The sequence below is a fragment of the Serpentinimonas maccroryi genome (assembly GCF_000828915.1).
In the GTDB taxonomy this organism is placed as follows: domain Bacteria; phylum Pseudomonadota; class Gammaproteobacteria; order Burkholderiales; family Burkholderiaceae_C; genus Serpentinimonas; species Serpentinimonas maccroryi.
On sequence record NZ_AP014569.1, the window covers coordinates 1,912,981 to 2,023,628 of the forward strand.

General features: G+C 65.9%; 115 protein-coding genes (1 of these 115 running past the window's edge). 41 read left to right on the plus strand and 74 right to left on the minus strand.

Annotated elements, in window-relative coordinates; translation table 11 throughout:
* Positions 1-216 precede the first annotated feature (216 nt).
* From SMCB_RS08835 to SMCB_RS08885, 10 genes are all read right to left on the minus strand, one after another.
* Positions 217-1,698, minus strand: a complete 1,482-nt coding sequence (locus SMCB_RS08835; RefSeq protein ID WP_045536386.1) for a TrkH family potassium uptake protein — start codon at positions 1,696-1,698, stop codon at positions 217-219.
* The gene (locus SMCB_RS08840) at positions 1,695-3,176 is read right to left on the minus strand and encodes a TrkH family potassium uptake protein (protein ID WP_045536387.1); all 1,482 of its coding nucleotides are present in this window, start codon (positions 3,174-3,176) and stop codon (positions 1,695-1,697) included. The genes SMCB_RS08835 and SMCB_RS08840 overlap by 4 nt, the downstream gene beginning before the upstream one ends.
* A gap of 12 nt (positions 3,177-3,188) precedes the next feature.
* Positions 3,189-4,580, minus strand: a complete 1,392-nt coding sequence (trkA, locus tag SMCB_RS08845) for a Trk system potassium transporter TrkA (protein ID WP_045536389.1) — start codon at positions 4,578-4,580, stop codon at positions 3,189-3,191.
* Positions 4,577-5,713: an acyl-CoA dehydrogenase family protein gene (locus tag SMCB_RS08850; RefSeq protein WP_045536391.1), complete on the minus strand. Its 1,137-nt coding sequence runs from the start codon at positions 5,711-5,713 to the stop codon at positions 4,577-4,579. Before SMCB_RS08850 ends, trkA begins: the two co-directional genes overlap by 4 nt.
* A gap of 32 nt (positions 5,714-5,745) precedes the next feature.
* A complete protein-coding gene (locus tag SMCB_RS08855) occupies positions 5,746-6,936 on the minus strand; it encodes an acetyl-CoA C-acyltransferase (RefSeq protein ID WP_045536393.1) in 1,191 nt (396 codons plus the stop codon).
* A gap of 41 nt (positions 6,937-6,977) precedes the next feature.
* Complete coding sequence (locus SMCB_RS08860) at positions 6,978-7,475, minus strand: hypothetical protein (RefSeq protein WP_045536394.1); 498 nt, start codon at positions 7,473-7,475, stop codon at positions 6,978-6,980.
* Between the two features lie 20 nt (positions 7,476-7,495).
* Complete coding sequence (gene aceK, locus SMCB_RS08870) at positions 7,496-9,421, minus strand: bifunctional isocitrate dehydrogenase kinase/phosphatase (protein ID WP_082027334.1); 1,926 nt, start codon at positions 9,419-9,421, stop codon at positions 7,496-7,498.
* 176 nt (positions 9,422-9,597) lie between these two features.
* Positions 9,598-10,788 (minus strand): isovaleryl-CoA dehydrogenase, encoded by a 1,191-nt coding sequence (locus SMCB_RS08875; RefSeq protein ID WP_045536396.1) that lies wholly within the window; start codon positions 10,786-10,788, stop codon positions 9,598-9,600.
* Positions 10,789-10,842: 54 nt separating this feature from the next.
* Positions 10,843-11,295, minus strand: coding sequence for a PaaI family thioesterase (locus SMCB_RS08880; protein WP_045536397.1), 453 nt, complete (start codon positions 11,293-11,295; stop codon positions 10,843-10,845).
* 133 nt (positions 11,296-11,428) lie between these two features.
* Complete coding sequence (locus SMCB_RS08885) at positions 11,429-11,821, minus strand: MerR family transcriptional regulator (RefSeq protein ID WP_034109661.1); 393 nt, start codon at positions 11,819-11,821, stop codon at positions 11,429-11,431.
* A 77-nt stretch (positions 11,822-11,898) separates the two neighbouring features.
* Between SMCB_RS08885 and SMCB_RS08890 the strand changes: the two genes are divergently transcribed.
* The gene (locus SMCB_RS08890) at positions 11,899-14,541 is read left to right on the plus strand and encodes a putative bifunctional diguanylate cyclase/phosphodiesterase (RefSeq protein ID WP_052468481.1); all 2,643 of its coding nucleotides are present in this window, start codon (positions 11,899-11,901) and stop codon (positions 14,539-14,541) included.
* A 4-nt stretch (positions 14,542-14,545) separates the two neighbouring features.
* Here SMCB_RS08890 and SMCB_RS08895 read toward each other — a convergent pair whose 3' ends face one another.
* From SMCB_RS08895 to SMCB_RS08930, 8 genes are all read right to left on the minus strand, one after another.
* Entirely contained in the window at positions 14,546-15,340 is a 795-nt protein-coding gene (locus tag SMCB_RS08895) for a M48 family metallopeptidase (RefSeq protein WP_052468482.1), read from the minus strand.
* Between the two features lie 35 nt (positions 15,341-15,375).
* On the minus strand, positions 15,376-16,128 hold the full coding sequence (locus SMCB_RS08900; RefSeq protein WP_045536399.1) for a lysophospholipid acyltransferase family protein: 753 nt from the start codon (positions 16,126-16,128) through the stop codon (positions 15,376-15,378).
* A complete protein-coding gene (gene gmhB, locus SMCB_RS08905; RefSeq protein ID WP_045536401.1) occupies positions 16,125-16,724 on the minus strand; it encodes a D-glycero-beta-D-manno-heptose 1,7-bisphosphate 7-phosphatase in 600 nt (199 codons plus the stop codon). Before gmhB ends, SMCB_RS08900 begins: the two co-directional genes overlap by 4 nt.
* 21 nt (positions 16,725-16,745) lie before the next feature.
* Positions 16,746-18,965 (minus strand): glycine--tRNA ligase subunit beta, encoded by a 2,220-nt coding sequence (glyS, locus tag SMCB_RS08910; protein WP_045536403.1) that lies wholly within the window; start codon positions 18,963-18,965, stop codon positions 16,746-16,748.
* 26 nt (positions 18,966-18,991) lie between these two features.
* Positions 18,992-19,894, minus strand: a complete 903-nt coding sequence (gene glyQ / locus SMCB_RS08915) for a glycine--tRNA ligase subunit alpha (protein WP_045536405.1) — start codon at positions 19,892-19,894, stop codon at positions 18,992-18,994.
* A gap of 129 nt (positions 19,895-20,023) precedes the next feature.
* Positions 20,024-21,664: an apolipoprotein N-acyltransferase gene (gene lnt / locus SMCB_RS08920; RefSeq protein WP_045536407.1), complete on the minus strand. Its 1,641-nt coding sequence runs from the start codon at positions 21,662-21,664 to the stop codon at positions 20,024-20,026.
* Entirely contained in the window at positions 21,664-22,530 is an 867-nt protein-coding gene (locus SMCB_RS08925) for an HlyC/CorC family transporter (protein ID WP_045536409.1), read from the minus strand. Before SMCB_RS08925 ends, lnt begins: the two co-directional genes overlap by 1 nt.
* Before the next feature lie 26 nt (positions 22,531-22,556).
* Positions 22,557-23,093: a GNAT family N-acetyltransferase gene (locus SMCB_RS08930; RefSeq protein WP_338056271.1), complete on the minus strand. Its 537-nt coding sequence runs from the start codon at positions 23,091-23,093 to the stop codon at positions 22,557-22,559.
* Between the two features lie 307 nt (positions 23,094-23,400).
* Here SMCB_RS08930 and SMCB_RS08935 point away from each other — a divergent pair, with 307 nt between their 5' ends.
* Both SMCB_RS08935 and SMCB_RS08940 read left to right on the plus strand, forming a co-directional pair.
* The gene (locus SMCB_RS08935; RefSeq protein ID WP_045536412.1) at positions 23,401-25,080 is read left to right on the plus strand and encodes an AMP-binding protein; all 1,680 of its coding nucleotides are present in this window, start codon (positions 23,401-23,403) and stop codon (positions 25,078-25,080) included.
* A 15-nt stretch (positions 25,081-25,095) separates the two neighbouring features.
* On the plus strand, positions 25,096-26,067 hold the full coding sequence (locus SMCB_RS08940; protein WP_231851190.1) for an MBL fold metallo-hydrolase: 972 nt from the start codon (positions 25,096-25,098) through the stop codon (positions 26,065-26,067).
* Between the two features lie 37 nt (positions 26,068-26,104).
* Here the strand turns inward: SMCB_RS08940 and argC are convergent, their stop codons facing one another.
* Positions 26,105-27,025, minus strand: a complete 921-nt coding sequence (gene argC / locus SMCB_RS08945; RefSeq protein WP_045536414.1) for an N-acetyl-gamma-glutamyl-phosphate reductase — start codon at positions 27,023-27,025, stop codon at positions 26,105-26,107.
* 230 nt (positions 27,026-27,255) lie between these two features.
* On the opposite strand from argC, the gene sucC reads away from it, so the two are divergent.
* Genes sucC through SMCB_RS08960 form a run of 3 tightly spaced genes read left to right on the plus strand, consistent with a single transcriptional unit; the run spans position 27,256 to position 30,021 of the window.
* Complete coding sequence (gene sucC / locus SMCB_RS08950) at positions 27,256-28,419, plus strand: ADP-forming succinate--CoA ligase subunit beta (protein WP_045536415.1); 1,164 nt, start codon at positions 27,256-27,258, stop codon at positions 28,417-28,419.
* 38 nt (positions 28,420-28,457) lie between these two features.
* Positions 28,458-29,351: a succinate--CoA ligase subunit alpha gene (gene sucD / locus SMCB_RS08955; RefSeq protein WP_045536416.1), complete on the plus strand. Its 894-nt coding sequence runs from the start codon at positions 28,458-28,460 to the stop codon at positions 29,349-29,351.
* 52 nt (positions 29,352-29,403) lie between these two features.
* Positions 29,404-30,021 carry an FHA domain-containing protein gene (locus SMCB_RS08960; RefSeq protein ID WP_045536417.1) on the plus strand — a complete coding sequence of 206 codons (618 nt, stop codon included), beginning with the start codon at positions 29,404-29,406 and terminating at the stop codon, positions 30,019-30,021.
* Positions 30,022-30,032: 11 nt separating this feature from the next.
* Here SMCB_RS08960 and pyrF read toward each other — a convergent pair whose 3' ends face one another.
* Positions 30,033-30,884, minus strand: coding sequence for an orotidine-5'-phosphate decarboxylase (gene pyrF / locus SMCB_RS08965; RefSeq protein ID WP_045536419.1), 852 nt, complete (start codon positions 30,882-30,884; stop codon positions 30,033-30,035).
* 83 nt (positions 30,885-30,967) lie between these two features.
* Between pyrF and SMCB_RS08970 the strand changes: the two genes are divergently transcribed.
* A complete protein-coding gene (locus tag SMCB_RS08970) occupies positions 30,968-31,738 on the plus strand; it encodes a class II glutamine amidotransferase (RefSeq protein ID WP_045536421.1) in 771 nt (256 codons plus the stop codon).
* A 63-nt stretch (positions 31,739-31,801) separates the two neighbouring features.
* On the opposite strand, the gene gshB is transcribed toward SMCB_RS08970, so the two are convergent.
* The 6 genes from gshB to SMCB_RS09000 all read right to left on the minus strand — a co-directional run bounded on the left by gshB (position 31,802) and on the right by SMCB_RS09000 (position 38,524).
* Positions 31,802-32,761: a glutathione synthase gene (gene gshB / locus SMCB_RS08975; RefSeq protein WP_045536425.1), complete on the minus strand. Its 960-nt coding sequence runs from the start codon at positions 32,759-32,761 to the stop codon at positions 31,802-31,804.
* Complete coding sequence (gshA, locus tag SMCB_RS08980) at positions 32,761-34,056, minus strand: glutamate--cysteine ligase (protein WP_045536427.1); 1,296 nt, start codon at positions 34,054-34,056, stop codon at positions 32,761-32,763. The genes gshB and gshA overlap by 1 nt, the downstream gene beginning before the upstream one ends.
* Positions 34,057-34,081: 25 nt before the next feature.
* Positions 34,082-36,013 carry a methyl-accepting chemotaxis protein gene (locus SMCB_RS08985; RefSeq protein ID WP_082027335.1) on the minus strand — a complete coding sequence of 644 codons (1,932 nt, stop codon included), beginning with the start codon at positions 36,011-36,013 and terminating at the stop codon, positions 34,082-34,084.
* Between the two features lie 45 nt (positions 36,014-36,058).
* On the minus strand, positions 36,059-37,384 hold the full coding sequence (locus SMCB_RS08990; RefSeq protein ID WP_045536429.1) for a methyl-accepting chemotaxis protein: 1,326 nt from the start codon (positions 37,382-37,384) through the stop codon (positions 36,059-36,061).
* A gap of 2 nt (positions 37,385-37,386) precedes the next feature.
* The gene (locus tag SMCB_RS08995) at positions 37,387-37,899 is read right to left on the minus strand and encodes a chemotaxis protein CheW (RefSeq protein WP_045536431.1); all 513 of its coding nucleotides are present in this window, start codon (positions 37,897-37,899) and stop codon (positions 37,387-37,389) included.
* A gap of 79 nt (positions 37,900-37,978) precedes the next feature.
* Positions 37,979-38,524 (minus strand): adenine phosphoribosyltransferase, encoded by a 546-nt coding sequence (locus SMCB_RS09000; protein WP_045536433.1) that lies wholly within the window; start codon positions 38,522-38,524, stop codon positions 37,979-37,981.
* A gap of 78 nt (positions 38,525-38,602) precedes the next feature.
* Here SMCB_RS09000 and SMCB_RS09005 point away from each other — a divergent pair, with 78 nt between their 5' ends.
* The 3 genes from SMCB_RS09005 to lptC are packed head-to-tail and all read left to right on the plus strand — an operon-like array spanning position 38,603 to position 40,984.
* Positions 38,603-39,658: a KpsF/GutQ family sugar-phosphate isomerase gene (locus SMCB_RS09005; protein ID WP_082027336.1), complete on the plus strand. Its 1,056-nt coding sequence runs from the start codon at positions 38,603-38,605 to the stop codon at positions 39,656-39,658.
* 28 nt (positions 39,659-39,686) lie between these two features.
* Positions 39,687-40,298, plus strand: coding sequence for a KdsC family phosphatase (locus SMCB_RS09010; protein ID WP_045536435.1), 612 nt, complete (start codon positions 39,687-39,689; stop codon positions 40,296-40,298).
* A complete protein-coding gene (lptC, locus tag SMCB_RS09015; protein ID WP_144400325.1) occupies positions 40,295-40,984 on the plus strand; it encodes an LPS export ABC transporter periplasmic protein LptC in 690 nt (229 codons plus the stop codon). Before SMCB_RS09010 ends, lptC begins: the two co-directional genes overlap by 4 nt.
* Positions 40,985-41,134: 150 nt before the next feature.
* On the opposite strand, the gene SMCB_RS09020 is transcribed toward lptC, so the two are convergent.
* Positions 41,135-41,590, minus strand: a complete 456-nt coding sequence (locus tag SMCB_RS09020) for an RNA recognition motif domain-containing protein (protein WP_045536439.1) — start codon at positions 41,588-41,590, stop codon at positions 41,135-41,137.
* A 349-nt stretch (positions 41,591-41,939) separates the two neighbouring features.
* Between SMCB_RS09020 and metX the strand changes: the two genes are divergently transcribed.
* Together metX and metW are read left to right on the plus strand one after the other, a co-directional pair.
* Positions 41,940-43,211, plus strand: coding sequence for a homoserine O-acetyltransferase MetX (metX, locus tag SMCB_RS09025; RefSeq protein ID WP_045536441.1), 1,272 nt, complete (start codon positions 41,940-41,942; stop codon positions 43,209-43,211).
* Positions 43,208-43,792 carry a methionine biosynthesis protein MetW gene (gene metW, locus SMCB_RS09030; protein WP_045536443.1) on the plus strand — a complete coding sequence of 195 codons (585 nt, stop codon included), beginning with the start codon at positions 43,208-43,210 and terminating at the stop codon, positions 43,790-43,792. Before metX ends, metW begins: the two co-directional genes overlap by 4 nt.
* Here metW and SMCB_RS09035 read toward each other — a convergent pair.
* A complete protein-coding gene (locus tag SMCB_RS09035) occupies positions 43,782-44,420 on the minus strand; it encodes a TetR family transcriptional regulator (protein ID WP_045536445.1) in 639 nt (212 codons plus the stop codon). The two genes, metW and SMCB_RS09035, sit on opposite strands and share 11 nt — an antisense overlap.
* Positions 44,421-44,603: 183 nt before the next feature.
* Between SMCB_RS09035 and SMCB_RS09040 the strand changes: the two genes are divergently transcribed.
* Genes SMCB_RS09040 through SMCB_RS09050 form a run of 3 tightly spaced genes read left to right on the plus strand, consistent with a single transcriptional unit; the run spans position 44,604 to position 50,411 of the window.
* The gene (locus tag SMCB_RS09040; protein ID WP_045536447.1) at positions 44,604-45,821 is read left to right on the plus strand and encodes an efflux RND transporter periplasmic adaptor subunit; all 1,218 of its coding nucleotides are present in this window, start codon (positions 44,604-44,606) and stop codon (positions 45,819-45,821) included.
* Between the two features lie 14 nt (positions 45,822-45,835).
* Positions 45,836-48,985: an efflux RND transporter permease subunit gene (locus SMCB_RS09045; protein WP_045536449.1), complete on the plus strand. Its 3,150-nt coding sequence runs from the start codon at positions 45,836-45,838 to the stop codon at positions 48,983-48,985.
* The gene (locus SMCB_RS09050) at positions 48,978-50,411 is read left to right on the plus strand and encodes an efflux transporter outer membrane subunit (RefSeq protein ID WP_045536451.1); all 1,434 of its coding nucleotides are present in this window, start codon (positions 48,978-48,980) and stop codon (positions 50,409-50,411) included. The genes SMCB_RS09045 and SMCB_RS09050 overlap by 8 nt, the downstream gene beginning before the upstream one ends.
* Before the next feature lie 58 nt (positions 50,412-50,469).
* On the opposite strand, the gene SMCB_RS09055 is transcribed toward SMCB_RS09050, so the two are convergent.
* The 3 genes from SMCB_RS09055 to relB all read right to left on the minus strand — a co-directional run bounded on the left by SMCB_RS09055 (position 50,470) and on the right by relB (position 52,306).
* Entirely contained in the window at positions 50,470-51,579 is a 1,110-nt protein-coding gene (locus tag SMCB_RS09055; RefSeq protein ID WP_045536453.1) for a patatin-like phospholipase family protein, read from the minus strand.
* 246 nt (positions 51,580-51,825) lie between these two features.
* Complete coding sequence (locus tag SMCB_RS09060; protein ID WP_045536455.1) at positions 51,826-52,098, minus strand: type II toxin-antitoxin system RelE family toxin; 273 nt, start codon at positions 52,096-52,098, stop codon at positions 51,826-51,828.
* Entirely contained in the window at positions 52,082-52,306 is a 225-nt protein-coding gene (gene relB / locus SMCB_RS09065; protein WP_045536457.1) for a type II toxin-antitoxin system RelB family antitoxin, read from the minus strand. Before relB ends, SMCB_RS09060 begins: the two co-directional genes overlap by 17 nt.
* A 225-nt stretch (positions 52,307-52,531) precedes the next feature.
* Here relB and SMCB_RS09070 point away from each other — a divergent pair, with 225 nt between their 5' ends.
* The 4 genes from SMCB_RS09070 (at position 52,532) to SMCB_RS09085 (ending at position 55,246) form a co-directional block, all read left to right on the plus strand.
* Complete coding sequence (locus SMCB_RS09070) at positions 52,532-52,750, plus strand: hypothetical protein (RefSeq protein WP_045536459.1); 219 nt, start codon at positions 52,532-52,534, stop codon at positions 52,748-52,750.
* Positions 52,743-53,069: an XRE family transcriptional regulator gene (locus tag SMCB_RS09075; protein WP_045536461.1), complete on the plus strand. Its 327-nt coding sequence runs from the start codon at positions 52,743-52,745 to the stop codon at positions 53,067-53,069. The genes SMCB_RS09070 and SMCB_RS09075 overlap by 8 nt, the downstream gene beginning before the upstream one ends.
* A gap of 517 nt (positions 53,070-53,586) precedes the next feature.
* Entirely contained in the window at positions 53,587-54,198 is a 612-nt protein-coding gene (locus SMCB_RS09080) for a DUF6088 family protein (RefSeq protein WP_045536463.1), read from the plus strand.
* Complete coding sequence (locus tag SMCB_RS09085; RefSeq protein WP_231851191.1) at positions 54,155-55,246, plus strand: nucleotidyl transferase AbiEii/AbiGii toxin family protein; 1,092 nt, start codon at positions 54,155-54,157, stop codon at positions 55,244-55,246. Before SMCB_RS09080 ends, SMCB_RS09085 begins: the two co-directional genes overlap by 44 nt.
* Positions 55,247-55,879: 633 nt before the next feature.
* Here the strand turns inward: SMCB_RS09085 and SMCB_RS12530 are convergent.
* Entirely contained in the window at positions 55,880-56,893 is a 1,014-nt protein-coding gene (locus SMCB_RS12530; RefSeq protein WP_171820298.1) for a porin, read from the minus strand.
* Positions 56,894-57,296: 403 nt separating this feature from the next.
* Positions 57,297-58,379, minus strand: coding sequence for a porin (locus tag SMCB_RS09095; RefSeq protein WP_045536469.1), 1,083 nt, complete (start codon positions 58,377-58,379; stop codon positions 57,297-57,299).
* Between the two features lie 260 nt (positions 58,380-58,639).
* Between SMCB_RS09095 and SMCB_RS12535 the strand changes: the two genes are divergently transcribed.
* The 6 genes from SMCB_RS12535 (at position 58,640) to SMCB_RS09115 (ending at position 60,817) form a co-directional block, all read left to right on the plus strand.
* Positions 58,640-58,888: a DUF4160 domain-containing protein gene (locus tag SMCB_RS12535; protein WP_082027339.1), complete on the plus strand. Its 249-nt coding sequence runs from the start codon at positions 58,640-58,642 to the stop codon at positions 58,886-58,888.
* Positions 58,875-59,285: a DUF2442 domain-containing protein gene (locus SMCB_RS09100; protein WP_045536471.1), complete on the plus strand. Its 411-nt coding sequence runs from the start codon at positions 58,875-58,877 to the stop codon at positions 59,283-59,285. Before SMCB_RS12535 ends, SMCB_RS09100 begins: the two co-directional genes overlap by 14 nt.
* Before the next feature lie 395 nt (positions 59,286-59,680).
* Positions 59,681-59,959, plus strand: a complete 279-nt coding sequence (locus SMCB_RS09105) for a YlcI/YnfO family protein (protein ID WP_045536473.1) — start codon at positions 59,681-59,683, stop codon at positions 59,957-59,959.
* Complete coding sequence (locus SMCB_RS12745) at positions 59,956-60,093, plus strand: hypothetical protein (RefSeq protein ID WP_197539298.1); 138 nt, start codon at positions 59,956-59,958, stop codon at positions 60,091-60,093. Before SMCB_RS09105 ends, SMCB_RS12745 begins: the two co-directional genes overlap by 4 nt.
* Before the next feature lie 141 nt (positions 60,094-60,234).
* Positions 60,235-60,516 (plus strand): type II toxin-antitoxin system RelB/DinJ family antitoxin, encoded by a 282-nt coding sequence (locus SMCB_RS09110; RefSeq protein WP_045536475.1) that lies wholly within the window; start codon positions 60,235-60,237, stop codon positions 60,514-60,516.
* Positions 60,488-60,817 (plus strand): type II toxin-antitoxin system YafQ family toxin, encoded by a 330-nt coding sequence (locus SMCB_RS09115; protein ID WP_045536477.1) that lies wholly within the window; start codon positions 60,488-60,490, stop codon positions 60,815-60,817. The genes SMCB_RS09110 and SMCB_RS09115 overlap by 29 nt, the downstream gene beginning before the upstream one ends.
* 65 nt (positions 60,818-60,882) lie before the next feature.
* On the opposite strand, the gene SMCB_RS09120 is transcribed toward SMCB_RS09115, so the two are convergent.
* Complete coding sequence (locus SMCB_RS09120) at positions 60,883-61,335, minus strand: type II toxin-antitoxin system YhaV family toxin (protein ID WP_045536480.1); 453 nt, start codon at positions 61,333-61,335, stop codon at positions 60,883-60,885.
* On the minus strand, positions 61,335-61,655 hold the full coding sequence (locus SMCB_RS09125; RefSeq protein ID WP_045536482.1) for a type II toxin-antitoxin system PrlF family antitoxin: 321 nt from the start codon (positions 61,653-61,655) through the stop codon (positions 61,335-61,337). The genes SMCB_RS09120 and SMCB_RS09125 overlap by 1 nt, the downstream gene beginning before the upstream one ends.
* Positions 61,656-61,866: 211 nt before the next feature.
* On the opposite strand from SMCB_RS09125, the gene SMCB_RS09130 reads away from it, so the two are divergent.
* The 7 genes from SMCB_RS09130 to SMCB_RS09160 all read left to right on the plus strand — a co-directional run bounded on the left by SMCB_RS09130 (position 61,867) and on the right by SMCB_RS09160 (position 65,241).
* On the plus strand, positions 61,867-62,082 hold the full coding sequence (locus SMCB_RS09130) for a hypothetical protein (protein WP_045536484.1): 216 nt from the start codon (positions 61,867-61,869) through the stop codon (positions 62,080-62,082).
* An 81-nt stretch (positions 62,083-62,163) separates the two neighbouring features.
* Positions 62,164-62,469 (plus strand): hypothetical protein, encoded by a 306-nt coding sequence (locus SMCB_RS09135; protein WP_045537948.1) that lies wholly within the window; start codon positions 62,164-62,166, stop codon positions 62,467-62,469.
* Complete coding sequence (locus SMCB_RS09140; protein WP_197539299.1) at positions 62,466-62,933, plus strand: TM1812 family CRISPR-associated protein; 468 nt, start codon at positions 62,466-62,468, stop codon at positions 62,931-62,933. Before SMCB_RS09135 ends, SMCB_RS09140 begins: the two co-directional genes overlap by 4 nt.
* Before the next feature lie 153 nt (positions 62,934-63,086).
* The gene (locus SMCB_RS09145; protein WP_052468484.1) at positions 63,087-63,581 is read left to right on the plus strand and encodes a DUF2442 domain-containing protein; all 495 of its coding nucleotides are present in this window, start codon (positions 63,087-63,089) and stop codon (positions 63,579-63,581) included.
* A 263-nt stretch (positions 63,582-63,844) separates the two neighbouring features.
* Positions 63,845-64,108 (plus strand): type II toxin-antitoxin system RelB/DinJ family antitoxin, encoded by a 264-nt coding sequence (locus SMCB_RS09150; RefSeq protein WP_045536486.1) that lies wholly within the window; start codon positions 63,845-63,847, stop codon positions 64,106-64,108.
* Entirely contained in the window at positions 64,095-64,376 is a 282-nt protein-coding gene (locus SMCB_RS09155; protein WP_045536488.1) for a type II toxin-antitoxin system YafQ family toxin, read from the plus strand. Before SMCB_RS09150 ends, SMCB_RS09155 begins: the two co-directional genes overlap by 14 nt.
* A gap of 295 nt (positions 64,377-64,671) precedes the next feature.
* On the plus strand, positions 64,672-65,241 hold the full coding sequence (locus tag SMCB_RS09160; protein ID WP_045537953.1) for a Uma2 family endonuclease: 570 nt from the start codon (positions 64,672-64,674) through the stop codon (positions 65,239-65,241).
* Here SMCB_RS09160 and SMCB_RS09165 read toward each other — a convergent pair.
* Positions 65,211-66,155: a LysR family transcriptional regulator gene (locus SMCB_RS09165; RefSeq protein WP_045536490.1), complete on the minus strand. Its 945-nt coding sequence runs from the start codon at positions 66,153-66,155 to the stop codon at positions 65,211-65,213. The genes SMCB_RS09160 and SMCB_RS09165 overlap by 31 nt on opposite strands.
* Before the next feature lie 109 nt (positions 66,156-66,264).
* Between SMCB_RS09165 and SMCB_RS09170 the strand changes: the two genes are divergently transcribed.
* Positions 66,265-66,672 carry a DoxX family protein gene (locus SMCB_RS09170; protein ID WP_045537955.1) on the plus strand — a complete coding sequence of 136 codons (408 nt, stop codon included), beginning with the start codon at positions 66,265-66,267 and terminating at the stop codon, positions 66,670-66,672.
* An 85-nt stretch (positions 66,673-66,757) separates the two neighbouring features.
* On the opposite strand, the gene hisF is transcribed toward SMCB_RS09170, so the two are convergent.
* The 4 genes from hisF to hisB form a co-directional block, all read right to left on the minus strand.
* Positions 66,758-67,558: an imidazole glycerol phosphate synthase subunit HisF gene (gene hisF, locus SMCB_RS09175; protein ID WP_045536498.1), complete on the minus strand. Its 801-nt coding sequence runs from the start codon at positions 67,556-67,558 to the stop codon at positions 66,758-66,760.
* Positions 67,559-67,573: 15 nt separating this feature from the next.
* A complete protein-coding gene (hisA, locus tag SMCB_RS09180) occupies positions 67,574-68,314 on the minus strand; it encodes a 1-(5-phosphoribosyl)-5-[(5-phosphoribosylamino)methylideneamino]imidazole-4-carboxamide isomerase (RefSeq protein WP_045536500.1) in 741 nt (246 codons plus the stop codon).
* Positions 68,315-68,429: 115 nt separating this feature from the next.
* Positions 68,430-69,107, minus strand: a complete 678-nt coding sequence (hisH, locus tag SMCB_RS09185; protein ID WP_045536502.1) for an imidazole glycerol phosphate synthase subunit HisH — start codon at positions 69,105-69,107, stop codon at positions 68,430-68,432.
* 70 nt (positions 69,108-69,177) lie between these two features.
* A complete protein-coding gene (gene hisB / locus SMCB_RS09190; RefSeq protein ID WP_045537957.1) occupies positions 69,178-69,765 on the minus strand; it encodes an imidazoleglycerol-phosphate dehydratase HisB in 588 nt (195 codons plus the stop codon).
* A gap of 113 nt (positions 69,766-69,878) precedes the next feature.
* Between hisB and hisC the strand changes: the two genes are divergently transcribed.
* The 4 genes from hisC to SMCB_RS13190 all read left to right on the plus strand — a co-directional run bounded on the left by hisC (position 69,879) and on the right by SMCB_RS13190 (position 71,986).
* Positions 69,879-70,973 (plus strand): histidinol-phosphate transaminase, encoded by a 1,095-nt coding sequence (gene hisC, locus SMCB_RS09195; protein ID WP_045536504.1) that lies wholly within the window; start codon positions 69,879-69,881, stop codon positions 70,971-70,973.
* Between the two features lie 18 nt (positions 70,974-70,991).
* Positions 70,992-71,291 (plus strand): nucleotidyltransferase family protein, encoded by a 300-nt coding sequence (locus SMCB_RS09200; RefSeq protein WP_045536506.1) that lies wholly within the window; start codon positions 70,992-70,994, stop codon positions 71,289-71,291.
* Positions 71,288-71,767, plus strand: coding sequence for a hypothetical protein (locus tag SMCB_RS09205; RefSeq protein WP_045536509.1), 480 nt, complete (start codon positions 71,288-71,290; stop codon positions 71,765-71,767). The genes SMCB_RS09200 and SMCB_RS09205 overlap by 4 nt, the downstream gene beginning before the upstream one ends.
* Before the next feature lie 84 nt (positions 71,768-71,851).
* Positions 71,852-71,986, plus strand: a complete 135-nt coding sequence (locus tag SMCB_RS13190) for a hypothetical protein (protein WP_268747539.1) — start codon at positions 71,852-71,854, stop codon at positions 71,984-71,986.
* An 18-nt stretch (positions 71,987-72,004) separates the two neighbouring features.
* Here the strand turns inward: SMCB_RS13190 and SMCB_RS09210 are convergent, their stop codons facing one another.
* The 7 genes from SMCB_RS09210 to SMCB_RS09240 form a co-directional block, all read right to left on the minus strand.
* Positions 72,005-72,454 carry a nuclear transport factor 2 family protein gene (locus SMCB_RS09210; protein ID WP_045536510.1) on the minus strand — a complete coding sequence of 150 codons (450 nt, stop codon included), beginning with the start codon at positions 72,452-72,454 and terminating at the stop codon, positions 72,005-72,007.
* A 40-nt stretch (positions 72,455-72,494) separates the two neighbouring features.
* Positions 72,495-73,259, minus strand: coding sequence for an SDR family NAD(P)-dependent oxidoreductase (locus SMCB_RS09215; RefSeq protein WP_338056273.1), 765 nt, complete (start codon positions 73,257-73,259; stop codon positions 72,495-72,497).
* A gap of 61 nt (positions 73,260-73,320) precedes the next feature.
* The gene (locus SMCB_RS09220) at positions 73,321-74,577 is read right to left on the minus strand and encodes an MFS transporter (protein WP_045537959.1); all 1,257 of its coding nucleotides are present in this window, start codon (positions 74,575-74,577) and stop codon (positions 73,321-73,323) included.
* Between the two features lie 108 nt (positions 74,578-74,685).
* Positions 74,686-75,336, minus strand: coding sequence for a chalcone isomerase family protein (locus SMCB_RS09225; protein ID WP_082027340.1), 651 nt, complete (start codon positions 75,334-75,336; stop codon positions 74,686-74,688).
* Positions 75,333-76,568, minus strand: a complete 1,236-nt coding sequence (locus tag SMCB_RS09230) for an SAM-dependent methyltransferase (RefSeq protein WP_045536514.1) — start codon at positions 76,566-76,568, stop codon at positions 75,333-75,335. The genes SMCB_RS09225 and SMCB_RS09230 overlap by 4 nt, the downstream gene beginning before the upstream one ends.
* Before the next feature lie 178 nt (positions 76,569-76,746).
* Complete coding sequence (locus SMCB_RS09235; RefSeq protein ID WP_045536516.1) at positions 76,747-77,520, minus strand: DUF1365 domain-containing protein; 774 nt, start codon at positions 77,518-77,520, stop codon at positions 76,747-76,749.
* Positions 77,517-78,878 carry an NAD(P)/FAD-dependent oxidoreductase gene (locus SMCB_RS09240; protein ID WP_045537963.1) on the minus strand — a complete coding sequence of 454 codons (1,362 nt, stop codon included), beginning with the start codon at positions 78,876-78,878 and terminating at the stop codon, positions 77,517-77,519. The genes SMCB_RS09235 and SMCB_RS09240 overlap by 4 nt, the downstream gene beginning before the upstream one ends.
* Positions 78,879-79,205: 327 nt before the next feature.
* Here SMCB_RS09240 and SMCB_RS09245 point away from each other — a divergent pair, with 327 nt between their 5' ends.
* Positions 79,206-80,120, plus strand: coding sequence for a MerR family transcriptional regulator (locus SMCB_RS09245; protein WP_052468485.1), 915 nt, complete (start codon positions 79,206-79,208; stop codon positions 80,118-80,120).
* Positions 80,121-80,125: 5 nt separating this feature from the next.
* Here the strand turns inward: SMCB_RS09245 and hisD are convergent, their stop codons facing one another.
* From hisD to SMCB_RS09370, 25 genes are all read right to left on the minus strand, one after another.
* A complete protein-coding gene (gene hisD, locus SMCB_RS09250) occupies positions 80,126-81,499 on the minus strand; it encodes a histidinol dehydrogenase (RefSeq protein WP_045536520.1) in 1,374 nt (457 codons plus the stop codon).
* Complete coding sequence (gene hisG, locus SMCB_RS09255; protein WP_045536522.1) at positions 81,499-82,221, minus strand: ATP phosphoribosyltransferase; 723 nt, start codon at positions 82,219-82,221, stop codon at positions 81,499-81,501. The genes hisD and hisG overlap by 1 nt, the downstream gene beginning before the upstream one ends.
* Positions 82,218-83,504: a UDP-N-acetylglucosamine 1-carboxyvinyltransferase gene (gene murA / locus SMCB_RS09260; RefSeq protein WP_045536524.1), complete on the minus strand. Its 1,287-nt coding sequence runs from the start codon at positions 83,502-83,504 to the stop codon at positions 82,218-82,220. Before murA ends, hisG begins: the two co-directional genes overlap by 4 nt.
* Positions 83,505-83,567: 63 nt before the next feature.
* Positions 83,568-83,819: a BolA family protein gene (locus SMCB_RS09265; RefSeq protein ID WP_045530565.1), complete on the minus strand. Its 252-nt coding sequence runs from the start codon at positions 83,817-83,819 to the stop codon at positions 83,568-83,570.
* 102 nt (positions 83,820-83,921) lie between these two features.
* A complete protein-coding gene (locus tag SMCB_RS09270) occupies positions 83,922-84,677 on the minus strand; it encodes an ABC transporter permease (protein WP_045536526.1) in 756 nt (251 codons plus the stop codon).
* On the minus strand, positions 84,674-85,606 hold the full coding sequence (locus SMCB_RS09275; protein WP_045536528.1) for an ABC transporter ATP-binding protein: 933 nt from the start codon (positions 85,604-85,606) through the stop codon (positions 84,674-84,676). Before SMCB_RS09275 ends, SMCB_RS09270 begins: the two co-directional genes overlap by 4 nt.
* Positions 85,607-85,640: 34 nt before the next feature.
* On the minus strand, positions 85,641-86,003 hold the full coding sequence (locus SMCB_RS09280) for an STAS domain-containing protein (protein WP_045537964.1): 363 nt from the start codon (positions 86,001-86,003) through the stop codon (positions 85,641-85,643).
* Between the two features lie 21 nt (positions 86,004-86,024).
* Positions 86,025-86,711: an MlaC/ttg2D family ABC transporter substrate-binding protein gene (locus tag SMCB_RS09285; protein ID WP_052468487.1), complete on the minus strand. Its 687-nt coding sequence runs from the start codon at positions 86,709-86,711 to the stop codon at positions 86,025-86,027.
* Positions 86,712-86,783: 72 nt separating this feature from the next.
* A complete protein-coding gene (locus SMCB_RS09290; protein ID WP_082027341.1) occupies positions 86,784-87,614 on the minus strand; it encodes an MlaA family lipoprotein in 831 nt (276 codons plus the stop codon).
* A gap of 52 nt (positions 87,615-87,666) precedes the next feature.
* Entirely contained in the window at positions 87,667-88,152 is a 486-nt protein-coding gene (gene mlaD / locus SMCB_RS09295) for an outer membrane lipid asymmetry maintenance protein MlaD (RefSeq protein ID WP_045536532.1), read from the minus strand.
* A gap of 13 nt (positions 88,153-88,165) precedes the next feature.
* Positions 88,166-88,948: a lipid asymmetry maintenance ABC transporter permease subunit MlaE gene (gene mlaE / locus SMCB_RS09300; protein ID WP_045536539.1), complete on the minus strand. Its 783-nt coding sequence runs from the start codon at positions 88,946-88,948 to the stop codon at positions 88,166-88,168.
* Positions 88,945-89,808, minus strand: coding sequence for an ABC transporter ATP-binding protein (locus tag SMCB_RS09305; RefSeq protein WP_045536541.1), 864 nt, complete (start codon positions 89,806-89,808; stop codon positions 88,945-88,947). The genes mlaE and SMCB_RS09305 overlap by 4 nt, the downstream gene beginning before the upstream one ends.
* A gap of 64 nt (positions 89,809-89,872) precedes the next feature.
* Positions 89,873-91,348, minus strand: coding sequence for a glutamate synthase subunit beta (locus SMCB_RS09310; RefSeq protein WP_045536543.1), 1,476 nt, complete (start codon positions 91,346-91,348; stop codon positions 89,873-89,875).
* A gap of 42 nt (positions 91,349-91,390) precedes the next feature.
* Complete coding sequence (locus SMCB_RS09315) at positions 91,391-96,154, minus strand: glutamate synthase-related protein (protein WP_045536545.1); 4,764 nt, start codon at positions 96,152-96,154, stop codon at positions 91,391-91,393.
* 238 nt (positions 96,155-96,392) lie between these two features.
* Complete coding sequence (locus SMCB_RS09320) at positions 96,393-96,698, minus strand: type II toxin-antitoxin system RelE/ParE family toxin (RefSeq protein WP_045536547.1); 306 nt, start codon at positions 96,696-96,698, stop codon at positions 96,393-96,395.
* Positions 96,676-97,140: an antitoxin PaaA2 family protein gene (locus SMCB_RS09325; RefSeq protein ID WP_045536548.1), complete on the minus strand. Its 465-nt coding sequence runs from the start codon at positions 97,138-97,140 to the stop codon at positions 96,676-96,678. The genes SMCB_RS09320 and SMCB_RS09325 overlap by 23 nt, the downstream gene beginning before the upstream one ends.
* Positions 97,141-97,248: 108 nt before the next feature.
* Positions 97,249-97,938, minus strand: a complete 690-nt coding sequence (locus tag SMCB_RS09330) for a hypothetical protein (protein ID WP_045536549.1) — start codon at positions 97,936-97,938, stop codon at positions 97,249-97,251.
* 21 nt (positions 97,939-97,959) lie between these two features.
* The gene (locus SMCB_RS09335) at positions 97,960-99,150 is read right to left on the minus strand and encodes a deoxyguanosinetriphosphate triphosphohydrolase (protein ID WP_045536550.1); all 1,191 of its coding nucleotides are present in this window, start codon (positions 99,148-99,150) and stop codon (positions 97,960-97,962) included.
* Positions 99,143-100,237 (minus strand): 3-dehydroquinate synthase, encoded by a 1,095-nt coding sequence (aroB, locus tag SMCB_RS09340; protein ID WP_045536551.1) that lies wholly within the window; start codon positions 100,235-100,237, stop codon positions 99,143-99,145. Before aroB ends, SMCB_RS09335 begins: the two co-directional genes overlap by 8 nt.
* Positions 100,238-100,239: 2 nt before the next feature.
* Complete coding sequence (locus SMCB_RS09345) at positions 100,240-100,785, minus strand: shikimate kinase (protein ID WP_231851192.1); 546 nt, start codon at positions 100,783-100,785, stop codon at positions 100,240-100,242.
* 5 nt (positions 100,786-100,790) lie between these two features.
* The gene (locus tag SMCB_RS09350) at positions 100,791-102,911 is read right to left on the minus strand and encodes a type IV pilus secretin PilQ (protein ID WP_045536552.1); all 2,121 of its coding nucleotides are present in this window, start codon (positions 102,909-102,911) and stop codon (positions 100,791-100,793) included.
* Positions 102,908-103,456 carry a pilus assembly protein PilP gene (locus SMCB_RS09355; RefSeq protein ID WP_045536554.1) on the minus strand — a complete coding sequence of 183 codons (549 nt, stop codon included), beginning with the start codon at positions 103,454-103,456 and terminating at the stop codon, positions 102,908-102,910. Before SMCB_RS09355 ends, SMCB_RS09350 begins: the two co-directional genes overlap by 4 nt.
* Positions 103,453-104,145, minus strand: a complete 693-nt coding sequence (locus SMCB_RS09360) for a type IV pilus inner membrane component PilO (protein ID WP_052468488.1) — start codon at positions 104,143-104,145, stop codon at positions 103,453-103,455. Before SMCB_RS09360 ends, SMCB_RS09355 begins: the two co-directional genes overlap by 4 nt.
* Positions 104,146-104,177: 32 nt before the next feature.
* The gene (locus SMCB_RS09365; protein WP_045536556.1) at positions 104,178-104,834 is read right to left on the minus strand and encodes a PilN domain-containing protein; all 657 of its coding nucleotides are present in this window, start codon (positions 104,832-104,834) and stop codon (positions 104,178-104,180) included.
* Positions 104,831-105,910, minus strand: a complete 1,080-nt coding sequence (locus SMCB_RS09370; protein ID WP_045537971.1) for a pilus assembly protein PilM — start codon at positions 105,908-105,910, stop codon at positions 104,831-104,833. The genes SMCB_RS09365 and SMCB_RS09370 overlap by 4 nt, the downstream gene beginning before the upstream one ends.
* Positions 105,911-106,243: 333 nt before the next feature.
* Between SMCB_RS09370 and SMCB_RS09375 the strand changes: the two genes are divergently transcribed.
* Entirely contained in the window at positions 106,244-108,562 is a 2,319-nt protein-coding gene (locus SMCB_RS09375; RefSeq protein ID WP_045536558.1) for a penicillin-binding protein 1A, read from the plus strand.
* Here the strand turns inward: SMCB_RS09375 and cyaY are convergent.
* Positions 108,546-108,881, minus strand: a complete 336-nt coding sequence (cyaY, locus tag SMCB_RS09380; protein ID WP_045536562.1) for an iron donor protein CyaY — start codon at positions 108,879-108,881, stop codon at positions 108,546-108,548. The two genes, SMCB_RS09375 and cyaY, sit on opposite strands and share 17 nt — an antisense overlap.
* Positions 108,882-108,893: 12 nt before the next feature.
* On the opposite strand from cyaY, the gene lptM reads away from it, so the two are divergent.
* A complete protein-coding gene (gene lptM, locus SMCB_RS13325; RefSeq protein WP_144400329.1) occupies positions 108,894-109,076 on the plus strand; it encodes an LPS translocon maturation chaperone LptM in 183 nt (60 codons plus the stop codon).
* 50 nt (positions 109,077-109,126) lie between these two features.
* Positions 109,127-110,419, plus strand: coding sequence for a diaminopimelate decarboxylase (lysA, locus tag SMCB_RS09385; RefSeq protein WP_045536563.1), 1,293 nt, complete (start codon positions 109,127-109,129; stop codon positions 110,417-110,419).
* Positions 110,420-110,540: 121 nt separating this feature from the next.
* Here lysA and ccsB read toward each other — a convergent pair whose 3' ends face one another.
* Positions 110,541-110,648: the 3' end of a c-type cytochrome biogenesis protein CcsB gene (ccsB, locus tag SMCB_RS09390; RefSeq protein ID WP_045536564.1), read on the minus strand. 1,284 nt of this gene lie beyond the right edge of the window; only the last 108 of its 1,392 coding nucleotides appear in the window; its start codon lies off the right edge, out of view; it ends in the stop codon at positions 110,541-110,543.

Here is a 110,648-nt window from a genome sequence, read left to right on the forward strand (position 1 = left end):
GGTGCGATGGGTGTATAGTAAATGCGAATCGTTCCTATTGATTGCCATCAAGATTGATTTTTTCTTGATTAAAATGGCGATCGATTGTTTTTATGGAAAGCTCGACGCTCCCTGCTCGCCGCCCTGCTCTGCACCCAGTAGGCCGTGTCTGCACGCGGCTGCACCAGGCACCCTCAAGCGCCCTCTCCAGCCCAGAGGGAGCCTGAAAGCAGCGGTTCAACGCCGCCAATAATGCCGCGTAAACAACACCAGCACCGTCAGCAGCTCCAGCCGCCCGAGCAACATGGCAAAGCTCAACACCCCAAGCTGAAAGCCGCTGAGCCAGCCAAAGTTGTGCGCTGGCCCGACCAGGCCCAGCCCGGGGCCGATGTTGTTGAGCGTGGCCACCACAGCCGAAAAGGCGGTCACGATGTCGAGCCCGGTGAGCAGCAGCACAAAGCTCAGCCCCAGCGTGGCGGCGCCGTAAATCAGCATGTAGCCAAGCACCGTGATCAGCGTGGCCGAGGCGATGCACTGGCCGCCCAGGGTGATCGGGTTGACCACGCGCGGGTGCACGATGCGCACCAACTCGCGCCGCGCCTGCTTGATCAGCAGCACCATGCGCACCATCTTGATGCCGCCACCGGTGGAGCCGGCGCACGAGACGAAGCAGCCCAGAAACATCAGGTACACGCCGATGAACACCGGCCACTGCCCGTAGTCGGTGGCGGCGTAGCCGGTGGTGGTGGCCAGCGACAACACGTGAAAGGCGCTGCTGCGCAGGGCGGCCCAAAAATCGGTTTCGACCTGGTGCGCCGTGAGTAAGGCCACGACCAGCAGCACCGAGCCGGCCAGCACCAAAAAGTAGCTGCGGATCTCGTGGTCGTTGACGATCGGGCCCAGCGTGAGCGTGCGCAGCACCAAAAAGTAGCGCAAAAAACTGATACCAGCCAGCGTCATGAAGACGATCGCCACCAGCTCCACCGCCGCCGAATCCCAGTAGCCGATGCTCGCGTCCTGCGAGGAAAAGCCGCCCAGGCTCATGGTGCTGCACATGTGGATGAAGGCGTCGGCCCAGCTCATGCCGGCCCAGCGGTAGGCCAGCAGGCAGGCCAGCGAAAAACCAAAATACACCAGCCACAGGCCGCGCGCGGTCTCGGCGATGCGGGGCGTGAATTTGGTGTCTTTCATCGGGCCGGGGGTTTCGGCCTTGTAGAGCTGCATGCCGCCCAAGCCCAGCAGCGGCAACACGGCCACCACCAGCAGCATGATCCCGAGGCCGCCGATGTATTGCAAAAAGGCGCGCCAGACGTTGACCGAAACCGGCAAATCGCCCAAGCCACTCAGGGCGGTGGCGCCGGTGGCGGTGAGCGCGCTCATGGCCTCGAAATAGGCGTGGCTCCAGCTGATGTCGGGCACCAGCCAGTACAAGGGAATGGCGGCGTAGGCGGTGAGCACCAGCCAGACCAGCACCACCAGCAAAAACCCATCGCGCGGCAGCAGCTCGCGGTACTGGTGGCGCGTCAGCCACAGCAGCAGCAGACCCGAGCCGAAGGTCAGGCCAAAAGCCACGCCCCAGATGGCGCGCAGGTAGTCCAGATCCAGCGCCCAGCCCCAAGTCAGGGGCACCAGAAAGGCGAAGGAAAAGGCCATCATGATGCGCGCCAGCAGCGCCAGCACGGGCCCAAAAATCGACCACAGGGCAGACAAGCCGTTCATTTGCGCCAAAAAGCCCTTGTAAACATCACCAGAAAAACCAGAATCTCGAGCCGCCCCAGCAGCATCGCCAGAGAGCATACCCAGAGTTTGAAATCGCTCAACCCCGCGTAGTTGCCAGCCGGCCCGACCACCCCCAGCCCAGGCCCCATGTTGTTGATGCTGGCCAGCACGGCGCTGAATGCGGTGTCGAAATCCATCCCGCCCAGCAGCAGCAGCAAGGTCAGACCGAGCACGGTGGCGCCATAGATCAGCATGAAGGCCAGCACCGACTGTATCGCCGCGTGCTCGACCACCACCCCGCCGACGGTGATCGGCGTCACGGCACGCGGGTGCAGGATGCGCGTCAGTTCGCGCTGCGCCAGTTTGAGCAAGATCAGCAACCGCGCCATTTTGATGCCTGCCCCGGTGGAGCCGGCGCTGGTGGCCAAGGCCGACAAAAACAGCATCAGCCAGGGTGCAAAAGCGGGCCAGAGGGTGTAGTCTTCGCTGGCGTAGCCGGTGGTGGAGGCGATCGAGACCAGGTTGAACAGGGCCCGGCGCAGGGTCTCCCAATCGGCGGCCGCCCCGCCCTGCCAGACCAGCACGGCGGCCACCGCCAGCCCCGAACCCAGCATCAGGCTCTGGGTGCCGCGCCATTCGGGGTTGCGCCAGATGCGCAGCGGGTCGCGCTTGAGCACGGCTACGAAGTAGAGCGCAAAGCTGCCGCTGGCCAGCAGCATGAAGGCGATCGCAATCCACTCCAGCGCGGCCGAATCAAAGTGCCCAATGCTGGCGTCGTAGTTCGACAGCCCGCCCAAGCTCATGGTGGTGAACATGTGCATCCAGGCGTCAAACCACGACATGCCACCGGCCCGGTACGCCAGCAGACAGGCCAGCGACAGCGCGGCATAGACGCTCCACAAGCCCTTGGCGGTGGTAGCGATGCGCGGTGTCAGGCGCGACTCTTTCAGCGGGCCACTGGTTTCGGCGCGCAACAACGAACTGCCCCCGGCGCCGACGAGCGGCAAAATCGCCACCGCCAGCACCAGGATCCCCATCCCGCCCAGCCACTGCAAAAAACCGCGCCAGATGTTGATGGCACCGGGTAAATGGTCCAGCCCCACCAGCACGGTGGCGCCAGTGGTGGTCAGGCCCGACATGGCCTCGAAGTAGGCGCGGCTAAAGTTCAGCGGCTGCCCGACGCCCGCGAAATAGAGCATGAACGGCAGCGCCGCCAGCGCCGGCAACAGCGTCCACACCAACCCGACCAGCAAAATGCCGTCGCGCACATTCAACTCGGTGGCCCGGTAAGGGCGCAGCACGGTGCGGCCCAGCCCCACCAGCGCGGCACCGAGCAGCAGCACCAGCGCCATCGGCCCGACGAAGGCCCACGCTGCCCCGTCGGCCAAGCCGAGCGAGACCGCGATCGGCACCAGAAAGGCCAGGCCAAAGGCCAGCACGATCCAGCCCAGCACCGAGGCGACGCGCAGCAGCGGCATGGGTAACAGCGCTTAGCCGAAAAAGGTGGCTGTGACCTGGAACAGTTTTTCCACCTCGCGCACCAGGCGCTTGTGCGGGATGAAGATCACCACGTGGTCTTCGGCCTCGATCAGGGTGTCGTGGTGCGGCATCAGCACCTGGGATTTTTGTCCTTCGCCGCGCACGATGGCGCCAAAGCGCGCTCCCTGCGGCAGCGCGATCTCTTCGATCCGGCGCCCCACCAGCTTGGAGGTTTTGACGTCGCCGCGCGCCACGCCTTCGAGCGCTTCGGCGGCGCCACGGCGCAGGCTGTGCACCGCCACCACGTCGCCGCGGCGCACGTGGGTGAGCAGCTCGCCGATCACCGTCTGCGCCGGCGAAATGGCGATGTCGATGGCGCTGCCCTGCATCATGTCGGCGTAGGCGCGGCGGTTGATGAGCGCCATCACGCGCCGCGCGCCCAGCCGCTTGGCCAGCATGGCGGCCATGATGTTGTCTTCGTCGTCGTTGGTCAGCGACAGGAACAAGTCCATGTCGGCCACGTTTTCTTCCTCGAGCAGCGACTCGTCGGTGCAGTCGCCGCGCAGCACCAGCGTGCTGGAGGGCAGTTGGCTGGCTAGGTATTCGCAGCGCAGCGGGTTTTGCTCGATCACCTTGACCTGGTACTGGCCGCTGAGGCTGCGCGCCAGCCGCAACCCGACCCGGCCGCCGCCAGAGATCATCACGCGCAGCACCGGTTTGTCGATGGTGTGGATGGCCGCCAGCACGAGCCGGATCTGGTCGGCCGCCGCCAGCACGAACAGCTCGTCGCCAGGCAGAATGCGGGTTTCGCGCGTGGCCTCCATCTCGGTGTCGAGCCGGTACAGCGCCACCACGCGCATGTCGGCGTGCGGCAGCAGCTCTTTGAACTGGGCGATGGTGCGCCCGACCAGGGTGCCACCGTGCTCGGCGCGCACCGCAATCAGGCACACCCGGCCATCGGCAAACTCGAGCACCTGCAGCGCTTCCGGGTACTCGATGAGCTGGTGGATGAAGCGCATCACCGACTCTTCGGGGCAGATCACGTGATCGACCGCAAAACCGGCCTTGCTCATGAGTTCGTCGCCCTCGGCAAACTCGGGCGAGCGCAGGCGCGCGATGGTGGTGGGTACGCTGAAGATGTCGTGCGCGATCTTGCACACCACCAGGTTGGATTCGTCGGCTGCGGCGCAGGCGATCACCATGTCGGCGTCTTTGGCCCCGGCCTCGCGCAGCACCGAGGGCTGGATGCCGTTGCCCACCAGGCCGCGCAAATCGAGCCGGTCTTCTAGCGCGCGGATGCGCAGCGGGTCTTGGTCGATGACGGTGATGTCGTTGTGCTCCGACACCAGGCTCTCGGCCACGCTCTCGCCGACCCGGCCGGCGCCAAAAATGATGATGTTCATGAAGCCGCCAAGGCGCGTTGAATGAGGATTTTTTGCACTTCGCTGGTGCCTTCGTAAATCTGGCACACGCGCACATCGCGGTAGATGCGCTCCACCGGGAAATCGCGCACCACGCCGTAGCCACCTAGGGTCTGGATGGCGGCCGAGCACACCTGTTCGGCCACTTCGCTGGCAAAAAGCTTGGCCATGGCGGCCTCTTTGAGGCAGGGCAGCCCGGCGTCGCGCAGGCTGGCGGCGTGCCAGACCAGTTGCCGTGCCGCTTCCAGCCGGGTGGCGCAGTCGGCGAGTTTGAAGCCCACGCCTTGGTGCTCGATGATCGCGCGGCCAAAGCTGTGCCGCTCTTTAGCGTAGCCGACGGCAAAGTCGAGCGCGCTGCGCGCCATGCCCACGCTCTGCGCCGCGATACCGATGCGCCCGCCTTCGAGCGCACCGAGGGCGATTTTGTAGCCCTCGCCCTCGGCCCCGATGCGCTGCTCGAGCGGGATGCGGCAGCCCTCGAAGCGGATTTGCGCCGTGTCGCTGCTGCGCTGGCCGATCTTGTCCTCGAGCCGCTCCACCAGGTAGCCGGGGGTGGTGGTGGGCACCAGAAAGGCGCTCAAGCCCTTTTTGCCCGCCGCCGGGTCGGTGACGGCGATGACGATCATCAGATCGCCGTATTGGCCGCTGGTGATGAACTGCTTGACGCCGTCGAGCACGTAGCCGTCGCCGTCGCGCAGCGCGCGCGTGCGCAGCTCGGAGGCGTCGGAGCCGGCCTGCGGCTCGGTCAGGGCAAAGCCGCCCAGCAGCTCGCCGCGCGCCAGCGGCGCCAGCCAGCGCTGCTGCTGCGCGATGCTCCCGTAGCGCAGCAAAATGGCGTTGACCGGGCAGTTGGTGACGCTGATGGTGGTGCTCACGCCGCCGTCGCCGGCCGCGATTTCTTCCAGCACCAGCGCCAGCGTCAGGGTGTCGAGCCCCACGCCACCCAGCGCCTCGGGCACGCAGATGCCGTAGCAGCCCAAGGCCGCCAGCCCCTGGTGCGCCTCTTTGGGGAAGGTGTGCCCTTGGTCCCAAGCGGCGGCATTGGGCCACAGTTGCTCGAGGGCGAAGGCGCGCACGGCGTCGCGGATTTGCAGTTGGTCGGGGGTGAGCAGCACGGCCAGGCCTCGCGTTTGCTTAAAAATCTGGGTTAAACCAATTCCAGCGCCATCGCCGTGGCCTCGCCGCCGCCGATGCACAGCGTGGCCACGCCGCGCCGGGCGTTGCGGGCGCGCATGGCGTGGATGAGCGTGACCAGTATGCGCGCGCCGCTGGCCCCGATCGGGTGCCCCAGCGCGCAGGCGCCGCCGTTGACGTTGACGCGCTCGTGCGGCACTTTTAGGTCGTGCATCAGCGCCATCGCCACCACGGCAAAGGCCTCGTTGACTTCCCACAGATCGACTTCGTCTGCCGTCCAGCCCAGCTTGGCCAGCAGCTTTAGGCTCGCGCCCACCGGCGCGGTAGAAAACCACTGCGGCGCTTGGGCGTGGGTGGCGTGGGCGCAGACGCGCACCAGCGGCGTGCAACCGAGCCGCTGCGCCGTGCTGGCGCGCATGAGCAGCAGCGCGGCGGCGCCGTCGTTGATGCTGGAGCTGCTGGCGGCGGTCACGGTGCCGTCTTTTTTGAAGGCCGGCTTGAGCGTGGGGATTTTGTCGAGCTTGATGCGGCCCGGCCCTTCATCGATGTGCACCTCGCGCGCGCCGCTGCGCTCTTGCAGCGTGACCGGGGCGATTTCATCTGCAAAGCTGCCGTCCTGAATCGCGCGCTGGGCGCGCTGCACGCTGGCGCTGGCGTAGGCGTCTTGCTGGGCGCGGGTGAACCCGTAGTGAGCGGCGCAGTCTTCACCGAAGGTGCCCATGCTGCGCCCCGGTTCGTAGGCGTCCTCGAGGCCGTCGAGCATCATGTGGTCGTAGAGTCGGTCGTGGCCGATGCGGTAGCCGCCGCGCGCCTTGGCCAGCAGGTAGGGGGCGTTGCTCATGCTCTCCATGCCACCGGCGATCAGCACCTCGTGGCTGCCGGCCAGCAGCATGTCGTGCGCAAACATGGCCGCGCGCATGCCGGAGCCGCACATTTTGGACAGCGTCACGGCGCCGGCGCTGTCGGGCAAGCCGCCCTTGAAAGCCGCTTGGCGCGCCGGCGCTTGGCCTTGTCCAGCCAGCAAGCAGTTGCCCATCAGCACCTCGGTGACGAGCTCGGGCGCGATGCCGGCGCGCGCCACTGCGGCGGCGATCGCCACCCCGCCCAGATCGTGCGCCGCCAGCGCGGCAAAGTCGCCCTGCAAACTGCCCATCGGGGTGCGGGCGGCGGAAACGATGACGATCGGGTCGGCGGCTGGGTTCATGAGTGGGCTCCTGATAAAAAGTTGGCTGGGTGCAGAAAAATTTAGGCGGTTGCGGCCTCGCGCTGCACCGCCTCGCGCTCTTGGCGCGCCACGCGCTCGATGTAGGCCACAAAGTCTGGGTCTTCGCCGCGCAGCAGCTGATCGAGCGCGGCGGCAAAGTCTTCGCGCCGGCACCACTCGCGCATGTAGTCGTCCCAGCTGTTCCAGCGCCGCTGCTCGGTCGGGCTCATCTGCTCTTTGTAGGCCACCAAATAGGCGCGCTCAAACAGGCTGATGAGCATGTCGAAGATCACCAGCATGCGCTCGCGCTGCTCAGGCGTGGGGTTGGGCAGGGCACGGGTGCTGCGCAGCTGCAAATCGGCGTGGGAGAGCACCACCTGCAAAAACTGGTTGTAAGCGTCGCTCAGGTGCTGGTAGGCTTCCTCTTCTTCGTTTTCGCGCTCTTTGCGCGCTTGCTGCACATAAGTCCAGAGGGCAAAGGGCAAGCCGATCACCGTCACAGCGTTGGCCGCCAGCATGAAGGCGTCGTCGATCGTCATGGGGGCCGCAGCGCTGGGTGTTAGGGGGCGCTGGCGCTCGAGCCCAAGGCCGTCGCTTGCGCCTCCAATGCCGCCGCTTGCGCCTCTAGCGCCGAGGCTTGTTCTGCCAACTCGGCCGCCAGCGCCGCTTGGGCGCGCTGCACCCCGAAGCGGCGCTCGCGCTCGTAGGGGAACACATCGTGCACGTGGCCAGCCAAGATGCGCTCTTTGTGCCCCTGCCAGAAATCGGCCTGCAGCAGATCGGCGTGGTGGCGCATGAAGACCTCGCGCACCATTGGGTTGCTGAGCAAAAAAGGGCCAAAGGTTTCTGGGAAGACGTCGTTCTTGGCCACGTTGTACCAGACGTCGCCGCTCATTTCGTCGTCGTCGTTGCGCGCGGCCGGCACACGGCGGAAATTGCAATCGGTGATGTATTCGATTTCGTCGTAATCGTAAAACACCACCTTGCCGTGGCGTGTGATGCCAAAGTTCTTCCACAGCATGTCGCCGGGGAAGATGTTGGCCGCCACCAGGTCTTTGATGGCGTTGCCGTATTCAAACACCGCGCGCTCCAGCTGCCGGCGTGCGCCGGCATGGGTGCGGTCGTGGCGCAGCACGTCAAAAGCCTCTTGCAGGTAGATGTTGAGCGGGATCATGCGCCGCTCGATGTAGAGGTGCTTGATCACGACTTCAGTCGTGCCGTCGCCGTCGCGGTCGCTGATTTCGATCTGGCTCGGGGCAAACTTTTTGATCTCCTCGATCAGCTCGTCCTCAAAGCGGTCGCGCGGAAACCCAACTTCGCTGAACTCGAGCGAATCGGCCATGCGCCCGACGCGGTCGTGCTGCTTGACGAGCTGGTATTTGCCCCGGATCTGCTCGCGCGTGGTGTCTTTTTGCGGCGGGTAAAAATCCTTGATGACCTTGAACACAAACGGGAAACTCGGCAGGTCAAACACCAGCATGACCATGCCCTTGATGCCGGGCGAAATGCGGAAGCGGTCGGTGCTGTGCCGCATGTGGTACAAAAAGTCGCGGTAAAACAGCGTCTTGCCCTGCTTGGCCAGCCCCAGCGCGTTGTAGAACTCGGCCCGCGGTTTGCGCGGCATCATGCTGCGCAAAAACTGCACGTAGGCGCTGGGCACTTCCATGTCAACCATGAAGTAGGCGCGCGCAAAGCTGAACACCATCAGCAGATCGTCTTCGCCGTGCAACAGGGTGTCGATCACCAGCTGGCCCTGTTCGTTGTGCAGAATCGGCAACGCAAAGGGCAGCTCTTGAAAACCGTTGATCAGTTTGCCGACCGCATAGGCGCCCTTGTTGCGGTAAAACAGGCTGTGCAGCACCTGAATCTGGAAATTGGCGCGCAGCTTGTCGTGCTCAAACAAAGGCAGCAGCGCCTCATAGACCGACTGCGTGTCGCGCTCGAAATCTTCAAACGGCGCGCGCAGGCCAAAATCGCGCACCATGCGGCGCAATTCATCGAGCAAATTGGCGCGCTGCGGGTAGTAGCTGCGGTAGCTGGTGTGGGTCTGCGGGTCTTGCGGCTCCAGGTATTCGGTGCTCACCGCCGGACGCACGAAGATAAAATCGTTCTGAAAATAGCAGCGATCCAAAATTTTGGTGCTGACCGAATTAAAAAAAGTCTCGGCCAGCTCGGGCTGGCGGTGGTCCACCAGCATGCCGACGTAAAACAGCTTGATCTGCTGCCAGACCTCCATCGGCAACTGCGCGGCGTGGTACTCGCGCTCCAGCCTTGTCACGCATTCCTTGACGCGCAGATCGTAAAACTCGATGCGCTCGCGCTGGGCGCGTTGCTGGCCGTGCCAGTCGCGGGTTTCGAAGCGGTGCTTGGCGCGCGCCGACTCGGCCCGGAACAGGCGGTAATGGCGGTCGAAACCGTCGATCATGGCGCGCGCGATGTCGTGCGCCAGCGTGGAGTCGAGCCGTTGCGGCAGGGTGGTGACCATAGGCAGTTGAAGGGGGACAAGGGCCGAGCAGGCCATCTGCCCGCATGCAGACCCTGACACTAGCACAAAAACAGGCCGCCCTGCCTACTGTTCAGCGTGCTGGTTCCGGCCCATCTGCAAGCCACTGGCGTGTGGTCAGCCGGGCGTTGGGCCGCTTTGTAGGGGGTGCGGCGCTTTCAGCGGGTCTCGTTGTACAGCTCGCGCCCAATCAGCATGCGCCGGATTTCGCTCGTGCCGGCACCGATCTCGTACAGCTTGGCGTCGCGCCACAGGCGGCCCAGCGGGTAGTCGTTGATGTAGCCGTTGCCGCCAAAGAGCTGGATGCCGTCGCCGGCCATTTTGGTGGCCTGTTCGGCGCACCACAAAATCACCGAGGCGCAGTCTTTGCGCACCTGGCGCACGTGCGCGGCGCCCAGTTGATCCAGGTTTTTGCCGATCTGGTAGCAAAAGGCGCGCCCGGCCTGCAGCACGGTGTACATGTCGGCCACCTTGCCCTGCACCAGCTGAAACTCGCCGATGCTCTGGCCAAACTGCTTGCGCTCGTGGATGTAGGGCACCACGTTGTCGAGCACCGCCTGCATGATGCCAATGGGGCCGGCGGCCAGCACGGCGCGCTCGTAGTCCAGGCCGCTCATCAGCACCTTGGCGCCTTGGTTCAGGCCGCCGAGGATGTTGTCGGCCGGCACCTCGACGTTGTTGAACACCAGCTCGCCGGTGTGGCTGCCGCGCATGCCCAGTTTGTCGAGCTTTTGCGCCACGCCAAAGCCCGGCATGCCTTTTTCGATCAGGAACGCGGTCACGCCGCGCGCGCCCAGCTCGGGCTCGGTCTTGGCATAGACCACCAGCGTGTCGGCGTCGGGGCCGTTGGTGATCCACATTTTGCTGCCGTTGAGCAGGTAGCAGCCGCCGCGCTCTTGGGCGCGCAGCTTCATGCCGATCACGTCGGAGCCGGCGCCGGTCTCGCTCATGGCCAGCGCGCCCACGTGCTCGCCGCTGATGAGCTTGGGCAGGTACTTGGCGCGCTGCGCTTCGCTGCCGTTGCGCTTGATCTGGTTCACGCACAGGTTGGAGTGCGCGCCGTAGCTCAGGCCCACGCTGGCGCTGGCGCGCGAGATTTCCTCCATGGCGATCATGTGCGCCAGGTAGCCCATGTTGGCGCCGCCGTATTCCTCGCCCACGGTGATGCCGAGCACGCCCAGCTCGCCCATCTTGCGCCACAAGTCCATGGGGAATTGGTCGCTGCGGTCGATCTCGGCGGCGCGCGGCGCGATTTCGGCTTGGGCGAAATCGCGCACCGCGTCGCGCAGGGCGTTGATGTCGTCGCCCAGCATGAAATCGAGGCCGGGCAGGTTGGGCGGTGCGCTCATGGTCGGTGTCTCCGTTTTTTTGAGGTTAGAGGTGGTGGGGGTGGCAGGGGTGGATCAATAGGTTTTGGGCACGGGCACGATGGTCTGCTGCATCAGCGCGCACGCGCTGCGCCGGCCGTCGGGCGCCACACGCACCACGTCGGCCGTGGTCACAATGATGCGCTTGCCGGCGCGCACCACTTTGCCTGTGGCTTGCAGCTCGCCGCCCTGAAAGGCCGCCAAGAAGTTGATTTTGTACTCGACCGTGGTCACCTCCATGCCCTCGGGGGCCACGGTCAGGGCGGCGTAGCCACCGGCGATGTCGGCCAGCGCGCCCATGGCGCCGCCATGAAAACCGCCTTGCTGCTGCACCACCCGCTCGGAGTAGGGCATGGCCAGCGTCACTTCGCCCGGCGCCACCGCCAGCAGGCGCACACCCAAGTGCTGCATCATGCCTTGGCGGGCAAGGCTGGTTTGCACGCGCTCGGTGAGCGCAGCAAGCTCGGCGGCGGTGGGTGCGTGCGGCATAGGGTCTCCTGTGTGGCCGGCCAGATCAGGGGCCAACTTTAATTTACGTTTACGTAAACGTCAATTATGGCCTCAAAAAACTCACGCCGGCAACACGCCCACGGCACCGGTTCAGCGCAGTACTCCCCCAAGCTCAGCCCCCCAGCTTGGCCAGCAGGGCCTTGGCTTCTTTTTCATGCACTTTCACCTCGTCTAGGTTGGCTTGCAGGTCGGCCAGTTGCTCTTCGAGCTGGCGCCGGTGCAACGCCAGCACCGCCAAAAACTTGCGCAGCTGCGGCCCGCTGTCGCGCGGGGTGTCGTACATGTCGATGATTTCTTTGGCTTGCGACAGGCTCAGGCCCAAGCGCTTGGCGCGCAGCACGAGCTTGAGCCGGGTGCGGTCGCGCGCGCTGTAGACGCGGTTGCGCCCGAGCGCGCCGCTGCGCTGCGGCTGCAGCAGCCCCATGTCTTCGTAGAAACGAATGGCGCGCGTGGTCAGGTCGAACTCGCGCGCCAAATCGCTGATGCTGTAGCTGGTTTTAACCATGTTGTGCGCCGTCAACACCCTTGTTTCTCAATGGGCTCATAATGCCGTAAGCGAAAATCTGATCACTGCCATTTGCCATGGAAGCGCCGCATCCCTTTGCCCCCTACGCCCCGGGTCCGCGTCATTCCGGCCCGGGATTTTTGGCCACCGCCATCAATGCCTCGCCTGTGGTGGCAATCACCTGGGTGGGAGCCGAAGGCTGTCCGGTCGCGTACGTGAGTGAAAACGTGAGCCAGTGGGGCTACCGCGCCACCGACTGGATGCGCCAGCACCTGCTCTACCTCGATCTGGTGCACCCACACGACTTGGACGCGCTCAACGCCGAGGTCGAAGCCAAGCGCCTGCAAGGCATCGAGAACTATGTGCAGCATTATCGCCTGCGCACCGCCGACGGGCGCTGGGTCTGGATCGAAGACCGCACCTGGATAGAGTACGACGCAGCCGGCACCATCACCTGGGCGCACGGGGTGCTGCTTGACATCAGCGCACGCAAACACCACGAGCAAATGGCCGAGCTGGAGCGCCAGACGCTGGAGCGGCTGCTGGGCCACACCGAGTTGCAGCCTTTGCTCGAGTTCATGGTGCATGGCTACCAAAGCCTGCTGCCCGAGCGCCTTTTTAGCGTGCTGCTGCTCGAACCCAAAAGCAACACCTTGCTCGACTGCGCCGGCCCCGATCTGCCGCCCCCCTACCGAGCCGCCATCAACGGCAGCCCCATAGGCCCGGCCGCGGGCTCGTGTGGTACGGCGGCGCACAGCGGCCAAACCGTGGTCGTGTCCGACATCGCCACCGACCCGCTGTGGGCCGATTACAAACACTTGGCCCTGGCGCACGGCTTGGCAGCCTGCTGGTCGGTGCCCATCAAGGGGGCACAGGGCAGGGTACTGGGCACTTTTGCCGTTTATGCGCGCCAAGTCGCCCCGCCCAACCCAGGCGAATTGGCGTTGCTCGAGCGCGGTGCCTACTTGGCCGGACTGGCGATCGAGCGCCACCAGTCGCTCGACACCTTGATCAAATTGCAGCAGGCGGTCGAGCAGAGCCCGTCTTCGATCGTGATCGCCAACTTAAATGCCGAAATCGAGTACGCCAACGCCGCATTTTTCCGCGCCACCGGCTACAGCCCAGAGGAAGTGCTGGGCAAAAACCCACGTTTCTTGCAGTCTGGCCAAACCCCGCCCTCGGTTTACCGGGAAATGTGGGAAGCGCTCACTGCTGGTCGCCCTTGGAACGGGGAGCTGATCAACCGGCGCAAAGACGGCAGCAGCTACACCGAAATGGCGCGCTTGGCCCCGATCGTGCAGCCCAACGGCCGCATCACGCACTACCTGGGCATCAAAGAAGACATCACCCAAAGCAAGCTGGTCGAGCAGCAAATCGAGCGCATGGCGTACTTTGATGCGCTCACCGGCCTAGCCAACCGGCTGCTGCTGCAGGATCGCTACCACCAGGCGGCGGTGGTGGCGCGGCGCCAAGACCAGCCCTTGGCGCTGATGTACATCGACATCGACAACTTCAAGCACATCAACGACATCTTGGGGCACCACGTGGGCGACCAGCTGCTGGTGCAGATGGCGCAGCGCCTGAGCACCCTGTTGCGCGCTGGCGACACGCTCTCGCGCCAGGGTGGCGACGAATTCGTGCTGATGCTGCCCGGCTGCGATGCGGCGTCGGCCCGCCTCGTGGCTGAGAAACTGACCGAACAAACGCGCCACAGCTTCACCCTCGGCGAGCACGAGGTGACGGCGACGCTCTCGATCGGGATTGCGCTCTTCATGCGCGACGGTGAAACGCTGGACGAACTGGCCCGTAGCGCCGACCTGGCGATGTACCAGGCCAAACAAGAGGGGCGCAGCACCTTTCGCTTTTACGCGCCCGAATTGCGTACCCAAAGCAGCCGCACGCTGCGCCTGCAAACCGATTTGCGGCTGGCGCTGGAGCGTGGGCAACTGGCGCTGGTCTATCAGCCCCAGGTGCGGCTCGGCGATGGCGCCTTGCTGGGCGTTGAGGCCCTGCTGCGCTGGCAGCACAGCGAGCTGGGCCCGATCTCGCCGGCCGAGTTCATTCCGCTGGCCGAAACCTCAGGCCTGATCCTGCCGATCGGTGAATGGGTGCTGCACCAGGCGCTGCAGCAGTTGCAGCGCTGGGACGCCGCCGGGTTGGGGCCGTTGACGATGGCCGTCAACCTGTCGGCGGTGCAGTTTCGCGACTCCAGGCTGGCCGAAGGGATTGGGAAGCTGTTGCGCGTAAGCGGTTTGGCGGCGCACCGACTGGAGATTGAGCTCACCGAAAGCTGCGCCATGATCAACCCGCAAGGCACCATCGCCACCATGGAGAGCTTGCGGCGGCTGCAAGTGCCGATTGCCATCGACGACTTTGGCACCGGCTACTCGTCGCTGAGCTACCTCAAGCGCTTCAAGGTGGCCAAACTCAAGATCGACCAAAGTTTTGTGCGCGACCTGCACGCCGACCCGGACGACCGCGCCATCGTGCGCGCCGTGATCGGGCTGGCCGACCACCTGGGTATGCGCACCGTGGCCGAAGGGGTGGAAACGGCCGAGCAACTGGCTTGGCTGCGCGAGCACGGCTGCGACCAGGCACAAGGCTATTTCTTCACCCGCCCGCTGCCTGCCGATGCCTTGCAAACTTGGGCGCAGCAGCGCAACTTGTGGGGAGCGCCTCCAGTGGGGCCGACCGGCGCCGGCTCGTGCAACCCTGTGTAGGGTCTCAATCGGGCCCGATGCGCACCCGCGCCAGCGCGCGCCGGCGCTCGAGCTGGTCGGGCAGCACGTCCTGCACCAGCCGCCAAAAAGCGGGGCTGTGGTTCATCTCGCGCAGGTGCGCCAGCTCATGCACCACCACGTAGTCGATCAGCGGCGCCTCGAGCTGGATCAGACGCCAGTGCAGGCGCAGGCTGCCGTCGGCCTTGGCGCTGCCCCAGCGGGTGCCGGCGTTGCTGAGCTTTAGGCTGCGCCAGCGCACCCCCAGCTGCGGGGCAAAGTGCTGCAGGCGCTGTACGTACAGCTCGTAGGCGCTGTGTTGCAGCCAGGTGTGCACGGCGCTGCGCACCCGTTCGGGCGCGCTGCCGGGGGCCAGCGCCAGCTGCAGGCCGGCGCTGCTCAGGCGCGCACTCCCCGGGGCCAAGCCCGCTGCCGGCTCCAGCAACAAGGGCCAGGGCTGGCCCAGGTAGGCCACGCTCGCCCCGGCGCGCCAGCGCGCGGCCAGTTGCGCCGCCTGCTGCTCGGGTGTGGGCGTGGCCGCTGCGGCCGAGTGCGCCTGCACCTGCTGCAGCTTGTCGAGTATCCAGCGCGCCTTGCTGAGCAAAAAACGCTCCACCTCGGCCTGCGCCAAGCGGCTGGGGGCGCGTACGGTCAGCCCTTGGGGCCCGATGCGCAAGCCCAGCGTCTTGCGTGCCGCGCGCTCGAAGTGGTAGCCCACGCGCTGCCCGTTGAGCAGGCATTCGCGGTTGGTGTCAGGGTGGCGCAACGGTGGCGCGTCCAACAAATCCAGTTGCGTGCTCACAGCGACAACGGGGGGCAAAAAAGGCGGGGGCTGTTTCAGGGCTGGCCGGCGTAGGCTTCGGGGTCGAGGCGGCGCATCTCGGCCTCGATCCAGTCTTGCACCTCGCGCATCAGCTCCTCGGGGTCACGCCCCACGCTGGGGATGGGTGGGCCGATGGACAGCTCGACCACACCGGGGCGCTTGATGAAGGCCTTGGCCGGCCAGCAGCGGCCGGAATTGACGGCGATTGGGATCACCGGCACCCCGGCCTGCACCGCCAGCCGCGCGCCACCGCTCTTGTACTGGCCCACCTCGCCGCGCGGGATGCGCGTGCCTTCGGGGAACATGATGACCCACGTGCCCTTGCCGAGCAGGCGCCGGCCTTGCTGCACCACCTTGGCAAAAGCCCGGTTGCGTTGTGCGCGGTCGATGTGGATCATGTCCATGCGCCCCATCGCCCAGCCGAAAAAGGGGATGCGCAGCAGCTCTTTTTTGAACACAAAGGCCAGCGGACGCGGCATCAGCGCCGGCAGGCTGAAGGTCTCCCAGACCGACTGGTGCTTGACCAGCAGCACCGCGGCGTCCTGCTCCCCAGTGGGCAGGTGCTCCCAGCCGGTGACGCGGTTTTTGATGCCCAAAATCCAGCCTCCGGCCCAGACCGAAGTCGCCAGCCAGGCCACGCACAGGCGGTAGGTTCGGGCGCCGCTGACCCAAGGTGCGGCCAGCACCACCACCAGCGCCCACGGCACCACCGTGATGGCCATAAAGAGCAAGTGCAGCAGCGAACGCAGGGCGTAAATGGCGGTCATGGATGGCCTGTTTTATCGGGGGCTATGGCCTTTGCCCGGGCCACGATGGCATCGGCAAAAGCGCTCAAATCGGGATGCACGTTCACGCCGGCGGGCAAACCGGGCGGCAGCGTGCCGTCGCGGTGCGCCGCAGACTGGCCGCTGAGCACCAGGTGCGCCTCGCAGCCGGCGGCCAGCGCCGCTTGGGCGTCGCGCACCGAATCGCCGACTGCCACCATCTGCGCCGCCGGCACGCCAAAGCGCTGGCTGATCTGCAGAAAGAGCCCCGGCGCCGGTTTGCGGCAGTCGCAGCCGTCTTCGGGCGCGTGCGGGCAGAAAAACACCGCTTCCACGCGACCCCCGGCCTGCGCCAGCGCCTTGTGCATGCGGGCGTGGATGTCGTTGAGGGTGGCGATGTCGAACAACCCACGGCCTAGGCCCGATTGGTTGGTCGCCACCACCACGCGCCAGCCGGCCTGGTTGAGCCGCGCCACCGCCTCGAGCGCTCCCGGCAAGGGTTGCCAGTCGTCGGGACTGCGCAGGTAGTCTTCGGGGTCGGGGTTCAGGGTGCCGTCGCGGTCGATGACGATCAGCTTGGAGTCGCGGGTGTGGGGCATGTGGTGCGGTGCGCTAGAGGCTTAGGCCAGACGCGCCAGCTCGGCCACGCGGTTCATGGCCCGGTGCAGGGTGCGCAGCAGCGCGAGCCGGTTGGCGCGCACGGCCGGGTCGTCGGCGTTGACCAGCACCGACTCGAAAAACGCATCCACCGGCCCATGCAGCGCCGCCAAGCCCAGCAAGTGGGCGCGGTAGTCGCCGGCCTCGAACTGGGCCTGGGTTTGCGGCAGCGTGGCTTGCAGCGCGGCGTACAGGGCTTGCTCGGCCGGCTCGGCCAGCAGCTGCGGCTGCACCGGGGCCGCGCCAGCGTCCGATGCAGAGGGCGCTGCGGGCGCGCCAGCGGCCGATTTCTTCAAGATGTTGCCGATGCGCTTGTTGGCCGCTGCCAGCGCCGCCACTTGCGGCAAGGCGGCAAAGGCGCGCACCGCCTCGAGCCGGCGCGGCACCTCGGCCAAGCACGTGGGGCGCAGCGCCAGCACCGCGTCCACCTCGTGCGCGCCGTAGCCCTGCTCGCGCAAGCTGCCGGCCAGGCGCTCAAACACGAACTCGGTCAGGGCGGCGCTGGGGTCGGTGATCAGGTCGCCAAACACCGGCCGCGCCAGCGCCAGCAGCTCGGCCCAGTCCAGCGGCAAATCGCGCTCGATCCACATGCGCAGCACGCCCAGCGCGTGGCGGCGCAAGGCGTAGGGGTCTTTGTCGCCGCTGGGCAGGCTGCCGATGCCAAACAGGCCCACCAGGGTTTCGAGCTTGTCGGCCAGCGCCACGCACAAGCCTACCGGGTTGCGCGGCAGCGCATCGCCGGCAAAGCGCGGCTTGTAGTGGTCTTCGATGGCCTCGGCCACCACCGGTTCGAGCCCGTCGTGCAAGGCGTAGGTGCGCCCCATGATGCCTTGCAGCTCGGGGAACTCGCCCACCATGTCGGTAAGTAAATCGGCCTTGGCCAGCAACGCCGCCTGCTCGACCTGGCGCTGCAGCGCCGCATCGCCCAGCCGCTGCGCGATGGCACCAGCGATGGCGCGCACGCGCTCCACGCGCTCGCCTTGGCTGCCGAGCCGGTTGTGATAGACCACCTTGGCCAGCCCCAGCAGGCGCGATTCGAGCGAGCGCTTGCGGTCCTGGTCGTAGAAAAAACGGGCGTCGGCCAAACGCGGGCGCACCACGCGCTCGTTGCCAGCGATCACCGCGCTCGGGTCGGCCGGGTTGATGTTGCTGACCACCAAAAACTGGTGGCTCAAGCGCCCCTGCGCATCGAGCAGCGGGAAGTACTTCTGGTTGGCCTTCATGGTCAGGATCAGGCACTCTTGCGGCACCTCGAGGAACTGGCGCTCAAAGGCGCACACCAGCACCGTGGGCCGCTCGACCAGCGCCGTGACTTCTTGCACCAGCGCGTCGTCCAGCAGGCGCTGCTCGATTTCCTCGGTGCTCAGGCCAGCGCAGCCCTGCTCGACCTCGAGCCGCGCGCCCAAAGAGGCCGCCGCCTGGCGCAGCTGGCGCACCATCTCGAGGCTGCGCTCGGCGTAGCTGGCGATCACCGCACCTTGGGTGCGCAGCGTGGCGGCGTAGCTGTCGGCATCGGGCAGCGGCAGCGGGTCCACCGCGGCCTCGAAGCGGTGGCCGCGCGTGCTGCGGCCGGCGCGCAGGCCCAGCGCGTGCACCGCCACCACCTCGGCGCCGTGCAGCGCCACCAAGCCATGCGCCGGGCGCACGAAGTGCACGCTGCTCCAGCCGGGCACAAAGGCCGCGCTGGCGCCGTCGCTGTTGCCGTGGCTTTCGGGCTGGTAGCTCATCACCTTGGGGATGGGCAGCCGGGCCAGGGCCTCGTCGAGCGCCTTTTGCAGCCCCACCGCCAAGCTCACGCCGGGCTGCACGCTATCCAAATACAAAGCCTCGGCCTTGCCATCGGCGGCGCGGCGCAGGCCGGGCACGGCTGTGGCGTCGGCCCCCAGCGCCGCCAGGCGCTTGAGCAGCGCTTGCGTGGGTGCGCCGCTGGCATCGAGCCCCACGCTCACCGGCATGAGCTTGTGCGCCACCGGCCGATCCGGCGCGCGCGCAGCCACGCCGCAGATGTGCGCGGCCAAGCGCCGCGGCGAGGCAAAGGAGGTGAGCCGCGCATCGGCTTCGGCCAAGCCTTGGGCTTGCAGCTGCTCGGCCAGCACGCCGGCAAAGGCTGCGCCCAGTTTTTTCAGCGCCTTGGGAGGCAGTTCTTCGACCAACAGTTCGACCAGGAGGTTGTGCTTGTGCATGAATCTTGTGCCTGTTGTTGTGCCCATCAGGCCGCTTGGGGTTCCATCTGCGCCACCCAAGGGCGCGGCGCCATGGGAAAGCCCAGCCGCTGCCGGCTCTCGAAGTAGCTTTGCGCCACGCTGCGCGCCAGGTTGCGGATGCGCCCGATGTAGGCCGCGCGCTCGGTCACGCTGATGGCGCCGCGCGCGTCGAGCAGGTTAAAGCTGTGCGCGCACTTGAGCACCTGCTCGTAGGCCGGCAGCGCGAGCTGGCTGCGGATCAGGTGCTGCGCCTGGCGCTCGTGGGCGGCAAAGGCGGCAAACAAAAACTCGGCGTCGGCGTGCTCAAAGTTGTAGGCGCTTTGCTCCTGCTCGTTTTGCAGATAGACGTCGCCGTAGCTCAGGCCCGGCGTCCAGACCAGGTCGTAGACGTTTTCCACGCCTTGCAGGTACATCGCCAAGCGCTCGAGGCCGTAGGTGATCTCGCCGGTGATCGGCCGGCAGTCGATGCCGCCCACTTGCTGGAAGTAGGTGAACTGCGTCACCTCCATGCCATTGAGCCAGACCTCCCAGCCCAAGCCCCAAGCACCCAGCGTCGGGTTTTCCCAGTCGTCTTCGACAAAGCGCACGTCGTTTTGCTTCAGGTCAAAGCCCAGCGCCTGCAGCGAGCCCAGGTAGAGCTCGAGGATGTTGGCCGGCGCCGGCTTGAGCACCACCTGATACTGGTAGTAGTGTTGCAGACGGTTCGGGTTCTGGCCGTAACGCCCGTCTTTGGGGCGCCGGCTCGGCTGCACATAGGCCGCTTTCCAGGGCTCGGGCCCCAGGGCGCGCAAAAAAGTGGCGGTGTGACTGGTGCCCGCGCCCACTTCCATGTCGTAGGGTTGCAGCAGCGCACAGCCTTGGGCCGCCCAGTAGCTTTGCAGTTGGAGGATGATTTGTTGGAACGTCATGGTGGCGGACTAGGGTGCCCAAGCGCTGCGCCGCAAAAGCGCGTGCAAAGCGCTGATTTTAGTGCCCCGGAGGCGCCTACGAAGCGCCCACTGAGCGCCACCCAAGCGCCAGCCAAGCGCCCGCAAAGCTCAGGTACGCCGCCAGCACAGCGCCAGCAGCGCCAGCGCCGCCAGCACCACCGGCCACAAGTCCCAGCGCGCGGCCCAGCGCGCAAACGGGGTCAGGCCGCTGCGGCCCTCGACCGTGACACCCAGCACACCGCGCGTCAGGCGCGGCAGCTCGGCCAGCACACGGCCCATGTGGTCGATGCCCACGGTGGAGCCGGTGTTGGTGGCGCGCACCATCGGGCGTTGCAACTCCAGGGCGCGCAGGCGGGCGATGTGGCGGTGCTGATCGATCGCCACGGTGTTGCCAAACCAGCCGATGTTGCTCACGTTGACCAGAACCGTGGGGGCCTGCCAGGGGCCGCGAAAGGCCGCTGCCAGTTCTTCGCCGAACAGGTCTTCGTAGCAGATGTTGGGCCCAAGGTGCTGGCCCGCCCACGCAAACGGCGCCTGCCCCAATGGGCCGGGGCGGTAGGCGCCCAGTGGGATCTGCATCATGTCGATGAACCACTGGAAAAACGGCGGCACGAACTCACCAAAGGGCACCAGGTGGTATTTGTCGTAGCGGTAGGGCTGCAGCGACGGCGTCCAGCCCAGCACCGAGTTGGTGTAGCCCTCGCGCCAGTTGCCGACCGGAATGCCGATCAGCACCGCCGACTGGCTGCGCTCGATGCGGCCCAAGAAGGCCTCCCACCAGAGCGGATCGATCTCTTGTGGCAGCAGCGGAATAGCGGTTTCAGGCAACACCACCAAGCCGGGCTTGCCGGCGGCGTCGAACCGGTCGAGCGCCAGCGCGGTCTGCTCTTTGTACCATTGCAGCGCAAAGGGGATACCGACCTTGGGCTCAAACTTTTTGTCCTGCGCCACATTGCCTTGCAGCAGTTGCACCTGCAGGGTGCCGGTGCTTGCGGTCAGGGTGGGCACACGCTGCGCCAGCCAGCTGCCCAAGTGGGGCCACAGCAGCAGCGGCAGCCACAGGGCCAGCAGCGGCAACAGCGGCGACGCCATGTGACCGTGGCTCAGGCCACGCCCCGAGGGCACCGTGACCGTCCGCTCCCAAGGCACAGCCGGGGCGCTGCGTTGCACCAAGGCAGCCACCGTGCCCGCCGCCAGCGCCGCCGCCAGCGCGCCCATGCCATAGACCCCCACCCAAGGGGCCAAGACGGCCAGCGAATCGACGTGGGCGTAACCGATCGCCCCCCAAGGAAACCCAGTCAGCAAGGTGCCGCGCGCCACCTCGGCCAGCGTCCACAAGGCCGCAAAAACCACGGCCTGCACCAGCGGCGCAGCCGCGCGCCAGCGCCAAAACAGAGCCCCAGCGGCAGCGTAGTACAAGGCCAGAAAGGCCGCCAGCAAAAACACCGCGCCCGCCGCCAGCGGCACCGCCATGCCACCGTAGGTGTTCATGGACACGAACAGCCACCAAAAGCTGCCGCACAGCCACGCCAGCGCAAACAGGCCGGTGCGCCACGCCGCCCGGCGCCGGCTGGGCGCGCGCACGATGGCCAGCACCAGCACGCACAGCGCCAGCCACTGCAGCAGCGGCGTCGGCTCGCCGGCGTGCAGGCCCCAGCCGGCCAGCGCCAGCGTCTGGAACGGCCACGCCAAGGCCAGCGCCTGCACCCAACCCGCCAGCAGCAGCGCCGCCGACCAGGCGCCGCGCATCAAGGCGCTCCCTCGAGGCGCGTGACCTTGAACCAGACCACCGTGCCGCCGCGGGTGTGCTGGGAGCGAAACAGCAAGCCGCCCAAGGCGTGGCTTTCGCCGCGCTTGGGCACGTGGCCGAGCTCGTGCGCCACCAGACCGCCGATGGTTTCAAAGCCATTGCGCGGCAGCTCGACGCCAAAGCGCTCGTTGAGGCGCTCGATCGGGGTGTCGCCATTGATGCGCCAGGAGCCGTCGGCCAGCGTGAAGATGTCGCCTTCGTCTTCTTCTACGTCGAACTCGTCTTCGATCTCGCCCACGATCTCTTCGAGCACGTCTTCGATGGTGATCAGTCCGGCGACGCGGCCAAATTCGTCGATCACGATCGCCAGGTGGTTGCGGTTGCCGCGAAACTCGCGCAGCAAATCGTTGAGGCCCTTGCTTTCGGGCACGAAGGTGGCCGGGCGCAGCAGGGCGCGCAGGTTGAGCTCCGGGGCGCGCTGCAGTTTGAGCAAATCCTTGGCCATGAGGATGCCGATGATCTGGTCGCGCTCGCCCTCAAAGACGGGAAAGCGCGAGTGGGCGGTGGAAATCACGGTGTTGAGCAACTCGTTGAAAGGCGCGTGGATGTCGAGCACGTCCATGCGCGGGGCTGCCACCATCACATCGCCCGCCGTCATGTCGGCGATGCGGATCACGCCTTCGAGCATGGCGCGCGACTCGGCGTTGATGATGGCGTTGTCCTCGGCCTCGGCCAAGGTCTCGATCAGTTCGTCCTTGGAGTCGGGGCCGGGGTTGAGAAATTCCACCAGCCGCTTAAAAAAACCGCGCTGGTCCACGTGCCGCAGCCGACGCTGCGGCGAACTACTGGGAGAGGGTTCGGACACAAGGGTGCCTGGTAGTTGATCAGCCCCTAGGATACAACAGCACGCTGACGCCCGAGACCACGACGCACCCAGCGGCGCAGTAGGTAGTGGGCGTTTTTGAGGGCATAGTCACCGCCCGCTAGGCGATCTTGCCACCACTCACTGGCGCTGGAGTGGAAATCGGCCGGGGGCAACAACAAGCGCGCCTCGCTCTCACTGCCCTCGCGCAGCACGCTCGCGCCAGCATTGCGGGCAATCGCCAGCATGGGGGCGTTTTCGCTCAGGGCGTGTATCACCAGCTGCGCTACGCCTTCGTTGCGGGCATGACGCACGGCGTGTGCAAACAGAACCGCCCCGTAACCGCGCCCTCGCACATGGGGAGCCACACTGACACCAAACTCGGCCGATTGTTCGCTGCGGCTGCGGACCGTGTAAGCCAGATGGGCCATAGCGATCAGCCGCATGCGCCAGTTAAAAATACCAAACACTTCGTCGCAGCCGAAGCGCAAACCCTCAACGTAGTGGCGGATGTGCACATCGCTGGCCGCATAACCAAAGCGCAGATAACGGTCGTGCTCGTCCAAGGCCAGCAGGTGGCGCAGAATCGCCGGCCGCTGCGCCGCCTCAAGGGTCGCAATCGGCGCCGCTGGGCGCGAAGCAGCACACACGCGTGGCCTTGCGCGGGGTGGGCTGAAGATTGGATCGGTGACTGACATGGCTCAACTATAAGGGTTTTCCCTGATTTTGTGCACTGAGCCCACGGATTGAGCCCCGCCACTGTTGCGGGCGCGACACCATCCAAGGGCTTGCCCTGATTCGGCTGTTGGCTCCAGCGCACACAATGCAACACCAATTTGCGCCCAGCTCGCCTCCTCACCTGCCGCTTGACCCATGGAAAAAATCTGGCTTCAGAGCTACCCTCCCGGCGTGCCGCACGCGATCGATGCGTCGCAGTACCGCTGCCTCAACGAGCTGTTCGAGGATTCGTTTCGCCAGCACGCCCAGCGCCCGGTCACGGTCTGCATGGAGCGCTGGATGAGCTACGCTCAGCTCGACCAGATGAGCCAGGCGCTGGGGGCTTACCTGCAATCGCTTGGCCTGACTGAAAACGCGCGCGTGGCCATCATGCTGCCCAACCTGCCGCAGTTTCCCATCACCATGGCCGGGGTGTTGCGCGCCGGCTACACCTGCGTCAACGTCAATCCGCTCTACACCGCGCGCGAGCTCGAGCACCAGCTGCGGGATTCTGGGGCCGAAGCGATCGTGATCCTGGAAAACTTCGCCCACGTGCTCGAGGAGGTGATCGACCGCACCCCGGTCAAGCACGTGGTCGTGGCCAGCATGGGCGAACTGTTGGGCTGGTGGTACGGGCGCTGGCTCACCTTTGCCGTGCGCCATCTGGCCAAAATGGTGCCCCGCTACCGCCTGCCGCTGGAAGGGCGCACCATCGTGCCCTTCAAGCAGGCGCTGCGAAGCGGCCGCAGCCTGCGCCTGCTGCGGCCCACGCTCACGCACGACTCGATCGCGTTTTTGCAATACACCGGCGGCACCACCGGGCTGTCCAAGGGCGCCATCCTGACGCACGGCAACGTGATCGCCGCCACCTTGCAGGCCGAGGCCTGGTTCACCCCGGCCCTGACCAAGCTCGGCGACGTCGGCCGCGCCAACCACATCATGGCGCTGCCGCTGTACCACATCTTTGCCCTCACCCTGATGCTGCTGGTGCTGCGCCACGGTTCGCACGCCACCCTGATCCCCAACCCGCGTGACATCGGCAAGTTCATCGAGGTGCTCAAGAGCCGTCCGTTTCACTTCCTGCCCGCCGTCAACACGCTGTTCAACGGCCTGCTCAACCACCCGCGCTTCAAGCAGGTCGATTGCTCGCACCTGGTGCTGTCGCAGGCTGGCGGCATGGCGGCCTTGGAAGCCACGGCGCGCCAGTGGAAAGCAGTCACCAAAAGCCCCATGATCGAAGGCTGGGGCATGAGTGAAACCTGCGCCATCGGCACCAACAACCCGGTCACCAGCACCGAATTCACCGGCAGCATCGGGCTGCCGCTGCCCAGCATCGACATCGCCATCAAGGACGACGAGGGCCGCGACCAGGCGCTGGGCAGCCCGGGCGAGATCTGCATCCGCGGCCCCAACGTGACGCCGGGCTACTACCAAAAGCCAGAAGAGAACGCCAAGGTGTTTACCACTGACGGCTTCATGCGCACCGGCGACGTCGGCATCATGGATGCGCGCGGCTTCATCCGCATCGTCGATCGCAAGAAGGACATGGTGATCGTTTCGGGCTTCAACGTCTATCCGGCCGAGCTCGACCAGGTGATCGCCCTGTGCCCGGGGGTGCTCGAATGCGCCTGCGTGGGTGTGCCCGACGAGCGCACCGGCGAGGCCATCAAGGCCTATGTGGTGCGCAGCGACCCGACCCTGACCGAAGAAGCGCTGCTGCGCTTTTGCCACGAGCAGCTCACCGGCTACAAGCGCCCCAAATACATCGAGTTCCGCGACGAACTGCCCAAGAGCAACGTGGGCAAGATCTTGCGCCGCGAACTGCGCCAGAAATGAGCCCCCAGCGACGCCTTGACCAGCGCTTTGTCCACCACCGCCCCAGCCGCCACCACCGCCCTGCCGCCGGGCGTGCGCGTGTTCGAGCGCGGCTGGCTCTCGTCCAACAACGTGCTGATCGACGGCCCCGAGGGCGCCACGCTGGTCGATAGCGGCTACGCCAGCCACGCCGCCCAGACCGTGGCGCTGGTCGAGCAGGCGCTGCAAGGCCGCCCGCTGCGCCGCCTGCTCAACACCCACTTGCACAGCGACCACTGCGGCGGCAACGCCGCCTTGCAGGCGCGCTTTGCCGGGGTGCAGACGTGGATCCCGCCCGGCCAAGCCGAAGCCGCCCGCGCTTGGGACGAAGCGGCCCTGAGCTTTCGTGCCACCGGTCAGCGCTGCCCGCGCTTTGCCTTTGATGCCCTGCTGCAACCCGGCCAAGCGCTGGCGCTGGGCGGGCACGCATGGCAGATCCACGCCGCGCCGGGGCACGACCCGCACGCGGTGCTGCTGTTCGAGCCGCAGCGGCGGCTGCTGATCAGCGGCGACGCGCTGTGGCCCAACGGCTTTGGCGTGGTGTTCCCGGAGCTTGACGGCGAGCCCGGCTTTGCCGAAGTGGCGGCCACGCTCGATGCCATCGAGGCCTTGCAGCCGCTGCTCGTGATTCCCGGCCACGGCGCCTTGATTGCCGGCGCGCCCGCCGTGGCGCTGGCGCTGGAGCGCGCGCGCAGCCGGCTGGCGCAGTTTGCCACCCAACCCGAGCGGCACCGCGAGTACGCGATCAAGGTGCTGCTCAAGTTCAGGCTGATCGAGTGGCAGAGCGCCGCACTGTCTGATTTTTTGGCTTGGGCCGAAGGCACGCCCTATCTGCAGCACTTGCACCGGCGCCACGGCGCGGGGCAGGGCTTGCGCCCGTGGGTGCAGCAGCGCATCGACGAGCTGGTGCGCAGCCAGGCGGCTAGGCTGGAACTCGGCCCCGACGGCCCTGTGCTGCTCGACGCCTGAACACGCAATGAAACGCAATGAAACGCGTCTTAACGCCTCAAACGCCCAGCATCAGGCGCAGGTTTTGCACCGCCGCGCCGCTGGCGCCTTTACCTAGGTTGTCGAGCCGCGCCACCAGCAGCGCTTGGCGCTGGGCCTCGTTGGCATACACAAACAGCTCGAGCGCATCGCTGCCGGCCAGCGCCACGGCGTCGAGCTTGGCGCTGGGGCTGGGCGTGCCCACGCGCACCCAGTCGCAGCCCGCATAGTGCGCGCGCAGCGCCTGCTCGAGGTCGGCGGCGCGCACTTGGCCCGGCAAGGCGTCGAGGTGCAGCGGCAGTTGCACCAGCATCCCTTGGGCAAAGTTGCCCACCGCCGGCACGAACAACGGCGCGCGCCGCAAGCCGCTGTGGGCCATGATCTCGGGCAGGTGCTTGTGCTGCAAGCCCAGCGCATAGAGCTCAAAAGCGGGCGCTTGGCCGGACTCGTAGGCTTCGATCATGGCGCGCCCGCCGCCGCTGTAGCCGCTCACGCTGGGCAGGCACAGCGCCGCATCGGGCGCAATCAAGCCGGCATCGAGCAGCGGCCGCAGCAGCGCGATGGCGCCGGTGGCGTAACAGCCCGGGTTGCTCACGCGCTCGGCGCGCCGGATCGCCTCGGCTTGGCCCGCGCACAGTTCGGCAAAGCCATAGACCCAACCCGGCGCCACCCGGTGCGCGCTCGAGGCGTCGATCACCCGTGGGGCGGCGCCGCCCTCGGCCTTGAGCGCGTCGAGCAGGGCCACCGAGGCACGCGCGTCGTCGTCGTGCAGGCACAAAATCACCAGATCGGCCTGCGCCATCAGCTCGCGCTTGGCGGCCGGGTCTTTGCGCTGCTCGGGGGCAATGCTCAGCAGCTGCACCGCCGACAGATTGGCCAAGCGCTGGCGGATTTGCAAACCGGTGGTGCCGGCCTCGCCGTCTATAAAAATGTGTGGCATGAGCGAATTAAAAAAAGAAGGTCAAACCAGGGACAAAGGAGGAACTTTAGGGGCACCAACCCGCCACGGCGTCAGTTTCGCATCAGGCTGGCGGCACAGGTGCATGATACAGTGTGGCTTTCGTGTGTCCTATGGCCTGTTGCACCGTAACCGTGGCCGATTTACATGCCCACGCTACCTTGCCCTCAGGGCGGACGTGTTGTGTTTGACTCTTACAGAGAGCGCTTTTCATGAAAATTCACGAGTATCAAGCCAAGGATATCTTGCGCCAATTCGGCATTCCGGTGCCGCGCGGCATCCCCGCTTTCACGGTGCAAGAAGCCGTGGAAGCGGCGCAAAAACTGGGCGGCCCGGTGTGGGTGGTCAAGGCCCAGATTCATGCCGGGGGCCGCGGCAAAGGCGGCGGTGTCAAGGTCGCCAAAAGTCTCGACGACCTCAAGGCCCGCGCCTCCGACATCTTGGGCATGCAACTGGTCACGCACCAAACCGGCCCAGGTGGCCAAAAAGTGCGCCGGCTCTACATCGAAGACGGCGCCGATATCCAAAAGGAATACTACCTCTCGCTCGTGACCGACCGCGGCACGCAAAAGGTGGCCTTCATCGCTTCCAGCGAAGGCGGCATGGACATCGAAGAAGTCGCCCACGCCACGCCCGAGAAAATCGTCAAGGTCTTTGTCGATCCGCTCGTTGGCCTCACGCCCGAGCAAGGCGCGCAACTGGCACAAGGCATCGGTATGCCGGCGGGTTCGCAGGCGCAGTTCGTCGAGATCTGCCAGAACCTGTACCGCTGCTACATGGAGACCGACGCCTCGCTGGTCGAGATCAACCCGCTCAACCGCAGCAGCAACGGCCAACTGATCGCGCTCGACGCCAAGTTCAACTTCGACGCCAACGCGCTCTTTAGGCACCCCGAGATCGTCGCCCTGCGCGACCTCGACGAAGAAGACCCGGCAGAAATCGAAGCCTCGAAGTTTGACTTGGCCTACATCAGCCTCGACGGCAACATCGGCTGCTTGGTCAACGGCGCCGGGCTGGCCATGTCCACCATGGACACGATCAAGCTCTTTGGTGCCGAGCCGGCCAACTTCCTCGACGTCGGCGGCGGCGCCACGCCCGAGAAGGTCACCGAGGCCTTCAAGATCATGCTCAAGAACGACCGCGTCAAGGCGATCTTGGTCAACATCTTTGGCGGCATCATGAAGTGCGACACCATCGCCACCGGCGTCATCACCGCCTGCCGCGCCGTGAACCTGAGCGTGCCGCTGGTGGTGCGCATGAAGGGCACCAACGAAGAACTGGGCAAGAAGATGCTGGCCGAATCGGGCCTGCCCATCATCAGCGCCGACACCATGGCCGAAGCCGCCCAAAAGGTGGTTGCTGCCGTCCAGGCCTGAGCGCCTCAACCATTGCAGCGCGCACAAGGAAACGCACCATGTCTATCCTGATCAACCAAGACACCAAGGTCATCACCCAAGGCATTACCGGCAAGACCGGTCAATTCCACACCGAAAAGTGCCAAGAATACGCCAACGGCAAGCAGTGCTTCGTCGCCGGCGTGAACCCCAAAAAAGCCGGCGAGCGCATCTTTAACATCCCCATCTACGCCAGCGTCAAAGAGGCCGCCGCCCAAACCGGCGCCACCGTGTCTGTGATCTACGTGCCGCCTGCCGGCGCCGCCGACGCCATCTGGGAAGCGGTCGAGGCCGACCTCGATCTGGCGATCTGCATCACCGAAGGCATTCCGGTGCGCGACATGCTCATGGTGCGCAACAAAATGAAGGCCAAAGTGGCCGCCGGCGGCAAAGAAACGCTGCTGCTGGGCCCCAACTGCCCAGGCCTGATCACGCCCGACGAAATCAAGATCGGCATCATGCCCGGTCACATCCACCGCAAGGGGCGCATCGGCGTCGTCAGCCGTTCGGGCACCCTGACCTACGAAGCGGTGGCGCAGCTGACCGAAATCGGCCTGGGCCAGAGCAGCGCCGTGGGCATCGGCGGCGACCCGATCAACGGCCTCAAGCACATCGACGTCATGCGCCTCTTTAACGACGACCCCGACACCGACGCCGTGATCATGATCGGCGAGATCGGCGGCCCCGATGAGGCCGAGGCGGCGCTGTGGTGCAAGCAGCACATGAAAAAGCCGGTGGTGGGCTTTATCGCCGGCGTCACCGCGCCCGCCGGCAAGCGCATGGGCCACGCCGGCGCGCTGATCGCGGGTGGCGCCGACACCGCCGACGCCAAGCTGGCGATCATGGAAGAATGCGGCTTCACCATCACGCGCAACCCCTCCGAAATGGCGCGCCTGCTCAAGCGCCTGCTCTGAGAGGCTGAGTTGGCGTAGCATGGGGGGTTGAAATGCCAGACGCAACCCCACCATGCCCACCCTGAGCATCCGCCTCGATGGCGCTGCGCCCTTGCTGGTGCGGCTCGAGCGGCCCCGCACCACGCTGGGCCGCCGCCCCTACAACGACATCGTCGTCGATAGCCTCGCCGTGAGCGGCGAGCACGCGGTGTTCGTTCTGCACCCCGACGGCGTCGAACTGATCGACCTGCACAGCACCAACGGCACCTACGTCAACGGCCACGCCATCAACAGCGTGCGCTTGGGGCCCGAAGACCTGATCGAAATCGGCCGCTGCCAGATGCGCCTAGGGTGTGAAGACTTGGCGGCGGTGGCACCCAAGCCTGGTTCTGAGGCGGCTGCGGTGGTGGCGGCGCCCGCACCAGCCCAGCGGGCGCGCTTGCGCGTGCTAAGCGGCCCTGCAGCGGGCAAAGAAATGGCGCTCGAAAAACCCACCACCACCTTGGGCAAACCGGGGCTGGCGGTGGCCGCCATCACCCGTCTGCCCGATTCGAGCTTTGCCCTCACCTGGGTGGATGGCGCGCCCGCCGTGCTCAACGGCCACACGCTGGGCCAGCGGCAGGCCAAGGCGCTGACGCACCACGACCGCCTGTGCATCGCCGGCATCGAGATGGAGTTCTTGCTCGATTGAGTGGTGTTGGACTAACCCAGCCCCAACGGCCGGGCCGCCTGCAGCAGCGCGCGCGTGCGCTCGGCCTCGCGTCGCGCGGCCACGGCAAAATCGTCGCCGGCGCTGGCGTACAGAATGGCGCGCGATGAGTTGACGGCGATCAGCGCTTGGCTGCGGCTGGCGTCGCCGCGCCAGCCAGCACGCACCGTGGCGGCGGCGTCGCCGCCCTGCGCGCCCACACCGGGAATGAGCAGCGGCAGCGTCGGCGCCAAGGCACGCACGCGCTCGATCTCTTGCGGGTAGGTGGCGCCCACCACCAGCCCGAGCTGCCCGCTGAGGTTCCATGGCCCCTGCGCCAAACTAGCGATGTGTTCGTACAACAGCGGCTTCCCGGGCAGATCGGCCAAGCGCTGGTTTTGCAGCTCGTCGCCGCCGGGGTTGCTGGTGCGGCAGAGCAAAAACACGCCCTTGCCGGGGTAGTGCAGGTAGGGCTGAATGGAGTCGAAGCCCATGAAGGGCGACAGCGTCACGGCGTCGGCGCCGTAGCGCTCGAAGGCTTCGCGTGCGTACTGCTCGGCGGTGCTGCCGATGTCGCCGCGTTTGGCGTCGAGGATGATGGGCACGTGCGGCGCCGCCACGCGGATGTGCGCCAGCAGGTGTTCGAGCTGGTCTTCGGCGCGGTGCGCGGCAAAGTAGGCGATCTGCGGCTTGAAGGCCAGCGCTAGGTCGGCGGTGGCATCAACGATGGCGGCGCAAAAGTCGTAAATGCGCGCCGGGTCGCCGCGCCAAGCGTGCGGAAAGCGCGCCGGGTCGGGGTCTAGGCCCACGCACAGCAGCGACTGGTGGCGGCGCTCGGCCGCATGCAGCATCTCGACGAAGTTCATGCCTGCGATTGTAGGCGCGCCGCTTGGCGTGCAGGCGCGATTGCCGTCGTGCACCCTAGCGCGCCGTGCTACGCTACACGCCTATGTGCCAACTGCTCGGACTCAACTGCGCCACCCCGACCGACGCCCAATTCAGCTTCAGCGGCCTGCAGCGCCGCGGCGGCGCCACCGACCACCACGGCGACGGTTGGGGCATCGCCTTTTTCGAGGGCAAGGGGCTGCGCCTGTTTGTGGATTGCGAAAGCGCCGCGCACTCGCCCATGGCCAATTTTTTGCGCCAGTACCCGCTCAAGAGCACGCACATCATCGCCCACGTGCGCAAAGCCACCGAAGGCGCGGTGCGGCTGGAAAACACGCACCCTTTTTGCCGCGTGCTCTGGGGCCGGCACTGGGTGTTTGCGCACAACGGCGACCTGAAGGACTACCGCCCGCACCTGCACAGCCACTTTCACCCCGTGGGCGACACCGACAGCGAGCGCGCTTTTTGCTGGCTGCTGCAAGAGCTGGCCAAATCCCACGCCAGCCTGCCCAGCGTGCCCGAGCTCACGCTCACGCTGCGCGAGCTGCTGCCCCAGGTGCGGCGCCACGGCAGCTTCAACTTTTTGCTCTCCAACGGCCAGGCGCTGTGGGCGCACTGCAGCACGCAGCTGCACTACCTGGTGCGCCAGCACCCCTTCGCCCACGCCACCCTGATGGACGAGGACTGGACCGTGAACTTTGCCGAAGTCAACCAGCCCGGCGACCGCGCCGCCGTGGTCGTGACCACGCCGCTGACGCGCGACGAACGCTGGACCGCGTTTGCCGCCGGCGAGCTCAAGGTGTTTGTCGATGGCTTGCCGCTGGACGGGGTCTGAACCGCAGTACCGTGCGGGCCCAGCACCACAGCGCCCGCCCTACCCCAGCGCCTACCCCGGCGCCTACCCCAGCGCCTGCTCGAGCGCATCGACAAAGCGCGCCGCCACGTCGAAGCCGGTTTGATCGGTGATTTCCTGAAAGCAGGTCGGGCTGGTGACGTTGATTTCGGTCACGCAGTCACCGATCACATCCAGGCCCACCAGCAACAAGCCGCGCGCCGCCAGCTGCGGGCCGATGGCGCGGGCCAGCGCCCAGTCGCGCTCGCTCAGGGGCTGCGCCACGCCTTTGCCGCCGGCGGCCAGGTTGCCGCGCACCTCGCCGCCTTGTGGGATGCGCGCCAAACAAAAGGGCACCGCCTCGCCGCCGATCAGCAGCACGCGCTTGTCGCCCTGGGCGATTTCGGGCAAAAAGCGCTGCACCATCACCGTGCACTGGCCGTGGCGGTTCAGGGTTTCGATGATGACACCGAGGTTGAGCCCGTCGGGGCCGACGCGGAAAATCCCCATGCCGCCCATGCCGTCGAGCGGCTTCAAGATGATGTCGCGCTGCTCGGCGTGAAAGGCGCGGATGGCCGCGGCAGAGCGCGTCACCAGCGTGGGCGGGGCGTACTGGGCAAACTCCAGCAGCGCCAGCTTTTCTGGGTGTTCGCGCAGCGCCTGCGGCCGGTTGAACACGCGCGCGCCCTCGCGCTCGGCTTGCTGCAGCAGGTGCGTGGCGTAGAAGTACTCGCTGTCAAAGGGCGGGTCGGCGCGCATCAGCACGGCGTCGAAGTCGCGCAGCGCCAGCGCGCTGCGGGCACCCACCCGGTACCAGTCGCTCGGGTGGCCGGTGAGCTCGAGGGCTTGCGCCCACGCCTGCACCGGGCCGCCGCTTTGCCAGTGCAGATCGGCCGCTGTGCACACCGCCAACTCGTGCCCGCGGCGCTGGCATTCGCGCAGCATGGCAAAGGTGCTGTCCTTGGCGATCTTGAAGCCGGCCAGCGCGTCGGCCACGCACAGCAGCCGCCGGGGCTGCGCACGCATCAGTCGAGCTCCTCGGCCATGGGGTCGGTGGCTTCGAGCTCGTAACTCGCCGCCAGCATCGCCAGCCGGGCGATCACGCCATAGAGGTAGAAGCGATTGGGCACGCTGGCCCCCGGCTTTTGCCCCGGCTGGGGCTGCTGCGCGCTTTTCTCGAAGGCCAGCGGTGCAAAGCTGGAACCGGGAGCGTTGAGGTTTTCGTCGGTGCCGCGCTCGGCGTGCACGCGGTAAAAACCGCCCACCACGTAGCGGTCCATCATATAGACCACCGGCTCGGCCACGGCGTCGTTGACGCGCTCGTGCGTCAGCACGCCTTCTTGAATGATCACGTCCGAGACCGGCTGGCCGTCTTTGATCACCGCCATCTTGTTCTTGGTCTTGCGGTTGAGGTCGGACAGATCAGAGGCGTCGCGCACCGTCATCACGCCCATGCCGTAGGTGCCGTTGTCGGCCTTGACGATGACGAAGGGCTTCTCGCGGATGCCGTATTCTTTGAACTTCTTTTTGATTTTGCCCAGCAGCGCATCGACGTTGCTCTGCAGGCACTCCATCCCGGTGCCTTCGGCAAAATTGACCTGCCCGCAGTGGTTGAAGAGCGGGTTGATGAGCCACGGGTCCATGCCCAGCAGCTTGCCAAAGCGCTTGGCCACCGCTTCGTAGGCGGCAAAGTGCTGGCTTTTTTTGCGCACATGCCAGCCGGCGTGCAGCGGCGGCAACAGGTACTGCTCGTGCAAGTCTTCCAAAATGCCGGGCACGCCGGCGCTCAGGTCGTTGTTGAGCAGCACCGTGCAGGGGTCGAAGTGCTTGAGCCCGACACGCTTGCCCTGGCGCAGCAGCGGCTCGATGCGCACCTGCTCGCCGTTGGGCAGGTCGATGGTCACGGGCGCTTTGAGCTCGGGGCTGAGCGAACCCAGACGCACATTGAGGCCGGCCTGATAAAAGATTTTCTGCAGCTGCGCCACGTTCATCAGGTAGAACATGTTGCGCGTGTGGTTTTCGGGCACCAGCAGCAGGTTTTTGGCCTCGGGGCAGATTTTTTCGATCGCCGCCATCGCCGCCTGCACCGCCAGCGGCAGCATCTCGGGCGTGAGGTTGTTCCAGCCGCCCGGGAACAGGTTGGTGTCCACCGGTGCCAGTTTGAAGCCGGCGTTGCGGATATCGACCGAACTGTAAAACGGCGGCGTGTGCTCCATCCACTCGAGCCGGAACCAGCGCTCGATCACGGGGGTGGACTCGAGCACGCGCTGCTCGAGCTCGTTGATGGGGCCGGTCAGGGCAGTGACTAGATGAGGAACCATGGCCCGACTTTAACCCATCAAGGCTTCAAAAACTCTCCCACTCGCCCTCGGTGTTGTTGGCCGCTTTGGGGCTGGCTTTGGCGCTGTTGCGGTTGGGCAAGGCCTTGGGGGCCAACGGGGCAGGTTGGGCTGGGCTGCGGGCCGGCGCTGAGGCCTGGGCTTTGGCAGCGGCCGGCGCAGCTGCGGGCAGCGCCTTGGCCGAGGCGCTCGGGTGCGCTTGCGGCTTGGGCAACGGTGTGGCTTTGGCGGGCTTGGATGCCGGCGCTGTGCTGCGTGCTCCAAACTGTGCCGAGGTGGCCTGAGCCCGGGCTTGGGTGGCGGGCGCAAGGCCCCCTCCTTTAGGCGCCAGGGCGCGTGTTTGGTCCGCTGGGCCGCTGACGGCGCCGGTGCGGAAGGAGCCGATCGCCTCAGCCAAGCGCCCGGCCTGGTCGCGCAGGCTCTCGGCGGCGGCGGCGCTTTGCTCGACCAGCGCGGCGTTTTGCTGCGTCATCTGGTCGAGTTGGTTCACCGCCACGTTGACCTGGCCGATGCCCTCGCTCTGCTCGGCCGCTGCGGCCGTGATCTCGCCGATGATGTCGCTCACGCGCTGCACGCTGGTGACGATCTCTTGCATGGTCTCGCCAGCCTCTTGCACCAAGCGGCTGCCGCTGCCCACCTTTTCGACGCTGGCGCCGATCAGAGCCTTGATCTCTTTGGCGGCTTCGGCGCTGCGCCCGGCCAGGCTGCGCACCTCAGAGGCCACCACGGCAAAGCCGCGCCCTTGCTCGCCCGCCCGCGCCGCCTCCACCGCGGCGTTGAGCGCCAAAATGTTGGTCTGGAACGCGATGCCATCGATGACACCGATGATGTCGGAGATTTTTTGGCTGCTGGCGCTGATGTCGTTCATGGTGTGCACCACCTGCCCCACCACCGCGCCGCCTTTTTGTGCCACTTGCGCCGCGCTGGCTGCCAACTGGTTGGCTTGGCGCGCCGAATCCGCTGTCTGCTTGACCGTGGCCGTGAGCTGCTCCATGCTGGAGGCGGTTTCTTCGAGGTTGCTGGCGGCTTGCTCGGTGCGCCGGCTCAAGTCTTGGTTGCCGTTGGCGATTTCTTCGGATGCGGTTCCAATGCTGTCGTTGGCCTGGCGCACTTTGCCAACGATGTCGAGCAAAGACACCTTCATGGCTGCCAATGCCCGCAACAAATCGCCCAGCTCATCGGTGCGGTTGCTGGTTACGCTGCGCGTCAAATCCCCTTGGGCCACCGCTTGCGCCAACTCCACCGCTTGTTGAATCGGGGCGCCGATCGAGCGCCCGATGCGCCACGCCAACAGCACAGAAATGAGCAGAGCCGCCACAAAAAGCACCCCAACCAACAGGTACAGGGCTCGGAATTCGGCCTGAATCTGCGCCTGCAACGCCGCCATCGACGCCAACTCACCATCGACCAGCGCCTGCGTGACCTCCACGTAGCGGTTGGTGACGGGCAAAAACTGGCTCTCGATCAGCGCCCGTGCGGCGGCATCGTCGCCGGCGGCCTTGAGCTGGTTGACGGCATCGCGGGCAGCCAGCCACTGCGTGCGCACTTCGCCCACCACGCCGGCGCGCTGCAGCGAGTCGGCTTCTCCCTCAGCCAGTGCCAAGAATTCCGTTTGGGTGGCGGTGGTGTCGCGCGAGGTTTGGGCCATGGCAGCGCGAAAAAACTCGAGCACCTCGGTGCCCGGCGACACTGCCACCGCCAGCGAGCGTGCTGAATTTTGGCGTATGTGGGCCAGCCATTCACTGGCCAGCTCCAGCTTGCTGGCTTTGACCCGCATTTGCTGGCTCAAGTCACGCACCTGCTCTGCCTTCCAGGCCGTAGCAGCCAAAACCACTGCAAACAGCAGCAAAATACCAGCAAAAGCACCATTCAGGCGCCGCTGCACCGTGCCCAACAGGCCGCGGGATTGCAGCTCGGCTGCGTAAGCGTTTTGAGACATCTAAAAATCCTCGACGTTATAAATAGATAGCAACTCCGCCCTAGCTCACCGCCCAGGCATGGTCAAGCGCCGCTCTGCGCCCTGGTAGCCCGAGGCTTTTCCATGCCCGCGGGTCGCGGTGCGCTGCAGCGGCGGGTGGCCGGGGTGCGCGGCGTCTTGCAAACGAAATACCGCCACCAGCTCGCTCAAGCGCTGCGCCTGGTCGCTCAAGGCTTGGGCGGCTGCGGCGCTTTGCTCGACCAAAGCGGCGTTTTGCTGTGTCATCTGGTCGAGCTGGGCCACTGCGCCGTTGACCGACGACAGGCCGCTGGCCTGCTCGCCGCTGGCGCTGCTGATCTCGGTGATGAAAGCCGAGACCTTGTGCGCGTTGGCCACGATTTCGCGGATGTTGGTGCCGGCTTGGTGCACCAGCTTGGAGCCGGCTGCAACGGTTTCGACGCTGGCTCCTATGAGCTGCTTGATCTCGCGCGCTGCTGCCGCGCTGCGCCCGGCCAGCGAGCGCACCTCGGTGGCCACCACGGCAAAACCACGGCCAGCCTCGCCAGCGCGTGCCGCCTCTACTGCCGCATTCAGGGCCAAGATGTTGGTCTGGAAGGCAATGCCGTCGATCACGCCGATGATGTCGTGTATCTTCTGGCTGCTTTGGTTGATTGCATCCATGGTGCGCACCACCTGGCCCACCACCTCTCCGCCCCGTTCGGCCACGCTGGCATTGTCCTGCGCCAAACCCAGGGCCGACTGCGCCGCCTGGCTCGATTGCTGCCCAGCTACTGTGATCTGATCCATGCTGCTGGCGGTTTGCTGCAGGTTGCTGGCCGTCTGCTCGGTGCGCTGGCTCAGGTCCTGGTTGCCGCTGGCGATCTCGCTGCTGGCTTGGTGGATGCTCTCGGCCGCCTGGCGCACCTCGCCCACCGTGCGCGCCAGCGAGGCCTGCATGTCGGCGAGGTTGCGCATGAGCTCGGCGATTTCGTCGCGCCCGTTCAGGTCGGGTGTGGTGCTCAGGTCGCCGCGGGCAATCGCCACCGCCAGCCCCTGCGCCTGCTCCAGCGGCCGCGTGATGCTCACCATATTGAGCAGGGTCGAGGGCATGACCACCAGCACGGCCAAGCACAAAACACCCAAAAACAACCACAGCGCCCAGCTGGCGCTGCTGGCCGCCTCGGCCGCAAGCAGCTCGAGCGCCGCGCGTGCCTGCTCGGTCTGCGCGCCTTGCTGAGCCAGTTGCAGCAGCTCGTTTTGCACGCCGATCAGGCTCTGAATACCCCACCAACCAGCCGCCCCCAGCAGCATGAGCAAAGCAAAAACGACCCCGATCGCGCCGATCATGCGCAAGCGGATGGAAAACAGGCGCATCAGGGCGGTGCCGTCCATGGTCAGGCCCGGCTGTCGATCAGCCCCATGTCGGCGCTGGCCATCAGGGCTTCGATGTCCATCAAAATCAGCATGCGCTCGCCCACGCTGGCAATGCCGGTGATGAAGGTGGTGTCCACCGCAGCGTTGGCCATCTCGGGCGCCGGGCGGATCTGGTCGTGCGCCAGTTCCAGCACATCGGAAACCGAATCGACCACCGCGCCCACCACCCGGCCCTTGACGTTGAGCACGATCACCACCGTAAAGCTGTTGTATTCGATCTTCTCGCAGCCGAGCTTGATGCGCAGATCGACCACCGGCACAATCACGCCGCGCAGATTGACCACGCCCTTGAGGTGCGGCGGCGAGTTGGCAATGCGCGTGGGCTCTTCGAACGAGCGGATTTCTTGCACCCGCAGGATGTCGATGCCGTATTCCTCGGCACCGAGCCTAAAACTCAGGTATTCGGCGCTGCCGCCAGCGGCACCTGCAGCGCCGCGCTTGGCTTGGGACGGGGATTGCTCAAAGGTATTCATGCAAACTCCATAAAATGGTGCAAATATAGCAAAAATTTCTGTCAATTACTGAGCGCCAATCGGGCTTGCGAAAATCGGCTCAGGCGTCGTCGAACTCGACCAAGGTGTGCAGGGCCAAGCCGCTGTCGCGCAAGCGCTGCACGCCCCCCAACCCGGGCAGCGCCACGATCGCCGCACCCTCGAGCACCTGCGCGCCGAGCTTTTCCAGCAGGCGCTTGCCCGCCAGCATGGTGCCACCGGTGGCGATCAGATCGTCGATCAGCAGCACGCGCTCGCCCTTTTGCACCGCGTCGGTGTGCAGTTCCACGGTGGCGCTGCCGTATTCCAGCTCGTAGCTCTCCTGCACGGTGGTGTAGGGCAGTTTGCCCTTTTTGCGGATGGGCACGAAGCCAACGCCCAGCTCGTAGGCCAGCACCGCGCCGATGATGAAACCGCGTGCGTCCAGCCCCGCCACCACGTCGGGGCGCTGGCCGCGCGCCATGTAGCGGTGCACAAAAACGTCGATCAAGACCCGAAACACCTTGGGGTCTTGCAGCAACGGCGTGATGTCGCGAAACTGCACCCCGGGGGCCGGCCAGTCGGGCACGGTGCGAATGTGGGCCTTGAGGTAAGCGGAAGTGTCCATCCGACGATTATGAAGCGAAAACCGCAGCCAAACCGATGCGCCAGCGCCTCTTGATTTGCTCTGGTTGATAATCCAAACATGGCCCAGACGCAACCCCACGCCGCCCCCGCTTTGCTGCCCCACCCCGATCAAGCCGAGTACCCCGCGCACACCAGCGCCCCGGCGTCCGCGCAGCGCCTGCTGCAACTGGCGCGCGACACGCTGGCCATCGAGGCGCAGGCGCTGCACGACATGGCCCAGCGGCTCGACACCCGCTTCGTGCAGGCGGTGGAGCGCATGCTGGCCTGCCGTGGCCGCGTGGTGGTGAGCGGCATGGGCAAAAGCGGCCACGTGGGGCGAAAGATCGCCGCCACCCTGGCCTCCACCGGCACCCCGGCGCTGTTCATGCACCCAGGCGAAGCCAGCCACGGCGACTTGGGCATGATCACCAGCGCCGACGTGTTGCTGGCCATCAGCAACAGCGGCGAGAGCGAGGAGCTCAGCGCCATCTTGCCGCTGATCAAGCGCATGGGGGTGCCGCTGCTGGCCATGACCGGCCGCGCCGACTCGAACCTAGGCCGCCACGCCGACGTGCTGCTCGACACCAGCGTGGCCAAAGAAGCCTGCCCGCACAACCTCGCCCCCACCGCCAGCACCACCGCCCAACTGGCGATGGGCGACGCGCTCGCCGTGGCCTTGCTGGACGCGCGCGGCTTCAAGGCCGAAGACTTTGCCCGCTCGCACCCCGGCGGCGCGCTCGGGCGCAAGCTGCTCACCCTAGTGGCCGACGTGATGCGCCCGGCCGAGCAAGCCCCGCGCGTGGGCCTGCAGGCGCGCCTGCCCGAGATCATGCGCGAGATCAGCGCCAAAGGGTTAGGGGCCACCGCCGTGGTGGACGCCGACGGCGTGCCCGTGGGCATCTTCACCGACGGCGACTTGCGCCGCCTGATCGAGCGCGGCGCCGACCTGCAATCTTTGCGCGCCGAACAGATCATGCACCCGGACCCGCACACCGTGCGCCCGCAGGCGCTGGCGGTCGAGGCCGCCGAGCGCATGGAAACGCACCGCATCACCAGCGTGCTGGTGGTCGATGACGCTGGCCGCCTGTGCGGCGCCCTCAACAGCCACGACCTGATGCGCGCCAAGGTGATTTGATTCCTACGCCCACCGCCAAGCCCACTTCATGTCCTCTACACCCTATCCAGTCGCGGCGCAGCCGGCCCCCTCGATCGACCCCGCCCTGCCGGCGTTGCGCCCTAGCCTGCAGTTCGACCCCGCTGTGTTGCTGCGCGCCCAAGGCATACGGGTGGTGTTTTTCGACATCGACGGCGTCCTCACCGACGGCGGCCTGTACTTCAGCGATGCGGGCGAGACCCTCAAGCGCTTCCACAGCCTCGACGGCCACGGCATCAAGCTGCTGCAGCGCGCCGGCATCGAGGTGGCGGTGGTGAGCGGCCGCGACTCGGCCCCCTTGCGCACCCGCTTGCAGGCGCTGGGCGTGAAGCACAGCCGGTTGGGCTGTGAAATCAAAAAGCCCGCCGCCGAAAGCCTGTTGAGCGCGCTGGGCCTGGGCTGGCACGAGGCCGCCGCCATGGGCGACGACTGGCCCGACCTGCCCCTGTTGCGCCGCTGCGCGCTGGCGGTGGCGCCGCCGCTGGCCCACCCCGAGGTGCGGCAGGTGGCGCACCACACCACGCAAGCGGCAGGCGGCCACGGCGCTGCGCGCGAGCTCTGCGACCTGCTGCTGGTGGCCAGCGGCCACTACGCCCGCTTGCTGCAGGAGGCCGGTGCTTGAACCCCCGCCCTAGCTTGGGGCCCGCGCCTGTGCTTGCAACCGTGCCAGCCCGCGCGCTGGGGCGCGACCCGGCGCGGCTGCTCAAGCGCGCTTGGGACCACGCCTCGCTGTACCTGCCCGTGATCCTCATGGGCCTGCTGGCGCTGGGCAGTTACTGGATCATTGGCCAGAGCCCTGCGCCGGCCGAACCGCCCGCGGCGCGCGCGCCGGTAACGGGCCCCGGCGCCGTGATGCAGGATTTTTTGCTGCGCGACTTCGGCCCCGACGGGCAGCTGCTGCTCAAAATCGAAGGCGTACAGCTTCACCATTATCCGGGCGCCGCGCGCTTGGTGGTCGAGCAAGTGCGCCTGCAGCAGCGCGACGCCCAAGGCCACTTGAGCTTTGCCCAAGCCGATCGCCTTGAGAGCACCACCGACCGCACCGTGCACCGCCTCAGCGGCAACGTGGTGCTGCTGCGTCCGGCGCGCGCCGCCACCGCCACGCAAGCCGCCGTGCCCGAGCAAGAATTTCGCAGCCAAGCGCTGACGCTCTACACCCAAGCCAACCGGATCGAGTCGGATCAGCCCGTCGAAATCCGCAGCGGCGCGCACCTGCTTCGGGCCCAGCGCATGCGCTACAACCAAAGCACGGGCCAACTCGAATTGCAGGGCCAAGTGCGCGCCACCCTGGCGCCCCCGGCTCAATAGGGAAGCCCTAAAAAAGCAAACCCAAAAAAAGCCATACAACGCGTCAAAAACACAAAACCCCGCAAACCATGCAGGCTTGCGGGGTTGATAAAGCGCTCAGGCTGGTCGCAAGCGACCAGTTGCTGCGGTTTTAGCGATCGGGTTTAGCGATCAGTAGCCGCGGCCACCGCCGCCGCCACCACCTTCACGCCGGCCACCGCCGCCGTAGGGGCTGCGGAACTGGCCTTCGCCAGCGCCACCACCGTAGCCACCGCCGCCTTCGCGACGGCCACCGCCGCCGCCACCACCGCCGTAGCCACCACCACCACCGCCGCCGCCGCCGCCAAAGCCGCCGCCACCGCTGCGGGGTGGACGCGACTCCATCGGACGCGCTTCATTGACCACCAAGCTGCGGCCACCGAGCGACTGGCCGTTCATGCCTTCGATCGCCGATTGGGCGTCAGAGTCGCTGCCCATTTCTACGAAACCAAAGCCTTTGGAGCGACCGGTGTCGCGCTCCATCATGACTTTAGCGCTGCTTACTTGGCCGAACTCGCCAAAAGCCTTTTGCAAATCTTCGTCGCGCACCGTGTAGGGAAGATTGCCGACGTACAGTTTGTTGCCCATTGAACCGGGACTCCTGAAAACACAAAAAAAACAATAGCGATTGGCACCCCGTTGGCACGAAGATAGCACTTGGCTGGCTGCAGTGGCACGCGAAAAAACCGATCACCTGGAAAGCGCAGCCCACCCGTGGGTGCTCTGCGAGGCCAGATTATGCGCCTCCTGCTACAAAAGACCAAGACATTTTGGCCCAAAGGCTTCAAAATCGGGAAAGCCCTAATCATCGAGCGCAGTTTGGGTGGCTGGCGCCCCGCTTTCGTTGCGAAGCCACAACAGCCGCCACCCATCCCCTATACTGCGCGCCAAGCTTTTTCCCTTTGGGGACTCCTTTGCCAGCGCATTTCTACAGACCGTGATCGCCACCCCACAAACGCTGCACTTCAGTCAGGCGCTGCCTTTGAGCAGCGGCGCCGTGCTGCCCGCCTTCGATCTGGTCTATGAATGCTATGGCCAGCTCAACGCCGCGCGCTCCAACGCCGTGCTGGTGTGTCACGCCCTCAACGCCAGCCACCACGTGGCCGGCCGCCACGCCGACGCCAACGGCGCCCCCATTCCCAAAAGCGAAGGCTGGTGGGACAACCTCATCGGCCCCGGCAAGCCCATCGACACCGAGCGCTGGTTCGTCATCGGCGTCAACAACCTAGGCTCCTGCTTTGGCAGCACCGGGCCCACGCACCTCAACCCGGCCACCGGTCAGCCTTGGGGCGCCGACTTCCCGGTGGTCACGGTCGAGGATTGGGTCAATGCCCAAGCGCGCTTGCTCGACGCGCTGGGCATCGAGCAACTCGCGGCCGTGATCGGCGGCAGCTTGGGCGGCATGCAGGCGCTGTCGTGGACGCTGCAATACCCACGGCGCGTGCGCCACGCGGTGGTGGTGGCCAGCGCGCCCAACCTCACGGCCGAAAACATCGCTTTCAACGAAGTGGCGCGGCGCGCCATCGTCACCGACCCCGACTTCCACGGCGGCCACTACCTGCGCCACGGCACCAAGCCGCGCCGGGGCTTGCGCATCGCGCGCATGATCGGCCACATCACCTACCTGAGCGACGACGTGATGAACGAGAAGTTTGGCCGCCGCTTGCAGGCCTTGGCCGATCTCACCCATGCCGCCGGCGCCTCCAAACCCTCAGACTCCCACGACTCCCCCGACCCCGCCACGCTCGATGCGCTGGAGCGCCTGGCGTACCGCTACAGCACGCAAGAGGTCGAGTTCCAGATCGAGAGCTACCTGCGCCACCAAGGCAACAAGTTCAGCGACTACTTCGACGCCAACACCTACCTGCTCATCACCCGGGCGCTCGACTATTTCGACCCGGCGCGCGACTACGACGGGCACTTGAGCGCGGCGCTGGCGCGCACCGAGGCGCGCTTTTTGCTCATCAGCTTCAGCACCGACTGGCGCTTTGCCCCGGCGCGCTCGCGCGAGATCGTCAAGGCGCTGCTGGACAACAAGCGCGATGTGAGCTACGCCGAAATCGACGCGCCGCACGGCCACGACGCCTTTTTGCTTGACGACCCGCGCTACCACGCCGCCGTGCGCAGCTACTTCGAGCAGCAGATCGCCCCCACCCTAGGGCTGGCGGAGGCCGGGCCGGGGTTGCACAGCGGGCGGGCCACCCCATGAGCGACCGCCTGCTGCTGGAATCGATCGCCCGCCTCGTGCCCACAGGCGCGCGCGTGCTCGATCTGGGCTGTGGCGACGGCGCCTTGCTCGCGCACCTGCGCCAGCACCACGGCTGCAGCGGCTACGGCGTCGAGATCGACGACGCCAAGGTGCAGCTGTGCCTGCGCCGCGGCATCAACGTGCTGCAGCTCAACCTCGAAGACGGGCTGGCGATGTTCGAAGACGACAGCTTCGACCTGGTGCTGCAGATCGACACCCTGCAACACCTGCGCAACACCGAAGTCATGCTGCGCGAGACCGCGCGCGTGGGCCGCGCCGCCATCGTCGCCTTTCCCAACTTTGCCCACTGGCCCAACCGCTTGCGCGTGCTGCAAGGCCGCATGCCGGTGACCAAGCGCCTGCCCTACCAGTGGTACGACACGCCCAACATCCGTGTCGGCACCTACACCGACTTCGAGGTGCTGGCGCAGCGCTTGGGGTTGCATGTGAGCGACTGCTTTGGCCTGCACGAGGGGCGCGAACTGCGCTGGGCCCCCAACTGGCGCGCCAGCACCGCCGTGTTCAAGCTGCTCAAGGGCTGAGCAAGTCGTCGAGCCCCAGACCGCGGAAAAATACGCGCAGCGTCTGCTCTCCCAATTGCTGCAAATCGAAGCGGCTGCGGTCGATCAGCCAGTTGGATATCAGCCCGTCGAACACCACAAACAGGGCTTCGGCGGCCTGATCGGCGGGCATCGGCAAGGCGCGGCCGGTGGCGGCGCACACCGCCTCCAGCACCTGCTGCGTCTGCGCAACGGCCTGCTGCAGGCACTCGCGGCGGCGCTCAAACACCGCAGCGAGCTCGGAAACGAACTCGATCTTCAGGGTGGCAATGGCAAACACGCGCTGTGTGCGCGCATCGTGCACCGTCGCGCTCAGGGCGCCCAACAGGGCCGCATACAGGTCGCGCAAGCGCAGCAGCGCGTCCACCCCTTGCCGGTCGAGGTCGGCAAAGGCCTGCTCCAGCGGCAGCGTGGCGCGCTCCATCATGGCGTTGAAGAGCTCGGCCTTGTCTTTGAAGTGCCAGTAAATCGCCCCCCGGGTGGCACCGGCCGCCGCCGCGATCTCGTGCAGCGGGGTGCGCGACACGCCGCGCTCGAGAAACAGCAGCTCGGCCGCGTCGAGCAAGCGCTGGCGGGTGAGTTCGGCTTCGGCTTTGGTTTTGCGGGGCATGTTGCGTGCTGGAGGCAGGAAAGAGGCTTGGAATTTCCCTAAGCGCAGCAAGTTTAACATACATTCATGGTTGCATGTATAATCCGGCGTCGGCCTCTGCGCTTTCGGTGTGCTTGCTGCATTTCCTCCAAGCTGCGCAGACCGTTCCTGCCTATCGCCCCACACTTCTACACACCCAAAGTTATGCCAGCCCATGCCTGCACCCCGCACCACCCGACCGCACAGGGTCGTCTCACCACCCGCTGGGGGCTGGTGGCCCTCGGCCTGCTGTCGCTCACCCTAGCGGCCTGCGGCGGCTCAGGCGCCGCCCCCTTGGCCGGTGCGGCTGCGGCCCCACCCGCACCCGAAGTCGGGGTGCTGCAAGTGCAACCCGCCCAAGCAGCGCTGGAACTGGATCTGCCCGGCCGGCTGGAGGCGTCGCGGGTGGCCCAGGTGCGGGCCCGCACCAGCGGCATCGTGCAGCAGCGGCTGTTCACCGAAGGCAGCCAAGTGCGCGCCGGCCAGGTGCTGTTTCGCATCGACCCCGCCAGCGCCGACGCCGCCCTAGCCAGCGCCCGCGCCCAGCAGAGCCGGGCCGAAGCCCAGCTCAGCCAAGCGCGGTCGGTGCTGGAGCGCAACCGCCCGCTGGCGGCCGAGCAAGCCATCAGCCAGCAAGAGTTGGTCAACGCCGAAATCGGGCTCAAGCTGGCCCAAGCCGAGCTCGAGCAAGCCCAGGCGGCGGTGCAAACGGCGCGCATCCAGCGCAGCCATGCCGACGTAACGGCCCCGATCGCGGGCCGCGTGGGCCGTGCCTTGGTGAGCGAAGGGGCGCTGGTGGGCCAAGGCGACGCCACCCCCATGGCGCTGATTCAGCAGACCGACCAGCTCTACGTCAACTTCACCCGCAGCGCCAACGAGGTGCTCCAAATGCAGCAGGCCCTGCGCGCCGGCCAGTTGCAGCGCGCAGGCGGCGGCGCGGCGCTGGCGGTGTCGCTGCTGCTGCCCGACGGCAGCCTATACGCGCACCCAGGCCGCCTGTTGTTTACCGACCTCAATGTGGACCCCAGCACCGGACAGGTGACGCTGCGCGCCGCCATTCCAAATCCAGATGGCCTGCTGTTGCCGGGTCTGTACGTGCGGGTGCGGCTGGCGCAAACCCAAGCCCAAGCGGCGGTGCGCCTGCCCTCCCAGGCCATTCAACGCGGCCCGCAAGGCGATCAGGTTCTGCTGGTCGATGCCGCCGGGGTGGTGAGCGCACGACCGGTCAAGCTGGGGCCGCCCCACGACGGGCAGGTGCTGGTGCTGGCCGGCCTGAACGCCGGCGAGCAGGTGGTGGTGGACGGCTTCCAGCGCATAGGCGTGGGCGCAACGGTGCGCCCAGTGCCATGGCAAGCCCCCGCTGGCGCGGCTCCCAACCGCTGACCGGGTGACACGACATGAGCCGATTTTTCATCGACCGCCCCATTTTTGCCTGGGTCATCGCGCTGTTCGTGATGATCGCTGGCGCGCTATCCCTCACCCAACTGCCCGTGACGCAGTACCCGGCAGTGGCCCCACCCGCAATCCAGATCGCCGTCGCCTACCCGGGCGCATCGGCGCAGACGCTCGACGACAGCGTGCTGTCGATCATCGAGCGCGAGATGAACGGCGCGCCGGGGCTGATGTACATGGAGTCGGTGGCGCAAGCCGACGGCACCGGCACCCTGACGCTGAGCTTTGAGCAAGGCACCGACGCGCAACTGGCCCAGGTGGATGTGCAAAACCGCCTCAACCGCGCCACGCCGCGCCTGCCCGCCGCTGTGGCGCAACAGGGGGTGCGCGTCGAACAGGCCAACAACAACTTTCTGCTGTTCGTGATGCTCTCGTCCACCGAGGGCAGCACCGACACCGTGGTGCTGGGCGATTACGCCGCCCGCAGCGTGGTGCCGGTGTTGCAGCGCGTGCCCGGTGTGGGCCAGGCGATGCTGTTTGGCACCGAGCAGGCGATGCGCATCTGGTTCGATCCGGCCCGCCTGCAAGGCCTGGGCCTCAGCAGCGCCGAGGTGCTCAACGCCATTCGCAACCAAAACATCCAGATCCCAGCGGGCGAGATCGGGGCCTTGCCAAACCTGGCCGGTCAAGGCATCGTGGCCACCGTGGTGGTCGAAGGGCAGTTGCGCAGCGTCGCCGATTTCGAGCGCTTGCTGCTGCGTGCCAACCCCGATGGCTCCACAGTGCGGCTGGGCGATGTGGCGCGGGTCGAGCTCGGCGGGCAACTCTACGCCACCAGTGCGCGCCTCAACGGCCAGCCGGCGGTGGGCATCGGCATCCAGCTCGCCACCGATGGCAACGCATTGGCCGCCGCACAGGCGGTGCGCGATCAGCTGCAGCAGCTCGAACGCCACTTTCCGGCTGGGATGCAGTGGTCGATCCCCTATGACAGCTCGCGCTTTGTCGAGATTTCGATCCAGCAGGTGGCGCTGACGCTGGCCGAAGCGGTGGTGCTGGTGTTTTTGATCATGTTTCTGTTTTTGCAGAACTGGCGCTACACCCTGATTCCCACCATCGTGGTGCCCATTGCCCTGCTGGGCACGCTGGCCAGCCTGCTGGCACTGGGTTTTTCGATCAATGTGCTGACGCTGTTTGGCATGGTGCTGGTGATCGGCATCGTGGTCGATGACGCGATCGTGGTGGTCGAAAACGTCGAGCGCATCATGCGCGAGGAAGGCTTGGCGGCACGCGAAGCCACCTACAAAGCGATGCGGCAGATTTCCGGAGCGATCGTGGGCATCACGGTGGTGCTGGTGTCGGTGTTTGTACCCTTGGCCTTTTTCGATGGCGCGATTGGCAACATCTTTCGCCAATTTGCCGCCGTCATGGGCCTGTCGATCGCTTTTTCTGGCTTCTTTGCCCTCACCCTCACCCCGGCGCTGTGCGCCACTTTGCTCAAGCATGCCCCGGCTGGCCACGCGCAGCAAAAAGGGTTTTTTGGTTGGTTCAACCGCGGCTTTGATCGCACCACGCAGCGCTATCAGGGGCTGGTGGGAGTTTTGCTGGGGCGGCCAGGGCGCACCTTGGTGGTCTATGTGGCGGTGATTGCGGCCGCGCTGGTGGTCTATCAGCGCCTGCCCACCTCGTTTTTACCCAACGAAGACCAAGGCAACCTGCTCATCAACGTGCAGCTGCCTCCGGGTGCAACCCAAGAGCGCACCCAGGCGGTGATGGAGCAAGTCGAGCAATTCATGCTCGCACAACCCGAGGTCGAGAGCATGGTCGGGGTGCTGGGCTTTAGTTTTTCTGGCCAAGGGCAAAACGCCGCGCTGGCCTTCGTGACCCTGACCGACTGGAGCGAGCGCAGCGCACCCGAAAACAGCGCCCAAGCGCTGGCCGGCCGCGCCTTCATGGCCTTGTCGGGCGTGCGCGATGCCATCATCTTCCCCTTGAGTCCGCCGCCCATCCCAGAGCTGGGCAGCGCATCGGGCTTCAGCTTTAGGCTGCAAGACCGGGCGGGCCAAGGCCATGACGCGCTGTACGCGGCGCGCAACCAGTTGCTCGGGCTGGCCGCGCAAAGCCCGGTGTTGGCCCAAGTGCGCCCCGACGGACTGGAGCCCGCACCGCAATTGCAACTCGACATCGACCGCGAGCGCGCAGCGGCGCTGGGCGTGGGCTTCGAACAGATCGCACACACGCTCTCGGTGGCTTTGGGATCGGCCTACGTGAACGACTTCCCCAATGCTGGGCGGCTGCAGCGGGTGCTGGTGCAAGCCGATGCGCCGGCGCGCATGCAGCCCGAAGACCTGCTGCGCCTGACGGTGCCCAACCAGCAAGGCCAGGCGGTGCCCTTGTCGGCCTTTGCGCGCACGCACTGGGTGCTGGGGCCGATGCAGTCGGTGCGCTACAACGGCTTCCCCGCGATGCGCATCAATGGCGAGGCAGCGCCGGGCTTTAGCAGCGGTGCCGCGATGGCCGAAATGGAGCGTCTGGTCAGCCAGTTGCCACCCGGATTTGGCTTCGAGTGGACCGGGCAATCGTTTGAAGAGCAACGCGCGGGTGCTCAAGCGTACATCGTCTATGCGCTGGCGATTCTGGCGGTGTTCCTGTGCCTGGCCGCTTTGTACGAGAGCTGGACGATCCCGCTGGCGGTGATCTTGGTGGTGCCGCTGGGCATGCTCGGGGTCTTGCTGGCGGTGTTGCTGCGCGGGCTCGATGCCGACGTGTATTTTCAGATCGGGCTCATCACCATCATCGGGCTATCGGCCAAAAATGCCATTTTGATCGTGGAGTTTGCCAAAGATTTGCAAGCCCAAGGCCGCAGCGTGCGCGACGCAGCGCTGGAGGCGGCGCGACTGCGGCTGCGGCCCATCATCATGACTTCGCTGGCATTTACCGCCGGGGTGGTGCCACTGGCCATTGCCACCGGTGCAGGGGCGCAAAGCCAGCAGGCGATAGGCACGGGGGTGATCGGCGGCATGATCACGGGCACCTTGCTGGCAATCGCTTTCGTGCCGGTTTTCTTCCTGGTGGTGCGCACCGCTTTCCAAGGCAGCCTGCGCCAACATTTCGTGCATCAAGACGACGCACAACAGATCGGGGTGCGACATGACTAAACGCTTGACTGCAACGCTGCGGCTGCGCCTGTGGGGCGCGAGCGCTCTGGCCTTTGGGTTGTTAAGCGGCTGCTCACAGTTCCAGCCCTACCAGCGCGCCGACATCGCTCTGCCCAGCCACTGGGCCACGGCAGGCGCCGAGGCCACCCGCACCGCCACCGAGCCGTCTGCGGCACCACTGCCGTGGCGCGGCTTTGTCAACCATGCGCCGCTGCAAACGCTGATCGAGCAGGCGTTGGAGCACAACCTCGATGCCCGCATCGCCCAGCGCCAAATGGCGCAACTGCAAGCCCAATGGCAGCAGCGCCGCGCCGCCCAAGGCCCTACGCTGGCCGCCGCCGCCGACGCCCAACGCGCGGGCGGTGACGGCGCCATGGGCAACCAGTACCGCGCCGGGCTGCTGGTTTCCAGCTGGGAAATCGACTTTTTTGGCCGGCTGCAAAGCCTATCGGAGGCCGCGCGGGCGCAGTACCTGGCATCAGCCGAAGCCGAGCGCTGGGTGCGCGTGAGCTTGGTGTCTGGGGTGGTGGCGGCATGGCTCGAGGTGCAAAGCGCACACGCCCTGCTCGAGGTGTCGCAGCGCACCTTGGCCAACCACGAGGCCAGCTTGCGGCTGGTGCAGCTGCGCTTGCAACACGGCACCGCCTCGGCCCTGCAGCGCCAGCACAGCGAGGCGCTGGTGCAAGCCGCGCGGGTGGCGCAAGCGCGCCAGCAGCGCCAGCTGCAGCTGGCCTTGCACCAGTTGCAGCAGCTGGTGGGGCCGCTGCACGACCCGGCCGCCAGCACACCGGCTCCCCTACCCAACGACACCAGCAGCGCCAACGGCAACCAAACGCTGGCGCTGCTGCAGCCGGTGGCCGTCGGCCTGCCCTCCGAGGTGCTGTTGCAGCGCCCCGATGTGCGCGCCGCCGAAAACCGGCTGGCTGCCGCCCAAGCGCAGATCGGGGCGGCACGCGCGGCCTTCTTTCCGCGCATCGCGCTCACCGCCCAGCTCGGCAGCGCCAGCACCGAACTGGCCGGCCTGTTTGCCAGCGGCAGCTGGGGCTGGACGCTGGCCCCGCAAGCCCTGCTGCCGCTGTTCGACTACGGCGCCAACCGGGCGGGTTTGGCGGCGGCGCAGGCCGAACGCGACATCGCCCTGCTGCAGTACGAGCAAGCCATACAAAGCGCATTTAAAGAAGTGCGCGACGCGCTCGCCAGCCAAAGCTTGATGCAGACCGAATACGCTGCGCAGCAGGCGCTGTGGCAGGCCGAAAGCCAGCGCGCCCACTTAAGCGCGCGGCTGCTGGCGTTGGGCAGCGCCAGCCAACTGGAACTGCTCGACGCCCAGCGCAGCGCCTTTGCCGCCGAACAGCAACTGGTGCAGCTGCGCTTTGCCCTGCTGCAAAATCGGGTCGCCCTGTACCGCGCCACCGGCGGGCATTGACGCCGTGGCGGCGGTCGCCCAGTGGCGCCCTTCGCAGCTTGGCTCCCTGCGCTCTGATTTAGAGGCTGTCGCACCCCTGCAGCCCGCACTCGCGGCGCAAATCGAGCGTGGCGCGCTGCCCCAGGTCGGCGCGGTGGGCTTGCAGCCAGGCGTCGGCGACGCTGTGGCCACGCGCATACAGATCGAGCAAGAAGGGCGGGTCGGTGCGCAGTTTGGATGCCGCCCCCAGCTCAACCAGCGCTGCGCCGCCGTCGATGCGGTGCGTGCGCAGCGCGGCGATGCGCGCCATGAGCGGGTCGCGCCCGGGGTGCGTGGCCGCCGGGCCGTCTTGCTCGATCAGGTTTTTGAGCAACTGCACCGTGCGCAGCTCTTTGAGCAGGCTGGCGTTGAAAGTGATCTCGCCGACCCGGTCCATGATGTCGGCCACCTGCTGCGGCACCTGGCTGCGCAGCATCGGGTTGATCTGCACCAGCAGCAAGTCGTCGGCTGGGCTTTCGCTGATGAGCGGCATGAGCGAGGGGTTGCCGGCGTAGCCGCCGTCCCAATAGGCTTCGCCGTCGATCTCCACGGCCTGAAACAGCGTGGGCAAGCAAGCCGAAGCCAGCGCCACCTCGGCGCTCAGCTCGTGCTGGCGAAACACGCGCAAGGCGCCGGTGCGCACGTGCGTGGCGGCGATGAACAGCTGCGTTTTGGTGCAAGCGCGCACGCGCTCAAAATCGACCGTGCGCTCCAAAATGCTGCGCAGCGGATTGAGGTCGAGCGGGTTGAACTGATACGGCGAAAACGGCTGGCCGATGGCCTTGCTCCACCAGCGCATCGACTCTTGGCTGGCCTGCTGCCAGGCTTGCACGCCGGGCAGGCGCGCCGTCCACGCACTGAAGCCACCCATGGCCGGCTGCAGCAGCGCAAAGGGCGATTGCGCCCCCACCTGGGTCCAGAAGTCGCGCAGGGTTTTGCGCGCGCCCTCGCGCCCGCCCTCCATCAGCCCGGCGGCCAGCGCCACCGCGTTCATGGCCCCGGCGCTGGTGCCGCTGATGGCCGCGATTTCTAGGGTTTCGTCTTGCAGCAGCCGGTCCAGCACACCCCACGTGAAGGCGCCATGCGCACCACCGCCTTGCAAGGCGAGGTCGATCGGCAGGGGTTTGGTGGGGCTTGGGGCTTGGGTCATGAGGCCATTATGCTGCATTGCAACATCATATGCACCACAGCCTGCTGACCGGGGCGGCTTTGCTGCAGTGAGCCGGTCGCGCGAGGGTCGTGGTCTGGCTGGGCTGGCGGCGCGGGCGGGACGCATGGACGCGCAGTGGCTGCGTTTTGAGCGCCCACGCAGACGCAAAAAACCCCCAAGGCACGAAGGTGCTGGGGGGGGTTTGGCACACTTTTGATCAGGGCTACGGCCAAGGGGCGAAAAAAATCAGTGGTGGCAAACCTCTTTGCGGTCGCCGATGCGCACCACAAGGATGCGCAGAGCACTGTCCTCGATGCTGGCGATGATGCGCCAGTCGCCGACACGGTACTTCCAAAAGACCCCCAGCTTGGAGCCCTTGAGGGCTTTGCCGATGCTGCGGGGGTCGTCGAGATGGGCGACACGCCCATGCAAAAAAACAAGGATGCGCCGCGCTACCTGCGGGTCGATTCTGCAAAGCTCGCGCTCGGCGGCGGGGTCGAGTTCAACCTTCCATGCCATAGCGCTTCATCACTTCTTCGAGAGGCACGGTCTGGGTTTTGCCTGAGCGAATATCGATCAGGCGTTGCTCGGCCAAGTACAAATCTTCGAGGTCGTCTAGGTGCTCAAGGATGGCCTCGCGGGCGTAGAAGGTCTTGGTGCGGCCGGTGGCTCGCGCCAGCGCTTCAAGGCGGCTTTCCACCTCAGCGGGTAGTCGGATGGCAAGCATGCTTCATACTCCTTTGGATGAATTTATACAAGTATAGCGCGCGTCGCCAAATCGCACAAATCGCACAAATCGCACAAATCGCACAAATCGCACAAATTGCTGATCACGATGGTATGTGCTCAACTCTGGCGAGGGGGCTGGCCAGCTAGGGCTGGGGCCGGAAAATCTTGGTCTGTCCGCAGCTTCCCACTTGACGACATATTCCATCCGAGGCATACTCGGCGCATGACTTGGGATATCGAATACACCGATGAGTTCGGCCGCTGGTGGAACACCTTAACCGAGGCCGAGCAGGTCTCCCTGGCAGCTTCGGTGCAGTTTTTGCTGATCGGTGGCGACAAAACCGCTGACGAACGCTGGTACGAGGTCAATATCCCCGTGGCTGACCGACTGTACGATGAACGCTTGGATGAACTGCGAAAGGAAGGGCTGATCAATGGCTAACAAATTTGCTGATTTGCGCGCACAGATGACGTCCGAAGCGCGCGCTCGCGTCCAAGCCAAGGCGCAGGCCATGCTGGCAGAAATGCCGCTCAACGAACTGCGGCAGGCGCGCGGGTTGTCGCAAAAGATGCTGGCCGAGGTACTGCACGTCCAGCAACCCGCAGTGGCCAAGATCGAAAAGCGCACCGATATGTACATCTCTACGCTGCGCAGCCACATCGAGGCCATGGGCGGCGAGCTGGAGGTGGTGGCGCGCTTTCCCGACGGCGCAGTCAAGATTTCCAACTTTGCCGACTTGGGCAAGGTCACGGCTGTTTGATCAGCAATCTTGGCTTGACACCGACATTTCCTTCGGGTGGGATGGCTTTTGCGCTTGGTGCTGGATGGCTGGCTGGCCGGAGCTGGGCTGGGCCGGGGTTCGTCAGTCGCAGGCTCTGATTCCTCACCCCGGCCCGGAAACGGAAAATCGTGGTCTGACCCCCATGGCACTCGGTTAAGCCCGAAGCGCGCGGAATCAGGGTGCGTTGCGCGCAAGTCAGAGCCGCGCCCTGTGCCAGAAAATCGTCCTCCGAACACGGTGAACCTCCGTGGGGGTGCGGGCTGTGGCACTGGGGGCAGTCGGCCTCATGCCGTTTTGCTGCGCGGCCAAAAATCGGCCAACCGCCCCCAGCGCCACAGCCCCCGCGCAAATCGGTACTTGACTCCGATCCCCATGTTTTTGGCTTAACCGAGTGCCATGATGGCCTGACCCCGATTTTTTACCGAACCCCATGCACGCTGTTTGCACCGTGCACGCTGTTAGATTTTCTGGTAAAGTATCTGACAATGAGGCCGACATGAGCACATCACAAGCCATCCGCGAGCGCATCGCTGCCCAGCCTGCTGGAGCACCTTTTACCCCAGCCTTGTTTGCAGGGTTGGGTTCGCGCGCATCCATTGATCAGGCCCTGATGCGCCTGACCAAGGCTGGGTTCGTCGAGCGCCTGGGCCGTGGACTCTACACCGCGCCCAGAACCAGCCGTTTTGGCTTGAAAACCATGCCTACGCCAGAGGCAGTGGCGCAGACTATTGCTGCCACTGAGGGCGCAACCATCGAGGTGCACGGGGCCGAGGCTGCTCGTCGTTTGGGATTCAGCACGCAGGTGCCAGCGCAGCCCGTGTTTTGCACCACCGGCGCGTCACACACCGTGCGCATGGGCAAGCTGCAGGTGCGGCTGCAGCACGTCGCGGCGCGCAAGCTCGCACTGGCCGGGCGGCCAGCGGGCCAAGCGTTGGCCGCGCTTTGGTACCTCGGACGTGGGCAAGTCACGCCGGCCACTTTTGAGCGCATCGCCGCCAAGCTGCCGAAGCTTGAGTTCGAGGCATTGCGCAGCGCCAAGGCCTCGATGCCAGCCTGGATGATCGATGCCCTGCGCCGCTACGAACAAGGCACGGCAGCGTATGACTGACGATCTACGCGAGCGCTACTTTGACCTGCCCGCCAGCGACCAAGCCGATTTGCTCCAGAGCCTAGCGCCGGTGATGGGGCGCCGGGCCGAAATCCTCGAAAAAGACATCTGGCTGTGCCAGGTGCTCGACACCCTGTTTCAGCTGCCATGCCGCAAGCCCATGGCTTTCAAGGGCGGCACCTCGCTGTCAAAGGTGTACAAAGCGATTGACCGCTTCTCCGAAGACATCGATGTCACGGTGGACTACCGCAGCCTAGTGACCGACGCGCCAGAGCTGGAAGCCATCAGCAGCAACAGTGCGCGCGGCAAGTTGTCGGATGCTTTGAAGGCAGCGCTCGCCCAGCACGTAAAAGACGAGCTGGTGCCGGCATTGCGGGCCGCGCTGGCCTTGGCGTTGCCCACGCAGCCCACCAGCATTGAGGTCAGCGCTGATGCAGAAAAGCTGTGGGTGTACTACCCAAGCGCGGTAGAGAACACCGACACCTACATGCGCTCGAGCATCTTGATCGAGTTCGGCGGCCGCAACTCCACCTTGCCTCAGAGCACGCTGGCTATTGCGCCGGATGTGGCCGTGCACGTTCCCGGCCTGGCCTTACCGACGGCGCAGGTGTCGGTGCTGTCGGCAGCGCGCACCTTCTGGGAGAAAGCCACGCTGATTCACGTCGAGTGCCATCGCCCGGGCCTTAAGCCCAGCGCGCAACGACTGTCGCGCCATTGGTACGACCTAGCGCGCCTTGCTGATCACGAGCTTGGGCAGCAAGCTCTGCAGGACATGGATCTGCTGCGCGACGTGCTGCGCATCAAAGAAACCTTCTACCGCAGCGGTTTCAGCCACTACGACCGATGCGCCAAGGGCGGCTTGAAACTGATCCCTGAGGCGTCGATGCTTGAAGCCTTGCGCCTAGACTACCAGGCGATGCTGACTGCGCAGATGTTTTACGGCGATACCGTGTCGTTTGAGGCCATTGTGGAACGGCTGGTGGCTTTGGAGTTGGAAATCAACAGAACAACCAAGGAAAAAGCTCGCAGCTCAATAAAGCATTCCTGAGGGCCAGCGCAACAAGCCCCAAACAGCCTGCCAGCACCAAAGTTCATGACTTTGAAGTCAGGAGCAGCCGGGTTCTATAGCGGCGACAAGCATTATGACATGGGGGTTCCGTAGGGGGTAAGGGCTGTGGCGCTGGGGGCAGTCGGCCTCATGCCGTCCGCTTCGCGGCCAAAAATCGGCCAACCGCCCCCAGCGCCACAGCCCCCGCGCAAATCGGTACTTGACTCCGATCCCCATGTTTTTGGCTTAACCGAGTGCCATGAGGGTCTGGCCCTGACTTTCGTGCTGCAGCTTAGACCATCGGCTTCGTAGCTGGCTGGGGCTGGCAGGGGCTGCTGGCCGATTTTTGGCCGCGCAGCGGACGGTATGAGGCCGGCGGCCCCTGCCAGCCCCAGCCAGCCCCAGTGCGCGTGCAAGCTTGCGCGCTTGCTGACTGTGCTTTGCAAGTGCTTTGCAAGCCCACGCAGACGCAAAAAACCCCCAAGGCCCGAAAGCGCTGGGGGTTTGGCACGTTTTGATCTGGCTTGAGGCGCTGGCGCTGCGGGTACGCAGAGCCAGCGCTTGGGTCCGTAGGCTGGGGCTGACTAGGTGCTGCGCGGTGTCAGCAACTGAGCTAGCCGCAGCCCAGCGGGATCAGAAGGTGTGGACGAGGCCGATGGCGTATCCAGATTCTTTGCGCACGTTGATGCCAGTGGCGCTTTCGCGCTGTGCTTCGCCAACCGCAGCGTAGATCCAAGTGCGGGCGCTCAGGTTGTAGGTGGTGCCGATCTGCCAGCCGTCGATATCATCGGTATTGCGCTCACCCTGACCAAAGGTGATGTAGGGTGCCAAGGCCCCCATGGGGAAGCGGGCACCGATTTCCCAACTCTGGGCATCAAAGGTGCGCAGGCCGGCCACGTCGCGCTGGCTGTCTTCATAAAGGAATGATGCCACCACGGGGCCAAAGTTGTAGCGCACGCCCAGGGCAATGTTTTGCATGTCGGCCACCACGGGAAAATCCATGTCTAGGTCGCCGAAGGCGAACTGAGCCGCCAGAGGGCCGCGCGTAAAGTTGAGGTTGAGTGTGTAACCGGTGAACTTAAGCGCAGTGCCCGATTCCTCGCTGCCCCCGCCAAAGGAGAAGGTAAAGCCGTTGACGGCCGGAGCAACGTAAGCAAAGGAGTTCTGGCTTCGACCATCAAAACGCTCGCTGCCTGCTGCGGCCTGCCACTGAGTAAATTGTCCGCCAGGAATGGTGTTGTTGGCCGGGCTGAAGCCGCGCGCCGTATCGAAGGCGTTCATGAAGGTGCCGACGACAAAAGTGCCAAAGCTCCCCGAGAGGCTTAGGTTGGCTAGGCGGGTGCGGGCATTGTCTGTGGGTGAAATGCCTGCAGGTGTATTGCGGTCGGCGTTGATGCCTATTTCGTAGGTGAAGCCGGCGCGCAGGCCGCCTCCGAGGTCTTCAGAGCCGCGAAAACCCAGACGACTACCCGTCCACCGATCTTGTTCCCCAGCGAGGGAAAAGGCATCGGTGGCCGGATTGGTACCGAGTGTCGTATCCACCGACGACATGCCCAAGTCAAGGCGGCCATAAACGGTTACGCTGGACTGAGCCAAGGTGGCTCCGGTTGCGGCCAAAGCGGCCAGAGCGACGAGGGTTTTTTTCACAGACTTGTCTCCAAAAATTGGTTGCACGAAATGTTTAGGCCTGTACAGCGCCAGTGCGCAAGCACTGTGCGCTGTTGGAAGCCGTTCGGCATTGCAGCATAGAGACACAAGCTGCACAAGCGCGATTACCCGCAGCACCGCTTTAATATGTAACTTGTGTGACAGCATAGGCCGGGGAATCAAGACCACCACCATCGCCAATGCCACGGAGTTTGGGCAATTTTAAAGACGTAGAAACGCAAAAAACCCCCAAGGCCCGAAGGCTTTGGGGGTTTGGAACGCTTTTGATCCGGCTTTAAGCGCTGGCGCTGCGGGCAGGCAGAGCCAGCGCTTGGGGCCGTGGGCTGGGACCGATTAGGTGCTGCACGGGTGCAGCAACTGAGCGAGCCGGAGCCCAGCGAGATCAGAAGGTGTGGACGAGGCCGATGGCGTAGCCGTCACGCTTGGTGTGGTTGGTGCCGTTTTGGTTGTCACGCTGGTTCTCTCCGAAAGCCGCGTAGATCCAAGTGCGGGCGCTCAGGTTGTAGGTGGTGCCGATCTGCCAAGCGCTGGTATCGTTGCTGCGGTTGGTAACCGGGTCAGCAGCTGTGGTGATTTCACCTTGGCCGTAAGTGATGTAAGGAGCAAAAGCGCCCATCGGGAAGCGTGCACCGATTTCCCAAGCGTTGAACTCACGCGAAGTCACGCCAGCAAGAGATTGCTCGCTGTCTTCGTAGATGAACGTCACCACCACTTGCGGCAGGGTGTAACGCACGCCCAAGGCCCAGTTTTGCACTTCGGCATTGGCCGGGGTGGCTACGGAGCCGAGGCCCAGCGGAACGTGGTAGCCCACATCCAAGTTACCAAAGGCGAACTGCGCAGCCAGAGGGCCTTGCGAGTAGTTCAAGCCAAGGATCATGCCGTCGTACTTGCGTGCGCTAGTACCGGAGTTAACTTCTTCGTTCACAGTACCGGCCGAGAACGTGAAGCCGCTGAATGCGGGCGACACGTAAGCGATGGCGTTTTGCGTGCGGCTGTCAAAGCGCTCGACGGTTGCAAGGCCGTGGCCCAAGGTGAAGTCGCCACCAGGAACGCTAGCGGTAGCTGGGCTGAAGCCGCGAGCGGTGTCGAAGGCGTTCATAAAGGTGCCGACGACCACGGTACCGAAGCCACCGCTCAGGCTCAGGTTGGCCAGACGGGTGCGGGCGTTGTCAGTTGGGGACACGCCAGCAGGGGTATTGCGGTCGGCGTTGATGCCGATTTCGTAGGTGAAGCCAGCGCGCAGACCGCCACCGAGGTCTTCGGTGCCACGGAAGCCCAAGCGGCTGCCGGTGCGGGTGCCTTCGGCGCCAGCCAAGGAGAACACATCGGTTGCAGCAGCAGTACCCGAGGTGGTTTCAACCGACGACATGCCCAGATCCATGCGGCCATAGATGGTCACGCTGGATTGGGCCAAGGTGGCGCCGGCGGCGGCCAGGGCGGCCAGGGCAATCAGGGTCTTTTTCATTGAAAAGTGCTCCAAAGTTAAACGGATGGGGCCCATGGCGGCGGTGCTGCCTGGCCGACCCCCGGTGACTGCACTGGGGGCTGGGCTCTATTGCACCAGAAAGCGGGGCCGCGCGGCGCGTTTGGGCGCGGTTTTTCGCTCAAGTGTGGCGCGGCTGCAACAGACGAAGGGCCCCGATCGGCGCCGGGGAATCGTAGTCTGACCACGATTTTGCACCTTTGCATCTTTCCTAAGCGCTTGGGTTTTGGTAGAGTAAGGCCATGCCCACTGTCCTGCGTCTCGATGGCCTGCGCGTCGTCATCTACCCAAACGATCACCGCCCCGCGCATGTTCACGTGACAGGGGCAGGTGGCGAAGCCGTTTTCGTCCTACATTGCCCCGACGGGCCGCCGACACTGCGAGAAAGCAGCGGGTTCGGCCTACAAACTGTCGGCCGCATCCTTGATGACCTGGCCGCGCACTTGGCGGCCCTATGCCTGCACTGGAGCGATATTCATGGCCGTTACTGAAGCCGAACTTGCCCAAGCCCAAGCCCGCGCCGCCGCAACGCGCCAAGCGGGCTACGCGCTCACGGCCCGCTACGACCGGCGCACGGCGCGGGTGGTTGTCGGACTCGATAGCGGCCTGCAGGTGGCGTTCCCTGTGCGCTTGGCCGAAGGGCTGGCCCATGCCGCCCCCGCTGACTTGGCCGAGATTGAAATCAGCCCCACGGGGCTGGGCCTGCACTGGCCCAAGCTCGATGCCGATGTGTATGTGCCGGCGCTGCTGCAAGGCGTGTTTGGCTCTAAGCGCTGGATGGCAGCACAGCTCGGCGCCGCCGGCGGCAAAGCCCGCACCAAGGCCAAGATCACGGCCGCCCGCGAGAACGGCCGCAAGGGTGGCCGGCCACGCCGGGCGACCGCGTAGGTGTCGAGGCAAAATCGTGCTCAGGGCACGATTCCCCCGTACCCATAGGTGCTGATCCCCGGGGTCGGGCGCGGCCTCTGAGGCTGCAAACGCAGCCGGATCGCGCCAGATGGCGTTGGCAACGATCTCGGTCAGCAAGTCGTCGATCTGCTCGGGGCCTAGGCCGTGGGCGCTGCGCAGACGCGGGCGCAGCAACACCTTGCGGTATTCGTGCAACAGATCGGACGACAGCAGATAGGCCAGTCGGCCGTCGAGCATGGCGATTTTCGTGGTCTGACCACGATTTTCTGATCAGCGACTGGAAGCGCGCTACTGCGACCACGCTCTCAGTGGCGACTGATGGCCTACGCTGCCGCACGAAGCTTATGCATCACGTTTGTGCTACATTGGGCAGCATGAAATCTGCCACACTGCCTGCTGTCCGTGTCGCCCCCGAGTTGCGCAACCAACTGGAGGCGGTGCTCGATGGCAACGAATCCATCAGCGCTTTCGTTGAAGAGGCGGTGCGCAGTGCGGTTAATTACCGCCGCATACAGGCCGAGTTTCTGGCCCGTGGCGAGCAGGCTTGGCAGGAGTACCAGCGCACGGGCCAATCGCGCCCTGCCGCTGAGGTTTTTGATCGGATTCAAGGCCGCATCGATGCCCGACGCCAGGCGCTTGTGCACCAGTCGTGACCCATCTGCCTTACCAAGTGCGGTTCACGCCAGTGGCCGGCTCCACGGGCTATTTGGCGCTCTACGAAATCGAATCCCGAACCTGCGTACAAGTGCTGGCCGTGCGTCATCAGCTGGAACAGGACTACCACTAGGTTTTCTGGCGCAGGGCGCGGCTCGGGAATCGTGCTCAGAGCACGATTTCCACGCCATAGGGTGTTGAAGTCGGCCTGTGTTGCCTTGCGCCAGCCGTTTGCGATACAATGTATCTCAGACCGTCAAAATAGGAGGCCATCATGGCTGCTACCACCACTATGATTCACGTTCGCGTGGATGAGAACATTAAGGCGCAGGCTGCAGAGACGCTGGCCTCGATGGGCCTGACCGTCTCGGATGCGATTCGGGTGTTTCTGACCCGTGTAGTCGCCGACCAGGAGCTGCCGTTCGCGCTCAAGGCGCCCAACGCCACCAGCCGCATCGCCATCGCCGAGGCCAACGAGATCATCAAGAGCCGCCGCGCTCGCTTCGCAACCGCTGACGCTATGCTGAATGACCTCGAAGAAGCCAGCCGCAAGTAAGCGGGCGAACCTGCCTCGCGCGTCGGACTACACCAAGGACTTCCTCAAGGACTGGCGGCGCCTGTCACACTCCGGCCGCTACGACATGAACCGGCTAAAAGAGGCCATGACGCTGCTGATTTCCAACGACGGGCCGCTGCCGCCCGAGTGGCTCGACCACGCGCTCACGGGTGATTGGGCAGGCCATCGTGAGTGCCACATCGGCGGCGACTTCCTGCTGATCTACACGCTCGACGACTCGGGCAAGAATGGCTTGGTGGTTTTCGTTCGCAGCGGGACTCACTCCGAGCTGTTCTTCTAGCCCGCGTCAGTAGCCCGCGCCAAAATCGTGGTCAGAGCACGATTTTTGCTCAAGACGAGGAGGTCCTACGGTTTCCAGTCGGTCTGGCTGGCCGCCAGCAGGGCATCCCAGTCGGTGGGTGGCTGCCCGGACTGGAGCATTTTATGGAAGATCACGTAAGGGTCGGTCTGGGCACCGGCTGTGCGCAGGCTGTGCGCATCGTTGACCCAAGCGTAGATGATGATGCGTGCCTTGGAGTCGAAGCGAAAGAACAAGCGAAAGCGCCGCCCGATCTTGGCCCGCCGCCAGTGGCGAAACGCCGGCCCCAAGGTGTTGCCCTGCCGGTATTCGTCGCGGCTCGGGTCGCTGGGCACCGCTTCAAGAATCAGCGCCGACAGGGCGCCGAGCAGTTTGACGTTGGCGTTGGACTCGAACCCCGCAGGGTCTAGCGCCTGGGCGCGCGCCGCAGCGGCGTCGAGCTTGCGCAGTTGCGCGATCAGGCCAGCATGAAAGAGCAGGCTCCAGCCGTGACGCTGCATCACAGCGCCACGTCGCCTTCGATCTCTGCACCCAAATCCACCGGCGTACCCAGCCGTGCGAGCAGGGAGCGCGCCAACTCATCTGGCAAGCTGGTGATGTGCAGCCCGGACTGAAGGTCTTGTTCTAGCAAGGCCAGGAAGCTGCCGATGGCCGGGTCGGTGTGCGCATCGTCGCGCACACGCGAGACGACGATGCGATCCCCTGTGAGATCAAAAGCCACCTTGCCCCCGGCAGCTACGCCCAAGGCCTGACGGATCGACTTGGGCAGGGTGATCTGCCCCTTCGAGGTGAGGGTGGCGACTTCGTGAATGGCGGGCATGAGGGCTTCCTGTGAGCGTGAGCGAAATGCCATGGTAAGGATTGATCCTTACTTTGTCAAGGCGAGGGGGGGGGAATCGGGGTGCAGGGCACGATTTTTCCCGCCATGCGCGCGGCTCGCGCCGGACTGATGGCTGTCGTGCAGTCAGAGACCACGATTTTCTTTCGCAGCGCTAGAATAGAAGACGTTAATTTTTGCGGGGGCCAAGCGCATGTCAACCGACACCGAACACACCAGCTGGGACGATCTGCGCGCCATGCTGCGCGCCCTGGCGCAGCAGTCGGCCGAGACCGACCGCCAAATCCGCGAGCTGCGCCTAGCGGGGCAAGAAACCAGCGCAGGCATGAAAGACACCGACGCGCGCATCCACGACGAGATGTTTGAGCTCACCACGCCCAGCGGCTTTGCGCCCCGGCGTTGGGGGTAGGTGAAAAATCGCGACCAGAGCACCAAATCCACAATATCCAAAATCGTGGTCAAGCACGATTTTTCTGCCACGATAACCCCCATGCGCCTAAGCCCTGAACAACGCCGGGTTCTGCTGGACAGCGCGCGCGCCTGTTTTGGTGCCAGCGTGCAGGTGCGGCTGTTTGGCTCGCGCCTCGACGACCGCCAGCGCGGCGGCGACATCGACTTGCTGCTCGAAACCGAGCTGCGCGACCCGGCGCAGATCGTGGCGGCGCACAGCCGGTTTCTGGCGGATGCCTACGCGCAGTTGGGCGAACAAAAAATCGACCTGCTGATCGACTACCCCGGTCGCACGAACCGTGCTCCAATATTTGAGCGCGCACGCTCTCAAGGCCAACTGCTGTGAGCGACGCTGCGCGCTTGCGCCTGAACGATGCTTGGCAACAGTGCCAGCGCCACCGGCACCACCTCGAACACGCCCTAACCGCTCTGCGGCCGCTGCTGCCTGTGAGCGCAGCCCAGTTGGCCTTATACGATGACGAAGCGGTGCAAGACTGGGATCAGTTTTTGCTGCGCTTCACCAAATTGCAAGACACCATGGGCGCACGCCTGCTCCCGGCGGTGCTCGATGTGCTGCAAGAAGCGCTCGAAGACCGGCCCATGATCGACAAATTGAACCGGCTCGAAAAACTGGGCCTGATCGAGCACGCGCACGATTGGGCCCAGTTGCGCGCCATCCGCAACCAGTTGGCACACGATTACCCCCAAGACGACGCCATCAAGGCCGCTTGGCTCAACCGGGCGGTGGCCGCGGTGGCCGTGCTCGATGCCACTTTGGCCCGCGTGCGCCCGATTTGTGAAGCCCAGTAGGGCGCACGGTCAGGAGTGGCAGGTTTTTTGCCGGCGCTGACAGCGGCGGTGGCTTGGGAAGACTGCGAGCTTTACACCGGGTGGTGTTTTATGATTTTTTGTGGGTGAATCAGGCCCCTTGCCATAGAGCAACCATTGCCCTATACTGCGACCATGAGCACCTACTTTTACCCCAAGCTGCAGGCGGTGGCCGCCCTCGAGCCCTACCGGCTGCGCACCACCTGGAGCACCGGCGAGGTGCTGGATGTCGATGTGGGCGCGACGCTGCGCAAGTACGCCGCCCTTACCCCCATCCTCGAGCCCGAGGTGTTTGCACGCGTGCATCTGGCCGAGTGGGGCGGCGGCATCGAATGGTTCGAGACCGAGCTGGGCCCCGACAACGTCTATGCCTGGGCCCAAGAGCAAGCCGGCGCAGTGAGCCACCAGATGTTTGGCGACTGGATGCTGCGCAACGCACTGTCGCTGCAAAGCGCCGCGCAAGCGCTGGGCATTAGCCGGCGCATGGTGAGCTACTACCGCACCGCGCACAAAGCCATCCCGCGCTCGATCTGGCTGGCCTGCCTGGGCTGGGAAGCCACCCGCCCCCATGCACAGGCGCTGCCCCGGCGCTTGCCCACGGCGCGCGAATACGCTGTCGCTCATGCATAGAGGGAGCAGCGCGGGCATGTAAGACACCGACGCGCTCATGAAGCAAACCGGGCGCCGGCTGGACCAGATTGGGCAGCATTACGCAGCCCATGGCTGCTTGAGGACGCGACAAGTTGCTTGACATGTACCGAGTAAAAAGTCAGGGGGCCGCGCACGATTTTTTCGTCAGTGGCAAAAGCAGTTTTTGGTGACTGTGCTTTCCTAGACTGCGCATCACGCAGTATTGGGCTACAATGTAGCCCACTGATTAAGAGGATTTTCCCATGTCTGCAAACGCTGTGGTTCGTGCCCGTATCGACGAGCACATCAAGGAAGAGGCATCGACTGTGCTGGCGGCGATGGGCCTGACCGTGTCCGATGCATTCCGCATCATGCTGACCCGCGTCGCCCGCGAGAAGGCGTTGCCGTTCGAGCCGCTGGTGCCAAACGAAACCACTATTGTTGCCATGCGCGAGGCTCGCGCCGGCAACCTCAAGAGCTTCGATAGCGTCGAGGCACTGATGACGGACTTGCATGCGCAGGATTGAGCACACCGGCCAGTTTAAGCGCGACTACAAGCGCGAGGCGAAAGGTCGGCACCGTGCGACGCTCGATTCCGAACTGATGCCTGTCGTGAAAACCCTAGCCTGCGATCAGCCGCTGGAGGCGCGCTACTGCGACCACGCTCTCAGTGGCGACTGGAAAGACCACCGGGACTGTCACGTCAAGCCCGACTTGGTGTTGATCTACCGCAAGCCCGATGACGAAGTATTGCAACTCGTGCGTATCGGCTCGCATAGCGAGCTTGGCCTTTGAGCGACAACCTTAGAAAAATCAGGGGCAGAGTACCATAGCACTCGGTTAAGCTAAAAACATGTAAATCGCGGTCAAGCAACGATTTACGTGGGGCTGGTGGGCTGGGGCGGTTGGCCGATTTTTGGCCGCGCAGCTAAGCGGCGTGAGGCCAACTGCTGTGAGCGATGCCGCGCGCTTGCGCCTGAACGACGCTTGGCAACAGTGCCAGCGCCACCGGCACCGGCATTACCTAAAAATCGAGTGCAGGCCACGCTTGATGGCACACAAACCCCCCGCTTTGGCGCACAATGCACCCATGAGTGCACTGGAAAAAACCCCCTTCACCGGCGCCGACTACCTGCTGTGGGAGCGCGAGCAGCCGCTCAAGCACGAGTTCGTGCGCGGCGAGGTGTTTGCCATGGCCGGCGCCAGCGACGCGCATGTGACCATCAGCGGCAACGTGTTTGCGCGCCTGCGCCAGCACCTGCGCGCCAGCCCGTGCCGCGCCTACATATCGGACATGAAGCTGCAGATCGCTGCCGCCGACGCCTACGTGTACCCCGATGTGTTCGTGACCTGCTCGGGTGCCGACGCCGCGCGCAGCGACGCCAAAGCCGAGCCGCTGCTGGTGATAGAGGTGCTATCGCCCAGCACCGCTGCCTACGACCGTGGGCTCAAGTTTGCTTTTTACCGCAGCTTAAACAGCCTGCGCGAATATGTGTTGATCGACCCCGAGCACCCCAGCGTCGATGTGTTCAGGCGCAACGAAGCCGGCCTGTGGGTGCTGCACCCCTGTGGCCCGGGCCAAACGGTGCAGCTTGAGAGTGTGGGCTTGGAGCTGACGCTGGAGCAGGTTTACGAAGATGCCGCGCCCCCGGCAGCGTGAAGGTCGGTGCGGGTCAAAGCGGCTTGCAACATGTCGATGAACACCCGGGTTTTGATGGGCATGAGTTTGCGTTCGGGAAACATGGCCCACGCCGTGTAACTGGGCAGACACCAGTTTGGCAAAACACGCTGCAAAGCGCCGCGCTGCACATCGGCCGCAGCCAAAAAAACGGGCACCGCTGCAATGCCGGCTCCAGCACAAGCCAGCTTGATCAGAATTTCTGGCGAGTTGGCATTGACTCTGCCCGGCGGCGTGCCCAACCAATGCCGGTTTTCGCATGACAGGGCCCACGGTGCAACCGACCCGTCGGCCTTGAGCATGCGTATGGCTTGGTGTGCCGCAAGGTCGTCGGGGTGGGCGAGCTCGACATGCTGGGCGAGGTAGCCGGGCGCCGCATACAGCCCCAACGAAAACACCGTCAGGCGCCGCGCCGCCAAAGAGGCGTCGTCGGGCAAGGTTCCTATGCGCAGGGCCAAATCGAAGCCTTCACCCAGCAAATCGACCCGGCGAGATGACAAATCCAATTCCAGCTGAATGGACGGATGCATCGCTACGAACGCGGCCAGCATGTCGGCGAGCAGCAGGTTGGCAAAGTCGCTGGGCATGGAGACGCGCAGGCGGCCACTGGGTGCCGCCTGACGCCGCTCGCTCAAGGCCGCCACGGCCTCGATCTCGGAAGCCACTTGGCGCGCGTGTTCCAAGAGCTGCATCCCAAACTCGGTCAGGGACTGGCGCCGAGTGGTGCGCAGCAACAGGCGCTCACCCAAACGCTGCTCGAGCGCTGCCAGCCGGCGCGAGATGGTGGACTTGGGCAGGGCAAGCCGCTGCGCAGCGCGGCTGAAGCTCCCCAGCTCTGCGACGCTGGCAAAGATGAGCAAGTCGTTTGGGTCGATGCCTGCGCTTGATTGTTGCATGAGTGAATCAATCATATCCAATTTAAGGAGTTTCCCGATTATTTATACTTGATAAACTACAAATACGCATCAACCGTTGCGTTTAACTTTTGCAAAAAAGAAATTCATCATGCCCCACACCCTCTCCAACACACTCAACCTCGTGGCTAGACTGCTCATGGTCGCCTTGTTTCTGCCCGCTGGCATTGCCAAACTCACAGGCTTTGACGGCACAGTGGGCTACATTGCCTCGGTGGGCTTGCCCTTGCCCGCTGCGGGGGCAGCGTTGGCAGCTGCGGTAGAAATATTGGGCAGTTTGGCGCTGCTGGCAGGGTTTGGCACACGCATTGCCGCCATCGCTCTGGCGGTGTTTACCTTGGTGGCCAGCTTCTTTTTCCATGCCTACTGGGCGATGCCTGCCGATCAAGCGTTCATGCAACAACTGCTGTTCTTTAAGAACATCGCCGTGGTGGGCGGCCTGCTGGCAATCGCTGCCAATGGGGCGGGCGCTTGGAGCGTCGATGCCCGTCGCGGTTGAGCCACGCAATACCTTGGTCAAAACGCCAGCCTAGGGGTGTGCCTAAAGCCCTAGGCGTGTGCGAGTGGCGCGGACTGGGACGAGGTTACAGCCGCACCGCGATGCCCTGCGCGGCCATGAACTGCTTGGCTTGGGCCACGGTGTAGTGGCCGTAGTGGAAGATGCTGGCGGCGAGCACGGCGTCGGCGCCGCCTTGTTGCACCCCGTCGGCCAGGTGTTGCAGCGTGCCCACGCCGCCCGATGCGATCAGGGGCACGGGCACGGCGGCGCTCACGGCGCGGGTGAGCTCGAGGTCGAAGCCGGCCTGGGTGCCGTCGCGGTCCATGCTGGTGAGCAAAATCTCGCCTGCGCCCAGATCGGCCATGCGCTGCGCCCAAGCGAGCGCGTCGAGCCCGGTGTTGCGCCGCCCGCCATGGCTGTACACGTCCCAGCCGGGGCCTAGGGGGGCGCCGTCGGGGCCGGGGCGCTGCTGTTCGGCGGCGCTGCGGCGCTTGGCGTCGATGGCCACCACGATGCACTGCGCGCCGTAGCGGCCGCTGGCTTGGGCGATGAGCTCAGGCTCGGCGATGGCGGCCGAGTTGAAGCTGACCTTGTCGGCCCCGGCGTTGAGCAGGCGGCGCACGTCGGCCACGCTGCGCACGCCGCCGCCCACGGTGAGCGGGATGAACACCTGCGCCGCCACGGCTTCGATGATCGGCAGGATCAGGTCGCGGCCGTCGCTGCTGGCGGTGATGTCGAGAAAGGTGAGCTCGTCGGCGCCCTGCTCGTTGTAGCGCGCGGCGATTTGGACCGGGTCGCCGGCGTCGCGCAGTTCGACGAAGTTGACGCCCTTGACCACGCGCCCGCCGGTGACGTCGAGGCAGGGGATGATGCGTTTGGCGAGCATGGGGCGGGGCCGCTTTTAGCGTGGGTAGGCGTCGGCCAGCCGCTGCGCCGCAGCAAAGTCGAGGTCGCCGCTGTAGATCGAGCGCCCGCAGATCACGCCCTGCACGCCTTCGTCTTCGACCGCGCACAGGCGCTCGATGTCGTCTAGGCCCGCCAAGCCGCCCGAGGCGATCACGGGAATGGTGAGCGCTTGCGCCAGGCGCACGGTGGCTTCGATGTTGATGCCGCTGAGCATGCCGTCGCGCCCGATGTCGGTGTAGATGATGGATTCGACGCCGTAGTCTTGGAATTTTTTGCCCAGATCGACGACGTCGTGCCCGGTGAGTTTGCTCCAGCCGTCGGTGGCCACTTTGCCGTCGCGCGCGTCGAGCCCGACGATGATGTGGCCGCCAAAGGCGCTGCAGGCGTCGTGCAAAAAGCCGGGATTTTTGACCGCTGCGGTGCCGATGATGACGTAGCGCAGCCCGGCGTCGAGGTAGCGCTCGATGGTGTCGAGATCGCGGATGCCGCCGCCGAGCTGCACATCGACTTCGTCGCGGAGCTCGGCCAAGATGCTGCGGATGGCGGCTTCGTTTTTGGGCTTGCCGGCAAAGGCGCCGTTGAGGTCCACCAAGTGCACCCGGCGCGCGCCCAAGCCCACCCAGTGGCGCGCCATGGCGGCGGGGTCGTCACCAAACACGGTGGACTGCTCCATGTCGCCTTGTTTGAGGCGCACGCATTGTCCGTCTTTGAGGTCGATGGCGGGGATGAGCAACATGGCGGGGGGCTGGTGGCTGAGGGGTTTGAGTAGAAGATGAGGGCTTGATGCGGGCGGGCGGCTGGTGGCTGGCGCTTGCTGGGCTGGTCTTGAAATTGGGGGCAGCGCGGCGCGTTCAGGGCACCCAGCGCAAAAAGTTGCGGTACAGGGCCAGCCCTTGGTCGGCGCTCTTTTCGGGGTGGAACTGGGTGCCAAAGAGGTTGTCGCGCGCCAAGGCGCTGACGAAGGGGCCGCCGTAGTCGGTGCGGCCCACGCCGTGCGCCGGGTCGGCGGGCTGGGCGTAGAAGCTGTGCACGAAGTAGTAGTGGCTGCCGTCGGGGATGCCGTGCCACAGCGGGTGGGGATGCGGCTGGGCTGCGCCCACGGGGCCTTGCCAGACCTGGTTCCAGCCCATCTGCGGCACCTTGATGCGGCTGCCGTCGGGGTGCTTCTGGCCATCCAGCCTGAAGCGGCGCACTTGGCCAGGGATCAGGCCCAGGCAGGGGGTGTCGCCCTCTTCGGAGTGGTCGAGCAGCATCTGCATCCCCACGCAGACGCCAAACAGCGGCTTGTGTGCGGCGGCGTGCTGCAGCGCCGGCAGCAGGCCGCTGCGCTCGAGCTCGGCCATGCAGTCGGGCATGGCCCCTTGGCCGGGCAGCACCACGCGGTCGGCCTCGCGCAGCACCTGCGCGCTGTCAGTCACCACGACCTCGAACGGCGCTTCGAGCGTGCGCGCTGCGGCGCGCAGCGCTTGCGCCACCGAGCGCAGGTTGCCCATGCCGTAATCGACCACGGCCACGGTTTGCGGCTTCATGGCTGGGGATGGCTTGGGTGTTTGTGCGGCTGGCCCACAGACGGCGCCAGCGCGACGGCGGCAGCCGGGCTCATAGGCAGCCTTTGGTCGAGGGCATGGCGGCCGGCGCGCGCGGGTCGGGCTCGAGCGCGGCGCGCAGGGCGCGGGCAAAGGCCTTGAAAATGGTCTCGCACTGGTGGTGCGCGTTCATGCCTTTGAGGTTGTCGATGTGCAGCGTGATGCCGGCGTGGTTCACCAGCCCCTGAAAAAATTCGTACACCAGCTGGGTGTCGAGCTCGCCCAAGCGCGAGGCGGTGAAGCGCACGTCCATGTGCAGGCCCGGGCGGCCCGAAAAATCGACCACCACGCGGCTCAGGGCTTCGTCCAGCGGCACGTAGGCGTGGCCGTAGCGGCGGATGCCGCGCTTGTCGCCCACGGCGCGCGCCAGCGCCTGGCCGATGGTGATGCCGATGTCTTCGACGGTGTGGTGGCCGTCGATGTGCAAATCGCCTTCGCACTCCACGGTCAGGTCGATCAGGCCGTGGCGCGCGATCTGCTCGAGCATGTGGTCCAGAAAGCCGATGCCGCTGCGCAAGCTGGCCACGCCGCTGCCGTCGAGGTTGAGGGCGACGCGGATGCGCGTCTCGAGGGTCTGGCGGGTGACGTCGGCTTGCCGCATGGGGCTGCTGGATTCGGAGGGTTGCACGGCGGTGGCAAAACGGGAGCAAAGGGGGAAATCTCGACTGCCATGATACCATTCCAGCCCCACTACACCTCTGCCCCACCCCCCCGATGAGCCGCTACTGGAGCGCCGTGGTGCACGGCCTGACCCCCTACGTGCCGGGCGAACAGCCCCAGATCGCCAATCTGGTCAAGCTCAACACCAACGAACACCCCTACGGGCCTTCGCCGCTGGCGCTGGCGGCCATGCGCGCTGCGGCCGACGAGGGCCTGCGCCTGTACCCCGACCCCAACGCCGCCGCGCTCAAGGCCGCGCTGGCGCAGCGCCACGGCCTGCTGCCCGAGCAGGTGTTTGTGGGCAACGGCTCGGATGAGGTGCTGGCGCACGCCTTCATGGCGCTGCTCAAGCACGAGCGGCCGCTGTGGCTGCCCGACATCAGCTACAGCTTTTACCCGGTCTATTGCCGCCTCTATGGCCTGAGCGCGTGCACCATCGCGCTGCGCCCCGACTTCAGCCTAGCCCCCGACGACTACCTGCCGCACCCTGGCGGTGAGCGCGCCGGCGCCATCATCTTTGCCAACCCCAACGCCCCCACGGGCCGGCTGCTGGCGCTCGATGGGGTGGAGCGCATCGTGGCCGGCAACCCGGACGCGGTGGTGCTGGTGGACGAAGCCTACATCGACTTCGGCGGCCAGAGCGCCGCCGAGCTGGTGCCCAAATACCCGAACCTGCTGGTGGTGCAGACCTTCTCCAAGAGCCGCGCCTTGGCCGGCCTGCGCGTGGGCTACGCGCTGGGCCAAGCGCCGCTGATCGAGGCGCTGGAGCGGGTGAAAAACAGCTTCAACTCCTACCCGCTGGGGCGGCTGGCGCTGGCCGGCGCGCTGGCATCGGTGGCCGACGAGGCCCACTTTGGCGCCAACTGCCAGCGCGTGATCGACACCCGCGCCTGGCTGAATGATCAGCTCGAGGCGCTGGGCTTTGAGGTGCTGCCGTCGGCGGCCAATTTTGTGTTTGCGCGCCACCCAGCGCACCGCGGCGCCGATTTGGCCGCCGCACTGCGCCAGCGCGCGGTGCTGGTGCGCCACTTTGCCGCGCCGCGCATCGACGCCTTTTTGCGCATCACCGTGGGCACGCCCGAGCAGTGCGCGGCGCTGGTGGCGGCGCTGACCGAGGTGGTGGAGCGGGTGGCGGTGCAACCCACCTGAGCTTGAAAGCACCGCACCATGCGCCTGTCTGCCGAGCACGCCCACCTCATCCGCGCCCAGGCCCTTGAGCTGGCGGGTGCACAGGCCCGGGTGCGCCTTTACGGCTCACGCCTGCACGATCACTTGCGCGGCGGCGACGTGGATTTGTTGCTCGAGCTGCCCAGCCTGCCAGCCAACCCGGCCTTGCTGGCGGCGCAACTGGCCGGGCGCGTGTCGCGCGCGCTGCACGGGCGCAAGGTCGATGTGCTGATCGACGCCCCCGGCCTCAAGCAGCTGCCGATCCACCAGATCGCGCGCAGCCAAGGGGTGCTGCTGTGAGGCCCGATGCGGCGCAGCGCGAGCGCTTGCGTTTTTTGTGCCGGGTCGTGGGCAAGGAAGCGCGCCATCTGCTCGATACCCGACAGCGCTTGTTTGTGGCTGGGTTTGATGCCCAAGCCATCAGCCGCCTTGAGGACCACCCGGCGCTGGCCGACTGCGTCGAGGCTTTTGTGGGCCGTTTTGGGCGCTTGCAAGACACCTTGGGCGACAAACTGCTGCCTGCACTGCTGGCCGCTTTGGGTGAACGGGTGGCCTCGGTGGCCGACAACCTAGACCGCGCCGAGCGCTTGGGCCTGATCGATTCGGCCGATTCTTGGTTCACCATGCGCGCCCTGCGCAACCAGATGGTGCACGATTATGTCGAAGACCCGCTCTTGCTCTGGGCCGCGCTCGACGCCGGGCGCACCTACACCGACACGCTGAACCTAGCCGCTGAGCGTATGGTGGCCGAAGTACACCAGCGCGGCTGGCTCTAGCACACGGCTGCGCCCTGATCACAGCGCCAAGGTTTGGGCTTCGAGCCGGTGCGCTTTCCCTCCCAACCCATGCAACACCCTTCAATGCAATCTTTGCCCGAACCCTACCGCGCCGTGGTGTGCGGGGCCAGCGGGGCCATTGGGCAGGCTTTTGTGGCCGCTTTGCAGCGCGATGCGCGCTGTGCGGCGATGGCCGCAGCCCGGAAAAGCGCTGGGTAACCGGGCCAGCACAACCGCTCAAGCCCCGGCGCGGCGCTTGAGCCAGCGCATCAGCGTGCCCAGCAGCGGCAGCTTTTCGTACAGCTCTTCGGCGGCGTCCCAGTAGTCGCGGTGCAGGCGCACGCGGCTGTCGGGGCCCAGCAGCAGGTGGCTGCAACCACGGATGGTCTGCAGCGCGCCGGCGCTGGCGGCTTGGCCGCGTGCGGCGAAGCGAAACTCAAAATCCCAGAGCAAAAAAGCCTGCTCGCCCTGCACCACGCAGGTGCCCACGACAAAGCGCGGCTGCTGCAAGCGCGCAAACATCTGGGTAAAGATGGCCTCGATGGCGGGCACGCCCTGCACCTCGTGGAAGGGGTCTTTGAAGCGCGCATCGGGGGCGTAGTGGCGGCCCAGCTGCCCGAGGCTGGCGGGGCTGAGCTGCTCATAAAAAAGCACCAGTTCGGCGACGGCGTGATCGTGGGGGTTCATGGTGGGGGCTGGGTGCGGGGGTAAAACCATTAGGCGCAATCTACAGTCCCGTGCCCCGGCGCACCGCAGCAAAGTACCAGCGGTAGGGCAGCAGGCGCAGCAGCAGCATCAGGCGCGTGAAGCGTTTGGGAAAGTGGATGTGAAAGTCGCCCGCTGCCCAGCCTTGCAAAATCGCCGCTGCGGCCTGCTCGGGCTCGATCAGCGCGGGCATTTTGAAGTCGTTTTGCGCCGTCAGGCGGGTGGCCACAAAGCCGGGGTTGATCAGGCTCACACCCAGCCCTTGGGGCTGCAAGTCGAGGTACAGGGTTTCGGCGAGGTTGATCAGGGCCGCTTTGGTGGGGCCGTAGGCCAGGCTCTTGGGCAGACCCCTAAAGCCGGCCACGCTGCTGACCAAGCTGATGTGCCCGGCGCGGCGCGCCAGCAGGGCCGGCAGCAGCGCATCGAGCAGGACCCACACGCCGCTCAGGTTCACCTCTTGGTGGCGCAGCACTTGGGCCAGATCGAGCTCGTTGGCGCGCATGGGCAGGTAGTGGCCGGCCAAGTAGCACACCAGATCGATGGGGCCGGATTGCAGCAGGCTTTGGGCGGCCGCCTGCACCTGCTTGGGCTGGCACACATCCAGCGGCAAAGCCACGCTGCCGGGGTGCTGCGCGACAAATTCTTGCAGCGCCTCTGCTTGGCGCGCCGACAGCACCACGCGCGCGCCACGCTCGTGCAAGGCGCTGGCCAGCGCGCGCCCGATGCCGCTCGAGGCGCCCACGAGCCACACGGTGCGGCCGTGCCAGTCGGTGATTTTTGGGTTCATGGGCTGCATTCGTGGGTTTCGTGGAGTTCTTGGGGTTCGTGGGGTTCGTGGGCTCGTCGGTTTAGGCCTGCATCAGCACCGGGTCGCGGCGCCAAAAAAACCACAGCAGGGCCGCCGCCATCAGCTTGAGGGCGCAGGGCAGCAGTGCGTAGGCCCACGACAGGGCCTGCAAACCCTGGGCGCTGCTGTCGCCCGGCTCGTAGCCCCACCAGCCCAGCAGCGGCAGCGCCAACCCAGCGGCCAGCGCCAGGTTGAGCTTGGCGGCAAAGCTCCACCAGCCAAAGTAGGCCCCTTCGCGGGCGCCGTGGTCGCCTTGGCGCTGAATCAGGCCGGCGAGCAAGGCGTGCGGCAGCGTCAGGTCGGCGCCCAGCGCCACCCCAGACAAGATGCAGATGAGCAAAAAGGCCTGCCAATCGCCCGCCCCCAAGGTGGCGGCCCAGCCAAACACCGCCACCGCCATGACCATCGCGCCCAGCCACGTGCGCACCAGCCCCCAGCGCCGCACCAGCCGCACCCACAGCGGCAGCCCCAGCGCCGCGGCCACAAAGTAGCTGCCCAAAAACAGGGGCTGCATGGCGTCGCTGAGCTGCAAGCGGTCTTGGATAAAAAACAGCAGCAGCGTGGCCGGGATGGCGCTGGCGATGCCGTTGAAGATGAACACCGCCATCAGGCGCCTCAAGCCCGGCTGGCGCCACGGCAGCCAGAGCTCGGACGCACCCACGCCGTGGCGCAACCAGCCCAAAGCCGGGCGCGGCGCCAGCGCCCAAGCGCACCACGCCAGCGCCAGCGCCACGGCAAACACCGCCACCATCACCGGCAGACCGAGCAAGGTGGGCAGCACCGACGCCGTGACCACACCGCACAGCCCAGCCCCTTCGCGCCAAGCGACGATGCGCGCGCGCGTGGGCGCGTCGCCCCCGAGCCGCGCCCCCCAAGCCTGGTGGCAGATGCTCAACCAGCTAAACGCCAGATACGACAGCACAAGCGCCACCCACGCCCACAGCAGCAAGGCCTGCTGCGCGCGCACCGGCGGGAAAAACAGCGCCGTCAGGCCCAGCGCCAGCACCAGCGCCGCCACCAGCCCGGTGCCCAGCACCACCCGCGGCGAGCGGGCGTAGAGGCGGTCGCTGGCGCGGCCCAGCCACGGGTCCACCAAGGCGTCGAACAGGCGCGCACCCAGCAGCAGCGCCCCCAGCGTGGCCAGCGCCACGCCAAACTCGGTGGCGTAGTGGTGCGGCAGCAGCACGTACAGCGGCAGCGCCACAAAAGCCAGCGGAAAGCCCAGCGCGCCGTAGGCCAGCGTGCCCGGCCAGCGCAAATCGGGGGCTGCGGGGGCCGCAGGTGTGGCGTCCGCCTGCGCGTCGGCCGCAAGGGGGGCTTGGCTGAGCGCGGGCGTGGCGGCAGGTGGCACGGCGGTGGCCTGTGTTTAGCCGCGCGCCGGCAAGCCGAGCAAGGCGGCGCGCAAGCCGGGCTCGGATGTGGTCGGAGCCAGCCAGATGCCAAAAAACAACCGCGCAAACAGCGGGTCGGGCACTTCGCCCAGCGCCCGGTTGGGCTGGCGAAACTGGGCCGCTTGCCCCGGCCGGTACACGCCCAGCAGGCGGTCGCCGGCGCGCACATCGGGCAGCACGGCTTGCAAGGCGCGCTGCCAGCGCTCGCCTTGGTCGGGGGCGATGGGCTGCTGGCGCCGCATCTCCTCGATCGAGCGGCTGGCGATCGAGGCGGCGCTGAAGGCGCGCAGATACTCCAGCTCGAGCGCCAGCGCGTCGGAGGCGTGGTCGGCGGGGTTGAAGCGCGGCCCCACCCACAGCCGGGCCCGGTAAACCTCAAAGCCCCACACCCGCAACAGGCCCTGGCCCGACCAGCGCAAGCCCGGCACGGGCGAGGGCTCGCCGGCTGGTGGTTCGTTGGACAGGGGGGCTTGGGTTTGGGCCAAGGCCGCGCTGCTCCAGTTGCCGGCACACACAGCCGCCGCAGCCGGCAGCAGCAGCTGGCGCAAGAGCGCGCGCCGCTGGTTTTGCTCGGGCGCCAGCGGTTGGGGCTGGGCCAGCAGGCGGTTTGAAGAGTGCGCGCTCATGGTGCGTGCTCCAGCGTGAACTGGATCACGTCGATGTCGCCTTCGTCGAAGCCGGCTTCGCAGTAGGCGAGGTAAAAGGTCCACAGGCGCTCGAAGCGGCCATCGAAGCCCTGCGCGCGCACGGTATCGCGTTGCGCCAAGTAGGCGCGGTGCCAGCGGCGGCAGGTCTCGGCGTAGTCGGGGCCAAAAGCCAGCTCATCGACCACGCGCAGCCCCGCCGCCGCCGCCTGGCGCCTGAACTCGGCGGCGCTGGGCAAGCAGCCACCGGGGAACACGTGCTGCTGGATGAAGTCGGTCGAGGACACGTAGGCGCCGTAGAGCTCGTCGCGGATGACGATGCTTTGAATGCAGGCGCGCCCGCCGCGCTTGAGCAGCCGCGCCACGGTGTCGAAGTAGGTGGGCCAGTATGCGCGCCCCACGGCCTCGACCATTTCGATCGAGCAGATGGCATCGAACGGCGCCTCGTCAGTTCCTAGGCGCAGGTCGCGGTAGTCTTGCAGCCGCAGATCGGCCCGCTGCGCCAGCCCTTGGGCCTGCAAGCGCTGTTGCGCGTAGGCCAGTTGCTCGTCCGATAAGGTGATGCCGGTGACGTGGGCACCAAACTCGTGCGCTGCTTGCTCGGCCAGCGCGCCCCAGCCGCAACCGATTTCGAGCACGCGCTGGCCCGGCCGGTCCGACTGCAAGCCGGCCATGTGCAGAGCCCGGCGCAGCTTGGCGCGCTGGGCGGCCTCGAGGTTGCCGCCGGGCTGGCCTTGGAACCAGGCGCTGGAGTAGTTCATGCCGGCGTCGAGCCAAAGGCGGTAAAAATCGTTGCCCAAGTCGTAGTGGGCCTGGATGTTTTTGCGGCTGTTGACGCGCGTGTTGCGGTTGAGCCAGTGCCGCACCCGGTGCAGCAGCCGCCCGGCCCAGTGACCGTGGATCAGGCGTTCGATCACGGCGCGGTTGCGCAGCAGCAGGCGCAGCAATCCAGCCAAATCGGGCGTGTCCCACTGGCCCGCCAAGTAGGCCTCGCCAAAACCGATGTCGCCCGACTTAAGCACAGCGGCACACACGCCCCAGTCATGCACCCGAACCTCAACCGTGGGTTCGCGCTCCGAGCCCGGGCCATAGTGTGCGCATTGCCCGTCGGGCCAATGCACCGCCAGCCGGCCGTGCCCCAGTTGCTGCAACAGCCGCTGCAAGGTGCGCGCCGCCCAAGGCGGGCGCTTGGCTGGGGATTGGCTCGTTGCCAAAGGGGAACTCGAACTCGAACTCGCCGCGCCGGGCCAACCGGTGTTGCTTGCACAAGCGCCCCAAGCCGCCGACAAGGTGCTGGAAGACGGGTCTTGAAAGGGAGTCGATTGGGTGTTCACGGCAGACGCTCCTGGGGCTAGGTGTGCAAGAAAGGGGGCAAATGAGGATGACGGGGCTTCATTGGCTGACAAAGGCTTTGGGGGGCTCGGGCTTGCGCTGGAAACCGGTGCGCTTGAGCCAGAGCTTGAGCGCCTGCCAATGGATGCGCAGCAGCAGCAGCAGCGTCAGCGCCGGGTGCGCCCACAGCGCTTGGCGCAGGCTGGCGGCATCGAGCGCTTGCAGGGTGCCGCTGACGCTGGTCTGCAACAAGGGGCCGGCGTCGTCGTCGTGGTCGATGCGCACCACCGTGCGCGGCTGCGCGCCATCCAGGCGACGCATGAACCTAAAGCGGTACCAGCCCTGCACCTGGCAAAAGGGTGAAACGTGAAAGACCTTGCTGGCGCGGCACTCCTGCCCCTCGCGCGGCTGGTCCAGGAGGTAGCAGTGGCGCTCGCCAAAGGTGTTGTTGACCTCGGCCAGCACGGCGCGCAAGCTGCCGTCGGCGCGCTCGCAGTACCAAAAGCTCACCGGCTTGAAGGTGTGGCCCCACACCCTGGGGTAGCAGTGCAGCCAGATTTGGCCGTCGGCGTCGTCGATGCCGTGTGCGCGCAGCAGCTCATCCACCCACGCCAGCGCCCCGCCCTGCTGTGGGGTGCGGCCGTCGCCGTGGTCGCCGTCGTAAAAGCTGATCGGGGCCCAGCGGTTGCGCGCCAAGGCCGGCGCGGCTTGGGCCAAATCGCGCATGGGCAGCAGCAAAAAGCAGGTGGGATAGACAAAGGCGTTGCGCCGCGGGCGCAGGCGCGTGTGGCGCACCTGGCCGAAGCCGACGTAGGCTTGCGGCGCCGTGCTCACGCCGGCACCTCGTGCAGCGCGGGGCTGGGTTGCGCGGGAGCGCGCGTCTGCCCCGAACGCGGCGCACCCTGAACAAATGCGGCAGCACGCAGCAGGGCTTGGGCCGCCGCTTGGCCGGATTTGAGCCCGTCTTCGTGAAAACCGTATCCGGCCCAAGCGCCACAAAACCAGGTGTGCTGCTGCCCTTGCAGCTCGGCCAAGCGGCGCTGGGCGGCGATGGCGGCTTGGTCAAACACCGGGTGCGCGTAGTCGATCTGCCGGATGACTTTGGCCGGATCGATGGCGCGCACCGGGTTGAGCGACACCACCACCGGCTGCGCAAAGGGCAGCGGCTGCAAGCGGTTGATGAGGTAATGCAAGCAGACACGGGCCGCTTCGCTGCCGGCGTCGGCGGCGCGCTCGTAGTTCCACGCCGCCCAAGCGCTGCGCTGCTGCGGCAGCACCGCCGTGTCGGTGTGCAGCACGGCGCGGTTGTGCTGGTAGCGGATGGCGCCCAGCACGGCTTGCTCGGCGGCGCTGGGCTGATCGAGCAGCGCCAGCGCTTGGTCGGTGTGGGTGGCCACCACCACCAGGTCAAAGCGCTCGACCCCGGCTGGGCTGTGCAGCCAAGCGCCGTGCTCGTCGCGCTCGATGCGCTGCACCGGGGCGTTGAGGCGCGCATCGGGCAGGCTGGCGACGATTTTTTGCACATACTGGCGCGCGCCGCCGCGCACGGTAAACCACTGCGGCCGGTTGCGGATTTGAATCAGCCCGTGGTTGTGGCAAAAGCGCACCATGGTGGCCACGGGGAATTGCAGCATTTGGTCGGTGGGGCAGCTCCAGATGCAGCCCAGCATGGGCAGCAGGTACCAGTCGCGAAAGGCAGCGCCAAAGCGGTGCTGCTGCAAAAAATCCTGCAAGGGCTGCTGCATGGCCTCGGCTTGGTCGCCGCTTTGCGCCAGCCGCGTGCACAGGGCGTTGAAGCGCAGCAGGTCGCGCAACATACCCCAAAAGCGTGGGTCGAGCAGGTTGCGCCGCTGCGCAAACACAGTACCCAAATCGGTGCCGCTCCACTCCAGCCAGCGCGCGCCCTGCGGCACCTGCACCGAAAACGACATATCCGAAGCTGCTGACGGCACCCCGAGCTCGGCCAGCAGGGCAATCAGACGCGGGTAGGTGCGCTCGTTGTAGACCAAAAAACCCGTATCGACACCGTGCGTGCAGACGGCGCCGTCGGGGCCGGGCAGGGTCACGTCCACGGTGTGGGTGTGGCCGCCAAAGTAGGGCCCGGCCTCGAACAGGGTCACGTGGGCGTGCGTGCGCAGCGCATAGGCAGCCGCCAGCCCGGCGATGCCCGAGCCCACCACGGCCACGCGCAAGGCAGTGGCAGCAGGCGCGGGCTGATGGCTGGCGTGGTCGGGAGAGGGCATAGCAGATCCTGTTTTTGTCTTAGACAAACGTAGTATGCGCGAAAAAAGATTGGTCTGCAACCGAGGGCCACATAATGCCCGACCAAGCCCGCGTTAGGCCCCCGCTGCAGCCCTCGATCGAGCACCGCGCACAACCATAACCTGCGTAAAGTAAAGAGAAAATTGGCATAGATTGGTCCACAAAGCACAATCCAGCGGGCTTTTGTGGCATGATCGCAATCGATGCTCAAGCGCCTTACACCCCCACCTGCCCCGCTCATTTTGTCTATTGCAGACATGGAGCGTGAAACCGGTTTGGGCAAAGACACGCTGCGCGTTTGGGAGCGCCGCTACGGCTTTCCCAACCCCAGCCGCGACGCCCATGGCGAGCGCCGCTACGACGAAGCCCAGCTGCAGCGCCTGCGCCTGATCAAGCGCCTGCTGGATGCTGGGCAGCGACCGCACCAGGTGGTGCCCCTGCCCGAGGCCGAGCTGCAAGCCCGGCTGCAGGAGCGGTTGCAGGCGCAGCACGCCGGCCAGCCCCCTTCACCCCACCCTGCGCTGGAGCCCGTGCTGTGCCAGCAGTGGCTCAGCGCGCTGCAAGCGAACCAAACCGAGACCCTGCGCCTGCGGCTGCACGAGCAGCTGCTGCGCCACGGGCTGGGGCAGACGATCGAGGATTTCATCGTGCCCTTGAGCGTGGCCGTGGGGCAGGCGTGGTTGGACGAACGCATTTCGGTGTTCCAAGAGCACCTGCACAGCGAGATCGTGCAATCGGTGCTGCGCCAAGCGCTGGTGCAGCTCGATCAGCAAGGCCACAGCGGCACCCCGCCCCGGGTGTTGCTCACCACGCTACCCAACGAACACCACGCCTTGGGGCTGCTGATGGCCGAGTGCTTTCTGGCGCTGCAACACTGCCAGCGCTTTGCGCTGGGCCCCACCACCCCGGTGCTCGAGGTGCTGGCGGCGGCGCAGCAGCTGCAGATCGACGCCGTGGCCTTGAGCTTTAGCTCGCCCCACCCGCCCAACGAGGTGCTAACCGCCTTGCGCCAGCTGCGCGCGCAGCTGCCCAGCACGGTGGCGCTGTGGGTGGGCGGCAACGCCCCGGTGCTGCGCTCGCCGCGCCTGCCTGCGGGCGTGACCGCCTTGCGCCGCGCCTGCGAGCTCGAGGCGGTGGTGGCGCAGTGGCGGGCCGAGCACAGCGCCGCTTGAGCGCCTTAGCCGTTTGTGGACGGGTGCAGCCGCATCTCGGCCGCGCGGGCGTGCGCCTGCAGGCCCTCGCCGTGCGCAAGCACGCTGGCGATGCGGCCCAGCGTCTGCGCGCCGGCGGCGCTGACCTCGATCAGGCTGCTGCGTTTTTGAAAATCATAGACCCCGAGCGGGCTGGAAAAGCGCGCCGTGCCGGCCGTGGGCAGCACGTGATTGGGGCCGGCACAGTAGTCGCCTAGGCTCTCGCTGGTGTAGGCGCCCATGAAAATGGCGCCAGCGTGCTGCAGCAACGGCTCCCAGCGCTGCGGCTCGCGGCAGGCGAGCTCGAGGTGCTCGGGCGCGATGCGGTTGCTGATGGCGCAGGCTTCTTCGAGGCTGCGGGTCTGGATCAGGGCGCCGCGGCCGTTGAGGCTGGCGGCGATGATGGCGGCGCGCGGCATCTCGGGCAGCAGGCGATCGATCGCCGCCTGCACCGCATCGAGGTAAGCCGCGTCGGGGCTGAGCAGGATCGACTGCGCCAGCTCGTCGTGCTCGGCCTGGCTGAACAAATCCATGGCCACCCAGTCGGGCGGCGTGCTGCCGTCGGCCAGCACCAGAATCTCGCTCGGGCCGGCGATCATGTCGATGCCCACTTGGCCAAACACGTGCTTTTTGGCGCTGGCCACGTAGGCGTTGCCGGGGCCGGTGATCTTGTCCACCCGGGGCACGCTCTGGGTGCCATAGGCCAGCGCCGCCACCGCCTGCGCGCCGCCGATGGTGAAGGCGCGCGTGACCCCGGCCACGTGGGCGGCGGCCAGCACCAGCGCATTTTTGGTGCCGTCGGGCGTGGGCACCACCATCACGATCTCGGCCACCCCCGCCACTTGGGCCGGTATGGCGTTCATCAGCACCGAGGACGGGTACGCGGCGCGCCCGCCGGGTACGTAGATGCCCACGCGCTCGAGCGGCGTGACCTTTTGCCCCAGCAAGCTGCCGTCGGCGTCGCGGTAGCTCCAGCTTTGGCCGCAGGCCTGCAGCTGGGCCTCGTGGTAGCGGCGCACGCGCGCGGCCGCTTGCAGCAGCGCCTCGCGCTGGGCGTCGGGGATCTGCTCAAAGGCGGCTTGCAGTTCCGACGGTTGCAACTCCAGCGCCGCCATGCTCGGGGCGTGCAGGCGGTCGAAGCGGTGCGTGCAGTCGAGCACGGCGGCGTCGCCGCGGGCGCGCACGTCGGCCACGATATCGAGCACGCGCTGCTCGATGGCGGCGTCGGCCGCGGCCGACCAGTGCAGGCGCTGGGCGAATTGGGCCTCGAAGTCGGGCTGCTGCGTGCTCAGGCGCAGCGGGCGCGCTTGCAAAGGCGTGGTGAGTGCGGCGGATGCAGCAGGTGCAGCGGGCGTGGTCATCATGCCAGCACCCCCGGCGCCGGGGCGGCCCCAGCGGACTGGGCGGCTTGCGCTTGCGGCGCCGCCTGCGCAAAGGCATCGAGCAGCGGCCGCAGCAGCGCGCGCTTGACCTTGAGCGCTCCCTGGTTGACCACCAGGCGCGAGGAAATGTCCATGATGCGCTCGACCTCCACCAGCTGGTTGGCCTTGAGCGTGTTGCCGGTCGAGACCAGATCGACGATGGCGTCGGCGAGCCCGGTCAAGGGCGCCAGTTCCATGCTGCCGTAGAGCTTGATCAGATCGACGTGCACGCCTTTGCTGGCAAAAAACTCGCGCGCGATCGCCACGTATTTGGTGGCCACGCGGATGCGCGCGCCTTGGCGCACGGCGCGCACGTAGTCAAAATCGGCGCGCACCGCCACGCTCATGCGGCAGCGCGCGATCTGCAGATCGAGCGGCTGATACAGCCCGACGTTGGCCGCCCCGCCCCACTCGGCCTCGTGTTCGAGCAGCGTGTCTTTGCCGCACACGCCCAAGTCGGCGCCGCCGTACTGCACGTAGGTGGGCACGTCGGAGGCGCGCACCAGCACCACATTCAGCGCCGGGTGGTTGGTGGGCAGGATCAGCTTGCGCGAGCGCTCGGGGTGCTCCAGCACCTCGATGCCGGCGGCTTGCAGCAGCGGCAGGGTTTCGTCGTAGATGCGGCCTTTGGACAGGGCCAGCGTGATGCGGTCGGCACTCATGCGATCCTCTCGATTTGGGCGCCCAGGGCGCGCAGTTTGAGCTCCATCTGATCGTAGCCGCGGTCTAGGTGGTAGATGCGATCGACCACGGTTTCGCCCTCGGCCACCAGCCCGGCGATGACCAAGCTGGCGGAGGCTCGCAAGTCGGTGGCCATGACGGTGGCGCCCGACAGGTGCGCGCCGCTGCCGCCCAGCCCTTCGATCAGCGCCAGCCGGCCGTCGATGCGGATTTTGGCCCCGAGCCGCTGCAACTCGTGCACATGCATGAAGCGGTTCTCGAAAATGGTTTCGGTGACGCTGCTGCTGCCCTGCGCCACGGCGTTGAGGGCCATGAACTGGGCCTGCATATCGGTCGGGAAGCCCGGGTATTCGGTGGTGCGAAAGCTCTGCGCGCGCAGCAGCGCCGCGCCGGGCGACTGCACCTGCAAGCCGTCGGCGCTGGCTTGCACCGACACCCCGGCCTCGCGCAGCTTTTCGATCAGCGCCTCGAGGTGCTCGCCGCGGGCGTGGCGCAGGTGCACGGCACCGCCGCAAGCGGCCACGGCGCACAAAAAGGTGCCGGCCTCGATGCGGTCGGCCACCACCGCGTGCTCGGCCCCGTGCAGGCGCTCGACGCCCTGGATGCGGATGCGGCTGCTGCCGTGGCCCTCGATCTGCGCCCCCATGGCGATCAGCAGCTCGGCCAGATCGGTGACTTCGGGCTCTTGGGCGGCGTTTTCGAGCACGGTTTCGCCCTCGGCCAAGGTGGCAGCCATGAGGAAGTTTTCGGTGCCGGTGACGGTGATCATGTCGGTGGCGATGCGCGCGCCGCGCAGCCGGCTCTGGCCCGGTGCCAGCTGCGCCACCATGTAGCCGTGCTCGATGGCGATCTGCGCCCCCATGGCCTGCAAGCCCTTGATGTGCTGATCGACCGGGCGCGAGCCGATGGCGCAACCGCCCGGCAGCGACACCCGCGCCCGCCCCAGCCGCGCCAACAGCGGCCCGAGCACCAGCACCGAGGCGCGCATGGTCTTGACCAGCTCGTAGGGGGCCAGCGGCTCGAGCGCCGCGCCGGCGTGCAGCGTCAGGCCGCCGCGCTCGCCGTGGGTCTGCACCTGCACGCCCATGTGTTCCAGCAGGCGGCGCATGGTGGCCACGTCGCGCAGGCGCGGCACGTTGCGCAGCGTCACCGGCTCGTCGGTGAGCAAGGTGGCGCAGAGCTCGGGCAGGGCGGCGTTTTTGGCGCCCGAGATCGGCACCTCGCCGTGCAGGCGCTGGCCGCCTTGAATGCGCAGTTTGTCCATGGGTGGGGGTGGGCGGTGGAGGGTTGGGGGAGCGCCTGGGTGGGGCTGGCCGCGCGCAGTCGATTAAGCCGGGTTGGCTTGGCGCGCCGACCATTCGGCCGGGGTGTGCGTTTGCATCGAGAGCGCGTGCACCTCGTCGCGCCGGATGCGCTCGCCCATCGCGGCATAGACCATCTGGTGGCGCGCGATCAGGCGCTTGCCCTCAAAGGCGGGCGAAACCACCACGGCGTACCAGTGGCGGCCGTCGCCGTTCACCTCGAGGTGCAGGCAGTCGAGGTGGGCGGCGATGAGGGTTTGCAGTTCTTGCGCGGTCATGGTGTCGGGTGCCTGGTGTGGAATGCTGGGTGCGGAATGCTTTGGGGTTGTGCCAAAAAAATGCGGCCAGCGATAGGATAACGAAGTGGGGGCGCCGGCGCGTCAGTGCCGCAGCTTATAGCCCGATTTGAGCAGATGCAGCGCCAGCCCGCCGACCAGCACCCAAGCAACGCCGAGCACCGCCAGCGACAGCCATGGCGAAACATCGCCCTGGCCGAGGAAGCCGTAGCGAAAGCCGTCGATCATGTAGAAAAACGGGTTCAGGTGGCTGACGAACTGCCAAAACGGCGGCAGCGAGTGGATGGAGTAAAACACACCGCTCAAAAACGTGGCCGGAAGGATGAGGAAGTTCTGAAACGCCGCCATCTGGTCAAACTTGTCGGCCCACAGCCCGGCGATCACGCCCAAGGCCCCGAGCAGCCCGGCCCCGAGCACGGCAAACACCAGAATCCAGAGCGGATAAGCGATGTACACGCCCACAAACCACACCGTCACCAGCCACACGCACAAGCCCACCGCAAGCCCGCGCACGATCGACGAGCCCACGTAGGCCACGAACCAGGCCCAGTGCGACAGCGGCGTGAGCAGCACGAACACCAAGTTGCCCATGACCTTGCTTTGGATCAGGCTCGACGAGCTGTTGGCAAAGGCGTTTTGCAACACGCTCATCATGATCAGACCTGGCAGCAAAAAGCTGGTGTAGAGCACGCCCTCAAACATCTGCACGCGGTCTTGCAGCACGTGGCCAAAGATCAGCAGATACAACAGCGCCGTGACCACCGGCGCCGCCACGGTCTGAAAGCCCACTTTCCAGAAGCGCAGCACCTCTTTGTAAAACAGGGTCTGCCAGCCGCTCATGACGCCACCCCCGCACGCATCAGCTCGAGGAACACGTCTTCGAGGTCGGCTTGGCTGATTTCGAGGTCGTCGATCTGCAGGCCGGCCAGGCGCAACTCGGCCAAGGTGCGCTCGAGCGCAGCCGCGTCGGGCACCGGCAACTGCACCACGCGCCCGGTCACCCGCGCCTGCGCCGCCAGCGCCGGCGGCAAGGCTTGGTCGGTTTTGAAGCGCAGCACCTTGGCGCTGCTGGCGCGCTTGAGCAGCACCGAGGTGCGCTCCAGCGCCAGCACCCGCCCGTCTTTGAGCATGGCGATGCGCCCGCACAGCGCCTCGGCTTCTTCGAGGTAGTGGGTGGTGAGCAACACCGTGCTGCCTTGGCGGTTGAGCCCAGAGATGAACTGCCACAGCGTTTGGCGCAGCTCGACATCGACGCCGGCGGTGGGCTCGTCGAGCACGATCACCGGCGGGCGGTGCACCAGCGCCTGCGCCACCAGCACGCGCCGCTTCATGCCGCCCGAGAGCTGGCGCATGTTGGCGTTGGCCTTGTCGGCCAACCCCAAGCCGGCCAGCAGCTCGTCGATCCAGCCTTCGTTGCCGCGGATGCCGAAGTAGCCCGACTGAAAGCGCAGCGCCTCGCGCACCGTAAAAAAGGGGTCAAACACCAGCTCTTGCGGCACCACGCCCAGGCGCCGGCGCGCGGTGGCGTAGTCGCTGGCCACGTCGGCACCGAGCACGGTCACGCGGCCGCTGCTGGCGTGCGCCAAACCGGCCAAGATGCTGATGAGGGTGGTTTTGCCGGCGCCGTTGGGGCCGAGCAGGCCAAAAAACTCGCCCGGCTCGATGTCAAAGCTCACGCCGTCGAGCGCCTGCAGCTCGGCGCCGGCGCTGCGGTAGCGCTTCGAGACCTGCTGAAACGATACGGCGGCAGTGGCAGAGCTAAGGGGCATGAGGTGGCGCGGCTAAACCGGCCATTTTATAGCCTTAAGCGGCCAGCAGTTCGCTCACGCCGTAAAGGGCCGCCAGTTCGCGCAGGCGCAGCGGCATGTGCAGCACCTGCAGGCGGCCGCCCCGCGCCTGCAGCAAGCGCGCCACCGCCAGCAGCGCCGCCAGCGCCGACGAATCGAAGTGCTGCAAGGCAGCGGCATCGAGCGACCAGAGGGCGGCGGCAGTCTGGGCTGGCGCGGGCGAAACGGCGGTGGCTGGGGACACAGGGACAGCGCCGCCTGACTCCATCACCGCCAGACAGCGCTGCACGTAGGCATCGGCCTGCTCGTGCGTCAGGCGCTGCGGCAAGTCGGGCAGGCTGCGGGGCGCGGCCAAGACTGCACTGGGGGCCGTGCTCATGGGCATGGTCGCGTGGGGGGCTCAGGTGCGCGCCGCCGCCGCACCGGCGCGGTTGCGCTCGGTCAGCGCCGCGATCAGGCCGTCGATGCCGCGGGCGTTGATCTCGGTGGTGAACTGGTTGCGGTAGGTGTCCACCAGCCAGATGCCCATGACGTTGAAGTCAAATACCTTCCAGCCCTGCGGGGTGCGCTCGAGCCGGTAGTCGATCTGGATCGGTTCGCTGCGCCCGCGCAGCTCGGTGCGCACCACCACCTCGGTGTCTTGCGGGGTGAAGCGGCTGGGGCGCAGCACCAGCGTTTGGTCGGTCACGTGGCTGAGGGCACCCGAGTAGGTGCGCACCAGCAACAGTTTGAACTCGTCTTGCAACCGGGTGCGCTGCTCGGGTGTGGCCTGGCGCCAGAAGCGCCCCACGGCCGAGGCGGTCATGCGGCGAAAGTTGACGTGCGGCATCAGCTGGCCATCCACCAGCGCCATGATGCGGTCGATGTCGCCGCTGCGCAACACCGGGTCGGCTTGGATCTGGCGCAGCACCTCGAGGCCCACGCGCATGATGAGCGCATCGGGAGCCTCGAGGGTTTGCGCAGCCACCCGGGCAGGCGCCAGCAGGGCAGCGCCCACCACCCCGAGGGTTCCAAGGGCACCAAGGGCGTAGAGCGCAGCGCGGCGCGAGGCCGCGGGCAGAGTGAGTGGTGGCAAGTCGTGTTTCATGACGGGTATTGTGCAGCGCCCAAGCCGGTCCGGCCGGTTTCAGGGCGCAGATGTTGCATTTGCTTGCATCGCTTACTGTGCCGGCACCGAAGTGGGGGCGGGAGCGGGAGCGGGAGCAGCTTCGGGCGCGGATTCCTCCTCATCGGGGAACTCATCGGTGCGGATTTGCGCCGCACGGCGTTGCAAAAACGCATCGCGGATGAAGCTGTAGCGGTCCAGCGCGATGCGGTCCACCATGTCGGTGGCGGGCAACAGGTCGGCGCGGTTGTCGGTCAGGCGCAACACCGTGAGTGCGCCGCGGTCGGCGCTGGGCTCCACGGTGCCGATCGGGTCGGCGTTTTGGCCCACCACCTGGCCCACGGCATCGCGCAAGGTGGATGGACCCATGAGCGGCAGCACCAGATAGGGGCCAGGCGGCACGCCCCAGCGCCCCAAGGTGTGGCCAAAATCAAGCGGGGTGCGCTCGACCCCAGCCTCGGTGGCGATGTCGAGCACGCCGCCAAAGCCAAAGAAAGTGTTGATCTTGACGCGGGTGAAGTTTTCCACCGCCTCTTGCGGCCGCGCCTGCAGACTGGCGTTGACGAACGACCAAACGTCGCGCAGGTTGTTGAAAAAGTTGTTGACCCCGGTGCGCAGCGGCGAGGGCACGGTGTCGCGGTAGGCGACGGCGATGGGGCGCGCGATGGTGCGGTCCACGGCGTCGTTGAACTGCTGCACCTGGCGGTTGAGCGGCTCCAGCGGGTCTTGGGGGTTGGCGTCGGGGCCGGTGGCGCAGCCGCTCAAGACCATCAGCGCCAAGGTTGCGCAGCCTAGGCCCAGCCACCCGGCGCGCGGCGGGGGGTGTGCGGCACCATGCGCAATCTGCACGCCCTGCACATTTTTCACGCCCTGTAAACGGTTCATTTTTTCGATCCCTCCATTGATGCTTTATCCATCCCACCCCATCGCTGCGCGCTCACTGGCTGGCAGCGGCACCGTCGGCACCGGAGTCGGCGGCGCGGTTGAACAAAAACTGTCCGATCAGATTCTCGAGCACGATCGCCGACTGCGTCAGCGTGACCGTGGCCCCGTCGGCCAGGTTTTCGTCGGCCCCGCCGGGCACGATGCCCACGTACTGCTCACCCAGCAGGCCGCTGGTCAGGATTTGAAACGAGCTGTCGCTGGGAAAAGCATAGCGCTTTTGAAGCACCAGCGTGACGTCGGCCTGAAAAGTCTGGTCGTTGAAGGTGATGGCCTGCACCCGCCCGACAGGCACCCCGGCGCTGCGCACCGTGGCCCCGGCGCGCAGGCCGCCGATGTTGTCAAAGCGCGCCGTCACCTGGTAGGTGGGCTGCCAATTGATCTGCAACAAGTTGGCCGCCTGCAGCGACAAAAACAGCAACGCCAGCGCCCCCAGCAGCACGAACAGGCCCACCCACACATCTTTGACCGAGCTTTGCATATGCGTTTTCCCCTCACACTCCAAACATCAGCGCCGTCAGGACAAAGTCCAGCCCCAGCACCGCCAGCGAGGCCATGACCACGGTGCGCGTGGTGGCGCGCGCCACCCCTTCGGGCGTGGGCGTGGCCAGATAGCCCTGCAGCAGCGCGATGAACGTCACCGCGATGCCAAACACCAGCCCCTTGACGAGGCTGTTGCCCACGTCGCTCCAGACATCGACCCCGGCCTGCATCTGGCCCCAATAAGCCGAAGCATCGACACCCAGCAGATGCACGCCCACCAACCAGCCGCCCAAGATGCCGACGGCGCTAAACACGGTGACGAGCACCGGCAGCACGATCACACCGGCCCAGAAACGCGGCGCCAAAATGCGCGCGATCGGGTCCACCGCCATCATCTCCATGGCGCTGAGCTGTTCGCCGGCTTTCATGAGGCCGATTTCGGCCGTGAGCGAGGTGCCGGCACGGCCCGCAAACAGCAGCGCCCCGATCACCGGCCCGAGTTCGCGGATCAGGCTCAAGGCCACCAGCAAGCCCAGCACCTCGGTGGAGCCAAACTGGTTCAGGATGTAGTAGCCCTGCAGCGCCAGCACAAAGCCCACGAACAGGCCCGAGACACCGATGATGGCCAGCGAGTAGTTGCCCAAAAAGTGGATTTGGTCGCGCAGCAAGGGGTAGCGGCGCAGCACCGCCGGCAGCAGCACGAAGAGGCGCAGCAGCAAGCGCGCGCCAAACCCCAAGCTGGCGAGCCACTGGCGCACCGCAAAACCGATGTGCGAGAGCGTTCTTTGCGTCACCGGCGGCCTCCATCGGCAGGGCGGGAGGAGCGGGAGGAGCGAGCTGGGGGCGTACCCAAGCCGTAATCGTCGGCCACCGAGGCCGCCGGGTAGTGAAAATGCACCGGCCCCTCGGGCTCGGCGTGGATGAACTGGTGCACCAAGGGGTCGGTGCTTTCGCGCACCTGCTGTGGGCTGCCCTGCTCGGCCACACGGCCATGGGCCAGCACCACCACGTGGTCGGCAATGGCCAGGGTTTCGTGCACGTCGTGCGACACCAGGATGCTGGTCAGGCCCATGGCGTCGTTGAGCTGGCGGATCAGGCGCGCGATGGTGCCCAGCGAGATCGGGTCCAGCCCGGCAAAGGGCTCGTCGTAGAGCACCAGTTCGGGGTCGAGCGCGATCGCGCGCGCCAGCGCCACGCGGCGCGCCATGCCGCCCGAGATCTCAGACAGCAGCAGGTCGCGCGCGCCGCGCAAGCCCACGGCGTCGAGCTTCATGAGCACGATGTCGCGGATCAGCCCCTCAGACAAAGTCGTTTGCTCGCGCAGCGGGAAGGCGACGTTGTCAAAAACATTCAGGTCGGTGAACAAGGCGCCGAACTGGAACAGCATGCCCATGCGCCGGCGCACCGCATACAGGCCGGCCAAGTCGAGCGCGCCCACCTCGAGGCCGTCAAAGCGCACCTGCCCGGCTTGCGCCCGCTGCTGGCCACCGATCAGGCGCAACACCGTGGTTTTGCCGCCGCCCGATGCGCCCAGCACCGCCGTGACGCGGCCACGCGGCACCGTCAGCGACAGGCCGTCGAGAATCGGGCGCGGGCCGTAACCAAAGCGCACGTGCTGCAGCTCGACCAGAGGGGGTGGGGCGGTGGGGTTCATATAGAGGGGGTGGCGCGATCATAAGGGAAAGCCCGCGCTCCCAACCCGCCTGGGGCTGATAGGCTCAGCGCGGCAAGTCCGAGCGCCCCATCAGGAATTCGTCCACCGCCCGCGCCGCTTGCCGGCCCTCGCGAATCGCCCACACCACCAGCGACTGGCCGCGGCGCATGTCGCCGGCGGCAAACACCTTGGGCACGTTGGTGGCGTAGCCGCCGCTGGCCTCGGTGTGGGCACGGGCGTTGCCGCGCGCGTCTTTTTCCACCCCAAAGGCCTCGAGCACGCTGGCCAGCGGGTGCGTAAAGCCCATGGCCAGCAGCACCAGATCGGCCTTGTGCTGCTGCTCGGTGCCGGGGATTTCGACCAGCTTGCCACCTTGCAGCTCGATTTGCACCGTGGTCAGGCCGGTGAGCTTGCCTTTGCTGCCGGTAAAGGCCTTGGTCGAAATGGCAAAGGCGCGCTCGCAGCCCTCTAGGTGGCTGGAGCTGGTGCGCAGCTTGATCGGCCAGTAGGGCCAAGTCAGGTTGCGGTCTTCTTGCTCGGGCGGCATGGGCAGCAGCTCAAACTGGGTCACGCTGGCGGCGCCGTGGCGGCGGCTGGTGCCGACGCAGTCGGAGCCGGTGTCGCCCCCGCCGATCACGATCACGTGCTTGCCGTCGGCGCGGATCTGCTTTTTCAGTTTGTCGCCGGCGTTGACCTTGTTTTGCTGCGGCAAAAACTCCATCGCAAAATGCACGCCCTCGAGCTCGCGCCCCGGCACCGGCAGGTCGCGGCTTTGCTCGCTGCCACCGCACAGCAGCACGGCGTCGTAGTCGGCCTGCAACTGCGTTGCGGGAATGCTGCGCTTGGCCTCGTTTTGCACCTTGGCCCCGGCGCCTTCGGTGGGCATGGCCCCCACCAGCACCCCGGTCTGGAACTGCACCCCTTCGGCCTGCAGCTGCGCCACGCGGCGCTCGATGTGCGCTTTTTCCAGCTTGAAATCGGGGATGCCGTAGCGCAGCAGGCCGCCCACGCGCTCGTTTTTCTCATAGACCGTGACCGCGTGCCCCGCGCGCGCCAGCTGCTGCGCCGCCGCCAAGCCAGCCGGGCCCGAGCCCACCACGGCCACCTTTTTGCCCGTGGCGTGTGCCGCTGGCTGCGGCTGCACCCAGCCCTGCTCCCAGGCGCGGTCGATGATCGCGTGCTCGATCGACTTGATGCCCACCGCGTCGTCGTTGATGTAGAGCGTGCAGGCCGACTCGCACGGCGCTGGGCAGATGCGGCCGGTGAACTCGGGGAAGTTGTTGGTGCTGTGCAGCACCGCGCTGGCGTTTTGCCAGTCGGCGCGATAGACCAGATCGTTGAAATCGGGGATGACGTTGTTGACCGGGCAGCCGTTGTTGCAAAACGGCGTGCCGCAGTCCATGCAGCGCGCGGCTTGGCGCTTGGCCTGCGCGTCGTCGAGCGCGATGACAAACTCGCGGTGGGTTTTCAGGCGCTCGGCTACCGGCTGGTAGCCTTCCTCGAGGCGCTCGAACTCCATGAAACCGGTGATTTTTCCCATGATGCGGTGCTCGCTAAACTAGGTTGGAGTGGGACAGCAGGCTCAGGCCGTGGCTGCTGGGGCCAAGGCGGCTGGGACGGCGCTGGCAGCAGCCTGAGCGCGCGCGTGCAGCTCGCCCAAAGCGCGCTGGTACTCGGTCGGCATGACCTTGACGAAGCGGCTGCGGCTGTCGGCCCAGTGGTCCAGAATCTGGCGCGCCTTGGCCGAACCGGTCCAGCGCAGGTGCGCTTCGATCAGGGCGCGCAGTTGCGCCTCGTCGGTCTGGCCGCGGTGCCAGATGCCGCGCTGGCCCGCGGCCTCTTGCTCGGCCGCTGGCAGCACTTTTTCGAGCCGCACCATGGCGGTGTTGCAGCGCTGGGCAAACTGGCCGTCTTCGTCGAGCACATAGGCCACGCCGCCGCTCATGCCGGCGGCAAAGTTGCGCCCGGTTGCGCCCAGCACCACCACGGTGCCGCCGGTCATGTATTCGCAGCCGTGGTCGCCGGTGCCCTCGACCACCGCCGTGGCGCCCGAGAGCCGCACCGCAAAGCGCTCGCCGGCCACGCCGCGCAAAAAGGCCTCGCCGCTGGTGGCGCCGTAGAGCACGGTGTTGCCGACGATGATGTTGCGCCCGGCGTCGCCACGAAACTCGATGCTCGGGCGCACCACGATGCGCCCGCCCGATAGGCCCTTGCCGGTGTAGTCGTTGGCGTCACCGATCAGATACAGCGTGATGCCACGGCACAAAAAGGCGCCAAACGACTGCCCGCCCGTGCCCTCGAGCTGGATGCGGATGCTGTCGTCGGGCAGGCCCTCGGGGTGCACGCGCGTGACCGCGCCCGAGAGCATGGCGCCCACGGTGCGGTTGACGTTGCGCGCCGATTCGATGAACTGCACGCGCTCGCCGCGCTCGATCGCTGGGCGCGATTTTTCGATCAGGCGCACATCCAGCGCCTGCCCCAAGCCGTGGTCTTGGGTGCTGGTGTGCCGGCGCGGCACCGCAGCGGGCAGCGGCGGCTGGTAAAACAGGCGCGAAAAATCCAGCCCCTGCACCTTCCAGTGCTCGAGCCCGCGCCGGGTGTCGAGCAGATCGGCACGGCCCACCAGATCGTCGAAGCGGCGCACGCCCAGCTGGGCCATGATCTGACGCACCTCCTCGGCCACGAAGAAGAAGTAGTTCACCACGTGCTCGGGCTGGCCGGCAAACTTGGCGCGCAGCAGCGGGTCTTGGGTCGCCACGCCCACCGGGCAGGTGTTGAGGTGGCATTTGCGCATCATGATGCAGCCCTCGACCACCAGCGGCGCGGTGGCAAAGCCAAACTCATCGGCCCCCAGCAAGGCGCCCACCACCACGTCGCGCCCGGTCTTGATTTGGCCATCGACCTGCACCCGGATGCGCCCGCGCAAGCGGTTGAGCACCAGGGTCTGCTGGGTTTCGGCCAGCCCGATCTCCCACGGGCTGCCGGCGTGCTTGATCGACGACCAAGGCGAGGCCCCGGTGCCGCCGTCGTGGCCAGCGATCACCACGTGGTCGGCCTTGGCCTTGGCCACCCCGGCGGCGATGGTGCCCACGCCCACTTCCGACACCAGCTTGACCGAGACGTCGGCGCGCGGGTTGACGTTTTTCAGGTCGTGGATGAGCTGCGCCAGGTCTTCGATGGAGTAGATGTCGTGGTGCGGCGGCGGGCTGATCAGCCCCACGCCCGGCACCGAGTGGCGCAAAAAGCCGATGTAGTCCGAGACCTTGGTGCCCGGCAACTGCCCGCCCTCGCCCGGCTTGGCGCCTTGGGCCATCTTGATCTGGATTTGGTCGGCGCTCACCAGGTATTCGGCCGTGACGCCAAAGCGCCCCGAGGCCACCTGCTTGATGCGCGAGCGCAGGCTGTCGCCCGGTTGCAGCGGCAGGTGCGCCACCACCTTGTCGGCACCGATGACCGAAGCCAGCGTCTGGCCGCTGCCGATGGCGCTGCCCTTGAGCTCGGCGCGGTAACGCGCCGGGTCTTCGCCGCCCTCGCCGGTGTTGCTCTTGCCGCCGATGCGGTTCATGGCCACCGCCAGCGTGGCGTGGGCCTCGGTGCTGATCGAGCCCAGCGACATGGCGCCGGTGGCAAAGCGCTTGACGATCTCGCGCGCCGGCTCCACGTCGTCGATGGCGATGGCGCGCGCCGGATCGACGCGGAACTCAAACAGCCCGCGCAGCGTCAGGTGGCGCCGGGTCTGGTCGTTGATGATCTGGGCGTAGTCTTTGTAGCTGGAAAAGTTGTTGGCGCGGGTGGCGTGTTGCAGCTTGGCGATGGCGTCGGGCGTCCACATGTGCTCTTCGCCGCGCGCGCGCCAAGCGTATTCGCCGCCGGTATCGAGCATCTGCGCCAGCAGCGGGTCGGTTCCAAAGGCGGCGCGGTGGGTGCGGATGGCCTCTTCGGCGATCTCGAACACCCCGATGCCCTCGACCCGGCTGGGTGTGCCGCTGAAGTACTTGTCCACCGTGGCGCTGCTCAGGCCGATGGCCTCGAACAGCTGCGCGCCGCAGTAGCTCATGTAGGTGCTCACGCCCATTTTGGACATGATCTTCGACAGGCCCTTGCCGATCGCTTTCACGTAGTTGTAAATGGCTTTGTCGGCCGACAGATCGCCGCTGAGCTCGTGGTGGATCGCCTCCAGCGTTTGCATCGCCAGCCACGGGTGCACGGCCTCGGCGCCGTAGCCGGCCAGCAGCGCAAAGTGGTGCACCTCGCGCGCGGAGCCGGTTTCCACCACCAGCCCGGCGCTGGTGCGCAGCCCCGTGCGCACCAAGTGCTGGTGCACCGCCGACAACGCCAGCAGCGCCGGAATGGGCAGCTGCTGCGCGCTCACGGCGCGGTCGCTCAAAATCAGGATGTTGCTGCCGCCCTTGATCGCGTCCACCGCCTCGGCGCACAGCGAAGCCAGTTTGGCCTCCACCCCCTCCTTGCCCCAAGCCACGGGGTAGCAGATGTCGATCGTGCTGCTCTTGAACTTGCCGCCGGTGCGGCGCTCGATGCCGCGCAGCTTGGCCATGTCGGCCGGGCTCAAAATCGGCTGGCTGACTTCGAGCCGCAGCGGCGGGTTCACCTGGTTGATGTCGAGCAGGTTGGGCTTGGGGCCGATGAAGCTCACCAGCGACATCACGATCGCTTCGCGGATCGGGTCGATCGGCGGGTTCGTGACTTGCGCAAACAGCTGCTTGAAGTAGTGGTAGAGCGGCTTGTTCTTGCTTGAGAGCACCGCCAGCGGGCTGTCGTTGCCCATGGAGCCGATGCCCTCTTCGGCGTTGAGCGCCATCGGCGCCATGAGGAACTTGATGTCCTCTTGCGTCATGCCAAAGGCCTGCTGGCAGTCGAGCAGGGTGGCGTCGCTGTGGTCGAGCGCGGCCCGGGCCGACTCTGCAAGGCGCACCTCGCCACCCTCGGCGGCACCGGCCACCGGTTGCGTCACGTCGTCGAGGCGCACGCGCAGGTTTTCGATCCACTGCTGGTAGGGCTTGCTGTAGGCCAAGTTGGCTTTGAGCTCTTCGTCGTCGATCAGGCGCCCCTGCTCGAGGTCGATCAGGAACATCTTGCCCGGCTGCAAGCGCCATTTGCGCACGATGCGGCTCTCGGGGATGGGCAGCACGCCCGACTCCGAGCCCATGATCACAAAGTCGTCGTCGGTAACGCAGTAGCGCGAGGGCCGCAGCCCGTTGCGGTCCAGCGTGGCGCCGATCTGGCGCCCGTCGGTAAAGACGATCGAGGCCGGGCCGTCCCAGGGCTCGAGCATGGCGGCGTGGTACTCGTAAAAGGCGCGCCGGCGCGCGTCCATCTGGCCGTGCTGCTCCCAAGGCTCAGGGATCATCATCATCACCGCCTGCGCCAGCGGGTAGCCGGCCATGGTCAGCAGCTCGAGGCAGTTGTCGAAGGTGGCGGTGTCGGACTGGCCGGCAAAGCTGATCGGATACAGCTTGTTCAGGTCGGCGCCCAGCACCGGCGAGCTCATCACGCCCTCGCGCGCGCGCATCCAGTTGTAGTTGCCCTTGACGGTGTTGATCTCGCCGTTGTGCGCCACGTAGCGGTAGGGGTGCGCCAGCGGCCACTCGGGGAAGGTGTTGGTCGAAAAGCGCTGGTGCACCAGCGCCAGCGCCGAGCTGCAGCGCGGGTCTTGCAGGTCGAGGAAGTAATCGCCCACCTGGTTGGCCAGCAGCAGGCCTTTATAGACCACGGTGCGGCTGCTCATGCTGGGCACGTAATACTCTTTGCCGTGCTTGAGGCCCAGCGCCTGGATGTGCGCGCTGGCGGTTTTGCGGATCACGTAGAGCTTGCGCTCGAGCGCGTCTTGCACGATCACGTCGGTGCCGCGGCCGATGAACACCTGGCGGATCACGGGCTCGGTCTGGCGCACCGTGGGCGACATCGGCATGGCGCGGTTCACCGGCACGTCGCGCCAGCCCAGCAGCACCTGGCCTTCGGCGCGGATGGCGCGCTCCAGCTCTTGCTCACACGCCAAGCGGCTGGCGTGTTCTTTGGGCAAAAACACCATGCCCACACCGTACTCACCCGGCGGCGGCAGGCTGCAGCCCTGCGCGGCCAGCTCGGCGCGGTACAGGGCGTCGGGCAGTTGCAGCAAAATGCCGGCGCCGTCGCCCATGAGCTCGTCGGCGCCCACGGCACCGCGGTGGTCGAGGTTGGCCAGGATCTGCAAGCCCTGCTGCACCACGGTGTGGCTTTTTTGCCCCTTGATGTGGGCCACGAAGCCCACGCCACAGGCGTCGTGCTCGTGCGCCGGGTCGTACAGGCCGTACTGGCGCAACTGGTCGATTTCAAGGCTAAACGACACGGCAAACTCCTAAGCGGTTAATGACTGGGAGCGAGCATAGGGCAAAGCGCGGGCTTTGGCAAGCACAACAAATGGGGTCTGACCCTAATTTATCATTAGCCTGGCTTGCTTGATTTAATTTGGGGACAGATTAAAATGAAACCTGGCTTCGCCCCCTAAGATTGCCCACCATCCTGCACGCGCCCGGCTTTTGCGCCACCCCTTCATCCCGATTGTTTCGATTTTTTGACCCTGAAATTCAAGCCCTGCCACCCTTCGGCGGCAACTGCCTGCGGGCATGGATCACGTTCACAACCTCTACCCGTTCGAGCGACTCGCGGTAGAACACGATGTAATTGCTGCGCACGACCAGCTCGCGCAGACCCTTGACGCGAACCGAGGGCTTGTAGAGCTTGGGGTGATCGGGCAGCTTCCCGACCTTGGCCTCGATCTCGTCTTTCAGCGCTTGGGCGGCATCGGGGTTGTCGTTGGCAATGGTGGCCACGATCTGCAGCAGATCGGCGCTGGCCTGCGGGCGCCATTCAAGCCGTGGCTTTGCTGGCATGCTGCTTGCGCTTGGATTCGATCAGGGCCTGCACCTCATCCATGACTTGGCGATGCCCGATGTTGGGTCGGGGGTCGGATAGCGTTTCGGCCACCTTCTCGCGCACCCAATCGGTGTGCGCCTTGGCCTCGAAGGCGCTGCGCATCCGTTCAGAGGCATCGGGCCGCGCGCGGCTGGCCTTGATCGCTTGGGGGTCAAAGTCGGCGGCGTTGACGTGGTATTGGGAAATTCCGATCTGCTTGAGGTAGCAGACCAGCGTTTCAAACTTGCGAAAGGTCCGCACGGCCCCGCGCCGCGCGGCGAGCGCGCGCTCGGTGTTGCCGCACTTGACGACGACGCCCCAGCCGCCACCGTGGCCGATGACCGCGGCAGCGCGCACGGCTCCGGCCTGCGCGAGGAGGGCTAGGCTTGCGTGGTCGATGGTGTCTGCTGTGATGTCCATAGCGGCGCCTTTTGTTGCTGGAATACTCGCTGTAATAGTAGCCGATTAATTATAAATTGGCAACCTTTTGCCAACGCGGGTTAGGCTATCTCAAGGGGCAATCGTGCCCTACCCCACCCGCCGCGGCCGCCCGCGCTGCGCCGGCTGCAGCCGCCGTGGCGTGAGCTGCTGCAACTGCGCCACGAAAGCCGGGCTGCCCAGCACCCAGCCTTTGAGCGCGGCTTGCTCGAGCCGCTGCTGCGCCGCCTCGCTCAGCCCCTGCTGCACCAGGGCCACATAGGCGGCCTCGCGCTCAAAAGGGGTGTTGCCCAGTTGCCAATAGGCCGGTGGCGCGCTCAGGGCGGGATCGTGGCGCAGCCCGGCGTAGTGGGCGTGGCTGCTCCAAGGGGTTTCGGCCGCCGTGCGCGCCTGCCCCTGCCGCTGCGCTTGCGTGTCTAGGCTCAAGAGCGCGGGCAGCAGCTCGGCTTCGGGTTGCAGCACCGTGCCGCGAAAGCGCCCCTCCCACAGCGTGCCGGTGTGGTCGTGGCGCAGGTTGTAATGGCGCACATAGCTGCGCCCCAGCGCCTGCATGGTGCGCGACACGGCGCCGTCGGCCAGCGGCGTGAGCAGCAGCCGCACCTGCTGCGCCAGCAACACATAGCCATGCCACTGCAGCGGTTGCGCGCGCACGGCCTCGGTCAGCATCTGCAAAAACACCTGCCGATCGGCAGCGTCGTGGAACAGCTCCAGCCCCGGGTGCGCGCGCCAGATCAACAGGTGCGGCCAGCCGCTCAGGCTCAGGCGGGGTTGGCGTGCCATTGGGGTGCGGCCCTTGCCTAGTTAATCGAACAGACTCTGCCCGGTCAGGCGCAGGTGCTCGCGCATGGCGTAGCGGTCGGTCATGCCGGCGATGTGGTCGGCCACGCGCCGGCGCAGGCTGATGGGCAGGGCGCCGGGCGCCTGGGCCGGCAGCTGCCGCGGGTCTTGGTGGTAGATCAGGTAGAGCTCGGTCACCACTAGGCGCGCGCGCTCGGTCTGCGCCAGCACCTGCGGGTGGCGGTAGAGCTGCGCCATCAAAAAGCGCTTGAGCGCGCCGGTCTGGGCGCGCATGGGGGCCGAGAAGCGCAGCAAGGGCGGGCACAGCCGCACCTCGTCCACCGACTGCACGCCGGCTTCGGCAATGGCGGCGCGGCTGGCGTCGATCACGTCATAAACCTGCTCGGTCAGCATGCGCCGGATCGTTTCATAAAGCAAGCGCTTGGCGTTGAGCGCCGGGTACTGTTGCCGCACGGCACGCAGATGGCGCTCAAACAGCTCAACCTCACCCAACTGCTCGAGCGTGAGCAAGCCCGAGCGCACGCCGTCGTCGATGTCGTGCGCGTTGTAGGCGATCTCGTCGGCCAGATTGGCCAGTTGCGCCTCGAGCGAGGGCGCGTGCCCGAGCAAAAAGCGCGCCCCCACGCCACCGGGCTCGAGCTGCTGCAAGCGCTCGGCGTTGGCGCGCGAGCAGTGCTTGAGTATGCCTTCGCGGGTCTCGAAGCACAGGTTCAGGCCGTCGAAATCCGGGTAGCGCTGCTCGAGGGTATCGACCACGCGCAGGCTTTGCAGGTTGTGCTCGAAGCCGCCCACCGGTTCGTGCGGCGTGGGCTGGTCTTCGGGCGCGTCGGGCTCGGGCGGCAGCTGGTGCAGGCAGGCGTTGAGCGCGTCTTGGCCGGCGTGGCCAAAGGGGGTGTGGCCCAGGTCGTGGGCCAGCGCCAGCGCCTCCACCAAGTCTTCGTGCAGCCCCAGCGCGCGGGCGATGCTGCGCCCCAACTGCGCCACCTCGAGCGAGTGCGTCAGCCGGGTGCGAAACAGATCGCCCTCGTGGTTCAGAAACACCTGAGTTTTATAGACCAAGCGCCTGAAGGCGCTGCTGTGGATGACACGGTCGCGGTCACGTTGGAAGTCGTTGCGCGTGGGCGCCGGCGCCTGCGGGTAGCGCCGGCCGCGGCTGCGCTCGGGGTGGCAGGCGTAGGGCTGGAGCTCAGGCACAGCCGGCCTCGAGCACCTCGACCACCAGAGCGTCGTCCACCGGCCGCAGATGGGCCGCGCCAGCGTCGTCGACCAGCACGAAGCGGATCTGGCCGGCGTCGGCCTTTTTGTCCACCCGCATCAGCTCGAGGTAGCGCGCGGCGTTGGCGGCGGGGTCGGGCTCCAACCGGGGCGCCCGCACCGGCAGGCCGGCGCGCGCGATCAAATCGGCCAGATGCTGCACCCGATCAGCCGACAGCAGCCCCAAGCGCTGTGAGAGCCGCGCCGCCAGCACCATGCCGCAACCCACCGCCTCGCCGTGCAGCCACTGGCCGTAGCCCAGCCCGGCCTCGATGGCATGGCCAAAGGTGTGGCCAAAGTTGAGGATGGCGCGCAAACCGGTTTCGCGCTCGTCTTGTCCTACCACAGCGGCCTTGATCTCGCAGCTGCGCCGCACCGCGTAGGCCAGGGCAGCGGGGTCGAGCTGGCGCAGGGCTTCGAGGTGGCTATCGATCCAGGTCAAAAAATCGAGGTCGTAGATCGGGCCGTACTTGATCACCTCGGCCAGCCCGGCGCTGATCTCGCGCGCCGGCAGGGTGCGCAAGGTGTACAGGTCGCAGACCACGCGCAGCGGCTGGTAAAAAGCGCCGATCATGTTTTTGCCCAGCGGGTGGTTGATGGCCGTTTTGCCGCCCACCGACGAATCCACCTGCGCCAACAGCGTGGTGGGCACCTGCACAAAGGGCACGCCGCGCATATAACAAGCGGCCGCAAAACCGGTCAGGTCGCCCACCACCCCGCCGCCCAGGGCAAAGAGCAGCGTCTTGCGGTCGCAGGCCTGTTGCAGCAAGGTATCGAATACGTGGTTGAGGGAGTCCCAGTTTTTGTATTGCTCGCCGTCTGGCAGCTGCACCAGATGCATGCGGCCAAAGCGCCCCACCAAGCTCTGCTGCAGTCTGGCGGCATAGAGCGGCCCCACGGTGGTGTTGGTGACGATCAGCGCCTGTGCGGCCGCAGGCAGGCCGTCCCACGAGGCGGCGTCGTCGAGCAAGCCGCTGCCGATGAGGATGGGGTAGCTGCGCTCGCCGAGTTCAATTTGTAGGGACATGGTCAATGCGAAGCGTCTGATGCATGTGCAGGGTTGAGGGGTGCGGGTTGCAACTCCAGCTTGGCCGCGATCCAATTGACCAGCGAGGCCACCGAGGGCCGACCAGTCTCGACCACACAATGCGCCGTCTCGCGGTACAGCGGGTCGCGCTGGGCGTGCAGTTCGCGCAGCTTTTGCAGCGGGTCGGCCACCTGCAACAGCGGCCGGCTGCGGTCGTGCTGCACGCGCCTAAAAACCTCCTCGGGCGCCGATCGCAAATAAAACACCTGCCCACGCTCGCGCAGGCACTGGCGGTTGGCCGGGCGCAGCACGGCGCCGCCGCCGGTCGAGAGCACGCACGCCGGCCCTTGGGTGAGCTCGTCAAGCACCGCCTGCTCCACGTCGCGAAAGCGCGCCTCGCCCTCGCGCTCGAAAAACTCGCGGATGCTGCAACCCAAGCGCTGCTCGATGGCGAGGTCCGAATCCACGAAGGGCAACTGCAAACGCCGCGCCAGCAAGCGCCCAACCGTGGATTTACCCGATCCAGGCAAACCGATGAGGATGATCAAAAGCCTTACCTTCTGGGCCCCAAGGCAGACATTTCGGTGAGCACACGGGGCGTGATGAACACCAGCAGTTCGGTGCGTCGGGTCGAGGTTTGGTTGCTGCGAAACAGGTTGCCCAGCACCGGCAGCTCACCCAAGACCGGCACCCTGGCCTGGTTGTTGGTCTCTTCTTGGGTGTAAATGCCACCGATCACCACCGTGCCGCCGTTTTCCACCAGCACTTGGGTTTGCACGCTCTTGGTCTGAACAGCTGTTTGGCCATTGAAGACGATCGGGGTGTCGTTGTTGACGCGCAGCTGCATGATCACATCGCCATCCGGGGTGATCTGCGGCGTGACCACCAGCTTGAGCGAGGCGTCGATGAATTCGATCGTCGTGTTGCCGTCGGCGTCGCGGCGCAGGAAGGGGATTTTGCGGCCGTCTTCGATCGTGGCCTCGCGCTGGTCGGCCGTGACCACGCGCGGGCTGGCGATGGTCTTGAGGCGCCGATCCGACTCACTGGCCTCGATTTCAAGGTTGAGCAACCGCGTCACGCTCGGGTTGAAGAGCGAAAAGGCGAAGGTGCCGGAGCCAATGGTGGGGGTGGGAATATTGGTGACGTTGGAATTGCCTGCGCCGGTGGCACCAATGGAACCAAAACCAAGCGTGGTCTGCACCCGGTTGCCATTGTGACGCGCCAACGTCACCGGATCTGCGATGCGCCCGCCAAAGCGCACCCCCAGATTGCGCCCAAAGCTGTCTTCGGCTTCCACGATCCGGGCTTCGATCAACACCTGTCGCATCGGCACGTCCAAGGTCTGGATCAAGGTCTGGATTTCTTCGAGCTTGGACGCGATGTCGGTGACAAACAACTGGTTGGTGCGCGGCTCGGCAAACACCGAACCTTGGCTGCTGAGAATGCGCACCTCGTTTTCGCCCGTCCCCACCGCGGTGGTCAGGTGTTCGGCCACCTCTTGGGCGCGCGCAAAGTTGAGTCTAAAGCTCTGGGTGCGGACCGGCTCTAGGCCACGGATGGCCTGAGCAGCTTCGAGCACTTCGCGCTCTTTGGCCAGGATTTCGGTTCGCGGCGCGATCCAGATCACGTTGCCGGTGCGGCGCATGCCCAGGTTTTTGGCCTGGAGCACAGTGTCAAGGGCCTGATCCCACGGCACATCGCGCAGGCGCATGGTCAGGCTACCGGTGACGGTGTCGGAAGTGATGATGTTGAAGTTACTGAAATCGGCGATCACTTGCAGCAAGGAGCGCACTTCGATATTTTGGAAGTTGAGCGAGATTTTGTCGCCGGTGAAGTTGGGCTGCTGGCCCTGGCGGTTGGCTTCTTGCCGCACCTCGCGCACCTCGAGCACAAACCGGTTGTCGGTCTGGATGGCGCTGTGCTCCCAGTTGCCCGTGGGTTCGACCAGCAGGCGCACCCGGTCGCCCACTTGGGTGGCGGTGACGGTTTGCACCGGGGTGCCAAAATCGCTCACATCGAGGCGCCGGCGCAGGCCTTCGGGCAGCGAGCTCTGCTGGAACTCCACCACCAGGTTGCGCCCTTGCTGGCGCACGTCCACGCCGGTCTGGCTGCTGGCCAGCTCGACCAGCACCCGCCCGGCGTTTTGTGCGCCGCGCCTAAAGTCGATGTCAACCAGCGGTTGCGTGCGCGCAGCTGGGCCTGCTGCTGCAAACGCTGCGCCCAACGCGCCCCCCGCCGCCGGTGCGGCCGCCTGCGCCCCGGGCTGCAGCTGCACCAGCAAGGTGTTGCCCTCGATGCGCAGCTCGTAGCCCACAGGCTGGCTGAGATTCAACACGATGCGCGTGCGGTCGCCCGCCTGCACCACGTTGGCCGAACGCAGGTTGCCTTGGTTGAGCTCAAACAGATTTTGGCCGGTGGCGTTGCTGGCCCCGGGAATGTCGAGCGCGATGCGCGCCGGCGCCTGCATGCTGAAGCCGGCCGGCAGCTGGCGCAGCGGTTCATTGGTCTGGATGCGCACCAGCTCGCCGCCGCCACCTTGTGCCGCCACCGTGAGCGACTGGATGGCCAGCTGCGCCTGCACCCACCCCGACATCATCAAAGTGCAAGCCAGCAAGGCATAGCGGGAGTAGCGCGACAGGGTCTGAGGGTAAAGGTTTTGATGATGGGTATTCATTGGCCGGTGCCTTCCTGCAACTGCAAAGTGGTGGTGCGCTCTACCCATTCGCCAGCCGGGTCTTGAGCGATTTCGCGCAGGGTGATCTGGGTTTCGCTGATGGCGGTGATGCGTCCGAAATTTTGCCCTAGGTGGTTGCCGCGCCGCACCTGGTGAATCAATCCCTCGGACCGCACCAGCGCCACGGTTTCGTTGCCACGGCGCAACAAACCCACCATGGTGATGGTGTCGAGCGGTACCGCCTCCAGCGGGTCTTTGCGGCGACGCATCTCGGCCGCCAGCAAACCAGATACGGCGGGCGAGACGGTCTCAGCGCGCAGCAGCACCGTGAGCTTGTCGGAGCTAAAGGGAGAAACAGCGCCCAGCCCTTGATAGGCTTGCGGTATGTGGGGCTGGGGTGCCGGCACCGGCACCACGCTGGGCTGGGCTGCCGCCCGTTGCTGCTCCATCCAAGCCGAGAGATCGTCACCGCTGCTGCTGCAAGCAGTGAGTGCAAAGGCCGTTGCCAGCAGCAAGCCTAAGGGGTAAAGCCGTGCAGTGCTCATCGTTGACCCCCGGCGGCGCGCTGTTGTTGCTGCTCGCGCTGGCGCTGCGCAACCTCTTCGGGGTCGAGGTAGCGAAAGGTTTTGGCGGTGGCGTCCATGATCAGCACATCGGGCCGGTTGGGTGCCGGCGTGAGGCTCAGGTTGTTGAGGGTGACGATGCGCGACAGGTGAGCCACGTCGGAGACAAACATGCCGATGTCGTGGTAGCTGCCGCTGACACGCACCGCAATCGGCAGTTCGGCGTAGTGATCGCGCAACTCGACCTGCCCGGGCCTAAACAGCTCGAACTGCAAACCGCGCCCAATACCGGCTTGGTTGATGTCCGAGAGCAAAGCATCCATCTCGGCCCGGCTGGGCAATTGGCGCTCGAGCTGGCTCACATAAAGGCGCACCTGTTCGAGCTGGGCCCGCAATGCATCCAGATTGGCCGCCTGGGCCACTTTGCTCGTGAATTCGGTGCGCAACTGCGCCTCGCGCTGGCGCTCGGTTTCAAGCTGCGCGCGCATGCCGCTTAGCACCACAAACCACAGGCCCACCAGCACCGCCAACGCCACCACCAGCAGCAGCAAGCGCCGCGGCATGGCGGGCCAGCGCGAGGGGTCGTTGGGATCGAGACCACTGAATTGGGACCGCACATCTTGTTGCCAACGGGCAAAGTCGAACGAGGCGGATTTGGTTTTTTTGCTCATGATCGGTTCAGGCCCTCTCAATGCGGCTGCGCTTAGACTCGACCGCCAGTGGCCGCCGGTGCAGGCGATTGACCTGCTGGCTGCGTCTGGCCGGGTTGCGCCGGTGTTGAACCTTGCGGGCTGGTTTGCGTATTGGGGCTAAGGGTCAAACGCACCGAAAAATTGAACACGCGGCGCTGATCGCGCGGCCCAAGGGCCAACGTTGCAGCAGTGATTTCGACCAGATGCGGTTGAGTGAGCCATGGGCTGCGACCGCCAAAATTGCGCAGCAACTCGGACACCCGCTCCTGCGATTGAGCCACCCCGGTCAAGGTGATGGCTGCAGCCTCTTGGCGCAGCGCCGTCAGGTGCACGCCTTCGGGCAGCAGCCGCACCATCTCGTCGAGCAAATGCACAGGCAAATTGCGCCCGGCTTGCAAGCTCTCTACGGCAGCCTGGCGCGACTTGAGGCCATCGAGCTCCTGCTGCAAGGTGGCCACTTCGCGAATCTGGACATCCAGCTTTTGGATCTCGGCCTGGATGAACTGGTTGCGCTCCTGCTGCCCACTGATCTGCAGCTGGAAAAAACCATAGACCAGAGCCGCCAGAACCAGGCCTGCACCTATCGCCAAACCCAGGTTGACGAAAAACTGCTCGCGCTTTTTCTTGCGCGCAATTTCGCGGTGGGGTAATAAATTGATAGCGATCATGAAGAATACCTGCGCATAGCCAAGCCCGTGGCCACCAAAAACGCCGTGCTGCTATCCGCCCCTTTGGCCGAGACTGAGGCAGCCGATAGCGCCATGCCTTCAAAGGGGTTGACAATCTTGCAAGGGAAGGATGTTTGATTCATGACCGCCACCTCGATCCCAGGCACCGCGGCCGCCCCACCCGACAGCAACACGTAATCCACCTTGTTGTGCGGGGTGCTGGTAAAGAAAAACTGAAGGGCACGGCCTATATCTTGCCCTAGCTGACTCTGGTAGGGCGAGAGCACGGCTTCGTGGTAATCGGGTGCAAAGGCGGCGGATTTCTTCTTGCTTTCGGCTTCTTCAGGAGAGATCGAGTAGTGTCGAGCGATCCACGCCGTCAACTGATTGCCACCAAAATTCTGCTCGCGCTCGTAGACCATGTCTTCGTTGCGAATGACCTGCAAGCTCGAGTTTTGCGAGCCCAGCTCGAACAGGGCAACCAGCATGTTTTCCCCTCGATTCGGCAATGCCTCGATCACCCGAGCGGCCGCCAACCTTGAAGCGAACGACTCCACATCAAGCAGCACCGGCACCAAGCCGGCCGCCTCGGCCAGGCCTTGACGGTCTGAGACCTTCTCTTTGCGCGAAGCCACCAGCAGCACCTCGACAAAATCGGGCATCTTGGGCGCCGGACCCACAACACAAAAATCGAGGCTGACCTCAGCCAGCGGGAACGGAATGTACTGCGCCGCCTCAGACTCAACCTGAAGCTCCAACTCTGCCTCACTCAACCCAGCAGGCAGGTTGATTTTTTTGGTGATCACGGCCGAACCCGGCAAGGCCAACGCGGCGCTGCGGGTTTTGCTGCCCGACTTTTTGACCAACCGCTTGAGTGCAGATGCCACTTGGTCAAATTGCTCAATGTTGCCTTCCTTGACCCATCCGCGCTCCAAGGGCTCTACGGCGCAGTGCAGAACCTCCCAGCGACCAGAGGGATCACGCTGCAGCTCAACCAGCCGGAGTGAGTTTGTGCTGACGTCGATCCCCAGCAAGGGAGCGGGTTCCCGACGAAGTAGCGTTCTGATTGAGACCAAATTCACCCCCAAGAGCGGTTACGGTTCGACACAAAAAGGGACATGTATCAAACCTAGCATCAAGCAGACGGTTTAAGTACCACTGGCCTGGGCTGCCGTTGAAAAAAACGATGCGCCAAGTTGGCACAGTGTAGCCACAAGGCAAGTAAGTTTACAAACTTTGACAGACTCTAAGCCATCCGAGCGCACGATCAGGCTGCTTTTTTTATAATCCGATACCTTAGATGCAAAATATTCATGTCCGCCACCTCGCCTCGCTCGCCTGAGCCCGACCCGCATCGGGCCGCTTCTACCCGCACAAAGCCTGTAGGCTGGTCGCGCCGCGTGAGGTCGATGGCGTTTACCGCCATCGTCGCATCGGTAGTGGCTGCGTTTGCGGGCGCGGTGTTGCTGGGCCTCGCCGTGACCTTGGCCTACCCCAAGCTGCCCGATGTCACCAGCCTGAGCGACTACCGCCCCAAATTGCCCCTGCGCGTCTATGCACGCGACGGCGAGCTGATCGGCGAGTTTGGCGAGGAGCGGCGCAACATGACGCCCTTTGCCGAAATCCCGCCGGTGATGATCCAAGCCGTGCTGGCGATCGAGGACGAGCGCTTTTTCGAGCACGGCGGGGTTGACTTTCGCGGTGTGGCGCGTGCGGCGCTGGCCAATGTGTTCGACCCCCTGAGCCAAGGCGCCTCGACCATCACCATGCAGGTGGCGCGCAACATGTTCCTGACCAAGGACCGCACCTTTTTGCGCAAGTTCTACGAGGTGCTGCTCACGTTCAAGCTCGAACGCCTGCTAACCAAGGAAGAAATTCTGGAAATCTACATGAACCAGATCTTCCTTGGGCACCGCTCTTATGGTTTTGCGGCGGCGGCGCAGACCTACTTTGGCAAGCCGCTGGCCCAGCTTTCAGTTGCCGAAGCAGCCATGCTGGCCGGCCTGCCCAAAGCCCCATCGGCCTTCAACCCGATCAGCAACCCGCGCCGCGCTCGCATCCGCCAACTGCACATCATCGACCAGATGCTGGCCAATGGCTTTATCACGGCCGAGCAGGCGCAAGCCGCCCGGGATGAGCCGCTGCAGCTGCGTCGCCTCGACCCCGAGCAGTTCATCCACGCCAACCACGTGGCCGAAATGGTGCGCCAGCAGGTGTTTGCCCAGTACGGTGAGGCCGCTTACGCGCGTGGCTTGCGGGTTTACACCACCATCGACGCCGACCAGCAGCGGGCCGCTGTGCGGGCGGTGCGCCAAGGCGTGATCAACTTTGAACGTCGCCAGCACTACCGCGGCCCCGAGCGCTTCATCGAGCTGCCTGCGGAGGCCGCTGCGCGCGAAGCCGCCATCGACGCGGCGTTGACAGCGATCCCCGACTTCAACGGCTTTGTCACCGCCGTGGTGCTCGAAGCCAGCGCGCGCCGGGTGCTGCTCAGCCGCGGCGAGGTGGCCCCGATCGAGGTTACAGGCACCGGCCTCGATTCGGTGCGCTCCGGGCTGGCCACCAACGCGCCGCCGCACCTGCAGCTGCGCCCCGGCGCGGTGGTGCGGCTGGTGCGCGACGCGCAGCAACGCTGGGCCATCACCCAGAAACCAGTGGTGGAGGCCGCTTTTGTGGCCATGGATCCGCGCAACGGCGAAATCCGCGCCTTGGTCGGCGGCTTTGACTTCGATCGCAACCAGTTCAACCGCGTCATCCAGTCGCAGCGCCAGCCGGGCTCGGCGCTCAAGCCTTTCATCTATTCGGCCGCGCTCGAACACGGCGTCATGGCCTCGACCTTGGTCAACGACGCGCCGCTGTTTTTTAGCGCCGCCGCCACCGGCGGCCGGGCCTGGGAGCCGCGCAACTACGACGGCCAGTTCGAGGGCCCGATGACCGTGCGCACGGCCTTGGCGCGCTCGCGCAACATCCCCTCGATCAGCGTGCTCAAGGCAGTGGGGCCGAGCAACGCCCAGCAGTGGCTGACGCGCTTTGGCTTTGAGGCCGAGCGCCACCCCCCGTATCTGGCCATGGCGCTGGGTGCGGGCGCCGTCACGCCGCTGCAACTGGCCAGCGCCTACGGTGTGTTCGCCAACGGGGGTTTTTACACCCCACCGGTGCTCATCACCCGCATCACCGACCACGAGGGCAAGGTGCTGATGCAAGCGCCGGCGCGCGGGCTCGAGCACGCGCAGCGTGTGATCCCGGAGCGCAATGCCTTCGTCATGACTCAGCTCATGGGTGAAATCACGCGCAGCGGCACGGCGGCACGGGTGCAATCGACCTTGCGCCGCCCCGACTTGTACGGCAAAACCGGCACCACCAACGACGCGGTCGATGTCTGGTTTGCCGGCTTTCACCCAACCCTGTCGGCGGTGGCCTGGATGGGCCACGACACACCGCGCAACCTGGGGCGCAACGCCACCGGCGGCTCGCTGGCGTTGCCGATCTGGATCGACTTCATGCGCGAGGCCTTGGCCGGGGTGCCGGTGCAACAGCCCAACGCACCCGCCGGGCTGATGGTGGCCGGAGGGGAGTGGTACTACGAGGAATCTGGCCCAGGACAAGGCGTGGCCTCGCTGGGCATGGCCGACGCCGACACCGCGCCAGAGGGCGCGGCCGAAATCGCCCCGCCCATGGCGGCAGAGGACCGGCGCAACATCTTGGACTTGTTTACCCGCCCGAACTGAAGCGCAGCGCCGCCCCGGCTTGGGCGCTGGCTTCTTGCGAGAGGCGCTCGTAAAACTCCCCCGCCCCTTTGGTGTCGAGCCACTGCTGGCCATCGAAGCGGTAGTGGGTGCCGCCGCTGCGCGCCGCCATCCACACCTCGTGCAGGGGTTTTTGCAGGTTGATGACGATCTGGCTGCCGTTGCGAAACACCAGCGTGACCATGCCGCCCACGCGCTGGTTGTCGATGTCCACCTCGGATTCGTCGTTGATGCGGTCGCAGCAGCGCTCGACCGCCCGCAGCAGGGCTTCGGCGTGGTTTAAATAGTCGGTGTCGTTCATTACAATCGCGCCATGCATGATTCAAACGGCATTGTAGGCTTGAAGCCTGGTGAGCACACAGCGGCTTTACCCTCTCACCTGCGGCTGCTGTGCTTAAGCGCCTGCCTGGGGCTGCTTTTGCTCGCCTTGCCGGGGTGCGGCCAAAAGGGGCCGCTGTATTTGCCTAGTGCAACCGAAGCGGGAACCCCGACTTAAGCGCACCACCCCGCCCGCGACAGCCCTACCCCTTTAGCCCAATCGTCCACATGTCAGCCTCCAATCCTGCGGCACCGACGGTGCCGGGCACACCCTTTTTCCATTATGCCGACGGCCACCTGCGGGTGGAAGGCTTGGCGCTGGCCGACCTTGCGCGCGAGCATGGCACGCCGCTGTTCGTCTATTCCCAGGCCGCGCTGCTGGCCGCGCTGGGCGCCTACCAGCGCGCCTTGCAGGGGCGCGCGGCGCTCATTTGCTACGCCGTCAAGGCCAACCCCAACCTGGCCCTGCTGCAGACCCTGGTGCAAGCGGGCTGCGGGCTGGATATCGTCTCGGGCGGCGAGCTGCAGCGGGCGCTGCACAGCGGCGTGGCACCTGAGCGCATCGTGTTTTCGGGCGTGGGTAAGACCCGCGCCGAGATGCGCCAGGCGCTGCAGGCCGGCATCGGTTGCTTCAACGTCGAGAGCTTGCCCGAGATCGAAGTTTTGAACCTTGAGGCGCTGTCGCTGGGGCGGCAAGCGCCGCTGAGCCTGCGCGTAAACCCCGACGTGGACGCCCGCACCCACCCCTACATCTCGACCGGGCTCAAAAGCAACAAGTTTGGCATCGCGCACACCGAGGCCCTAGGTGCCTACCGCCGCGCGGCGTCGTTGCCGGGCTTGCGCATCGTGGGCATTGACTGCCACATCGGCTCGCAGATCACCGACAGCGCGCCCTACCTCGACGCGCTCGAGCGTGTGCTCGACCTGGTGGCAGCCCTGCAGGCCGCAGGCATCGCGCTCGAACACCTCGATTTGGGTGGCGGCTTAGGCATCACCTACCTCGACGAGTGCCCACCGGCGGCCGACGCCTTGTTCGCCGCCGTGCTGCAGCGCATGGAGGCGCGCGGCTTTGGCAACTTGAAGCTGCTGCTCGAGCCGGGGCGCTCGCTGGTGGGCAATGCGGGCGTGTGCCTGACCGAGGCGCTCTACCTCAAGCCCGGACTGGCCAAAAACTTCCTCATCGTCGATGCCGGCATGAACGACCTGCCGCGGCCGGCGCTGTATCAGGCCTATCACGCCATCGTGCCGCTGCAGTTGCGTCCGGCCCAAGCGGTGCAGTGCTACGAAGTGGTCGGACCGGTGTGCGAGAGCGGTGACTGGATCGGCCATGACCGCCTGTTGGCCGTGCAGCCCGGCGACTGGCTGGCGGTGTGCTCGGCCGGTGCCTATTGCACCAGCATGGCCAGCAACTACAACAGCCGAGGCCGCGCCGCCGAGGTGCTGGTCAGTGGCAGCAACGCACGCCTCATACGCCGGCGCGAAACGCTGGCCGATCAGCTTGGGCCCGAGCTCGGGCTCTAGTACCAAACCCCACACCAAGCGCCGGCCATGGCGGCTGGAGGCAAAAGCGAAAGCCAGCGCCGCCGCAACAAAAATGCGGCCTCGCTGGCTTTTGCGCCTCAGGGCGCGATCATTGCACGATTCAGAGCGCGCCGTAGCTGTGCAGGCCGCTCAGGAAGATGTTCACGCCCCAGAAGGTGAAGTTGGTGATAAAGAAGCCGGCGATCGCCCAGTAGGCCGCCACCGTGCC

Bases quoted from the DNA above. Each gene is read 5' to 3' on its own strand.
- SMCB_RS08835 (WP_045536386.1), bottom strand. From the start codon at position 1,698: ATGAACGGCTTGTCTGCCCTGTGGTCGATTTTTGGGCCCGTGCTGGCG.
- SMCB_RS08840 (WP_045536387.1), bottom strand. From the start codon at position 3,176: ATGCCGCTGCTGCGCGTCGCCTCGGTGCTGGGCTGGATCGTGCTGGCC.
- trkA (WP_045536389.1), bottom strand. From the start codon at position 4,580: ATGAACATCATCATTTTTGGCGCCGGCCGGGTCGGCGAGAGCGTGGCC.
- SMCB_RS08855 (WP_045536393.1), bottom strand. From the start codon at position 6,936: ATGAACCCAGCCGCCGACCCGATCGTCATCGTTTCCGCCGCCCGCACC.
- SMCB_RS08860 (WP_045536394.1), bottom strand. From the start codon at position 7,475: ATGACGATCGACGACGCCTTCATGCTGGCGGCCAACGCTGTGACGGTG.
- aceK (WP_082027334.1), bottom strand. From the start codon at position 9,421: ATGGTCACCACCCTGCCGCAACGGCTCGACTCCACGCTGGCGCACGAC.
- SMCB_RS08875 (WP_045536396.1), bottom strand. From the start codon at position 10,788: ATGAGCGCACCGCCCAACCTGCCCGGCCTCGATTTCATGCTGGGCGAC.
- SMCB_RS08880 (WP_045536397.1), bottom strand. From the start codon at position 11,295: ATGCCGCACGCACCCACCGCCGCCGAGCTTGCTGCGCTCACCGAGCGC.
- SMCB_RS08885 (WP_034109661.1), bottom strand. From the start codon at position 11,821: ATGGTTAAAACCAGCTACAGCATCAGCGATTTGGCGCGCGAGTTCGAC.
- SMCB_RS08890 (WP_052468481.1), top strand. From the start codon at position 11,899: ATGGAAGCGCCGCATCCCTTTGCCCCCTACGCCCCGGGTCCGCGTCAT.
- SMCB_RS08900 (WP_045536399.1), bottom strand. From the start codon at position 16,128: ATGACCGCCATTTACGCCCTGCGTTCGCTGCTGCACTTGCTCTTTATG.
- gmhB (WP_045536401.1), bottom strand. From the start codon at position 16,724: ATGCCCCACACCCGCGACTCCAAGCTGATCGTCATCGACCGCGACGGC.
- glyS (WP_045536403.1), bottom strand. From the start codon at position 18,965: ATGCACAAGCACAACCTCCTGGTCGAACTGTTGGTCGAAGAACTGCCT.
- glyQ (WP_045536405.1), bottom strand. From the start codon at position 19,894: ATGACGTTCCAACAAATCATCCTCCAACTGCAAAGCTACTGGGCGGCC.
- lnt (WP_045536407.1), bottom strand. From the start codon at position 21,664: ATGCGCGGCGCCTGGTCGGCGGCGCTGCTGCTGGCGGGTTGGGTGCAG.
- SMCB_RS08935 (WP_045536412.1), top strand. From the start codon at position 23,401: ATGGAAAAAATCTGGCTTCAGAGCTACCCTCCCGGCGTGCCGCACGCG.
- argC (WP_045536414.1), bottom strand. From the start codon at position 27,025: ATGCCACACATTTTTATAGACGGCGAGGCCGGCACCACCGGTTTGCAA.
- sucC (WP_045536415.1), top strand. From the start codon at position 27,256: ATGAAAATTCACGAGTATCAAGCCAAGGATATCTTGCGCCAATTCGGC.
- sucD (WP_045536416.1), top strand. From the start codon at position 28,458: ATGTCTATCCTGATCAACCAAGACACCAAGGTCATCACCCAAGGCATT.
- SMCB_RS08960 (WP_045536417.1), top strand. From the start codon at position 29,404: ATGCCCACCCTGAGCATCCGCCTCGATGGCGCTGCGCCCTTGCTGGTG.
- pyrF (WP_045536419.1), bottom strand. From the start codon at position 30,884: ATGAACTTCGTCGAGATGCTGCATGCGGCCGAGCGCCGCCACCAGTCG.
- SMCB_RS08970 (WP_045536421.1), top strand. From the start codon at position 30,968: ATGTGCCAACTGCTCGGACTCAACTGCGCCACCCCGACCGACGCCCAA.
- gshB (WP_045536425.1), bottom strand. From the start codon at position 32,761: ATGCGTGCGCAGCCCCGGCGGCTGCTGTGCGTGGCCGACGCGCTGGCC.
- gshA (WP_045536427.1), bottom strand. From the start codon at position 34,056: ATGGTTCCTCATCTAGTCACTGCCCTGACCGGCCCCATCAACGAGCTC.
- SMCB_RS08985 (WP_082027335.1), bottom strand. From the start codon at position 36,013: ATGTCTCAAAACGCTTACGCAGCCGAGCTGCAATCCCGCGGCCTGTTG.
- SMCB_RS08990 (WP_045536429.1), bottom strand. From the start codon at position 37,384: ATGGACGGCACCGCCCTGATGCGCCTGTTTTCCATCCGCTTGCGCATG.
- SMCB_RS08995 (WP_045536431.1), bottom strand. From the start codon at position 37,899: ATGAATACCTTTGAGCAATCCCCGTCCCAAGCCAAGCGCGGCGCTGCA.
- SMCB_RS09000 (WP_045536433.1), bottom strand. From the start codon at position 38,524: ATGGACACTTCCGCTTACCTCAAGGCCCACATTCGCACCGTGCCCGAC.
- SMCB_RS09005 (WP_082027336.1), top strand. From the start codon at position 38,603: ATGGCCCAGACGCAACCCCACGCCGCCCCCGCTTTGCTGCCCCACCCC.
- SMCB_RS09010 (WP_045536435.1), top strand. From the start codon at position 39,687: ATGTCCTCTACACCCTATCCAGTCGCGGCGCAGCCGGCCCCCTCGATC.
- SMCB_RS09020 (WP_045536439.1), bottom strand. From the start codon at position 41,590: ATGGGCAACAAACTGTACGTCGGCAATCTTCCCTACACGGTGCGCGAC.
- metW (WP_045536443.1), top strand. From the start codon at position 43,208: ATGAGCGACCGCCTGCTGCTGGAATCGATCGCCCGCCTCGTGCCCACA.
- SMCB_RS09035 (WP_045536445.1), bottom strand. From the start codon at position 44,420: ATGCCCCGCAAAACCAAAGCCGAAGCCGAACTCACCCGCCAGCGCTTG.
- SMCB_RS09040 (WP_045536447.1), top strand. From the start codon at position 44,604: ATGCCAGCCCATGCCTGCACCCCGCACCACCCGACCGCACAGGGTCGT.
- SMCB_RS09045 (WP_045536449.1), top strand. From the start codon at position 45,836: ATGAGCCGATTTTTCATCGACCGCCCCATTTTTGCCTGGGTCATCGCG.
- SMCB_RS09050 (WP_045536451.1), top strand. From the start codon at position 48,978: ATGACTAAACGCTTGACTGCAACGCTGCGGCTGCGCCTGTGGGGCGCG.
- SMCB_RS09055 (WP_045536453.1), bottom strand. From the start codon at position 51,579: ATGACCCAAGCCCCAAGCCCCACCAAACCCCTGCCGATCGACCTCGCC.
- SMCB_RS09060 (WP_045536455.1), bottom strand. From the start codon at position 52,098: ATGGCATGGAAGGTTGAACTCGACCCCGCCGCCGAGCGCGAGCTTTGC.
- relB (WP_045536457.1), bottom strand. From the start codon at position 52,306: ATGCTTGCCATCCGACTACCCGCTGAGGTGGAAAGCCGCCTTGAAGCG.
- SMCB_RS09070 (WP_045536459.1), top strand. From the start codon at position 52,532: ATGACTTGGGATATCGAATACACCGATGAGTTCGGCCGCTGGTGGAAC.
- SMCB_RS09075 (WP_045536461.1), top strand. From the start codon at position 52,743: ATGGCTAACAAATTTGCTGATTTGCGCGCACAGATGACGTCCGAAGCG.
- SMCB_RS09080 (WP_045536463.1), top strand. From the start codon at position 53,587: ATGAGCACATCACAAGCCATCCGCGAGCGCATCGCTGCCCAGCCTGCT.
- SMCB_RS09085 (WP_231851191.1), top strand. From the start codon at position 54,155: ATGCCCTGCGCCGCTACGAACAAGGCACGGCAGCGTATGACTGACGAT.
- SMCB_RS09095 (WP_045536469.1), bottom strand. From the start codon at position 58,379: ATGAAAAAGACCCTGATTGCCCTGGCCGCCCTGGCCGCCGCCGGCGCC.
- SMCB_RS12535 (WP_082027339.1), top strand. From the start codon at position 58,640: ATGCCCACTGTCCTGCGTCTCGATGGCCTGCGCGTCGTCATCTACCCA.
- SMCB_RS09100 (WP_045536471.1), top strand. From the start codon at position 58,875: ATGGCCGTTACTGAAGCCGAACTTGCCCAAGCCCAAGCCCGCGCCGCC.
- SMCB_RS09105 (WP_045536473.1), top strand. From the start codon at position 59,681: ATGAAATCTGCCACACTGCCTGCTGTCCGTGTCGCCCCCGAGTTGCGC.
- SMCB_RS09110 (WP_045536475.1), top strand. From the start codon at position 60,235: ATGGCTGCTACCACCACTATGATTCACGTTCGCGTGGATGAGAACATT.
- SMCB_RS09115 (WP_045536477.1), top strand. From the start codon at position 60,488: ATGACCTCGAAGAAGCCAGCCGCAAGTAAGCGGGCGAACCTGCCTCGC.
- SMCB_RS09120 (WP_045536480.1), bottom strand. From the start codon at position 61,335: ATGCAGCGTCACGGCTGGAGCCTGCTCTTTCATGCTGGCCTGATCGCG.
- SMCB_RS09125 (WP_045536482.1), bottom strand. From the start codon at position 61,655: ATGCCCGCCATTCACGAAGTCGCCACCCTCACCTCGAAGGGGCAGATC.
- SMCB_RS09130 (WP_045536484.1), top strand. From the start codon at position 61,867: ATGTCAACCGACACCGAACACACCAGCTGGGACGATCTGCGCGCCATG.
- SMCB_RS09135 (WP_045537948.1), top strand. From the start codon at position 62,164: ATGCGCCTAAGCCCTGAACAACGCCGGGTTCTGCTGGACAGCGCGCGC.
- SMCB_RS09145 (WP_052468484.1), top strand. From the start codon at position 63,087: ATGAGCACCTACTTTTACCCCAAGCTGCAGGCGGTGGCCGCCCTCGAG.
- SMCB_RS09150 (WP_045536486.1), top strand. From the start codon at position 63,845: ATGTCTGCAAACGCTGTGGTTCGTGCCCGTATCGACGAGCACATCAAG.
- SMCB_RS09155 (WP_045536488.1), top strand. From the start codon at position 64,095: ATGCGCAGGATTGAGCACACCGGCCAGTTTAAGCGCGACTACAAGCGC.
- SMCB_RS09160 (WP_045537953.1), top strand. From the start codon at position 64,672: ATGAGTGCACTGGAAAAAACCCCCTTCACCGGCGCCGACTACCTGCTG.
- SMCB_RS09165 (WP_045536490.1), bottom strand. From the start codon at position 66,155: ATGCAACAATCAAGCGCAGGCATCGACCCAAACGACTTGCTCATCTTT.
- SMCB_RS09170 (WP_045537955.1), top strand. From the start codon at position 66,265: ATGCCCCACACCCTCTCCAACACACTCAACCTCGTGGCTAGACTGCTC.
- hisF (WP_045536498.1), bottom strand. From the start codon at position 67,558: ATGCTCGCCAAACGCATCATCCCCTGCCTCGACGTCACCGGCGGGCGC.
- hisA (WP_045536500.1), bottom strand. From the start codon at position 68,314: ATGTTGCTCATCCCCGCCATCGACCTCAAAGACGGACAATGCGTGCGC.
- hisH (WP_045536502.1), bottom strand. From the start codon at position 69,107: ATGAAGCCGCAAACCGTGGCCGTGGTCGATTACGGCATGGGCAACCTG.
- hisB (WP_045537957.1), bottom strand. From the start codon at position 69,765: ATGCGGCAAGCCGACGTCACCCGCCAGACCCTCGAGACGCGCATCCGC.
- hisC (WP_045536504.1), top strand. From the start codon at position 69,879: ATGAGCCGCTACTGGAGCGCCGTGGTGCACGGCCTGACCCCCTACGTG.
- SMCB_RS09200 (WP_045536506.1), top strand. From the start codon at position 70,992: ATGCGCCTGTCTGCCGAGCACGCCCACCTCATCCGCGCCCAGGCCCTT.
- SMCB_RS13190 (WP_268747539.1), top strand. From the start codon at position 71,852: ATGCAATCTTTGCCCGAACCCTACCGCGCCGTGGTGTGCGGGGCCAGC.
- SMCB_RS09210 (WP_045536510.1), bottom strand. From the start codon at position 72,454: ATGAACCCCCACGATCACGCCGTCGCCGAACTGGTGCTTTTTTATGAG.
- SMCB_RS09215 (WP_338056273.1), bottom strand. From the start codon at position 73,259: ATGAACCCAAAAATCACCGACTGGCACGGCCGCACCGTGTGGCTCGTG.
- SMCB_RS09225 (WP_082027340.1), bottom strand. From the start codon at position 75,336: ATGAGCGCGCACTCTTCAAACCGCCTGCTGGCCCAGCCCCAACCGCTG.
- SMCB_RS09245 (WP_052468485.1), top strand. From the start codon at position 79,206: ATGGAGCGTGAAACCGGTTTGGGCAAAGACACGCTGCGCGTTTGGGAG.
- hisD (WP_045536520.1), bottom strand. From the start codon at position 81,499: ATGACCACGCCCGCTGCACCTGCTGCATCCGCCGCACTCACCACGCCT.
- hisG (WP_045536522.1), bottom strand. From the start codon at position 82,221: ATGAGTGCCGACCGCATCACGCTGGCCCTGTCCAAAGGCCGCATCTAC.
- murA (WP_045536524.1), bottom strand. From the start codon at position 83,504: ATGGACAAACTGCGCATTCAAGGCGGCCAGCGCCTGCACGGCGAGGTG.
- SMCB_RS09265 (WP_045530565.1), bottom strand. From the start codon at position 83,819: ATGACCGCGCAAGAACTGCAAACCCTCATCGCCGCCCACCTCGACTGC.
- SMCB_RS09270 (WP_045536526.1), bottom strand. From the start codon at position 84,677: ATGAGCGGCTGGCAGACCCTGTTTTACAAAGAGGTGCTGCGCTTCTGG.
- SMCB_RS09275 (WP_045536528.1), bottom strand. From the start codon at position 85,606: ATGCCCCTTAGCTCTGCCACTGCCGCCGTATCGTTTCAGCAGGTCTCG.
- SMCB_RS09280 (WP_045537964.1), bottom strand. From the start codon at position 86,003: ATGAGCACGGCCCCCAGTGCAGTCTTGGCCGCGCCCCGCAGCCTGCCC.
- SMCB_RS09285 (WP_052468487.1), bottom strand. From the start codon at position 86,711: ATGAAACACGACTTGCCACCACTCACTCTGCCCGCGGCCTCGCGCCGC.
- SMCB_RS09290 (WP_082027341.1), bottom strand. From the start codon at position 87,614: ATGAACCGTTTACAGGGCGTGAAAAATGTGCAGGGCGTGCAGATTGCG.
- mlaD (WP_045536532.1), bottom strand. From the start codon at position 88,152: ATGCAAAGCTCGGTCAAAGATGTGTGGGTGGGCCTGTTCGTGCTGCTG.
- SMCB_RS09305 (WP_045536541.1), bottom strand. From the start codon at position 89,808: ATGAACCCCACCGCCCCACCCCCTCTGGTCGAGCTGCAGCACGTGCGC.
- SMCB_RS09310 (WP_045536543.1), bottom strand. From the start codon at position 91,348: ATGGGAAAAATCACCGGTTTCATGGAGTTCGAGCGCCTCGAGGAAGGC.
- SMCB_RS09320 (WP_045536547.1), bottom strand. From the start codon at position 96,698: ATGCCAGCAAAGCCACGGCTTGAATGGCGCCCGCAGGCCAGCGCCGAT.
- SMCB_RS09325 (WP_045536548.1), bottom strand. From the start codon at position 97,140: ATGGACATCACAGCAGACACCATCGACCACGCAAGCCTAGCCCTCCTC.
- SMCB_RS09330 (WP_045536549.1), bottom strand. From the start codon at position 97,938: ATGGCACGCCAACCCCGCCTGAGCCTGAGCGGCTGGCCGCACCTGTTG.
- aroB (WP_045536551.1), bottom strand. From the start codon at position 100,237: ATGTCCCTACAAATTGAACTCGGCGAGCGCAGCTACCCCATCCTCATC.
- SMCB_RS09350 (WP_045536552.1), bottom strand. From the start codon at position 102,911: ATGAATACCCATCATCAAAACCTTTACCCTCAGACCCTGTCGCGCTAC.
- SMCB_RS09355 (WP_045536554.1), bottom strand. From the start codon at position 103,456: ATGAGCACTGCACGGCTTTACCCCTTAGGCTTGCTGCTGGCAACGGCC.
- SMCB_RS09360 (WP_052468488.1), bottom strand. From the start codon at position 104,145: ATGAGCAAAAAAACCAAATCCGCCTCGTTCGACTTTGCCCGTTGGCAA.
- SMCB_RS09365 (WP_045536556.1), bottom strand. From the start codon at position 104,834: ATGATCGCTATCAATTTATTACCCCACCGCGAAATTGCGCGCAAGAAA.
- SMCB_RS09375 (WP_045536558.1), top strand. From the start codon at position 106,244: ATGGCGTTTACCGCCATCGTCGCATCGGTAGTGGCTGCGTTTGCGGGC.
- cyaY (WP_045536562.1), bottom strand. From the start codon at position 108,881: ATGAACGACACCGACTATTTAAACCACGCCGAAGCCCTGCTGCGGGCG.
- lptM (WP_144400329.1), top strand. From the start codon at position 108,894: ATGCATGATTCAAACGGCATTGTAGGCTTGAAGCCTGGTGAGCACACA.
- lysA (WP_045536563.1), top strand. From the start codon at position 109,127: ATGTCAGCCTCCAATCCTGCGGCACCGACGGTGCCGGGCACACCCTTT.